Below are 115,343 nucleotides of genomic sequence, written 5' to 3'. Positions count from 1 at the left end.
TTTATTGCAAGTTCAATGTTATCGACCACATGGATGGATCAATTAAAAGAAACGCATCCCAATGGTCATTTTATGTTTGTGATCGAAGGGGTATTGATGTACTTCAATCAAGCTCAAAATCAACAGGTGTTAACCGCTTTAGCCGAGCGGTTTTCAGATGCTGAAATTCATTTTGACATGCTCAATGCTTGGATGAGTACTAAGTCTGCTTTACACGATACTGTGAGTAAAACCAAAGCCACATTTAAGTTTGGCTTGGATGATGAAAAAGACATTGAAACATGGCATCCCAAACTTAAACATGTGCGGACTTATTTGTTTAATCAATTTAATGGCTGGCGTCGAATGGGGCTAATGTTAACGACACTAATGTCAATTGTGCCAAAACTCAAAACTTCTTCACGTATTGTCATGTTTAAAATTAGCTAGCGTTTTTTTAAATGTTACTTGATTGAGCCATATATAAAATTTAAAAATATTAACGTTAAACGATATATGGCTTGGTTTTTAGTTGGATTGTTAACAGATAAGCTCCAAGTCTTTAAGTCACCAGTCCCCGTTATTGAAATAAAATACTGATCAAAACCAGGGTGAGTAATAGGATATAACCTCGTTCATGCATTTGATTAGATAATTTTCCGGTCCATTGTATTGCCAATTTCATACCTAAAAAGCCGCCTATAATCAATGCAATTAAAGCAGGGGAGTAAAAATAGCCAATAAAATGCGAGCCTAGATGTTGTGGTTGGATAATTTGCCCAATGATCAAGGTGATACAACCTGCAATCGCAACCGGCATACTCAAAGGGTTGGCAAGGGCAACGGCTGAAGACATATCCAAACCACAGCGCCGGAACAGGGGGACAGTCATTACACTGCCTCCGACACCCAATGCTGATGCAATTCCGCCGATAAAGATGCCGCCTAGGCCTTGTTCTGTTTTGGTGAGTAATCTTACGGATTGAGGATTTGAGTGGGGCTGTTTAAATTGACGAATCATACAATCTAAAATTGTTATACACAAATAGAGCGCAAAAGCCCATTTTAATAGGTGTGATGAAATATTTAGGGCGAGTAGAGTGCCTAAAATTGCGCCAGTGCCTATCCAATATGCGATTGGGAAGAGGTATTGTTTGTGTATTTTTCGCTGTTTATATTGCTGATAAGTTGCCAATCCAGAGTTGATCACCATCAACAATAATGAGGTGGCAACTGCACTTTTAAACGCTAAATCATAGGCGGTAGAATGAATTGGATATTGCATACAAATTGTCGAATAAACCAAAGGAACAACAACAAAGCCACCGGCAAAACCAAATAATATGGTGAGTATGCCACTGACAAATCCTGCAACCAATAAAATAAGATAGAGTTCCATACACAGAGATCTTTGAAAATAAATACCAGTTTAAGGATTTCTCGATCGGTAAAATTTGTTATATTCCGCATTTAATTACTCAAATCAGACACGGCTATGAAACAAATCTCGATTCATAGTGTTGAGCATTTAAAACATAAAATGATTGCGATAGAAACGCAGTACGCTGAGTATTATGTATTGAAGATGCACAGCCATAAACGAGCACAATTACTCTATGCAGCTCAGGGTGTGATGCATGTAGAAACACCACAAGGAAACTGGATCATTCCTCCTGAAAGGGCGGTTTGGATTCCACCGCAAGTTCCGCATCAACTGACTTTGTTTAATGTTAAAACCTGTAGTTTGTATATCCTTCCTGAAGATGTCCCGAGGCAGATTGAATGTTGCGAAGTGCTGTCAATTTCGCCTTTGCTTCGACAATTACTTTTAAAAGCACCAGCATTAAATGAACCGCTTTCTAGACATGATGAGCTGATTCAAGAATTGATTTTAACTGAGCTAGCCATTTCTGAAAAAATTGAACTGCATTTACCTTTGCCGGAAAATAAAGCCATTTTAGACATTTGCCAAAGGTTCTTAAAGCAGCCCAATATTCATTTATCACCCGAAGAAATTTCGACACAACTTTATATCAGCGAGCGGCATTTTAGTCGGTTGTTTAAAAGTGAAGTTGGGATGTCTTTTTCAAAATGGCGACAACATGCTTGTGTATTGTTAAGTCTGGAAAAATTAATTCAAAACCAGCCGATACAGCACATTGCTTATGATTTTGGCTTTAAAAATCCTGCTGCATTCACCACCATGTTTCATCGCGTTTTGGGTTTAAGCCCGACTCAATATATGAGTCATCTGCAAAATAAAACATCCAAATAAAATACATTATTGTTTTTGACCAATCGTTATAAAAAATAAGCCTAACTTATCAGTGATGTGATTGATACAGTCGAATTATTAGAAAAAGCACGTTTTATTTAAAGAGTGTTTCTTTTCAAACTTATATCATTAAAAGGAAAGCGTAAAAAAATAGTGATAAATATAAATGAAAATGATTATAATTAAGCTTCAAGTTTTTAGGTCATTGTTTAATGCAGTTTAATAAATCCTCCCTCGCATTTTCAGTTTTTGCCATCATGTTATCCACCGCTCATGCTGAGTCAGAATCAGATATAACGCAAAATGCTGTAAGCAATAAATTGCCAACGATTATCGTACAAGCAGACAGTGATAAAAAAGCCTATGCAGCAAAAACAGCAAGTGCGGTATTGCGATCTAAAGCGCCTTTATTTGAAACAGCTCAGTCGATTAGTGCGATCACCAATCAGCAAATTGAACAAAAGCAAGCAAAAACAGTAGCAGAAGCCTTAGAAGGTGTGGCAGGCGTGACCTCTGGTCAATATGGACGAAGAGGCTGGGATGACTTTATTATTCGTGGACAAATATCCAGTTCACAAACTTATATTGATGGGTTACGTATCCAAGCATCGGATAATGTTTTACGAGCAGAAGATATTTCAGGCTTAGAGTCTATTGAAGTGGTCAAAGGTCCCACCTCAGTTGGTTTCGGTTTGGCGCTGCCAGGCGGTTTAGTCAATTTAACCACCAAACGCCCACAAGCAGAAACCGCTTACAAAGGCACATTAAGTTATGGAAGCTATGGTTTAAAAGAAGGTACATTTGACCTAAATTATGCCCCTGATAATCGTGCAAAAGGCGCTTTTCGTATTGTAGGACGGGTCTCTGATCAAGATGACCCGACTGACCATGTTTATTTTAAAAATCAATATATTGCTCCATCTTACAATTTTGATCTAGGTGATAAAGATGATTTATCCGTCATTGCCAGCTATCAACACCGTGAATACATCCGTCAACAGGGCATTCCTTTTAGTAAAGGCGATTATAAAAAATACCCTTCAAGTCTATTCTTTGGTGAACCTGATCATGGTTATGACGTCGATGTTTATCGTCTTGGTGCAAATTATGCGCACTACTTTGATAATGCTTGGGTGTTTAAACAAAACTTTGCGGTTACCAAAACTGATACCCAAGGCAATCCGATATTGGCATCAGGTACAAATACATTGCCAATCATTAAACGTTCTGTAAATAATCAAGATAAACAAGATACCAACTACACCTTGGACAGCAACCTGCAACGTAATTTTGATTTTGGAAAGATCAACTACGATGTGATGGTGGGTGTCGATATGATGCGAGAGCGTAGTGATTACTATCGTAGAAACGATACCATCAATTCTTTTAATGCTGACCATCCAGTCTATGGAATCACCAGTACCAAACTGGGGACGCCAACACAACAATTAACCTATAGCCAATTTACGGGTCTCTATCTACGCAATACAATTAAAGTAGATGATCACTGGATTATCGGATTGTCTGGTCGACATGACTGGACTCAGGTTGAAATTGACGATGTATTAAAAAATAGTAACAGCAAAAACTCTGACAATGCTTTTACGGGCAGTGGATCGGTGATGTACCGTATCAATGATATGTTTGCACCATATATCAGTTATTCAACCTCATTTATGCCTGTAACAGATGCTGGTGAAAATGGCCAATTGCTGAATCCTGAAGAGGGTAAACAAGCCGAAGTCGGGGTCAAGTTACAAGCACTGGATCAGCGTCTACAAGGCTATATTGCCTATTATGATCTGACCCGTAAAAATGTGACTGAAACAGATATCTCTCAGAAATTCTCAATCCAAACAGGTGAACAAGTCACCAAAGGTTTTGAAGCAGAAATAGCGGCTGCACTCACAGATCAATGGAATGCAACAGCAACCTATAGCTATATCCCAACAGCAAAAGTCACTGAAAGTGTGATTGCCAGTGATATTGGTAAACGGACCAATCATGTACCTAAAAATGCCAGTTCATTATCCACCCAGTACTATTTTAGCCCAGATAAATTAGGTTGGAATATTGGTGCAGGGATTCGTTATCAAGGTTCTCGAACAGCACAACGTAGTACAGATTTTGTCTACTTACCAAGTTATGCCTTATTTGATGTAAATGCGGGTTATGAAGCCAAGAATTGGGGCGCAGGTTTAACGATTAAAAACTTATTTGATAGAGAGTATCTGGCAGGGACCACACCAAATGCACAATTGGTCAATTGGGGAGATCCTATGATGGTTCGTCTGAATGTGAAATTTAAATATTAACAGCAGCTTAGTTTAGATATAGTTTTCACTATTTGAATTTAATGCTAAGACATAAGTTTTATGGGTATTGAGGACAATACCCATTTTTTTAAGATCAAAATACTTAGAACGAGACATACTTAGATTTATTAGAATATTAGCGAATTGAGTGAAAACCTTAAGATATTCAATTTAGAACAACACTATATCTAATTTCTACCATCGTAATAAAAACCATTGCTCCTATTGAGAAATGATTAAAAAGCTTAAATTAAGATGCAGTGAATGATGTCGATTATGCAGAGATCTGCTTGAAAAGCATTTTATGATTACAGCAATTCGATTTAAAACATTCTATAATTCAGGCCTATTTATTTTGCTGTATTTATCTAAATTTTTTTATGTCTCAGCTTTCCCAATACTTTGCTCAAAACCAATTTTGTTGTTTGGTGGAATATTTGCCTTCAAAGCAAGAGATGCTGCCTGTAGCCACACAACTGGCGGGCTTTCCTGTATGTATGACTTTGTCAGATCGAGTACGTTCAGATGATGATATTGCACCATTAATCGCCGCACAATCTTATCCGCAGCAGATTGAAAAAGTATTGCACTATGCAGGTAAAGGTCGAGATATACATGATTTCAATCTGTTTTTAACGCAAGCCAAACAACACGGACAGCAAAATTTATTGTTACTGACTGGCGATAAGCTAAAACAACATCACGATGGGCAAGGTAGTCATGCTCGAACACGCTATTTGGAATCGGTGAATGCGGTCATCGCTGCCAAACAACAAGGTGGTTTTCATATTGGCGTTGCCTTGAATCCGTTTAAATATAGTCAAGCAGAAAAACAAGCGCAGTATTTAAAATTACATAAAAAACTACAAGCAGGTGCTGATTATATTATTACCCAGTTGGGCTTTGACCTCGTGGCACTTAAACAAGCGCATGAGTTTTTAATTGAAGAAAACTATACACAAAAAATTCTTGCTTGTGTGATGCCGTTGACTTTAGCACGTGCGAAATTTATGCTGAAACACAATGTTGCGGGTATTGTGATTACACCACATATGCTTGAAGTGTTGGCTCAAGAACATGGTTCTGATCAAACTGAAAATACTTATTTACGTTGTGCTTTGCAAATTTTGATTTGTCAGCATATTGGTTATGCTGGTGTGCATCTTTCTGCGTGCCATAAAGCCGATGAGCAAGCGATTTTAACGGGTTATATTGAACAGTATCGACATCTTGATCTTAAACAATGTCAACAATTATGGGATCAATTATGGCAGCTTAAAACTGGCAATGAATTACGTCCAGCGGTTGTAAAAAAGCCTAAGCTGAGTAATTTGCATCAGAAAGTAAAATATCAATTTTTAGATACCATTCACAGTACCATGTTTAATTCCAATTTGGTTAAAGGGCTGGGTGCTTATATTTTTAGTGCGGGTTTTTGGAATAAAGCCCTTGCAGCAAAATTGCTGTTACAAGCGGAATATTTGAGTAAACATTTTATTGTCGGGTGTGAGAGTTGTGGCCAGTGTAGGCTGGCTGAAACCTTATATATTTGCCCTGAAACTTGCCCCAAAGGTCTGGCAAATGGGCCATGCGGTGGCACACATTTAGACCGTTGTGAGTTTGGGGATCGAGAGTGTATACACTCTGTCAAAGCTCGATTGGCTGAAGAGGTCGATCAAATTCAGGTATTAAAAAAGCAGCTGATTCCAACTGTACCGATAGAAGTCCGTGGAACCAGCTCTTGGAAAAACTGGTATGTGAAGCAGTGATAAGGGGAGGTGTCTGGATAAATTAACTTTCCTCGTCCATCACATTGGTATAAAACTTTTCACCTAATTTGATCCGGTCACGACCATTTTTCATGCGCCAGCGATTGGTATCTCGCAGTGAATAAACACAGCCACAGTATTCTTGTTGGTAAAATTCTTCACGTTTGCTGATTTCGATCATACGATGTGCACCACCGCTTTTGCGCCAGTTATAATCCCAATATTCAATTTGTGGGTAATGTGCGGCAGCTCGGATTCCACAGCCGTTAATTTGTTGCATATCTTTCCAACGCGATATGCCCAATGAGCTGCTGATTAAACTAAATCCATGTTCGTGTGCGTAGAGTGCGGTTCTCTCAAAACGCATATCAAAACACATGGTACAGCGGATGCCTTTTTCAGGCTCATTTTCCATACCTTTGGCACGTTCAAACCAATTGTCTGTATCGTAGTCACAGTCAATAAATGGAATATTATGCTTCTCAGCAAAGCGAATATTTTCTTCTTTGCGAATTAAATATTCTTTGACTGGATGAATATTTGGATTATAGAAAAAAATTGAAAAGTCGATGCCTGATTCAATTAAGGTTTCCATGACTTCACCTGAGCACGGCGCGCAACATGAATGCAGCAACAATTTGTCGTGGCCTTGGGGGAGTGTGAGCTTTTGGCGTTCCAGAGTCATGCTAAACAATATAAAAAATGAATAATCTTCTATTGTAAAAGTTTTAAAGTCTTGTGGTGTTTGAATTCACTGAAATGTTTTCAGTCTATGCTGAAAGTTTTTAAGGATGATATTTTAAATCGCCAGATTTAGTTCATTCAATAATGGAGTGATTTAATTGTATGGATGAGTAAGAGCATCTTCAATGTTTTGCTTATTATTTAAAAATGAATAAAAATAACAAATTTTAAATTTAAGTGAAAATAATTAAACATAAACGCCATCAATTCGTTATGCTATAGCCAGATCACCTTTAACATATTAATTTGGTAATGACGGAATGTTAGAACTTCGACATCTAAAAACACTCACTGCTTTACGTGAACATGGTTCATTGGTTGCAGCAGCAGGAGATTTGTGTTTAACACCTTCTGCTTTATCACACCAGCTTCGAGAGTTAGATCAATGGTTTGGTGTCGAAGTGGTGAATCGTCGCTCACGTCCAGTGAGTTTTTCTAATGTTGGTCAACGATTACTGAAACTTGCTGATGATATTTTGCCACAAGTGCAAATTGCCCAGTCTGATATTACCCGAATTGTACATGGGCAAACGGGACGAATCGTTTTCTCTTCTGAATGCCACAGTTGCTTTGATTGGCTTATGCCATTGCTAAACCAGTATCGTCAACAATACCCCGATGTAGATTTAGATTTTGCCTCAGGATTTGAAGCTAATCCACATGAGTTATTACAAACTGGTGAGTTTGATCTATTAATTACAGCAGATCCAATTGCGTTAAAAGGGGTAGAGTATTTTCCAATTTTTGAATATGAATCGCGATTGGTGCTCTCAATCACGCATCCTTTAGCACGAATGAAAGAAATTACGGTGCAAGAGTTGGCGGAAGAAACCTTGGTGACCTATCCAGTGGATAAGCATCGGCTGGATATCATGTCTAGATTATTTATTCCTGCCAATATTCAGCCAAAACATATTCGCACCACAGACTTAACCCAAATGTTGATTCAACTTGTGGCAAGTGGTCATGGTATCGCAGCACTGCCTGATTGGGTGGTTAATGAATATGAGCAAAAGGGCTGGGTGGTTTCTCGCCGTTTAGATTGTGTTGCGCCTGAAGGTTTACGTCGTACCTTATATGCCGGTTATCGTGTAGAAGAAAAAGAAAAAGATTATTTTGATGGTTTTCTTAAGCAACTGGATAAATTCTCGAAAAAAAGAGCAACGTATTACTAAAATGTATTATTAATGATTCATCCTGTAGCACCTGCTTGCTGAGTACGATGATTCATTTTAACACGCGCTGACTCAGGCTGGTTTTGGCCTAAATGAGCGCGTGTTTTTTATCGGGTGTTTTCGCTATACCTGAATTATCTTCTTAAGCAGAATATGAGCAAAAACAAAGCTTGGCTTTGTTTGCAGCGCAAGGTTTGCCATGCCCTAAGTCAACCAATCGACAAGCTTAAATATTTTTGCGCCGTGTTGTTTCTATGACACGTTTTTTTAAAAGAATTTTATTAGAGATGGCTTTCAATTAGAGAACGTTTTATTTAGAACGGGTTTTTATTTAACACCTTTGCCATTTTTTAGCTCATTAATAACTCATTTTTGCTTTCTATGTCCTGAAATGCACTCTTATCGCACAAAATTAGTATTACTAAAGCCTAGAAACGTAATACTCAATTGGCACATCCTTTGCATCAAATAAAATTATAAAAAGTGATCTAGGGTTCCGATACTTGTCTAAAAGAGTATGTCTGGACCGAGAGTTCGCGGTTCGAAAGAACTACACGGAGGGATAAAAGCCCGGGAGGAAGTCAATAAACTATCCGAACAGGAGTGGCTATGCATACGACAAATTATCATGATCAACAGGTCATTTGGTCTGAAAAATTACCCGGTGGACATCACTGGTCAGGTCGCATTCCCAAAGGAAGCGTACTTCAATTTAAAGCTTTATCTGCCGATGCCAATGTCTCTTTATTTTGCGTGAATGCCCATGACAGACTTGAGCGTTTTAATATGCCAGATAGTTTAAAAGGGCAACATACTGCTTTTTTAACGCAAGGTCATGTGTTGTATTCCGATTTGGGACGGGTTATGGCCTCAATTATTCATGATGATCATGGCTGGAATGACGCTTTGTGTGGTCCAAGTCGTCCAGAACAGATCCAAGCTACTTTTGGAATAAAGACATTCCAAGATGCCCGAAATCAAATGATTCAAAATGGTCTAGATGGTTTGCTGATTGAAATGAGCAAATATTCACTTGGGCAAATCGACCTCAGCGCAACAGTGAATTTATTTTCAAAAGTGACCCCAGATGATGCGGGCGCATTGTCTTATGTTGGCTCAGACAATACTGGGCAAATCATTGAGCTGCGTTTTGAAATGGATTGCTTTGTATTCTTATCTGCTGCACCGCATGGCTTAGATCATTCAGCGCAATATGCTCCCGCTGATATAGAAATGGGTCTTTTTACCGCATTGCCCTTAACAGAAAACGATATTTGTCGAGACTCATGTCCGCAAAATCAACGTGCATTTGACAATAACCAGCGTTATTACGCGCTGAGTTCATCTCACAACACACGCATTTAAGGACAATCAGCATGAGCATTTTAACTTCAATCGAAAAACCTATTTTAGATCAAGCCTTGTTAAATGAAGTGTGTCCTGCGGGTGAAGCTTGGATGGGCGAAGTAAAAAAAGGCCAATATTTCCGTATCGTTGATTTAGAAGGCAATCAAGCCGTCGATACCTTATTTATTTCAGCAGAAAACCCAGCAGAACGTTATAGCGCAACGGATACTTTGGCTATTAATCAACATGTTTACCTTGAAAAAGGGACAACCTTATACAGTAATTTAGGCCGTCCAATTGCGGTGATTGTCGATGATAACTGCGGTCGTCATGACACCTTAGGCGGTGCCTGTTCATGTGAAAGTAATACGGTTCGCTATGCACGTGACACCTATCCAATGCACAGTTGCCGTAATAATTTTATGTATGCATTAGCCAAGCATCCGATTGCACAAAAACATCAGTTAAACGTTCGGCACATCGGCCCCAATATTAATTTCTTTATGAATGTGCCTGTCAGCTCGGACGGCCATTTAACCTTTGCTGATGGTATTTCTGCCGCTGGAAAATATGTGGAAATTCAAGCAGAGATGGATTTGATCGTACTGATTTCAAATTGCCCGCAATTAAATAACCCATGTAATGGCTATAACCCAACGAAAATTCAATTGCTGGTACACAATGGTATGGGAGCATAAATATGTTTAATAAAGTTCTTATTGCCAATCGTGGTGCAATCGCTTGTCGTGTGATTCGTACACTTAAAAAACTTGGCATCGCTTCCGTTGCTGTTTATTCAGAAGCTGATCAGGATTCTTTACATGTGACTTTAGCCGACGAGGCATTTTGTATTGGTGCTGCACCAGCACAACAAAGTTATTTAAATATTGAAAAAATTCTACAAATTGCCAAGCAAACTGGCGCTGAAGCAATCCATCCAGGTTATGGTTTTTTGTCTGAAAACGCTGAGTTTTGTGACCTATGTGAAAATCAGGGTATTGCCTTTATTGGGCCAACCTCAAGCCAAATGCTGGATTTTGGTCTAAAACATACGGCCCGCGAACTGGCGATTAAAAGCCAAGTGCCACTGTTGCCGGGGAGTTCTTTGCTTTCTGGTGAACCGGAAGCAATCAGCGAAGCGGCACGTATTGGCTATCCTGTGATGTTAAAAAGTACCGCGGGTGGTGGTGGTATCGGTATGCGTTTGGTTTGGGATGAAGCTGAACTCAAAGACGCTTATCAAACCGTTTCGTATTTGGCCCAAGCCAACTTTAAAGATGCAGGTTTGTACTTAGAAAAATTTGTGCAGCATGCTCGACATATTGAAGTACAAATTTTTGGTGATGGAAAAGGGCATGTGTTGGCTTTAGGAGAACGCGACTGTTCTGTACAACGTCGGAATCAAAAAGTCATAGAAGAAACACCCGCACCGCATTTAACTGATGAGCAACGTGACTATATTCAAACTGTCGCGATTCAACTTATGCAATCTGTGAATTATCGTTCAGCAGGTACGGTTGAGTTTGTGATGGATACTGAAACTGAGCAGTTCTATTTCTTAGAGGTGAATACTCGTCTACAAGTTGAGCATGGTGTGACGGAACAAGTCTATGCTGTAGATCTGGTTGAATGGATGGTGACTTTAGCCAGTGGCGATTGGTCAGCGCCCACTGAAAAATTAGCGTCAAAAGGGCATTCGATTCAAGTTCGTTTATATGCGGAAGATCCGATTAAACAATTTCAACCCAGCGCAGGCTTACTGACCTATGTGCAATTTGATCAAAATGCACGGGTCGAAACATGGGTCGAAACCGGTTCAAATGTATCTTCATTTTATGATCCTATGCTTGCCAAAATCATTGTGACGGCGTCAGATCGAGATGCAGCGATCCAAGCCATGCAATCTAGTCTGGCAGATACACAGATTGCAGGAATCGAAACCAATCTGGAATACCTACAAAATATTATTGCGGGTGAGGTGTTTAATTCAGGGACACAAACCACACGCTTCTTAAATAACTTTGTATGGAAAACCCAAAAAATTGAGGTTTTACAATCAGGCATTCAAACCGCAATTCAGGATATTACTGGTCGTTTAGGATATTGGGATGTGGGTGTACCACCATCCGGTGCAATTGATCCTTTAAGTTTAAATGTCGCCAACCAACTTTTAGGCAATCCATATAATACTTCTGGGTTGGAATGTACTTTACAAGGGCCAAGTTTAAAGTTTCATTGTGATAGTCAAATTGTGATTACTGGCGGTGACATGCCATCTAAACTGGATGGCGTACTGGTTCCAATGTGGCAAACCGTGAATGTTAAAAAAGGTCAGGTGCTAAAGTGTGGAACAATGAGCACTGGATGCCGAAGCTATATTGGAATCAAGGGTGGCTTCCATGTTCCCGAATATTTAGGATCAAAAGCCACCTTTACTCTGGGGCAGTTTGGTGGGCATGCAGGGCGTAATTTATTAATTGGGGATATGCTTGCGATTACTGAATATTCATCTGATCAAAGCAAAAGTTTAGCCGCAGATCAAATCCCTAAATTTGCGCGTCATTGGGAAATTGCGGTGATGTATGGTCCGCATGGCGCACCAGATTTCTTTACCAAAAACGATATTGATAGATTCTTTAGCAACCAGTTTGAGATTCACTATAATTCCAGTCGTACCGGTATCCGTTTAATTGGCCCAAAACCTGAGTGGGCACGTGAAGATGGCGGTGAAGCAGGTTTACATCCATCAAATATTCATGACAATGCTTATGCAATTGGTGCGATTGATTTTACAGGCGACATGCCGATCATCTTAGGGCCTGATGGTCCAAGCTTAGGTGGTTTTGTTTGTCCAGCAGTGGTAATTCATTCTGAACTTTGGAAAATTGGTCAGCTTAAAGCAGGCGATAAAGTTAAATTTATTCCTGTTAGTTATGCGCAAGCAAAATCCTTGGATCAAACATATCATCAAAGTCTTATTGCTTCTGACACAGATGCGGTGAATTTTAATCCTGTATTCCACGCGGAAAATGACACATTAGAAAATGCTGTTTTAGCCACACGAGTAGCACAAGCAGATTTACCGAGTGTGACTTATCGACCTGCGGGGAATAGCTATTTATTAGTTGAATATGGTGATCTGGTTTTAGACTTAAATCTACGTTTCCGTATTCATGCTTTGATGCAATGGGTAAAAGAGCAGAATATCCACGGAATTATTGATCTGACTCCGGGGATTCGTTCATTACAAATTCATTTTGATTCAATTCAAATTGATCAAATTGAGCTATTGGAAAAACTTCAACACGCGGAAGCGGAATTGCCTGATATACACAATATGCAAGTGCCTTCACGGACCGTGTATTTACCACTGGCATGGGAAGATTCACAAACCCAATTGGCGACTGAACGTTATACACAAATCGTCCGTCCTGATGCACCGTGGTGCCCTGATAATATCGAGTTTATTCGTCGTATCAATGGCCTAGCATCAAAGCAAGCGGTAAAAGATGTGGTCTATAGTGCCAATTATCTAGTTATGGGATTGGGTGATGTCTACTTAGGTGCACCGGTTGCCACACCACTTGATCCGCGTCAGCGTTTGGTCACAACAAAATATAACCCTGCAAGAACTTGGACACCAGAAAATGCTGTTGGTATCGGTGGAGCATATATGTGTGTTTATGGTATGGAAGGTCCCGGAGGCTATCAATTTGTGGGACGTACTACACAAATGTGGAGTCGCTATCGTAAAAATGCCAATTTTGAAGCAGGCAAGCCGTGGTTATTACGCTTCTTTGATCAGGTTAAATTTTATGAGGTTTCAGAAGCAGAATTGCTACAGATGCGTGAAGATTTTAAAGCAGGGCGTTTGCAACTACGTATTGAAGACGGTGTGCTCAATCTGAAAGAATACAATGATTTCCTTGCTGCAAATCAGGACAGTATTCAGGCTTTTAAACAGACGCAACAAGCCAATTTTGAAGCAGAGCGCCGTCGTTGGCATGCTGCAGGTTTACAAGAATATGTATCTGAAAGTTTAGATACTGTAGAGGATGGTGAAGCGGTCAGTATTCCCGAAGGTGGTTGTGCAGTTGAATCCCATATGCCGGGTTCAATTTGGAAAATCGAATGTGCTTCTGGAGATATTGTTGAAGAAGGTGCAACCCTTGCGGTGATTGAAGCGATGAAAATTGAAATTCCGATTGTTGCACCTGAACGGATGAAGGTAGAAGCCATCACCATTGAAAAAGGCCAGACGGTTAAGACGGGACAGGTATTGTTTACCTTGGCACCTGTAGCCTGATAAAAATCAACACAGGAGCATCAGTGATGATGCTCCTTTTCTGTTTTAAATATAGATTTATTTTTTTCTATTTGCTTTACAGCCATAATCCTATCAAGTGTCATAAGTTATAAAGACTTAGCTGATTAAAATTAAAATAGCAAAGACTTTACTGTTAAACCTATATAACGCTTCGCGCTATGCTTGTGCATTCAATTTATTTTTGCCCAAAAATCATCCATAAATACACGCTAAAACCAGCAAAAACTTGGTTAAAAACTGGCACATTTTCTGCATTGTTATATCAGTAATACAAAAACTGAATTTGGTAATACTGAGATGGAGTTGTGCTATGAATCAGGTCAAAACAACAGTTAAAAAAACACATCCGCTTAAAGCATTTTTTGTTGATTTATTCAGTGTACGTGCGGGCGTGTATATCAAACAAAACACTTCTGTCAACAAGCTAAAAGGATAAGTCTGTGGCTAAACAAAAGTTGGCTCGAATCAGCATTACTGTACCTGAAGCAACGCTAAATGCACTCGATCAGAAAATTGTTGATCAGCACTACGAAAGTCGCTCTCAAGCGATTGTTGACATGATTAATAAACACCTGATTGCGGAACAGGCTCAGGCAAATGAAGTCATGGTCGGCACTTTGACCATTCTTTATGATGCAGGACAAATGCCACTTCGAAATCAACTGATTGATTTACAACAACAGTTTTTAACACAAGTGATCAGTTCTCTGCATATTCAACTTGATCAACAAAAAATCTTACAAGTCATGCTGATGCAAGGGGCAAGTTCTGAGCTTCGGCATATAAGCCAACAATTTACAGCACTCAAGGGTGTGATCAAAGGGCATCTGGAGCTGATGGATGCTGTGATGCCACCAATTCTGCAAAATGATTAAATCGGGAGTAGAGTGATGCAAGACTTATGGACGATCCAAGACTGGCAAAAGGCATATACCAGTCAGCAAATCAAGATTGAGGGTTTAATCGATTATGTTAAAACCATTCACAATGACGATCATGCTTGGATTGAAATCGCATCTGCCACGCAAATTCAGGCACAAATCGAAGCGTTAAAACAGCAAGATATAGCTGATTTACCTTTATACGGTGTGCCATTTGCTGTTAAAGACAATATTGATGTCGCAGGGTTCCATACCACCGCCGCGTGTAAAGACGTTGAATATTTAGCAACAATAGATGCAGTGGTGATTGCCAAGTTAAAAAAAGCTGGTGCTGTGGTAATTGGAAAAACCAACCTTGACCAGTTTGCAACGGGATTGGTCGGGGTACGTTCACCTTATGGCGCGGTCAAAAATAGCTTTAATCCAGAATATATCAGCGGTGGTTCAAGCTCTGGTTCATCGGTTACGGTTGCAAATGGTACTGTGCCCTTTAGCTTAGGGACTGATACAGCAGGTTCGGGTCGCGTGCCAGCAGGGCATAACAATATTGTTGGTCTTAAACCGACCAAAGGCTGGTTTTCAACCACAGGCTTAATGCCTGCTTGTAGAACAATTGATGTAATTTCTATCTTTGCTTTGAGCAGTGACGATGCTTGGACGGTTGCCAGTGTTATGCAAGGCTATGATGAAACAGATGAATATTCACGCAATCACCCCGCCAATGTTCCGACTCAGTTTTCTAAAGGGAAAATTGCCATACCCGCACAGCTTGAGTTTTATGGCGATAGCGAAACTGAAAAAGCTTTCGCAATCGCTGTAGAAAGAATTCGATCACTCGGCTATGAAGTTGAAAGCATTGACTTTACTGATTTCAATGCACTTGCCAAAGCACTCTATAACGAGGCTTGGGTTGCTGAACGAACTGTAGCGGTTGAAAAAGTGGTAACACGTGAACAAGCACATCCTGTTATCGCTGAAATCATTGCCCAAGCAGATAACTTTAGCGCCACTGATGCACTTCAAGCTGAATATAAACGCGCTGTATTGGCTCGAAAAATTAATTTGGCTTTACAAGGCTATGATGCATTGATGGTACCGACCTCACCCACGATTTATTCTATTGCTGATGTTGAAGCTGACCCCATCATAAAGAACTCACACATGGGGGCTTATACCAACTTTGTTAATTTTGCCGATTTAGCTGCAATAGCATTGCCCAATACAATTCGCGCAGATGGTTTACCCAGCGGAGTGACCTTTATCGCGCCTGCTTGGCACGATCAAGCTTTGGCAAATTTTGCCCAAAAATGGCAAGCACTGATTGCGCTTACATTGGGGAAATCTCAGCAGCATTATCAAAAAATGCTTGAGATTACTTCAAAAAATTCAGTCAAGTTAGCGGTTGTGGGCGCACATTTAACAGCGATGCCACTTAATTTTCAGCTCACTAAACGCCAAGGGACTTTATTAAAGAAAACCTATACCGCTAAAAATTACAAATTATTTGCTTTAAAAAATACCAGTCCAGCAAAACCCGGTCTGCAATCTGATGCAACAGGAACGTCTATTGAAGTTGAGGTTTGGGATATTCCATTGGCAAATTTTGGGGCAATCGTTGCAGAGGTTCCAGCGCCGTTGGGAATTGGTAATTTACAACTAGAAGATGGCAGTTGGGTTAAAGGTTTTATCTGCGAGGGCTATGCAATCAATGACGCTATAGATATCAGTCGTTTTTGGGGATGGCGTGCATATATACAGTCGCTAAATCAAACCAATACACAATTTAAAGGCGAAAAAACAGGGGGAGTTTCTGTATGATTCATAAATCTTTATTATCAGTATCACTATTGTCTGCGATGTTGTTCGCTGGTTGTGACAACACAGCAAAAATTCCAGAAGCGAAAGAAGCTACTCAAGCTTCAGCAAATGCGAAACCAATCACCATTGGCTATAGTGATTGGCCCGGTTTTGTGGCATGGCAGGTTGCGATTGAAAAAGGCTGGCTAAAAGAAGCTGGTCTCAATGTTGAGTTTAAATGGTTTGATTATTCAGCATCACTTTCAGCCTTTTCAGCCAATCAATTAGATGCAGTATTTGTCACCAATGGTGATAACTTGGTGACGGCGTCAGGTGGTACCCAAGGCATGATGATTATGGCGACGGACTATTCTGCGGGCAATGATGTGATTATTGCCAAAGATGGGATCAATAGTATTCAGGATTTAAAAGGTAAATCTGTTGGCGTTGAAAAAGGTCTAGTTGATCACTTGCTCCTTGCAACAGCAATGTCAGATCAAAAAATCCCAATCAATGAAATCAAATTGGTCAATTCTGCGACCAATCAATTACCGCAAGTCCTATCCAGCCCCGATGTTTCAGCGATTGCGGTATGGCAACCTGTAGCCAGTCAAGCATTGAAAGCGGTTGCAGGATCAAAAATCATTTATACCTCGAAGGATAAACCCGGTTTAATTTATGACACCCTGACCGTTAATATGAGTCATTTAACTGCACATAAAGATGAATGGAAAAAGATCCTTCAAGTGTGGGACAAGACGGTGAAATACATCAATGATCCTGCGACACATGCAGATGCTGTAAAAATTATGGCAATTCGTTCTGGGGTTGATCCAAAACAATACGAAACAATGGTGAATGGTACCCATTTGCTTGATTTAGAAGCCAATCAAAAAGTCTTTAGTAAAGGCAATGGCTTTGATTCGATCTATGGCTCGTCGTATCACGTCAATAAATTTAATGTGGAAAATGGGATTTATAAAACCGAACAAAATGTTGATGGTCTGATTTATCCAACATTGTTACAAGAGTTGAAATAACGGTTTTTAAAAGAGTCGGGTAGTTTGAAAAATAGCCTAAGCATGTCTTGGGCTATTTTATTTTAGCTGCAAAAGTTTTATATAGAGCATAGAGATTAGTCACAAACTTTGAACAGATTTGAATGCTAGAGCCGCATTAGAAACTAAACAAATCTTAAAATTTTCACTTCAGTAGATTTGATAAAGAAATTAGCAAGTTAGTTTAAATTAATTAACAAGGTCATCACTTCAATCACATGAAAAGAGGATTATCTATTGATTATATTTCTGTGCTTTTTGAAAAAAGATGAATAATTAAAATTCCAATAATCATAAATACCAAACCGATGATTGCAGCTAAATCTAAGTGTTGTTTGTAGTAAAAAAAGCCGACTAAAGACACTAAAATAATACCTGCACCCGACCAAAGCGCATAAGTAATACCAACAGGAATCGTTTTCATGGTCAGTGATAAAAAATAAATGGCAACCGCATATCCGATCACGGTGATGATCGATGCAGACAACTGACTAAAACCATCTGAGGCTTTCATGGCAGAAGTCGCGATGACTTCTGCCACAATGGCAATGATTAGATATAAAAAAGACATTGCTTGAAAATATTCCTTATAAGGCTATTTTTGCATGATGGAAAAGGTGATTTTCTTCATGATCAAACCAACTTTTGCTAGCAGTTGAAGCGCCCGTCAGTGTTGTAAAACAAAAATCTGGGTGAAATACATCGAGTGTGAAATATAAACGGCAAAGTTCACCATCGATAATTCGCTGTTGTACCAGCGTGTTGTGATCAAGCTGTTGGAAATTTTCAAGATCAATCTTGCTTCCAACTTTGTTGGTGACGGTACTAAGATCAATGATCTGTTGATCAAAACTGATCGAAACTTCATAGTCTTGGATAGCTTCTAGACTGATCTGTTGCTTTGAAATAGCGTCTGTTAACGTCTCAGCAGATTTAAAAACCTGTTGTATATCGGGATGTCGAGACTTGGCAAAGGCAATAAAATGATCACAAAGGATCAAGCCGCCATCCGCAGGATAACTGGTATTTAACTCAGTATTTTCAATTTTAAATAAACGTAAGCCAAGATAAATGCCACGCGTCGCTTGTTGACGCCAATCCTCAACATAAGCATGGCTCGGTGAAAACTCGAGTATGGCATTGCCAATCGAATACAATTTGGCGGGTTCGGGCCATTGCACATGATTTTGATAATTACTGCTGAGACGCCATGAAAGCAATTGATTTTGAGCATCCCAAAGGGTATCGCCAACCCAACCTTGTCGTTCTAAAACGGGTGTTGATTGAGAGTCTTTTAAGCGTAAATCAATGGTAAATGTCTTGGATTGAAACCAATAGACGAGGGTGTTTTCATCGGTTAAACCATTGGCAAAGGTAATGCTCTTACGGCGAAAAGCACCCAATAAATATTGGGGCAATAAGCAGGTTGAATCATCTGTTGGTTTAAGTTGCATACAGAGGTCTAATAAGTTCATTTCGACTCCTCATTTTGGCTTAAACCAAATGAATAAAGCGGCCGGGCATTTTCAAGTTGAATTTCGCCCCGTGCCACTTTTTCTTTGAGATATTGAAAGGTTTGTGCGGTTTGATTAAAAAGATGTTCACCACCTTTTAAAGGCGCATATTGTGCAGGCTGATCTTTGATTAAAGGCTGAATTACATAGTCATAATCACAAGAGAAGAAAAACGGGAATGAATAGCGTTCTTCAGCCACTTTTTTAACACGATGTTTGGTTGCTAAATATCGACCATTGGATAAAATTTCCATCATATCGCCAATATTCATAACCAATGTATTTTCAAGCAAGGGAATATCGATCCATTGCCCCGTTTTATCAAGCACTTGTAATCCGGGCGCTGTGGGTAATAGCAAAGTAAAACATTCATAATCGGTATGCGCACCGATACCTTGTTTATCCTGAATTTCAGGATGGTAAGGATAATGAATTAGGCGAAGTTGGCTGGGAGCTTTGGAAATATGTGCATCAAAATAATGCTCATCTAGACCAAGTGCTAGTGCAAAACTTTGGAAAATTTCATGCCCAACGGCTTTAATATGCTGATAATAGGCAGAGACTTGTTGCTTAAATATCGGGTCATCAGGCCACTGTGTTGGGCCAATCAAGGGGCGACGATCTGCGTGGCTCTGGTGATCATAATTGACATCATAGGCTTCTTTGAGATCATAACTTGTTTCAACAAAGCGTTCTTCACCGATCGGCACATAACCACTATGATTTTCTGATAAGCCAATATAATTTTGCATCTTAATGGCAGTATCTTGGGCAAAGTATTGCTGGGCAGTGTGATAAAGCTTTTGAAATAATTCAGGGATAAATTGTTTTCCCGTTAAATATAAGAAACCAACATCTTTACATGCCTGATCTAAAGCGTGTGCGACCGTGAGTCGATCTTGAAGCTCAGGACTGGAGAGTAAAGAAATGTCCACCAGCGGTAAAACATATGTGTTTGACATGAATATCACCAAGGTTGGCCGTCCAACAAAGAATTCAGCGATTTGGGTCGTCCCAAATGCCCTAAAAATCTGTTTGCTTATTTATCTGTACTGACTTGGGTCATTCGCGGTATTTTGGGTAAATCTTGTAGTGATGGATCAAGCTCATCTTCCTGAGCATGGACCAACTGATCCACTCGCGCTCTTAAATGTTGAAAAGCGGGCGTTGTCATAAGATCTAATGAACGTGGGCGTGGTAAATCTACTTCAATAATTTCTTTAATTTCACCGGGATTGGCTTTTAACGCGACAATACGGTCTGCCAATAAGATGGCTTCATCCATATCATGCGTAACAAAAATAATGGTGATATCAATGTTTTGCCATAAATCCATTAAGTGCTTTTGCATCTTCTGGCGGGTATGCGGGTCAAGCGCACCAAAAGGTTCATCCATCAATAAGATTTTAGGTTCATTAACCAAAGCTCGTGCAATAGCAACGCGCTGTTTCATTCCACCTGAAAGTTGATGTGGATATTGGTTTTCGTATTTGTCTAAGCCAATAATATTGATCCATTCCCGTGCATGGGCTTCCGCAGTCATTTGGCTGGCACCTTTCATTCTTGGGCCGAACATGACGTTTTCTTTAACCGTTTTCCAAGGAAATAGGGTATAGCCCTGAAATACCATGCCACGTTCAGGGCTTGGGCCTGTAATAGCTTCGCCATCGACCAAGATCTCACCACTATGGTATGGATCTAAACCTGCAATCACTCGGCTTAAGGTTGATTTTCCGCAACCTGATGGACCGATCACACAAATAAATTCACGCTTATGGATTTTAAGATCCAATTGATTTAAAACGGTTCGTTCAGTTTTACCATGTTTAAATACTTGGCTGAGTTGTTTGGCCTCTAAGATGACAGGGCGTGCATAAATTTTTTGAAAATATTCAGCTGAATTAAAAGTTGAGTCATTCATTATTTTACCCCTGCTTTCCAGGCGAACATACGCTCGCCCAATTTCATTAATAACACATCACAAACCAGTCCAATCACCCCGATAATCAAGATCGCAGCATAGACATTGTCAAAGTTTTGATAGCGTGCTTGTTGGGTAATAAACCATGTAATACCCGAAGTCGTACCAATCAATTCAGAGACAATCAAATAGGTCCACGCCCAACCCAACAAGACACGTAAATCACGGTAAATATCTGGAAAAGCCGCAGGAATCACCACATTGAATAGGCTTTTAAGCTTATTGGTTCCAAGGGTATAGCCCGCTTCGATTAAGCCTTTATCGACCATACGGGTTGTATTGGCAATAATTAGGATTTGTTGAAATAGCGTTCCAATTACAATAATCGCAATCTTCGGTGCATCATTGATACCGAGAATGGCAACAGCAAGCGCACCGAATGCAGGTGCAGGTAAATAACGGAAAAACTCAACAAAAGGTTCTGTAAGTAGCGATATTTTTTGTGAGAAACCACAGAGGATCCCCAGCGGAATACCAAAAATTGAAGAGATTAAAAAAGCAGAAAAAACGATTTTAATACTGTGCCATAAGCTTTGATGAAACCATGGAGTATCTGGTTGTTCTGGTGGTGTGGTAAATGCAGTGACCAAGGCTTTAGCCACTTCATGTGGAGCAGGTAAGTAAATGGGATTAACTAAAATACCTTGTGGTGGTGCAGAATGGTGATCGACCGCATTTTGTGCCTCACTATAGAACACACTTTTTTCAACACGGCTGCCAACTTGAAAATACGAGACACTACCAGAATTTGTAATTTGCACTTGAGGGTGCCAAATAAAAGGTAAATAACTGACCGAACACCAGAGCAAAATAGGGATCAGAAAAGAACACAAGCTCAGTAATAGCTTGTTCTTTTGACCAATTTCCTTTGCGACATAACCCATATTTACCGCCCTCATTTTAGCTTGAGTATTACGATTATTGAAAAACGTAATATTTATTAAGCAAAATAAGTGCCATGAATAAACAGGAGAGATTGGATTGATCTGAGTATTTCAGCAGTTCGCGAATACGAGGTGATCAATGATCTTTATAAGTGACTGATAAAGCGCTCAGTAGAGACTCAATAAAAGGGCAAGATAATTAAGAAATGGATAAAGTAGGAATAACGAAAAAGAAATAATCAAACAAGAGATTATGGACGGAAAGCGGTTGATTCAAAAGTTCAGTGCTTAAGACAAACATCTAAATGCAATCGACAGCATGATCAATTGAAAATTAAATCGTCGTTGTATTGAGGGGAATACAACGACATTTTAATCACGAAATACATATCAAATCATAAACTTCAGTTGAATATTTAAGCAGATCCAATTTTATCAGGTTGGCATCCGCTTAAAGTGGAAGAGGTTCTAAACCTTTAACAATATCACTAAATTCAGAACCATTGAGCCAAAATGATTTCTTTAAAAATAATGTGGTCATGATACTTTCAGCGATATCGCTATTGGTATTTTCACAAAATAAACCATACTGGCTGCCTAACACATTATTGTCTTCAATCAAACGAATATAGTAAGCATGTTGTTCGTCTGCATAACCAAGAATTGCATCACGTTGAGTCGCCATTTTTATGTCTCCACATAGAAAATCAATCAATTAAGTGCTTAAGTGGGATCAGAGAACTTATTCAAAAATATCAATAAATTAACAAGATGTCTGTATTCTAAATTATTGATTTATGATAAGTATATTGATTATCTTTGTCGTCCTTGTTCAAATAGATGTATCAAAACTGATCGATAGAGTTATTGTTATTCAAAAAAAACTTGCCGTCAACTTGAATTTGTAACTTTTTCAAGCTATATTGATTTTACAGGCTTTTATGAAGCATATAGGATAAATAATGTCTAAGAAAGTAGAATTTGAACACGGAGGTGCGAGAGCCAATGCTGGGCGTAAGGCACAGTTTAGTGAGCCGACCAAAGTCATCCGTGTCCCAGAGTCACAAGTAGATTTTATCAAAAACTGGTTACTGAAAAATTTCAAAAACGGCCAGCTCAGTGATTTAAGCTCTAGCATAAATATCCAGACCATTCAGCCTAAGAATGATAAGATTTATCAGATTCCGCTTGCGACAGAACGAGTCGCTGCTGGCGTGCCATTTTCTGTTCAAGATAGCATAGAACAATCATTGGATATGAATGAATATTTAATTCGAAATGAGAGTTCTACCTTTATTGTTAAAGCAAATTCGCTTTCGATGTTGGATGTTGGCATAGATATTGAAGACCCCTTGATTGTAGATCGTAGCATTTCTGCGAAATCTGGCGATATTGTCATTGCCCGTATTGATAATGATTTTACTGTGAAGCGCTTGATGATTGATAAGCAGTTTGATCCACCGAAAGTTTGGTTAAAGGCTGAGAATCCGGAATTTAAAAATATTTATATTGAAGAAGGGCAAGAATTTGAAATCTGGGGCGTTGTAACTTATAACTTAAAGCGGATGCGTTGATTGAAACAATCAATTCGGATAAGACTGAATGTCTTTGCTATTTTAAAGCAACATTCATGTTGCTTTTTTTTTAAGATACATTTAAGAGATTTAATCCAATATCCAAATTTTAATGGGTAGGTCTATGTTTATGATATCGAATTATTTTGAATAAAAGATTCATTTTATCAAGCGTCTTTTTAGTTTTATGTCAAAAATATGCTGCTGTTATGTTTTTGTGTAATGGTCGGATAAAAATCCTATCGTTTACATTCGTCATCAAAAGCCTTAAAAAAACCAACCTAAACATAACAAGTATTCGGCATATTTTTTGCTGTTATTAAATCAACAAATTAATAGAATGGTAATACAATGAGCTATCGAATTTTTCCTTGTGTTACTCAGCAAGATGCTGAGATTGTCGTTTTATCTTCAGGTTTAGGTGGGCACGCCTCATTTTGGCAGCCACAAATTGAAACGTTAACTCAATATTTTCAAGTACTTGTTTATGATCAGGAAGGTTGTCATGCAGATTCTGATGCATTGCCAACATCATACTCAATCAAAAATATGGCCAAACAAATTCTAGATATTCTGCAACAACAACAGATCAAACGATGTCATTTTATTGGACATGCTTTGGGCGCGGTCATCGGGGCAGAATTGGCGGTCTTGGTTCAAAATACAGATATATCATTAACCAGTCTTACTTTTATTAATGCTTGGGATGCGCTTGATCCACATACACAAAAGTGTTTTCAGGCACGTATTACTTTGTTAGAAAATGTAGGTGCTGAAGCCTATATACGGGTACAAGCTTTATTTCTATATCCCCCTGCATATATTTCAAAACATATCCAAAAAATTCAGGAGATTGAAAATTCTGGATTTGATGATTTTCCACCCATCAACAATGTATTGGTACGTTTGAATGCATTGATGAGTTTTAAAATTTTACCCGAACATGTCGCAGCTTTGGCAAAAACTGATGTGTATTATATTGCCAACAAAGATGATTTTTTAGTGCCTTATCAAAAGAGTATAGATCTTAAAAAAGCATTGGGACATGGTGTATTAACACTGTTGGAAACAGGAGCACATGCATCCTCTGTAACAGAGAGTAAGACAGTCAATCAGGTTTTAATTCAAAATTTAGTAGAAGAGGTGCTATAAACCACAACCAAAATATGGATTTAGAACAATTGTACTTAGCAGTCATAACCCACAATGGCTGGTGAGATAAAGCAATCAGCGCTGAACAAGTTCAGTAGATTTATGTTGATCTAAAAATGGAGCTACTTCTGCCAATTGTTGTACTGTACGATTTATTTTTTGACGATATCTGAGGCCAAAGTAGGCTGAAAGCCAGCGCTTTCTTTAGAAAATGAAAGTTAGGAAAAACTATGATAGCTGCTAATAGGATTATTAATATTGGCTATGATGGTCATAAAAAATATATGTAAGATTGCTTCGATTAGCTGTTGAGGGTGCTTATAAAATATTATAAATATTGATTTTGTTATCGTTTTAATTTCGGTTTAAATTTTGATTTTTATTGGGTTGTTTGTTTTATTAAAATACGGGTTTATTAAACTCCAATTGTTATGCTATCTAACCGCATTTTTATGCGGTTTTTTATTTTTATTTAAATCTGATTATAGAATTTTTAATGATCTAAAATGATGCATTTATGCACTATTTTAGTTTATTTTTTTTGCTTAAGAAAATCATAAATTTTACCAAAAGGTAAAATAAAAAATAATTATTAAAATTTTAATAATAAAAACAATATATTAAATTTAGTGGCATGCAGTATGCATTATTGATAATTATAAGTTGAGTGAAGTTTTAAATTTTTAATCAGACTTTTTTAGAATATTTTTTGTCCAGTGAGGTTTAGCTATGAAAATTGGTGTGTTTTGTCCGATTGGAAATAATGGCTGGTTGCTTTCAGAAAATGCACCGCAATATAAGCCAACATTTGAGTTAAATAAACAGATTGTACAACGTGCGGAACATTATGGTTTTGACTTTGCATTGTCGATGATTAAATTGCGTGGTTTCGGTGGTAAAACTGAATTTTGGGATTATAACTTAGAAACTTTTACATTAATGGCGGGTTTAGCTGCAGTCACCAGCAAAATTAAAATTTTTGCGACAGCTGCGACTTTGGTGATGCCACCAGCCATCGTGGCACGTATGGCATCTACGATTGATTCAATTTCAAATGGACGTTTTGGGTTAAATGTTGTGACGGGTTGGCAACCACCAGAATATACTCAGATGGGGCTATGGCCAGGGAATGATTATTTCTCTAAACGTTATGATTATTTATCTGAATATGTGGAAATTTTACGTGAACTTTGGGCAACAGGAACATCTGATTTTAAAGGTGAGTTTTTCCAAATGGAGAATTGCCAAGTAAAGCCTAAGCCACAAGCTGATATGAAAATTATTTGTGCAGGCCAGTCTGATGCGGGCTTAGCGTTCTCTGCAAAATATGCAGATTATAATTTTGTCTTTGGCAAAGGGTTAAATACACCAACTGCCTACGCTGAAATTAATGACCGTTTAAAAGCACATACCGACCAAACAGGAAGAGATGTACAAACCTATGTGCTGTTTATGGTGATTGCCGCAGAGACAGATCAACATGCCATGGAGAAATGGGAGAACTACAACCAAGGCGCAGATTTAGAGGCGATTAATTGGTTAATGAACCAAGGCGGCAAAGATCAAACATCGGGTACAGATACCAATATTCGTCAAATGGCTTCAAGTGTTTCACCCGTCAATATCAACATGGGAACAATCGTTGGTTCTTATGAAAATGTAGCCAAGATGCTGGATGAAATTTCTACAATTCAAGGTACAGAAGGGATTCTTTTAACTTTTGATGATTTTATACAAGGAGTTGAGGATTTTGGACAACGTATTCAACCGTTGATGAGTTGCCGGAAAGAGGTTGTTGCAAGCTATCAAAAACCAGCTCAACCCGTTTTGGAGAAAAGCGCATGACTATGATGAATGACGCTAAAGCTGTAGAACATCTGGTCTGTACAGATTTTACCGCACATGCAGGAACAGGTAGAGTCTTAAAAGCAGAACCAGAATCAATTCAGCTTGCACCAGAACAAACGGCGCTTATCGTGATTGATATGCAAAATGCTTATACCTCAATCGGTGGTTATTTAGATTTGGCTGGTTTTGATGTTTCAGCCACTCAACCTGTGGTCGCCAATATTAAAAAAAGCATTGATGCAGCACATACCGCGGGCATCCAAGTGATCTATTTTCAAAACGGATGGGATGAGCAATATGTAGAAGCAGGTGGCCTAGGTTCTCCTAACTTTCATAAATCCAATGCCTTAAAAACCATGCGTAAAAATCCTGACTTACAAGGCAAGTTATTGGCAAAAGGGGGGTGGGATTTTGCATTAATTGATGAGTTAAGGCCTCAAGCTCAAGACATTGTGATCGAGAAACCACGTTATAGCGGTTTTTTTAATACAGCACTGGACAGCATTTTACGTGCTCGTGGGATCCGAAATTTAGTTTTCGTTGGGATCGCCACCAATGTTTGTGTGGAATCAACCCTCAGAGATGGTTTTTTCTTGGAATACTTTGGTGTGGCGCTTAAAGATGCATGTTATCAAGCGGGTCCTCCAGCAGCGCAAGAGGCAGCCTTATATAACATTCGAACTTTTTTTGGATGGGTGTCTGACACAGCGTCATTTATAAAGACATTTAATACTCAACAGGCACAGCCAAATTCTGTGACTTTCAGTCAATCGGCTTAATGGTTTTCAACAGGTTAAGTGTCTTGTGCCATCTCTAGTACTGAAGTCTATGGCGAAGATGCTTTCAGGAAAAATAAAGGAATTCAAAATGTCGAAACAAGTTGTGATCCCAGCAGGTACGGCTAAGCCCCTTGCACCTTATGTGCCAGCAACCAAAGCAGACAATATTGTTTATGTCTCAGGTACGTTGGCTTTTGATGAAAATAATGATGTGGTCTATGTCGGTGATGCCGCAGGGCAAACCCGGCATATTTTAGAAACCATTAAAAGCATCATCGAAACTGCAGGTGGGACAATGGATGATATTACCTTTAACTCAATATTCGTCAAAGATTGGGCGGATTATGCTGCAGTAAATGGGGTCTATGCTGAATATTTTCCCAATGATAAACCCGCTCGATATTGTGTACAGGTCGGACTGGTTAAACCTGAAGCCTTAGTAGAAATTGCATCTGTAGCACATGTGGGATAGAGCATGTCTAGATTTGCCTAAGCGTTTTAATCATTTTTTTCAAAAAGAATTTTAACCTCGATGAACATTTGCGCATTGAGGTGGGAGCGTCATGATGCAAATGATCAAACAGGAAAGTGCACTTACTGGTGAAATAATTGAGTTTAACACGCCGTGTGAAGCCAATGTCCATTTAGAAATCGATCAAGCTATCTTTAGACAAGGTATGTCTAACCTAGGTGCTGCGGTCAATGTGATCACCACCAAAGGCGATGCAGGGCAGGCAGGTTTTACCGCATCCGCAGTGTGTAGTGTAACGGATTCACCTCCAACCTTATTGGTATGTCTCAATCGGGCTGCTTCGGTATATCGCATTTTTTCTGAAAATAAAGTTTTATGTGTCAATACATTGGGTTCAAATCAAGCCGAATTATCAAATCTCTTTGGTGGCAAAACACCGATGCAACAGAGGTTTGCGCAAGCTGAATGGAGTGAGCTGGTGACGGGTTCTCCCGTATTAGATAACGCCCTAATTTCATTTGACTGTGAAGTGGTATCCAGTCAAGTGGTCGGCAGCCACGATGTATTGTTTTGTCAGGTCAAAGCAATTCGTCACAACCCAAGTTTAAATGCACTTCTATATTTCAAACGCAGTTACTGTGAACCTCAAAATGTATGTTGATCTCTCAATATGGGGACTTAGAAAATGGCGACAAAAGAACCATGGTTTACATCATTTAAACCATACACAGGAAATTTAGATCAAACCCCTGTGCAAATTGATGAATATTTACCTGTCGGAAAAAGTATCGTTTTGGGCTTACAACATGCTTTTGCAATGTTTGGTGCAACAGTTCTCGCGCCTTTGCTGATGGGCTTTGATCCCAATTTAACTATATTTATCACGGGTATCGGCACGATTTTATTCTTCTTGATAACGGGTGGAAGAATGCCGAGTTATCTCGGATCGAGTTTTGCATTTATCGGTGCTGTTGCAGCTGCAACGGGCTATGCAGGTGTGGGGTCAAATCCGAATATTGCCTTGGCTTTGGGGGGGACCATCGCTTGTGGTTTGCTGTATGCAGCGATTGGTTTAATTGTCATGAAGACTGGAACGGGTTGGATTGAAAAGTTGATGCCACCGATTGTTACAGGGGCAATTGTGATGATCATTGGACTAAATTTGGCACCTGTCACCATTAAAAGTGTTTCAGCAAATTCATTTGATACTTGGATGGCAATTCTAACCATTCTGTGTATCAGTGCGATTGCTGTATTCACCCGAGGCATGATGCGTCGCTTATTATTGTTGTTGGGTTTGGTCTGTGCATATGTCTTATATTTTATCCTTGCCAATGTAATGGGCTTTGGCAAAGCTATCGATTTTGCAGTCATCAGCAATGCTGCATGGTTAGGCCTACCACATTTTGTTGCACCGACGTTTAATGCCAATGCCATGCTGTTAATTGCGCCTGTGGCAATAATTCTGGTCGCTGAAAATTTAGGTCACTTTAAAGCAGTATCTGCGATGACAGGTCGTGATTTATCACCTTATATGGGACGTGCTTTTTTTGCCGATGGTGTATGTACCAGTTTGTCAGCTTCTGTTGGTGGGACAGGCATGACCACCTATGCTGAAAATATTGGGGTTATGGCTGTCACTAAAATTTATTCAACCACTGTCTTTGTGATTGCTGGGATCTTTGCCATTTTGTTGGGCTTATCACCTAAATTTGGAGCTGTGATCAGTACTATTCCTGTTGCGCTTTTAGGTGGTGCTTCGATTGTGGTGTTTGGTTTAATCACAGTGGCTGGTGCAAAGATTTGGATTGATAACAAAATTGATTTCACTAAAAACAGTAGCTTAATTATTGCTGCGGTCAGCTTGATCATGGGGGCCGGTAATTTTAGTGTACATATTGGATCATTTGATCTGGGTGGAATTGGTACAGCAACTTTGGCTGCAATTTTATTGAATCTATTTTTAAATCGTGGAGAAAAACAGCCCGATGAGATCAAGCTAGAATCAAGTGATGCTGCAAAGTCCTTATCGCAGTCTTCTTAAGGCAAAGGGATAAGATTGTGACTTCAAATGATTAAACAGCAGATTTTATCGTGAAAAGGGTGGCATTTATTGGTTGTGGGGAATGGGATTGCGTATGACATCTCATTGAGCAAAATTTTGTACACGAGTGAAATATGGAATCGTGATTTTGCAAAGGTCAATCACATGCACAAAAAATTGGGACGCTAGCAGTGAGTTTGTAACAAGCGCTACAAGCAGAGGTGATTTTTCCTTGTTTGGCTATAAGTACGAAAACAGCATATAGGGGATGAATTCAAGCTTTAATATTGCAATTTTAAAGCGATTGTTGGGGAAATTCTTATCCATATTCATGGGTGAAATTTATACAGATATTACGGGTTTTTATGGTGATGCCCTATGCGACAAATTTTGTCGCATAGGGCATTTTTCTATCTAGCATTTAATTCTCCAATAAATATAATAGAATCTGTAAGCACGATGAGATTTAAAATATGAAAGACTGGATTAAGATACGCGAAATTTTAAAAAACATTCAAAATCGACAAAATAAAAATCAGGCTATTTACTTAGTCGGTATGGTCGACTTAAACGAACTGGATATTTCATGGTTGATTGATGAAGACTACATTGAAATTGATGATGCTATTTCTTACTTGGATAATAGAGATATTGTTTTTATTAAGGATTTAACTTTTAAGGGTAAGAAATTACTCTATCAGCTCAGTATTTAAATCTATTTTTTATAACAACGAATGAGGGTGTTTTATAACAATAATGAAGAATTAAAATAAATAATAATTTAATTTTTTATTTTAATGAAAACAAATAAAAGATAAAGCTTTATTATAATAATTTTATAAATATAAATAATAATAAAAAATATGATAATTAATAATTTTAATCCAAATCAATATTCAATTATTGGTTTGGATTTTTTATATTCTGTATCCCCAAAATTGATGCTTTAGTTGCCATTCACGAATTAAAACTTGTTAATTTGTTGAACACTCGCTAAAAGTGATGATGTTTATACATTGGCAATAAAAAGGATTTTAGGATGAAACGTCCAAAGCATATTGATAAGGCTGAATGGGAAGCACGTTGTCAGTTGGCAGCCCTTTATCGTTTGATTGCTCACTATAGAATGACCGATTTGATTGATACCCATATCAGTTTACGTGTCCCGCATGAGCCTGATCATTTTCTGATTAACCGCTATGGGGTGACATTTGATCAGATGAAAGCATCAGATTTGGTGAAGATTGATCATGAAGGGAATATTGTGGCCGATTATGATCAAGGGAAAATGGTCAATGTCGCAGGCTTCGTTATTCATTCTGCCTTGCACCATGCCAAAGATGATATTCACTGTGTTATTCATACCCATACGGCAGATGGGATTGCGGTGTCTGCACAAGAAAAAGGTTTATTGCCTTTGTCGCAACATGCACTGAAATTTTATAATAATATTGCTTATCATGAATATGAGGGCATCGCTTTTTCCACCACAGAGCGAGAGCGTTTGGTTGAGGATTTAGGCAATTATCGTTGCATGATTTTACGTAATCATGGTTTGCTCGCCACTGGCAATAGTATTGCAAGAGCATTTCATGAAATTTATTTTTTAGAGCGGGCTTGTCAAGTTCAGATCAAAGCCATGAGCAGCTCAAAACTGCATTATCCGAGTAAGCAAATATGTGAATATACGGTCAAGCAATTTGAAAGTGATGCCGCTGAACCGATTATTCAGGCCGCTTGGAATGCTGCTTTATCATTGATTAAAGCTCAGAAAAAAGATTATTGCGCTTAAACACTGCTGCTAACTTATTCAATAAGCTCGACATAAAAAACCTCCATATATTACATACGGAGGTTTTTTTATTGCATACGGATTAGCTGTTTAAATCAAACCAAATAAATTGGCTATCTTCATGTGAAGTAAGTGTTGAATCTTCGTCAAATAAATAAGCATCACCTGCTTTAACGACTTGACCCGCAATATCAATCTCACCTTCGATCACATGTACATAGTTAAATTTTTGGGTTGCTTTCACTTCAAGTGTGTGACCTTTTTCCAAATATGCCGCTTTAATTTCAGCATCTTGACGAATATGCATCGGCGCATTGTCATTTGGACCCACAATCAATTGCCATTCATTAGGTGATTTTTTAGGATCACGTTCAATTTGTTGATAATTCGGTTCAGCATCTTGAACATTTGGAATCACCCAAATTTGTAGCATATGAACGGCTTCATCACCTTGGTTGATTTCACTGTGTTGTACACCTGTACCCGCACTCATCAATTGCCATTCACCCGCATGGATATGACGTTCATTTCCCATACTATCTTTGTGTGAAATGGTACCTTTGAGTACACAGGTCAAAATTTCCATATTGTCATGTGGGTGAGTACCGAAACCTTTATGTGCTGCAATGGTATCGTCATTGATTACACGTAAAGAACCAACACCCATATATTTAGGATCGTACCAGCTACCAAAAGAGAAACTATGTTTGGTGTCTAACCAACCCATTTTTACGTGACCACGGTTTTCGCTGTGATGTAAAAAAGTATTCATCTCAAGTCTCCAATTCTTTATTTTTTAACATGAGTAAATATTAATATTTAACTAATTGGGATGAAATAGCAAAATAGCAACATATTGTTTTGTTTTTGGAACGATAAGGTTTTTAAGCTTTTGCAATAAAAAACCAGTGTATGCACACTGGTTTTCATTTCATCAAGTATAAGATTATTCTAAGAATTTAACCGTTACACCCGATTTAACTTTTTTACCTAAGTCATTGGCATCCCAGTTGGTCAAACGAATACAACCATGTGATGCTGTTTTCGAAATTGCAGATGGGTTTGGCGTACCATGAATACCAAATGATTTCTTACTCAAGCCAATCCAGATGTTGCCTACAGGGGCATTTGGACCAGGTGGTAATGATAATGGTTTTAAGTTTTTGCCTTGTACAAAGTTACTTGGCGAGTAACTATACCAAGGGTTGCGAGCAACACCGGTAACTTTATACGTTCCTGTTGGCGATGGCGTATCAGAACTACCAATTGTGGCAGGGAATGAGCCAACCATTTGGTTTTGCGCATTAAATAAATACAATTGTTTTGCACCTTTATGCGCCACAATTAAATGGATATTTTCAGGCAATTCGTTACGGATATTGGTGACAACGATTTTTTCACCAACTTTGTTAAATGTTGCTTTAGGATTAAGTTTCTTTAAGAACTCTTCATCCATATGGAATTTTTCACCCAACATTTCGGTGACGCGGGTGTAGTACAAACCTGGCATTTTTGCTTGTAAAGCATAATCACGCGGAATAGATTTTGCATAAGGACCTTTTAGATCTTCAGCCGTTATCGTGTATTCCACAAAAGCAGGTTTATTGCCTTGTTGAGACACTAATGCATCCCAAGTTTCTTTGGTCAGCTCACCCGTCGGTTTAATGCCATTCATTTGTTGGAATGAAGCAATGGCTTTCAGCGTATTCATACCGCTTGAACCATCAATTGCACCAGGTGAAGCATGTGCATTATTTAACATGACATGGGCACGAGCATAGACAGGGAATTGACCCTTGCCAATATTTTCATACCATTCTGCATTGTTGATCCCATCTAAAGTCCATGATGCTTTCGGTGCATTGGGATTGCTTGCCGTTTTTGCAGTCGTGGTCTGTGGAGACGATGGGGCAATAGCGGTACCTGAGTTTTTATCCTCAGTTTTTTCTAAATTTTGTAACGTGTTTGCAGCTTTGTCTAAGTCTTGTTGCTCTTGCTGGCTTATCTGTGTTTCTACACTTGAAGCAGAACTGTCAATAGCAAGTGGATCAATAGGATCTTCAACGGGAGCAGCAACTTTTTTAGGCGTTAGAGGTTGCTCAGCTGTAGATGCAGCAAAAGCTGTACCTGTTAATAAACAGCTTAAACTCAAAGCAAGAATTGAGCGAACGAACATGTAGATCAACCTTAAGAATTATTCATAATTTATGACTAAAAATCTGTGTAAGTATTGCAGAAAATATAAGGTGTTGCAGTATTTGTTTTGTGTTAATCATTTTTTTCTATAGACATTTTCTCTGTCAGCTGGTTTTGTTTTATTTTCGTATACCAAACGAAATTTAAATGAAAGTCACCAAACAAAAACTTTATTGAGAAAAATTTTCTAGAAATGGTTATGTAGCAGGCCTTTTTGCTATGATGGGGCGAATTTAATTTTTGATTGGGAAAGTAAATGACGACCTTAAAAAATGATCGTTTTCTACGTGCCTTATTGCGTGAGCCTGTAGATACGACTCCGGTTTGGATGATGCGTCAGGCTGGGCGTTATTTACCAGAATATCGTGAAACACGTGCGAAAGCAGGTGATTTTCTTTCTCTTTGTAAAAATACAGAATTTGCTTGTGAAGTGACTTTACAGCCTTTGCGCCGTTATGAGCTTGATGCCGCAATTCTATTTTCAGACATTTTGACTGTTCCCGATGCTTTAGGTTTAGGGCTTTATTTTGAAACAGGTGAAGGCCCTAAATTCCATAAAACAGTTCGTACTGAACAGGATGTGGCAAATTTACCCAAATTCAATGCCAAATCTGATCTGGCTTATGTGATGAATGCGGTTTCAACCATTCGTTCAGCTTTGGGTGGTCAAGTGCCTTTAATTGGTTTTTCGGGTAGTCCGTGGACCTTGGCAACCTACATGGTGGAAGGTGGTTCAAGCAAAGACTTCCGTTTTACCAAACAGATGATGTATGCACAACCTGAAGTTTTACATGCTTTATTAGATCGTTTAGCCGATGCTGTAATTGACTATTTAAATGCTCAAATTGAGGCTGGTGCTCAAGCTGTACAAATTTTTGATAGCTGGGGTGGCGCATTAGCGCATCGTGAATATCTAGAATTTTCACTCAAATATATGCAGAAAATTGTTGCAGGATTAAAACGAGAGCATGAAGGGCGCAAAGTACCTGTGATCTTATTTACCAAAGGCGGTGGTCAATGGTTAGAGCCAATGATTGCAACAGGTGCAGATGCATTTGGCTTAGATTGGACAACCCCGTTAAACGTGGCGCGCCAAACCGTCAATGGGCGTGCAGCGCTACAAGGAAATTTAGATCCAGCAACCTTGTATGGTTCAGCTGATTCTATTGAAAAAGCAACCAAAGCCATGTTGGATGATGCTTATGCCAATGGTGAGAAAACCGGTTATATTGCCAACTTAGGTCATGGTATTACTCAATGGGTTGACCCTGAAAAACCAAAAGCATTTATTGACACTGTACACCAATACAGTGCCAAATATTTAGGTTAACTTATTGTTGTAAATGCATTTATGATCTATTTTAAAGCATTATATGAATTTCTATTTAAGGCAGCATCGGCTGCCTTATTTGGTATTTTATTGTTGATTGCATTTGTCATTACGGCACGTATGGGCAGTCATGAATTTTATGGTTTGTTTCGTTATGACTGTTTATTGTTTTATGCGTTGATCATTCAAGCCTGCTTATTGTATTTAAAACTAGAATCCTGGGCAGAAGCGAAAGTCATTGCTTTATTTCATATCATGGCCATGGGGATGGAAATATTTTTAACACACCCGCAAATTGCTTCTTGGCAATATCCGCAACCTGCCGTTTTTAAACTTTTGACCGTGCCTTTATTTGCAGGATTTATGTATTCGGCAGTTGGTAGTTTTTTTGCACGTTCACTACGTTTGTATCAGGTTTCTTTTTTAAATTTGCCTAGTTTTGCCAATATGTTGAGTCTGGCAGTATTGTCATATATCAATTTTATGAGCAAATTCTTTATTCCAGATTTTCGCAATGTATTGTTCATTTGGAGTGTAGTAATTTTTTGGAAAACAAAAATTCGCTTTAAATTACAACAGCATGAATTTCAGCTTCCGATGTTACCAGTATTGGTTGTTTTGGCATTTATAATTTGGGTTGCTGAAAATATTAGCACTTTTAATAAAATTTGGTTGTATCCAAGTCAAGTGGATGCATGGCATATGGTGGGGTGGGGCAAGCTAGGTTCGTGGTATTTACTGTTACTTTTGAGTCTGGTTTTGGTGCTTAAAATTCTTGGAAATCGTAATAAAAATGGTGATTGGTCATTAAAAAAGTACAATAAATAATTTCGTAATTGTCACATTTAGATTTGCATATCTGAATTTATGTGATAAATCTAAATAGGTGTAATCAAACTTACACACAATGGAAAATAACAATTTACATATGTTGAATTAAAACAATGCATATGAAAATTCTGGAGAATTATATGTTAAAAAAAATCGCTTTGGCTGCTGTATTGGCTGCGGGTTCAAGTGTTGCTATGGCTGATCCAGATGTGGGTTGTGGTTTAGGCTCGCAAGTTTGGGCTGGTCAATCTGGAAAAATACCTAAGATTTTAGCGGCAACCACCAATGGTCTTTTAACTAACCAATTATTAGGTATTACGTTTGGTACTTTAGGTTGTAATGGCAATGGTAAAGTGACTGCGCAAGTTGTGACCTTTACCAATGAAAACTCAGAAGCACTTGCTCGTGATATGGCTGTAGGACAAGGTGAAAGCCTAAATGTACTTGCTTCATTGTTAAATGTTAAAGATGCAGATAAAGCACGTTTCAATGCTGTGGCGAAGTCAAACTTTGCAAGTATTTATTCAGCAGAAAATCAAAATTCACTACAAGTATTAGCGTCACTACAACAAGTGATGGCAAAAGACGAAGTGTTAAAAGCTTACGTTTAATTGCGTCAAAAACCCTGCCTTGTTGCAGGGTTTTTTTCTTTAAATTTTATCAAATACATATTATTAAAAAATGAATCAAGCATGAGTGAACATTGGGCGAACTCTTGTATTGAACCAACATTTCTTAATTGCGCAGTTTTATAATATATCTATATAAATTGATGATTGAATGAAATATTTAGTACTTAGTTTAAGCTTACTCAGTTCATTGTTTACCGTTCATTCGCATGCGGAATCACTTTTAGAGAATCAGCAGGCATTAGAAAATGCGTTAAAACTGGCACAACAAAAACAATTAGCCAGTCATATCACATGGAAACGCTTACTTTATGCAGAAGATGCTTCTGCTAAAGATTTAAATCACAATAACACAAGTCACAAAAACACAAATCAAAGCGAAGTCAGTTATTCTGGCTATTTCTTTGCTCAAGATGGTCGACAGAACATCCAAAATGAAATGAATGCAGATATCACTGCACTATTTCAAGTCGCTGCTGCCAATCAATCCATTCGTTGTAAATTTCCTGCACGTAGTCAATGGCTGATGCAACAACTAAATATTTCACAACAACAATTACCCGTTGTGTCCTGTCCTGAGTTTGATCAATGGTATGCACAAATCAAACCCTACCAAGTGACCTTAATTTATGCGACTGATTTTATGGGCAATCCAAGCTCAATGTTTGGACATACCTTGCTTCGTCTCGATCCTAAAGATCAAAAGCAGCTCAACTTAGTCTCTTATGCTGTGAATTATGCAGCCACAGTAAACAGCGATGACAATTGGTCTTATGCATGGAAAGGGTTAGTTGGGAAATATCCTGGTGAATATTCTTTAATGCCTTATTATCGCAAGGTGAAAGAATATGGTGATTTTGAAAGCCGTGATCTTTGGGAATATGAACTGAATTTAAATCCTGAAGAGACCGCTTTTTTGGTAAAACATATTTGGGAAATGCAAAAAGTCAGTTTTCCTTATTATTTTGTCAATGATAATTGTGCCTATCGTTTATTGGGTTTGATTGATTTAGTCCGTCCAAGCTCGAATTTACGCAAGCAATTTACATATGCAGCGATCCCGATTGAAACTATTAAAGCCGTAGAGCAACAGGGATTAGTACGAGAAGCGGTATATCGTCCAGCGTTAGAAACACAATTAAATTCGCAGGCCAAACAACATGGTCATGCATTGGCAAAAAAAGCCCATGCAATTGCGGTATTAGAACCACAACAGATGCAAGCGGCTATCGCTGATTATGATGATCAAGATCGTGCAAAAATATTAGAAATGGCCTATGACGATTTATATTTACAATTCGTTGCTCGTCAGGTCGATGCAAGCTTTACTCAACCGCGTTTTAGACAACTGCTAGGCTTACGTAGTCAAATCCCTATAGAGAAACAACGTTTAGCGCCTGTGCGTCCCAAAGTTGATCCAGTCAATGGACATGATTCACGTAAGTGGTCCGTGGAAGCAGGTGAGGTTCAGGGTGAAAAATTTGTACAAATTGGTCATCGTCAGGCTTATCACGAACTAAAAGATCCGCAGGGCGGCTTCCGTACAGGCACGCAATTGTTGTTTCTGGACGGTGCCGCGCAATGGAGAGATGATCGACTTAAACTGGAACATCTCGATGTATTAACGGTAAACTCTTATAACCCCATCACCCCGTTTAAAATGCCAATAACTTGGGGTTTTACTTTGGGCTGGCAGCAAGAAGCCATTCAAAATGGACAATTCAGTGACCAGCAACAACATGGTGTGGTCAGTGCAAAAGCCCAATCTGGTTATACCCTTGCAGATGATGATCGTAAGCATCTTTGTTATGCGGAATTGCAAACACAGCTTCAAGCAGGTACATCATTGGATAAAGGCTGGCGCGTTGGACTAGGACCAACATTGGGCTGTCAAAATGTATGGTCTGATCGTTTAAACAGTATTGTTCAAGTCGAATTACCCTATTGGCAAGATTCAAGTGAGTGGAATTTGCGTATCCAGAGCACACTGCAATATTCGCTCAATCGTCAAAATTCATTAAACGTCAATTGGGAGTACCAACAACAAAACCAACTTGATTGGCAAAAAATTGGTTTAGGCTTTGTACATTATTTTTAAAGGTAGATCTGACAAATCGGATTTTAGAATGTTATTTCGAGAGTAGGGCTTTGAGAATGAGCCTTTGAGATAAGTATTAATCGATCGCAAGCCAAGGATGTTTATACAAGTAGATTATTGATCCTCATACTTAGAATCTGCTGCCAATTGTTTAGAAAAGGGCTTTTGGTTTTTATAAAGAAATGACCTTGGTACAGTTGCTTGACTGTATCAAGATAACCCGCATCGACAGCATCTTCCAACTCTTTAAAATCCGCGTGAATTTCTGCCTGTATCTGATAGGTTCTTGCACAGATTAATTCACCCACCTTATTTTTTAAATAAGAAATCTCAGATTTAAGCGTATTTAAACTGATCTGTTCATCACCATAAAGATAAATATGTAGCTGTTCTAGAGTTAAGCCCAAAGGATTTAGAATCAAAATACAGATGATTTCAAACTGCCGTGGCGTTAAAAGGATCGACTGATCATTGATCATTATTTTCTGTGGTACTGAAAATGCATGGATAGTTAAACAATTAAAGGGCTGAGTATATAATTTTTGTGCAATGATCTCGGCGCATTGCGTAACGGCCAATTGTCCAAAAATATTTGCTTGATTTAAGCTGTGAAATAAAACCACTTCACCACATGTTTCCCCTGATGTTAAATCAAGAATAGGCGCACTATAAATATAGTGATCTGGCTTTGTTTCTAAATCTTGATCTTGCTGGAATTCTGCGAATGGATCTGTATTGGCTGAACACCACAGTAGATTTTTTTGCAGATCTCTGATTTGTATAACAACAGCAGCGAGCAACGCCGTGTTGAGTAAATCCTGCTGACATTGAATCAGTGCTAATTGTAAAGCTTGCTGGGAGCGTGAGTTTGCTTGAGTAGAGGTTAAATTTTCATTTTTGATTGTTGGCTTTTTAGCATGTGGTTTTGAGTCCATCGCATAATCCATTTATGCATATATACTAAATAATATCTTAAATTAAACAAACAAATAACAAAGTAAATAAAATATATAAATTTCATTATTTTTCTTTTAATTATTCAATTTTCAATAACTTTTTCCGATTCTCTATCATGTGGGCTATTCAACTTTTCTCCTACCTTTGTTTGGTAGATTCATTTAAAAGCAGTTTTTAACAACTGACAAGACGTTATGTTCATGGGATTGAACAAAAAACATTGACGTCATCCAAGGAAAGGCACTTTTTTTGCTTATACAAAAGAAGGCAAATTAAAAAGGAACGATGATGGACGCTCGAAATGAACAATCAACTATCGTAAAAACAGAAGATTCCAAAGAATATTTTGCTCAACGAGAATTAAAAAAGGGTGCTGTTGGCTGGTTACTCTTGGTCGGTTTAGGGATTGCCTATGTGATTTCAGGTGACTTTGCTGGATGGAACTTTGGTATCGCACAAGGCGGTTGGGGCGGTATGTTTGTCGCAGTCATTTTTGCTGCGATTATGTATCTATGTATATGCCTCTCAATGTCAGAAATGTCGACCATGCTTCCTACAGCAGGTGGTGGATATAGTTTTGCCCGTATGGCTTTTGGACCATTTGGCGGTTATCTAACAGGAACAGCGATTCTGATCGAATACGCTATCGCTCCGGCAGCAATCGCGACCTTTATTGGTGCATATTGTGAATCCTTATTTGGAGTTGGCGGATGGTTAATTTATTTAATCTGTTATTTGGTTTTTATGGGGATTCATTTAAAAGGTGCAGGTGAAGCACTTAAAATCATGTTTGTGATTACTGCGATCGCAGTAGTTGCAGTGGTGGTGTTCCTTGTTGCGATGATTCCTCACTTTAACAGTGCCAATCTATTCGATATTGCAGTTGACTCATCTAAAGCCGGTGCGAGTAGCTTTTTACCCCAAGGTTATATAGGAATCTGGGCAGCAGTACCGTATGCAATCTGGTTTTTCCTTGCTGTAGAAGGTGTTCCTTTAGCTGCTGAAGAGGCCAAGGATCCGGCTCAATCATTACCACGCGGTTTGATTGGTGCAATGCTGATCTTGGCTGCTTTTGCCATCTTGATTTTAATATTGAGTGCAGGTGCAGCAGGTGCAAGTGTACTTAAAGATTCAGGTGCACCTTTGGTGGATGCGCTGGTTAAAGTATATGGGCACGGCATGTTGGCGAACTTTGTAAACTTTGTTGGCTTAGCTGGTTTAATCGCGAGTTTCTTCTCGATTATCTATGCCTATTCGCGGCAAATTTTTGCACTTTCTCGTGCGGGTTATTTACCGACGTCTTTATCATTGACCAACAAAAATAAATCGCCATATTTAGCCGTGATTATTCCGGGGATTATTGGCTTTTTATTGTCATTGACCAAACAAGGTGATTTACTGATTTTGATTGCGGTATTTGGTGCGACGATTTCTTATGTTTTAATGATGATGGCGCATATCAAATTACGTATTTCACAACCTGATGTATATCGTCCATATCGAACACCTGGTGGTATTTTTACTTCCAGTATTGCGTTGATCTTATCAATTGTCGCTGTGGTTGCGGGTTTCTTGGTCGATCCTAAAGTCTGGTTTATCGCTTTGGGCATCTATGTGGTCTTCATTGTTTATTTTCTTGTTTATAGTCGTCATCATCTGATTTCAGGCACACCAGAAGAAGAATTTGCCAGCATTAAGGCAGCAGAACAGGAATTATAATTATGAGTTATCGTTATAGCGTTGCTCAGCAACAATATATTTTCCAAGATTTAAAAACCTTAATGGCTAAGGCAACCCCATTACGTTCTGGTGATGAGTTGGCTGGTGTTGCAGCCAGTAATGCAACGGAACGTGTGGCAGCACAGATGGCCTTGGCTGACGTCCCGTTAAAAACTTTTTTAAATGAAACAGTCATCGACTATGACAAAGATGATATTACGCGTTTAATTATTGATGAACATCGTGCTGATTTATTTGCGCCAATTGCGCACTTTACTGTAGGTGATTTTCGCAATTGGTTGCTGAGTGAAGATGCAACTTCTGAAAAATTGGCCAATTTAGCCAAGGGTTTAACGCCAGAGATGGTTGCTGCTGTGAGTAAAATTATGCGTAATCAGGATTTAATTCTGGTTGCGAGTAAATGTGAAGTGGTGACACAATTTCGCAATACGATTGGTTTAAAAGGTCATTTATCAACCCGCTTACAACCAAATCATCCAACCGATGATGTATTGGGGATTTCGGCCAGCTTATTGGATGGCTTGATGTATGGTAATGGTGATGCTGTGATTGGGATTAATCCAGCCACAGACAACTTACATAATTTGTCAGAGTTATTGAAGTTACTCGACCATATTATTCAAGAATATGAAATACCAACACAATCCTGCGTGTTAACCCATATCAGCTCAGGGATTCAACTTGCAGAACGTAATATTCCAATTGATTTAATGTTCCAATCCATTGCAGGCACACAACTGGCCAATGAAGGCTTTGGTGTTACCTTGGATTTACTTCAGGAAGGTTATGAGGCGACTTTAGCACTCAACCGAGGCACAATTGGTCAAAATGTGATGTATTTTGAGACTGGACAGGGCAGTGCCTTATCCAGTAATGCGCATCATGGTGTGGATCAGCAAACTATTGAAGCACGAGCCTATGCAGTGGCACGTAAATACAATCCATTATTGGTCAATACTGTGGTTGGGTTTATCGGTCCAGAGTATTTGTACGATGGGAAACAGATTATTCGTGCAGGGTTAGAAGATCATTTCTGTGGCAAATTACTCGGTGTACCTATGGGTTGTGATATTTGTTATACCAACCATGCCGACGCAGATCAAAATGATATGGATGTGTTACTCACGCTATTTGGTGCTGCGGGAATTAACTTTATCATGGGAATTCCAGGTTCGGATGATGTGATGTTGAATTATCAAACCACATCTTTCCATGATGCCTTATATTTACGTCAGCTAATGGGATTAAAACCGGCCCCTGAGTTTTCGGCTTGGTTAGATCAGCAAGGAATTTTGCACCAAGAACAACGGCAAATTCATTGGCCAAGCAGTATGCCAAAAAACTTTGCTAAATTATTATCATAAAAAGGAGAGTAAACCATGAAGCTCTCAAAACTTGAAACTTTTCCAAATGGTTTTCATGAAGATCCTTGGCATAAGTTAAAACAATATACTGATGCCCGAATTGCGATGGGAAGAGTAGGATGTAGCATTCCAACTCAGGAATTGCTTAAGTTTCAACTCTCGCATGCACAGGCCAAAGATGCTGTTTTTCACCAATTAGATACTGAAAATATGCAAGCTCGGCTTAGAGATTTAAAATTTGAAAGTCTCATTGTGGAAAGTAAAGCAACTGACAAAGAAGTATATTTAAAGCGTCCTGATTTGGGCCGTGAGTTATCAGAACAGGCCCAAACTCAACTCACGACTTATGTGCAACAGCACCCACAGCAATATGATGTATGTATCGTGGTTGGTGATGGCTTATCAGCACGTGCAATAGAAGAGAATGCCATTGCCTATATCAATTCCTTACGTGAACATATTGATGCTGAAGGCTGGAAACTGGCGCCGATTGTGCTTGCAACTGGGAGTCGTGTGGCATTAGGCGATGAAGTTGCACAAAGTTTTAATGCACCCTTATTGATTATGTTGATTGGCGAACGGCCTGGTCTAAGCTCACCTGACAGTATGGGAGTGTATTACACATGGAAAGCGCGAAAAGGCAGTATGGATTCAAGCCGAAACTGTATTTCCAATGTACGACCGGCAGGGCTGAGTATTCAAATTGCCACACAGCGTTTAATGGCGTTGATGCGGAATTCATTTAAATTACAACTTTCAGGGGTCGATTTAAAAGATGACCACGTTGTTCCATTACAAAGCGATGAGCATCGCAAAAAATTATTATTCTAACGGCTAAATTTTTATATCTTGAACAAAGCAGTGCCTTGATGTTTAAGGCACTGCTTTGTAAATACTAGAGTATTTATTCAAGCTTAAGTGTTGTGAAAACCTTTAAGTTTAAAAAAATAAATCAAAAACCAAGTGTATTTCTCAGAAATATCCTACATTTAATTCCAGTCATAACTCAGCGTTTTTATTGAATATGCTTGATGTGGCATTTTAGCAAAGTCTATTTTTGAACTGAAAAAGGCATTTGGACGATCCACTTTTTACACAATTTAGATCATGCTGTTGATGGTATCGCAAGCATATATCGACATACTTCAAGAGACTTATTCGATCGAAATATCAGAAAAAAAGAGATGCAATGACATGTAAATGAGTCGAAATGACCTATGGAATTATACCCAGTTAAGTAAAATTCTAATAAGCGCACCAGCTAAATTAAAAAAATGATAATCAGCCAGAGGCAGGATCAACCATGGGCATTTTAAAAAAATTTATTAAATCGAGTGTGTATCATGAGCCATTACCTATTCGCCGTGATGTCAGATTTAATTTACCCGCAGAGCGAATCGCAGATTGGCATACCGCCGCAGGTCCAATTTTTACCGCATTGCTAAATACGTTTTCTATTGTCTTGCCTATCGGCGAACGCTTCTTTATTGATGCGGTAAGGGCACATCGTGATTTAGTCCAAGACCCAGAATTACAAAAAGCGGTGACGGCTTTTATTGGTCAAGAAGCGATGCATGGACGTGAGCATGAAGAATATAACCAAGCCTTATTTGCACGCTCACCGATTGCACCAAAATTTGAAGCATTGGTTTTAGAGATTTTTGGTCTGCTTAAACAGCATTTACCTGCATATTTTTGGCTCAGTGGAACAATTGCATTAGAACATTTTACCGCTTTATTGGCAGATTCTGTATTACGGACACCTGAGTTATTTGAAGGTGCTGAAGAACATTATGCCAATATCTGGCGTTGGCATGCTTTTGAAGAAACAGAACATAAAGCGGTGGCTTTTGATGTATGGAATACTGCAATGGGGCATGGTCCTTATGCCTATGCTGTTCGTAGTTTTGGATTGGTGGTCGCAACGATTGTGTTCTGGAGCTTAGTGATCCCTGTATTCTTGACCATTGTTAAAGGAGAAGGGAAGTTAAGCGATTTATCCAGCTGGAAAAAGACCTATCATTATACCTTTGGCGGCATTGGTGTATTAAGAAAGCAATTGGGAAATTATATCGATTATTTCCGTCCAAACTTCCATCCGTGGGACCATGAGAACCGTCAATACATGCAACAAATGGAACAATTGATTTATCAATTGGCTGAAAAAAAATAATCAAATATCATATTTAAAGGATTGGCTGTGTGTTTGTGATATATCGTACAGCACATGATTTTGAACAGCTTATCGAGTAGATCATTATGGTGATTTACTCGACTCGCTTTAAATCTGTATGAATTAGAAAAAACTTGAGAAAAATGATTCAGTTCAATCATTGATACAAACTATTTAAATAATTTGCCTGCTTGAGAAAGGATCTTTTTGCCTTTTTGAGTGACTTCTAATGTGACATCTGGTGTTTCACTTGCACCTAAAACATTACGATAAACTACATATTGATATGTACCACTGTTAAAAATGTAGTGGTGATTGCCGCCTGAACCATCCATTTCAACACGACCTTGATTTAAAATCAGATCAGGTTTTGTCGCTTGCGACTGTTTTGTTCCCCAAGATGCATAACGGTATTTACCATTGGGCATGGCATCTATACGCACTTGAAATTTGGCGGTTTTAAACTGTAATTCAGGTGTTTTAAAATTTTTAAGTGATGAATGTAATTGATTTTTCTGTTGTGAAATCAATTGCGCTTTATATTTTTGTTCAGCATCACTACTGTAGTTGATGGCTTTAATTTTATGACCATCTAACCATATTGTGCCGCCATTGAGCATTACACCACGCCAACCCATGCTTTCCCATTGTGATAGTTTTGAGTTGGCGATCTCTTGAATAAGTTGAGTATCAAACACTTGGTTAAAGCGTTGTTTCATCTGGGTTGCATTGGCAATACTTGGGATGGGTTCTTCACGATGTAAGGGATAGGTAATGTTGTTTGAAATCGCGGTGATATTTTTATTTTTAAATAATTTAATGACACTTTGCACATCTTTTAATTCGTTGGCATTTAGATTGTCGGCAAAGGCGCTAGTGGCAGTTAACGCTGAAATAAAGATCAGTAAATTTTTCATTTAAAATATGGTATAAGGCTGAGATAATTTAAATCATATAGTTTTCAGTGGACAATAAGCGAATGTTTTACAAATATAAGCTATAGGAAAGCAAAAAATATAAAAAAGCTTATATTTGAACCCGCTGATCATCAAAAAAGTCACAAGTCTTAGTGGCTTAAACTTCAACCACAACAAAATATTTTTTAACTGCTTCAAGCACTTCAAATGTACCGATAAATGAAGGTGGGATAATTCCTGCTTCACCAGCTTTAATTTCTACAAATGATGAGGCGTTTTTATCATGCAAACGAACAATACCTTCAATCACCTGAAAAAATTCCTGTTTATTGTCTGCAAATTGAATATCCCAGGCACCGACCTCGCATTGCCAAATACCACAATTCATATTGGGATGTTCATACAAACTTTGCGTAAGTCGTTTTGGATTTCCTTTGACCAATCGCTCTGCACGAGGATAATCGATAGTGGTTTCACTGTGTGTTAAACCATGACCTGCCAACCAAATTAAAGACATTGTAAAACCCTATCGTAAAATAAAGCCTCAATAAAATGAGGCTTTGAGATTTTTATTACTTGCTGAATGATTAGTCTTAATGTGCTTCAGGCACGGCAGATAAAAACTCACGACGTGCTTCTTTATCTGTTTTAAAATCACCGACAAATGACACGGTACGTGTGGTCGATTCTTGTTTGCTGACACCACGCATCATCATACACATGTGCGCTGAATCAATGACCACTGCAACACCACGTGCTTGAGTAACTTCAGCCACTGCATCTGCAATTTGCTTGGTCAACTGTTCTTGAATCTGTAACCGGCGAGCAAACATTTCTGTGATACGGGCAAATTTAGACAGTCCTAAAACATTGCCAGAAGGGAGATAGGCAATATGTACACGACCATGAAAAGGCAATAAATGATGCTCACATAACGAATAAAATTCGATATTCTTTACCAAGACCATTTCATCATTATCAGAAGGGAAGACCGCATTATTGGTCACTTCTTCCAACGTTTTGCTATAGCCAGACGTCAAGTACGAAAAAGCTTTAGCCGCACGCATAGGCGTATCTTTCAGACCAGGACGGTCTAAGTCCTCGCCAACGGCAGTTAAAATATTCGCGTAGGATTGCTGCATAGACATAAAACGTGTTCACTTATACGGTTTGAACAAGGACGGCATTGTATCAGAAAAATGAATAATATTTTCTAATTACAAGATAAACCGACACTTAAGAGAGTTTTGATCATTTAAAACAAATGATCATGGATTTCCATTTGATTTTGGATTTCTTTCAGCACGTTTCAGTAAAACCAAAACTGCGCCTGTGCCACCTTGTTTTTCAGGAGCACTGACAAAAGCTAAAACATCACGATGTTGACGAAGCCAGCCATTCACATAAGTTTTGAGTATGGCTTCTGGGCCTTTGCCATGGACAATTTTAATGACATTTTGGTTTTCATCTTTTGCCATTTGAATGATTTGCAATACAGCAGAGCGTGCTTCTTCAACAGTACAACCATGTAAATCAACAGCTTCAAACCAGCGTAGATTACCAGCTTTTAAGTCTTCAAAAACTTTATGTTGTAGTGTTGCGATGCGATAGCTTAAAGCCGCCTGACTTGCAACAGGATTTAAAATCGCTTGAGTATCTGACAATTCTGCATCATTAATTTCAAATGCACCTTCAGCCGCCGCGCGTTTGGCAAGGGTTTTTGCATCTGGTTTTTTGCGCAAATCACTACGCTCGATTTTGGCAATATTGCCGTTATCGAGTTTGGTTACACCGCCAAGTGCGGTTTTAAACAAATCAGCATCATCTAACTCTTCAGGTGCTGTTACTTGTGCATTCTTACTTTCATGTTGCACTGCAACTTTTGAAGAATGAGGAGAAGTGATTTGCTTTTTGAATTGTTTTAATAAATCAAGCTGTGATTTAGAGAATGTGGAATCAGATTTACTCATAATTGCAAAAAACAGTAAATGGACGGTATTAGGCGCTCAGTATAGTCTGAATCTTGTCAAATTTGAACTGAATTGAATTCACACAGTTATATCTGCTTTGATCGTGACTTGAATGTTGGGAATTTCAAAATTTAAAGGGGGAGTGGGGAAAGATAAAAACGGGGTGAGCGAACTCACCCTTTGACTTTTAATTACACTGTTTCAGGCAGACCAAATAACGCATTAAATGCATGATCAGGGCGTGGTTGCTTCATAAAGCTTTCACCCACAAGGAACGAATGAATATCGTGTTCTTGCATCATGCGCACATCATCTGGTGTTGCAATACCACTTTCAGTGATCAGTAAACGTGATGGTGGAAGTAACTTCTTCAAACGCAATGAGGTATTTAAATCGACATCAAAGGTTTTTAAATTACGGTTATTCACACCCAGTAAACAACGCTCTGAAAGTTGCAATGCACGTTCCAGTTCAGCCTCATCATGAACTTCAACCAAAACATCAAGGTTCTGCTCAAATGCGGTCTTTGACATTTCTTCAAGTTGTTGATCTGACAAACAAGCCACAATCAATAAAATACAGTCGGCATGTAAAGCACGCGCTTCGATAACGCCGTAAGGATTAATCAAAAAATCTTTACGTAGCGCAGGTAATTCACAGTGACTACGTGCAATCTGAATATTTTCATCAGCACCTTGAAAGAAATCTAAATCTGTTAAAACAGATAAGCAGGCTGCACCGGCTTGCTGGTATTGTTGAGCAATTTCAGCAGGGTTAAAATTTTCACGAATGATCCCTTTTGATGGTGAGGCTTTCTTAATTTCAGCAATCACACCTGGGCGTTTACTGTATAAAGATTTTGCAAAACCACGCACAGGTGTTGCAGCTTGGGCAAGCGCTTCAACATCGTTTAAACTACGTTGTTTTAAACGTTGAGCAAATTCTTCGTATTTACGATCAACAATTTTACCCAACATTGTATTGGCAATATCCACCATGATAACGTCCTCTAATCCTTAAGCTTCATACTCTTTGAGTGTTTTGGTAAATTCAGACAAAATGCCCATTTTTTCTAAAGCTTGCCCACCATAGATAATATCATGTGCTAAAGCGACGCCTTGTTTATAACTCTTGGTCAAACCTGAAACATAGATACCAGCACCTGCATTCAATGCCAGCATACTGGCTGCTTTTTCACCTTTTGCTGATTTCTTCTTACCGAGCGCATCTTTGATTAATGCTAAGCTCTCAGTAGCACTATCAACAGAAAGACCAGTTAAGGTTTGAGATTCAATATCTACATCTTCTGGTTGAATCAGCCATTCTGTGATTTCACCATTTTTTAATTCAGCAACATAAGTCGAGGAAGCCAAACTGATTTCATCTAATCCATCTTTAGAATGAACCACCATGACATGTTCAGCCCCCAGTTGTTTTAAAACTTCGGCTAGAGGACGACACAATTCTGTCGAAAATACACCAATCACATAGCGACGCACCCCAGCCGGATTCGTAAGCGGGCCAAGGAGATTAAAAATACTACGGAAGCCCAATTCTTTACGTGGGCCAGCCGCATATTTCATCGCTTTATGATGATTTGGGGCAAATAAGAAGCCAACCCCCATTTCACGGATGCAACGTTCTGTCTGGTGCATATTCAAATCAAGGTTAATCCCAGCCTGTTCTAAAAGATCAGACGAGCCTGATTTAGAAGAAACACCACGATTTCCATGTTTTGCAATGGTTGCACCTGCTGCCGCAATAACAAATGAAGAGGCAGTAGAGACGTTAAATAAGTTTTGCCCATCACCACCCGTGCCAACAATATCAATTAAATGCGGGATATCCCCCACATCAATTTTAATTGCAAACTCACGCATTACACGTGCGGCAGCGGTGATTTCGTCAATACTTTCACCTTTTAAACGAAGTCCCATCATAAATGCACCAATTTGGGCATCTGTGGCTTCACCACGCATAATGGTACGCATCACTTCCTCCATTTGAGGTTGAGTGAGTTCGATATTTTTAGTGATGTTATTTAAAGCTTGTTGAATATTCATTATCTTGTACTACGCATATTAAGCATAAATTTCTAAAAAGTTTTTAAAGATCTGATGACCATGTTGACTCAGAATGGATTCTGGATGGAACTGCACGCCTTCAATTGGCAATGTCTTATGTTTGACACCCATGATTTCTTCGATAGAACCATCTGCTTCATTGGTCCAGCAAGTAACTTCCAGACATTCAGGCACACTGGCTTGATCAATCACGAGTGAATGATAACGTGTTGCTGAAAATGGAGAAGGTAAGTTGCTGAAGATCCCTTGGTCACTATGATACATGTCAGATAAACGACCATGCATCACCGTTTTGGCACGTACAATTTCGCCGCCAAAAGCCTGACCAATCGCTTGGTGACCTAGGCACACACCGAGTGTTGGAATTTTTCCTGCAAAATGCTGAATAGCAGGGATAGAAATTCCTGCTTCAGAGGGTGAGCAAGGACCAGGACCAATCACTAAGTACTTTGGTTGCCATCGTTCGATATCCTCTAAGGTCACGGCATCATTGCGAACAACTTTAACGTCTTGGTTTAACTCGCCAAAATATTGGACAATGTTATACGTAAAGCTATCGTAATTATCGATCATTAGAAGCATGTTGATACTAACCTATAGAAATTTATCAATTTATTTTGTTTAGTGGTTTTGGATACCCGTTAGGTTACCCATTTTGAAAAAAGTACCTAGTTACAGCACAAAATAAAAAAAGCCTGCTAGGTGCAGGCTATGATATCAGATTCTTGTTTAAATTCTTCCACTTTTTGCTTTACATAGGTCTCATACTAGAATACATATTTTTCGGAAATTCGATTCGGTTGTTTGATATTTTCTTTTTTAATTTCAGAGTAAAATTTTTCTGACTATATCCGCCCAATCTTCAAGATATTGATCATACATTTTTTCAAGTGATTTGTAGTTAGTTCAGTTAAAAATCATTGGCTTTTGCATTGCTTAGACAAGCTATAGCATATAGGGTGTGCTTAATTGCTGCAAATCAAATGGGGGCAGATTAACTCTAATATTAATAAGCAACGGCAGTTGAGTTTAGGTGTTGAATCTTACAAATGGCAAACTGCGAAGGATGATTAAACTAAGCAAGTCTTGATTTAATATTAAAGTTTGCTTTATAAACAGATTTGCATATTTGGGGTTAGGGAGGCTATTGATTGTATGAAATATATATTTTTCTTAGCAATAATAGTGTCACTACTCATAATTATCTATAAACCTAGTATTCCCTCAGAAAATAAAGAAAGTAAAGAATTTCATAGACTAGGGACAGTACTAACTGAATGCCAGGGCATAGACCCACCCAAAGAGCTGGATAAGAAAAAATATTACGATTACTGTAAATGCGTTAAGAATCCTGTTGATGCACGTAACAAGGAAGAAAAAGAGAAGAGTTGTATCGAAGATTTAAGAAGCCCGAATTAATCGGGATTTTTTGTTTTATTTTCTGAATTTTTTATAATACTCGGGTCATAAGAATGATGAGCGTAGAGTAAAAAGTATGCTCATTACAAGCTTATAAAGCTACAGGATTTGAGGGGTGTTCGATACAAATTTTTCATCAGAATCAAATTATATTAATTTTGACTTGAACAATAATTTTACTCATTTTATTAAATTCGAACCTCCTCTGGGAGGTTTTTTTGATTGAGTGTTATTTATGGAAATTAAGCAATACACCAGCTTTACCCAAAATAAGCCAAACTAGATAAAATGCTGAACAACTTTAAGTTTCAATTCTTGAGAATATTTAACCATAGAAAAACACACTTAAAGTTAGACTAAGTAGTGCCTAGCTTTGGGAGTGCAATTCACTAGGGCACTTTTTAAAATCAATGAAAATACAATGTATTGAGTGAAAAACTATCTAAAACTTTTTTGATACTTTAACATCTGCAATTCTATCTTTGCAGCATCTTTTTTTATCTGTTCATTTAGTTCTTGATATTGCTCAAGCACCACTTGATTTTCTTGATTTGGATGTTGCTGTGTATCTTCATATTTTGGATTAAACATTAGATCTTTAGTGAGATCAAGATATTGTAATTGTAGTTGAATGAGGTCATGCATTTCAGAAGTACGTGACTTTAGTTGTTGATAGCTGATTTTGTATTGCTGAAAATACTGCTTAAAATTTTGTTTAATTTGTTCAGAATAAGCTTCAACACTCTGATCATTTGGATCAATATGAGGATTTTTTTGTTGATTTAAGTATGCATCCATTTGGTATTCAATTAATTTATAATCAACCCAATCATCAATTAAATCCTGTTTTTCGGATTTCGATATTTTAGCTGTGCTTTCATTTTGAGCAAAACTTGACTCAAGTGAAAGACTAAAACAGGATAGGAGAATACTCAGAGTTAGTAATATTTTTTTCATAAAATAAGGTCTGCTAACATTTGCTGTAAAAATGATGTTTATATTTAATAATTCCAAGAGTAATTATAACAAGCTCAGAGCAATGTATCCTCCAAGTTAGTCTAAAATTGTCCAACTTTCGGGGTGCAGTGAAATACTCGAAAACTGAATCACTAATTTATTTTTAAAACATTTTATATTACTTATTTAATAGACTTCTTTCATAAGTGCTTTTTAAAACCATAAATCAACATAAAGGCACCCTCATCCTGACCTTCTCCCAGAGGGAGAAGGAACTTTCAATACCAATATAATTCACTTCACATGATCATTTTTTGATTTATGAAAGATCTTTAATAAGCGAGGTAAACCGATACACGCTAAAAAAATCAATTGGGATGTATAGCAATATAAGATTAATTGATCAAATGAAAACAAATTTATTCATCTTATCGATATTAATATACAAATGTTATTAATATTTTTTAATAAAACATTTAGTTTTATTAAAGTTGATTGGCATTATTACTCAGCTAAAATATCACTAGACTAGCTTTATTTTAAATTAAATTATTGAAATTTAATAACATATTTTATTTGTGCTATCTGGGTTAAATCTTACTTGAGTTTTTTTTTAATAACTATTCTTGTATTTTATACGCTTAATAGTATATTAAATTTGTACAAAATTTTTACAGCAAATATAGTGTTTTGTATTTTATTTTTAAATAAAAATGATAAACTGTTCACACTCTGTATGAGGCCATGGGGGCTAAATGAAAGAAGAAATAAAAATCGCTATATTCGGTTTGAGTTTAAATGTGCTCGATGCAATTAAGCAGAAAATACGATCTATGTATGATGACTCACTTCAAGTAAGTTGGGCGAATATTGCTGACCCTCATTTAGATATTCTTCTTGTGAATGATATGTTTTTTAGCTCACCTACAATTCAAAATTTGGTTGGTGTTAAAAAAGTCCCTTATTTGCGTCTGGTCAATAAGAATGAAAAATCAGGGCAAATAGAAGGAGATAAATTATATTTACCTTTTTCACCCTCAGATGAAATTCGAAAATGGTTTAAAGATCGCTATTTACATGTACCTGTCAGTGAGAAAACCGTCAATATTGTCAATCAGATTTCTAAAAAAGCCGATTTAACCAAGGTGGTTCCTGAGCTTTTTAATGAACGAAATGGCAATGTTCAAGTATTCGACTCAAAAGGCAACATCGCATTAGTTAATATTCGCACACAACAAGTTTGGATAGATCCATTGCGAAAAGTACAAGGGACGGATGTTTCTTTAAATTTTACTTATGCAACTATGCAAATGGCACAGTCTGTGAGTACTTTTCAAGGTATAGAACTTAGATCTTGGGTGTGGAATTTATTGTGGTATTCAGATGATGTCAATATTCCAATCAGTTCTAACGATTGTTATAAACTACTAGATTGGCCGCAACCGAATCATCAAAATGAACGGCAAATGGTTTTTAAAATTGCCGCGTGTTTTGAATTGGGAGCAAGTGTTTTCCAAGTGGCTCAGAAAACAGGCTATAGCAAAGAACAAGTCGCTAAATTTGTTTCAATTGGTGTGTTGACCAATGCGCTGAAAAAAATAGCGGTTGAAGATGCAAAACTACTTACTGAGGAAAAACAATCTTCAGGCATTTTACGTGGATTTTTTGGTAAGTTAAGGAAAAAATTAGGGCTTTAAGTGTGTAAAAACATGCAAATCAAATAAGGCTTGTAAAAATTAACCCTTAAATCAAGTTTGTTTAAACTGACACGATAAATAAATGCATAGTCAGTTTATATGATGCAGTGATAAGTTTAAAAATAGGTGATGATGTGATCTTACAAAAGTATAAAATTGTTTTTGGCGGTAAAATGGGTGCTGGTAAAACAGAAGCAATCAAATCATTATCTGAAATTTCAGTCTTATCTACAGAAGCACAAAATACAGATGAGCAAGCGCACAGTAAGGCATTGACCACTGTCGGGATTGACTATGGTGAAATCAAATTAGATGAAGGCGTTATTGTTGGATTATATGGTACGCCAGGGCAGGATCGCTTTGATTTTGTTTGGTCTGTGATATGTAAAGGCGCAATCGGTGCGGTGGTGTTGATTGATCATACGAAAAAAGATGCACTTGAGGATTTAAAATTTTATTTTCAAAGTTTTAAAGAACATCTCAACAATATTGTGGTTGGTGTGACCCACATAGATGAAAATCCGCAGCATCTATTAAAACCGTATAAAGATTGGATGCAATTAAATCAATTGACCATGCCAATTTTTGCGGTGGATGCCAGAAAAAAAGATGATGTATTGGTTATGGTTGAAGCGCTTATTGCAAGAGCCGAAGTCGAATTTGGCTAATTGTCGATATAGTAGATCGTAGATTATAAAATCACATTACTTTATTAAAGGCTGTATAGAACAATGTTAAAGGCGTATACATAATGAATACGCCTTATTTTAATGCTTTTGAAATAAAAAATTGCCATCATCTTAAAAAATAGTCGATAAAAAGTGTTGTTCGCGCAATATAAGCACCAAGATAAAACATTTTATTCAGTTTGCACAAAAATAGTGCGTTAAAATTGTGCGTAATAATTTTAAAATGAGAAGTGTGTTTGAATATGGTGCAATTCTATTTGCACTCAGTATAATAGATGGAATTTAATCGTTGCTAAGCTTATTTTCTGATAAGAAATTCAATATTTTAGCAATTATTTTAAAAGTTGGTATGCTACTTGCTATATAAATACCAACTACTAACACGCACTTCACAAGTGCAACAAAATTCATTGGAGCAAAATGAGCATGGCGAACAAGGTCCTTCAACTCATACAAGAAAGTGGCGCAAAATGGGTCGATTTTCGCTTTACTGATACTAAGGGTAAAGAGCAGCACGTAAGCTACCCATCAGACACTATCGATGAAGATACTTTTGAAGATGGTAAAATGTTTGATGGTTCTTCAATTGCTGGTTGGAAAGGCATTGAAGCATCTGACATGATTTTACGTCCAGATCCTGAAACAGCTTTCCTTGACCCGTTCTTTGCTGAAGCAACCATCGTCGTTACTTGTGATGTTATTGAACCATCTACTGGTCAAGGTTATGACCGTGATCCACGTTCGATTGCTCGTCGTGCGGAAGAATACCTAAAATCAACAGGTATTGGTGATACTGCATTCTTTGGTCCAGAACCAGAATTCTTTGTTTTTGACGAAGTTAAATGGGACATCGATATGTCTGGCGCTCGCCATACATTAATCGCTGAAGAAGCTGCTTGGTCTACAGGTAAAGACTACGAAGCAGGTAACTCTGGTCACCGTCCTCGTGTTAAAGGTGGTTATTTCCCAGTTCCTCCAGTAGATTCTTCACAAGATATGCGTGCTGAAATGTGTGCTCGTATTGAAGACATCATGGGCCCTGGTCGTGTAGAGGTGCACCATCATGAAGTTGCATCATGCCAATTAGAAATTGGTGTAAGCTTCAATACGATGGTTCGTAAAGCTGACGAAGTTCAACAATTCAAATATGCTGTTTGGAACGTTGCGCATCAATATGCGAAAACTGCGACGTTTATGCCTAAGCCTATGGTTGGTGATAACGGTTCAGGTATGCACGTTCATATGTCTATCTCTAAAGATGGCAAGAACTTGTTTGCTGGTGATGAATACGCTGGTCTTTCAGAAATGGCGCTTTATTTCATCGGTGGTATTATCAAGCATGCGCGTGCATTGAATGCGATCACAAACCCTTCTACTAACTCGTATAAGCGTTTGGTTCCTCATTTCGAAGCGCCAATTATGCTTGCTTATTCTGCACGTAACCGTTCTGCTTCGATTCGTATCCCATATGTTTCTAGCCCTAAAGGCAAACGTATTGAAGCGCGTTTCCCAGATCCAATGATGAACCCGTATTTAGGTTTTGCGGCATTATTAATGGCTGGTCTTGATGGTATTCAAAACAAGATCCATCCAGGTGAAGCAGCTGATAAAAACTTATATGATCTTCCTCCTGAAGAAGAAGCGAAAATCCCAACAGTTGCGCATAGCCTAGATATGGCGCTTGAAGCACTTGAAGCGGATCATGAGTTCCTTCTTAAAGGTGGTGTATTCACAAAAGAAATGTTGGATGCATACATCGAGCTTAAAACTGAAGATGTACGTCGTTTAAATACAACGACTCACCCAGTTGAATTTGATATGTATTATAGCTTGTAATTCGTTTTCGAATTTAAGTGATGAAAAACCTGCCTTGTGCAGGTTTTTTTATGCATGAAAATTAGAAATTCAGCATTTTAATTTTAAAATTATGAGAGGGGAGAATTGTCAGTAATGCTGTGTTTGGATTTTGACGATATTGAGTTTGAAGATGCTGAGTTTAATGATAAAAAGCCAGTTAAATAACTGGCAATGAATGAAATTTAAAAAATAATGTTTAGTGTGAACCCGTGATATTCTGTTGATATTTCACCATATATTGTTCACGAATTTCATTACGCTCATCAGATGTTGACGCTTTTTGCATTTTTTTACGCATTTCGTTGCGTTCAGCGGTGCTCATTTGCTGCCAGACTTCACGCATTTTTTGCTTTTCTTGTTCAGGAAGCTGAGTAAACCAATCCATGCGTTGTTGCAGTGCTGCACTTTGATCAGTCGGAATTTCTTTTAAATTTTGATAGCGCTTAATCAGTGCCTTTTGCTCATCCTCAGAAAGGGCATCCCATGTTTCATTGACTTGACTGTTCGCATCTTTAGAAAAAATCCAAAAACGTTCAAATCCAGCAAAACTTGTTTGTAGAAAACCAATAGCACAAAATGCCAAAGCTAATTTTCTAGCTGCCATGAGAATTTTTATCCTCACCAAATACCGATAACATGTCTAAATCTTCCATCATTTGAGGTGAAAGTTTAGGGCTAATCACCACTTGTTGTGGGGTTTGTGATTCTGGTGATATATCAAAAGCATTAGGAATCACAACAAAACCAGTAATTGCCGCTGCAAGTGCAAAACCAGTCATTTTCCAGTGACCAAAACGTGAGGTTTGTTTATCTTGGATATGGTCAAGCACATTGTTCATCACCACTGCTTTATTGCGGTGATGACGTGCAGCTTCATCCAGTTTTGCCGTCACTTGTTTGGTGAAATCATCATTATTCATGTGATGAACCTCCATACGGATTTAAATGTGAGAGCGAAGTTCTTAGTCCTTGAATAGCTCTGTGATAATGAGTTTTTACACTACCTTCTGTACAGTTCATAATAGATGCAGTGGTTTGAGTATCAAATCCTTCCCAAGCACGTAACATAAATGCTTGTTGCTGGCGTACAGGGAGGCGGCTAATGGCTTCTTGAATTTCCTCAACGGTGACATCTTGATCTAGAAATTGAAGTGGATTAGGTGTGGATTCATCCACAATTTCCATGGCCTCTTCATCATCAGAATCTAAATCAATTTTTCGAAATAACGAAAATGGAGAAGCGCGTCGTGCTTCTTTGCGTCGCCAATCTTGTAATTTGTTATTTAAAATTGTATAGAACAGTGGATACCATTCTTCGGTAGATTTCTCAGCATAAGATTTATGTAAGGAAATAAATGCTTCCTGTACCAAATCCATCGCAATCCCATTGTGACCTTGGGTTGCATTTTCCATCATCACTAGGGCACGACCCGTCACGTCCTGCATGAAAAAACGCAGGCGCTGCTCGCTCGTACTCGTTTGAGCACTTGCTGTTTCAGACTGTGACTTCTTTGGTGCTAAGTCCATAGAGATGGAAAATCCCGTCATGGGTACCCACCATTATTTTAAATTCATATCTCTATAACGTTAAAAAAATGGTTTGGGTTGACATGTAAATCAATTATTTTTTTCAGTTTAAATGATTTTTTCCAATAACGGGCAATATTTAAAATAAATTAACCTTATAGTCGTTGTCTAACCATTTCAAAGAAACAAATCGAGCCAGCAACTGCAACATTGAGTGATTCTTGACCACCGGGTTGCGGAATAGATACCGCTTCTGCGCGTTTAAGGGCGAAATCTGAAACACCTTGACCTTCGTTACCTAAAATCCAAACACATTGTTTGCGCAGGTTTTTAGTATAAAGACTTTCTGCCTGATGCGAACTGGTGACATACACAGGAATTTTAAATTGCTTGAGCAGGTCTTCAAGGATCACGTTTTCATATGTGTGTAATGAAAAATGTGCCCCCATACCGGCACGTAATACTCGTGGTGACCATAATGATGCAGAACCTTTGGTACAGACAATTTGTTCAATACCCGCAGCAGCAGCTGATCTGAGTAATGTACCTACATTGCCTGGATCTTGGACATTTTCAAGAATTAGCGTGTCTTCAGTAAAATTCAGTGCCTGAGTTGAACTTGGTAAATCCACAATGGCTAGACATGCAAGGCTGGTTCCAAGGGTACTTAAATCTTTGTATAAAGATTCACCGACCACAAACACAATACCTTGATATTGGTCAAGGATACTGCCTAAATCTTCATGATCTAAGGCATGTTCAGTGGTAAAAATTGAATTAATTTTTCGACCTTTTTCTAACCATGCAAGCGTAAGATGGGTTCCCTCAAGTACAGTTTGTCCTTGTTTTTTACGGTAAGTATTTTGTTCAATTAAACCTCTGAGATGTTTAATTTTGGGATTGTCTTTTGATTCAAGGAAAATTGTAGGCATGGGAGAGTACGTCCAAAAAATTAAGTAGGGTCTGTGATCATTCTATAAAGAAATTGCAACAGACCCTAGCTGGCGTTACTCCCTAAATAGAGAGTAAGAAAAGAGAGAAGAATTAGTTGTGGTAGCTGGTAACAAGCTCAACTTCATTCTTAGAACCAATGATAACAGGAACACGTTGATGTAACTCAGTCGGTTGAATCTCTAAAATACGTGTACGACCTGTAGTCGATGCGCCGCCAGCTTGTTCCATTAACATACTCATTGGGTTGGCTTCATACATTAAACGTAAACGACCTGCTTTTTTAGGATCTTTAGTATCGTATGGATATAAGAAAATACCGCTACGGCATAAAATACGATGAATATCACCTACCATACACGCCACCCAACGCATATTGAAATCTTTTTCACGTATAGATGTTTTACCTGCTTGTAGTTCTTCGATATAACGTTTTACAGGTGCTTCCCAATGACGTTGATTTGATGAGTTAATCGCAAACTCTTTGGTATCCGCAGCAACTTGAATATTTTCAGAAGTGAGTAAGAATTGCTTTTCCTCAGGGTCGTAAGTGAAGAACACAACGCCTGCACCAACGGTCAAAGCCATCATTGTCGATGGGCCATAAAGCACATAACCTGCTGAAACTTGTTGAATCCCTGCTTGCATGAAGTCTTCAGCTTGCGTTACAGCATTTTGCGCAGGAAGGATAGAAAAAATTGTTCCAACACACATGTTAATGTCAATATTGCTTGAACCATCTAATGGATCAAATAAAACCAAATATTTGCCATTGTCTTGAGCTGGGGTAAATTCATCTAATTCTTCAGATGCGAGTCCGCCTACATTTGGATTGGCTTTTAAAGCATCAATTAAATAATCATTTGAAATCACATCAAGTTTTTTTTGCTCTTCACCTTGTACATTTTCATGTTGTGCACTCCCCAAGACACCGGCTAAAGCACCTTTTTGTAAAGCCTGATCGATGGTTTTGCAGGTATTGGCAATAGTTTCAATCACATTGGCAAGTTCAGGTGTTAAGTTCCCTTGTTGTTGTTCTAAATATTGGGATAGGGTGCGATATGACATATCAGAGGTGCTCCAAAAGCGATAAATTTTTACAAACCAAATAATGGAGGCTATTTTAGATGAGTTCAGCACAAAATAGAAATTATCCTGTGTTATTTGTCGTGAAATTACCCTTGAAAGTATTTTAGAAAGTGTTATGTTGAATATACGTACAATAGCGTAAAGGAGCACTGACATGACAACGACAAAGTTTGAAGCGACTCCGACTCCAAATGAAAGCATTGATTTAAAAGATATTAGTGCTGAAAAAGTGAAAGAAGCATGGAAGAATTACGAAGCTAAGCCTGAATTCAAGGAATTCAATAAGCATGACATGATTGAATCTATGCAAAGCCCCAAGCCAGATGAGTCAAAGGCTTAATCAATAAAAAGCGTTCATTGCGATATGAGCGCTTTTTCTATTCATTTATTTTATATTAACTCCGAACAATAAATCTTCATGATAGAGATTGATCACAAAACAGGCATTATCATTCCGTTTAATAAAATTGGTGAACTGGAGTGGGATGTTAAGACTCGCCTAATTTTAGAATCTCTTGCTGATTTAAATGATGATGAGATTGCACCTGCAATTGATGATGAGCAAATTTTAAAACTTGAACAGCGTTTAAATTGTCGCTTACCTGAATCTTTAAAGATCTTCTATCAACACTTTGGGATTGCTGATATTGGTGAACAATTACAGCAATTTGATGATATTGGCTACTTAAAAGATATTTGGGCAAATGCACCGCAATATGCGCCTGAATTTAGTCAGACTGATTTAGCAGTTTTACCTCATCTGATTACATTTAGTGATTATCTTGGTAATGGCAATATGTTTTGCTTTCATGACATCAGCAAAGAAATCTATTACTTTGATCATGACGACACGCCGTATTTAAGTAAAATATTGGACTGTGTGGATGACTATATTAAAGGTTGTCTGATTTTAATACAGTCTGAGTTTTTTGCTGAAGCGCATCCAGATGAGGTGGATGAATGGGTAGAGGAACGGTTTATTGCGTTATTTAATGAGCAAATACTCAAGAAATGGCGTTATTAATATAAATTACCATTGAACATTTTAAGCAGTTTCTTATTTTACTGTACTAAATCAAAATTTTATCTTGAAATACGAAAGCGCAGAATAAGAATAAGCTCTGGTAAAAATGCCCAATTGAATTGGGCATTTTTTATGGTCTATTTTAACAATGCGATCTTGGCATTATTTTAAAAGAGGAGGAACAGCTTCGTAGTTGATTTCAACACGGCGGTTTTCTTTCCAAGCCGCTTCATCATGACCAGCATTGATTGGCATTTCTTTACCGTAGCTTACCGCTTCTAATTGGTTTGCTTTAACACCATTGGTGATCAGGTAGCTTTCAACGGCTTTAGCACGACGCTCACCTAAAGCCATGTTGTACTCACGCGTACCACGTTCATCTGTATGACCTGTTAATGCCACTTTAGAGTTGGCATTGGCAATCAAGAACTGCGCATGTGCTTGTAGTGTTTGGTAGTCATCATTGGAAAGATCACTACTGTCATAATCAAAATGTACCACACGTTTTGCTAAAAATGCTTTATTGGCTTCAGTCACGCCTTTAGATGAAGCACCATTTAAATTTTGTGCATTTAAAGCAGCATCTTCACTTAAACCACTGGTATTTACTGTCGTCGCACTATTTGGATTGGTTCCTGACTCTACAGTGGCAGCAGGTTTACGGCTTGCACAACCTGTCATCACCAAGCTTGCTGCTAATAAGGGTAAAGCTAGATATTGAATTGACTTCATGTTGATCTCCGGTATTTCAATTTTAAATAAGTGATTTACATCTTGATTAAATTATTTAGGGGCCCAAGCAGGTTCACGTACTTCACCTTGTTCGCTTGGTAAGTTCATGCGGAAGCGACCATCTGTAGACATGATTGCCAATAAACCACGATTACCCTCACGTGTTGCATAAACCACCATTTGCCCATTTGGAGAAAAGCTTGGTGATTCATCTAAACTTGTTGGTGTCAAAATATTGGTGATACCTGTAGAAATTTCCTGAATGGCAACTTTGTAGTTACTACCAGAAGGGCGGTGTACCAATGCCACATATTTACCATCGGCACTTAATGTACCACGTGCATTAAATGCACCACGGAAAGTTAAACGTTTGGTCGAGCCATCATCAAAACTATAACGGTAAATTTGTGCTGATCCACCACGGTCAGATGTGAAAATAAATGATTTTCCATCTGGAGCATAACGTGCTTCTGTGTCAATTGCGCTATCGTTGGTCATGCGCTTCACTTGGCGTGAATCTAAATCCATTTGATAAACTTCAGGGTTTCCATGCATAGACGCAGTAAACAGCATTGATTTACCATCAGGAGAGAAACTTGGTGCACCATTTAAACCGCGGAATGCAGCGAGTTTTTCTCGTGCACCTGTGGCTAAGTCTTGGATATAAATAGCAGGGCGCTTGGTTTCAAATGAAACATATGCAATTTTTTTCGCATCTGGCGTCCAAGCAGGCGAGAGAATAGGGTCTCTTGAACTTAATACCGTTTTAGGTTGCTCACCATCGGTATCTGCAATTTGTAAGGTATAACGAGTCTCTGGTGTTGCAGGGTTACGTAACACATAAGCAATACGTCCTGTGAAGTCACCTTGAATCCCTGTAAGCGCTTGATAAATTGCGTCACTGATCATATGTGCCGCAGAACGCACACGTGATGCTGGAATCGAGAGCAATTCATTTAATAGGAATTTCTGCTTTTCAACATCATAGAGTTGGTAATGTACTGCCAATGAACCATCTGCATTGGTTTTTGAGTCACCTAAAACCACATAAGGAACCCCAGCCGCTTTCCATGCTTCTGCATTTATATTGTTTATGTTTGCAGTTGCAGGAAGATTTTTTGATGAACTGGTAAAGCGCCCAGAGCGATTTAAATCTTGTTCAACAATAGGGTAGATAGATTGATCATTACTAAATGGAATGATGGCAATTTTAGGTGCAGATTCAGGTGCTTTGGCAATTTCTAAATGCAATTGTGCATATGATGTGGTGATCAATGCAGGGCTCAATGCAGCAATTATCGCTAATCCTAATAGACGTTTAGGTATGATTTTCATTGGACTTCATGTACTCAAATATCAATTTTTAACTATGCTTAGCTTTGTAGCACAAAGACATTATTTTAATCTATATAAAGCATGTAATTATGAATAAAAGATTATAATTCGCTTATTTGTTGATAAAAATTAAATCTAATTGTATTACATAGGTGAATTACAGTTTCTACTTTTGCAAAAATCGTAAAAATGATGAGTCTTGCTTAATGATTGGGCATTACTCTGTGGTGAAATGAATACGAATTTCTTGTAGCTGGTTATTGAACGCGGGTTGTTTTGACATTTCAAATGGTGCTGCTTTATAAATCGCTGTTTTTATCGATAATGCGAACTCATCACTAAACTGCCCATCCATTAAAATATCTTTAACATTTCCTTTGTTATCTAAATAAACCCGTACATTGGCCCTTTCTATTAAATGAGTTGCTGGTCTTTTCCAATATTTTGTAATGCGGTTGGCTCTATTCTTATAAATTTGGCCGATGATTTGTGATTGTTCGAATTGCTCAGCTTGTATAGGTGCATTTCTTTGTATAAGTGGAGCAGATGGTGAAATTTCATGTAGCAATTGATTTGAAGCTGTTTGTTGGGTATTGGCCTCGATTGGTATGTTTACATTAATATTTTTCGCAAGAGATAGCGGTGTGAGAAAAAAGAGGGAAGTCGTTATAAATACTATTTTAAACTGCATTTTATTTTCCAAATTAACAATTATTGAGTCGATTGCACCATTTTTTGTGAGTTTAATACGTGTATTGGCTTCTTGGCCAGATGAAACTACTGGCATATGCCAAGCCCTGAGAATTTTAAGTGCAAAAATTTTTTTCGCACTTAATGCCATTTTTTAGTTTCAGTTTTTTGCCCATAGGCAAGATTTCTTTATTTTCTAAGAGCCGAAGCAGTTGCAGTCAATTCTGAATGATTGATAGATAAAAAATTAGGTTCAGTATTTTGAGAATTTAGATTTGCTAAAGTACTTTGATAAAAATGAATAATAAAATTTTCAAAAAATCAGTTAGTCATATATTGAAGCATATGCGTACCCTGCCGAAGCAGGGAGCTATCTTATTTCGCGGTAAATGTAGAGGTTACAGATTTAGCAAGATTTCTGGCTGTTGGGTCAGATGGCATAGGATATGGAGCTGCATTTTTAATTGCTGCTTTAATACTTGCATCCAATTGTTCATCTCCACTAGGATTTGTAAGGACAATAGAAAGAACTTGACCTGAATCAGATAAAGTAAACCTTACACTTACTTTTTTTCCAGTTGTTCCAGATGGAACGTTCCATGCTGATTTAACTTTGTTTGTAAAATCACGTGTTGCATTTGAGGCAATTGTTCTCGCTTCTGCCTTTTTATTTGCAGCAGCTTCTTTTGCTTTTTCAGCAGCAGAGGCTTTTTCTTCATCTAATTCACGTGCTAAATCAGCTTTACGTTTTGCGTCCGCATCCGCTTTGGCTTTTGCAGCAGCATCTGCCTTGGCTTTTGCATTTGCATCCGCTTTAGCTTTTGCAGCAGCATCTGCCTTGGCTTTTGCATTAGCATCCGCTTTGGCTTTTTCAGCAGCATCTGCCTTGGCTTTTGCATTAGCATCTGCTTTAGCCTTTGCAGCAGCGTCCGCTTTAGCCTTTGCAGCAGCGTCCGCTTTAACTTTTGCATTAGCATCCGCTCTGGCTTTTTCAGCAGCTTCTGCCTTAGCTTTTGCGGCAGCATCGGCTTTGGCCTGTTGGGCCTTATCTGCGGCTTCTTTCCTGACTTTTTCAGCAGCTTCTGCTTTGCTTTTTGCTTCTGCATTGAGTCTTGCGAGTCTGGCTTTTTCCGCAGCATCTGCTTTGGCTTTTTGAAGCGCCTCTTGCTTGGCCTTAGCTGCTGCATCTGCTTTAGATCTTGCTTCAGCTTCAGCCTTAGCTTTCTCAGCAGCATTTTTAGCCTGCTTTACTTTTTCAGCTACCTCTTGTTTGGTTTTTTCCGCAGCATCTGCTTTAGCTTGAGAAAGTTTTAAGGCTTTTTCTTGTGCTGCTTTAGCCGCTGCCATAGCCAATTGCTGTTCTAATGCGGCTGCCTTGGCCTGTTCGGCAGATTTTTGTGCATCTATCGCCTTGGTATCTGGTGTGTTATTTGCTTCAGTTGGGATTTCTGGTGCAGTTTGATCGGGTTCCGCTGTTTGCTGAATATTTTCTGCAACCTTGCTATCTGCCGTTTCAGTGGCATCAGTTTCTACTAAAGGCTTGGGTTCAGGCGGTGGTAAATCTTCAGGTTTAATTAAAACGGTTTTAATTTGCTTGGGTGGCTCTGGTGGTTGACTTAAACCGAGAAAAAGTAAGCCAGTAATCGCCACCACATGAATACCTAGGGTAAATCCAAGTGCAATCGCTTTTTCTTTAGATTGTGGCTTTTGAATATTTTTCATAACTTACTTTACAGACTCTGTCAGTAAACCCACTTGGCTTAAACCAGCATCTTGCAGTGTAGACATGAGTTTCATGACTTCACCATAAGGGCGTGATTCACTACCATTGATCAAGACACTCAATTGCTTGTTATTTGCTTGTGCCTGTTGCTGGTTTTCTGTAAGTACTGTTTTTAACTCATCTAAAGTTAAAACCTCATTTTTATGGTTTTTGTCTTCAAGTTTAATCGTACCATCTGCTTCTAAAGTCACGATGGCTGGTCGGTCTTCAGATTGAATCGGATTATTGTTTGCTTGAGGTAAATCAACTTTAACACCCGTGGTAATCATGGGTGCTGTCACCATAAAAATAACCAATAAAACCAACATGACGTCGATATAGGGAACGACATTCATATCACTTTTTAAAGGTTTTTTGACGCGCTCAAAACGTCCAGAACGTTGGATTGTCATTATTCATCTTCCTGTGTAGTTCCCACAGATTGACGTTGTAATAGCGCCACCATCTCTTCTGCAAATAATGCACGATCTGAATAAATTTCTTCGCCTTTTGCAGTGTAATGGTTAAATGCTAGTACCGCTGGTATTGCAGCAAATAAACCAATCGCAGTTGCAATCAATGCTTCAGCAATACCTGGTGCAACAGTGGCTAAGGTAACTTGTTCAACCTGAGCTAAGCCAATGAATGCACTCATAATGCCCCAAACAGTACCAAATAAACCAATATAAGGTGCGACAGAACCGATACTGGCGAGAGAGCTTAAGCCTTGCTCTAAACGGCCTTGATCACGACTGAGTCCTACACGCAAGATACGTTCAGTACCTTCAATCATCGATGCAGTTTCAGCATGACGTTTTTTAAGTTTTAAAAACTCACTTAAACCCTGATAGAAAATATCTTCTAAACCGCTTCGCTTAGAATTAAGCTGAGCATTGTTATATAAGGTATTGAGTTCAGCACCAGACCAGAAGATTTTTTGGAAATGCTCATCGCCTTGATGTGCTTTCTTATAGCCCATATGCAACTTGGCAATCAAATACCAACTAAAAACGGATGCGAGTACTAAGATTAGCATCACCAATTGAACCACAGGGCTCGCTTGTAAAATTAAATCAGAGATGTGTAAAGAAGATTCTAGTTGTGTTGCCATAGTTACATGTGCCAAAAGTATTTTTTATTCGTGAGCTAATTCTCGAAGAATTAAATCACGGATTTCGTCAGGAATTCTACGAGGTTTCATATCTGTACTTAAACATGCCAATTCCACCTCGCCAGAAGCAAGCATGATTTCACCACGATATATATTCTGTTGCAACACAAATGACGAAGCTTTACATGAAACTACACTTGCTGTAACAGTAATAAGATCGTCCATGAGTATAGGGCGAGAATATTTCAATGCAATTTTATGCACGACAAAATTGTAATCTTTTTGATGCCAATAGTGGTCAATACCGGATGCACGTAGCCATTCTGTCCGTGCACGTTCCATAAAGCGGATATGATTGGCATGGTATACGATACCGCCAGCATCTGTATCTTCGATATATACACGGATTTGGAATTCGAATTTATTACTCATGTTGCTATGCATTCCTGTGTTGTTTATTGCATATCTATCAATTGCTTGCCAGTATTTACTTGCGCTGATTCAGTTTCAAATCATTCAGCTGAAAAACAAGTGCTTTATCTTGCTGATCTGATTGCTTGATTGAATTTTACTATATTTATAAGGGAACCTATCAACTACGCCAAAAGCATCTATGAGATGTTTTGAGAGAAACGGAAATCTACATGAACAGCGGACTGGTTGTCTGAACAGTACGTGTATATAAGCTTTAGAGGCTATATTGTAGAAAAGTAAATTGATTTGCCCCACTTATAAATTTGCACAAGAGTTTAACCCTGACTTTGGCGCGAATTTTAGCACAAGGCATGCTTTCTCAAATGGCACAAGATTACAATCCGAATGAGGAGAGTAGGGCTGAAGGAGATTAGCTTGTGGATTCTGTTAATGAAGTGGCATTACTGTAGGGAATCCTGTGGTAGCGTTTAAAGCTAAAAAATCTAGAACAAAATTAAACGCCGTAAAGAATATTTCACATAACACTCATTTTGTTGAATGGATTTTGATCTGCATGAAATTTCAATAAATAAAAAACGAATAAAATTTATTTCAATTTTAGTTAGAATATATTAGATTAAATCAATGATTTAATTTAAAAACTTAACCAATGAATATCAATAAAAGCCTATTTCATATAATTATTTTTCCTATATTGTTTTTTTTAAGTCCAACTTATGCAAAAACTGTTAAATTTAAATATACCTCGAAATTAGCTAATCAAGGAGAGATAGATGCACAAAATGATCTTGGATGGATGTATCAGAATGGTCAAGGTGTAGTTCAAAATAATGAAAAAGCGTTTGAATGCTATAGCAAGGCAGCTGTTCAGGATTGTGCTGTAGCACAAGCTAACCTTGGAATGATGTATCAACATGGTCAAGGTGTAATTCAGAATTATGAAAAAGCGTTTGAATGGTATAGTAAGGCGGCTGCTCAGGGGGATTTGGATGCGCAAAATAACCTTGGATGGATGTATCAACATGGTCAAGGTGTAATTCAAAATTATGAAAAAGCATTTGAATGGTATGCTAAGGCAGCTGCTCAGGATAATGCTGTAGCACAAACTAACCTTGGATCGATGTATCAGAATGGTCAAGGCGTAGTACAAAACTATAAAAAAGCGTTGGAATTTTATAAAAAGTTAGCTGCGCAAGGTAATGCTGGTGCGCAAAATAACCTAGGAGTGATGTATCAGCATGGTCAAGGCGTAGTTCAAAATTATGAAAAAGCTTTTAAATTGTATAGCAAGGCAGCTGCTCAGGGATTTTTAGATGCACAATATTACCTTGGGTGGATGTATCAGCATGGCCAAGGTGTAACTCAAAGTTATGAAAAAGCATTTGAATACTATAATAAAGCGGCTGCCCAAGGATATGCAGGCGCACAAAATAACCTTGGAGTGATGTATGTCACTGGTCAAGGCATAGCCCAAAATGATACGAAAGCATTTGAATGGTTTAACAAGGCGGCTGCCCAAGAAAATGCGGATGCACAAAATAACCTTGGATCAATGTATTACAAGGGGCTTTGCGCAACCCAAAGTTATGAAAAAGCATTTGAATGCTATAGTAAGGCAGCTGCTCAAGGGAGTGCAGGTGCAGAAAATAACCTTGGCGTATTGTATGAGAAGGGTCAAGGTGTACCCAAAAATTATGAAAAAGCATTTGAATGTTTTAGCAAGGCGGCAGCTCAGGGAGATGCAGATGCACAAAATAATCTTACTGAGATGTATGAAAAGGGTTTGGTATAGATCAAACTTGATTCCACTTATGTGTACTATTTTATGATGTATACCACTGATCTGATTATTAAAATTAAAGTAGTTAGTGATCTCCTACGATTAATTGAAGCTCGTTTGTAAGAAGATCAACTCTTGGTATGATCAATTTAGTTGTCGGCTTATTCAACAGAAGATTATGTTGAATAAGCCGTTTAAAATAATATTGTGCAGTAAAGTCTTTTACATCCTAAAAAGTAGGTGGCATATACGTTAAAGTACGACCAAGAATCCACAATAAGAATAAAACTAAAGGTAAATGGAAGACAAGCTGGGTAACTGTAAACCCAATGACATCTTTAGCTTTTAACTTTAAAATTCCCAGCATAGGTAACATAAAGAATGGATTAATTAAGTTGGGTAAAGCTTCTGCTGCATTATAAATCTGAACAGACCAACCCAAATGTACTTTCAGATCGTGTGCCGCCTGCATGACATAAGGTGCTTCAATAATCCATTTACCACCCCCAGATGGAATGAAAAAGCCTAAAATAGCCGAATATAACCCCATGACAATTGCGAAAGTTTCCTTGGATGCAATCGATACAAAAAATTCAGCAATATAATGAGATAGAGATAAATCCTGTGCGTTCATAGCACTTGTCATGATAAAAGCAATACTTCCATAGAGTGGAAATTGAATCAGTACGCCAGAAACCGCAGGGACAGCTTTAGAAACGGCATTTAAAAAATTTCGAGGCGTTCCGTGTAAAGCAATACCGAGCATTAAGAAGATAAAGTTGTAAGTGTTTAAACTGGAAATGGCAATAATCGGATTGCTTTTTGTAAATTCATTAAACATCCAGATCAGACCTAAAACCACAATTAAAATGCTCAGAATAGGGGAGTTTTCCAGCCAGTCACCTGGGCGTTTTTTGCTTTGGACTTCGGTCTTTTCATCTTCAAAATGAATATCAAATTCATCAATGGTTTTTATGCTATTGCCTTTAGGTGCAGACCAGAATGCAATGGCAATTGATACGATAATCAATACGGCAGTCATAATCATAGACTGTGGTAAAAAGATCGTTTCAGTAAAAGGAATGATACCGGTTAAGTTATAAAGTGGTTCAGGTAAGCTTGCTTTGTTTGCCTGTAACTGGGCAGCGGAAGAACTAATACCCAGTGCCCAAGTTGCACCCATACCAATAATAGCGGCTGCGGCAGCTGCACGATAATCCATGTTGAGCTCTTTACGCTTGGATAGTGCAATCACCAAAAGGGCAGTTAAAACTGTACTCATTGCCCAGTTAATCAGTGAAATTAAGAGACTAACAGTCGCTACAAAAACGATAGCATTTCTTCCAGATGTAGGAATTTGAGTCATTTTTTGAATTAGCATTTCGACTGGTTTAGATACTGAAACCACATAACCAACGACAATCAACATACACATTTGCATCGTAAATGGAATTAAACTCCAGAAACCATTGCCAAATGAAATTGCGACATCTTGAACAGAAGCTCCTATTCCAATCGCAGCTATGGCGACAATGATGACGCCTAACAGGGCAAAGATATAGGAATCAGGAAACCATTTTTCTGACCAATCACTGACTTTTATTGCAAATTTTTGTAATATATTCTGAGTGTTATCCATATTTAAATATCCTATTTATTCGATTATGAAACCAGTACATCCATGTTGAAAATATTGATTTTCGGGCGATAACGATCAACATCAGTGAGTTTGAAGATTTATGTAAAAGACTCTCGAATGAGCTTTAGGTATATGCACTGTTAAATTTTTTCTAAACTCACATTCCATGCAAGTTCACTCAATTTGATTCCTTTTTTGTGTTGCTCAGTCAAAATTAGCAACTGTCCTTTTATTAAATTATTAACATTGAATTGGCTTTTTTATAAATTTAAAGTTTTAAACGTACAATAAGAAAAACTCATCAATCAAAAATGTATGCCAATCTGCATTTGCAACGTGAAATAAATGATGGCAATTGAACATCCGTTCTATATTTCATAACTTCAACTCTCAACAAACCCGTTCATTCCAAAATTATTTTTTTGTAATTGTTTAAATAACCAGCATGGTTATATGATGCTTTGGTGTTTTTTATCTTTAAACTACTTATGAACAGCCAATTGAATGTAGGAGTCTATATCCAGAGCTGAGTAAAAAGGATGTATCGAGAATAATTTTATAAAAAAATAAAATCAAATATTAATAATAACCTATTGGTTTTAAATAACAAATTTTTTTATGAGACCGATGTAATTAAATCAGCCTATTAAAACCAACAAAAGTTTTTTATTAAGTTTTAATTAAATTAATGTGTAATAACTCTTTACTATGCTTGTTGTTTTTTGTATGCTTTTTATTGCAAATGATAATTCTTATCATTCATATTTAGATGTTTTATTTGTTTTCAATTGTTTATGTCGTCCATCTACTGGAATTCTATTTATGAGTAAGTTTAACCTTCGTCCTATTTCAATCGCACTTTTAGGAATTACAACAACTTCAGCCTTTGCAAGTAGCAAGGTAGAATCCGATGCTACACAACAACTTTCAACGATTGTTGTTTCTGCTGCGGGTTATGAGCAAAAACTAAAAGATGCACCGGCAAGTATTACTGTGATCACCGCACAAGATCTAAAAGGCAAACGTATAAACTCTATCGCAGATGCTTTAGTTGATGTAGAGGGGGTTGATGTCAGTCTTATGGAGGGAAAAACCGGGGGATTAAATATTCGGATTCGTGGTATGAGTGCGGAATATTCTCTGGTTTTGATTGATGGTCGCCGTCAGAACAGTACTGGAGATATTGCACCAAATGGTTTTGGTGAGTCAAATAACAGTTTTATTCCTCCAATCTCAGCAATTGAACGAATTGAGATTATTCGTGGGCCTGCTTCTACGCTATACGGCTCCGATGCAATGGGGGGCGTTATCAATATCATCACTAAAAAAGTTTCAAATGTATGGACAGGCTCCATCACATTAGAAGGGACTTTACTCCCAAACAGTTCTGATTTTGGTAACCATCGTGCAGCAGATGCTTTTCTTAGTGGACCCATTGTTCAGGATTTATTGGGAGTACAGCTTCGTGCACGAAAGGCTCAACGGAGTCAGTCCAATGTGGGATATCTCGATGTAAATGATAATTCAGTAGAGCTAAACAGGGGTGATAATCCAACCAAATCAGATTTAGAAACTATAGGGGCACGTGTAACATTTACCCCAACTAAACAACACGATCTCTCAGTAGAATATGAAAAAACTGAACAATGGTATGACAATAGTAAGAGTCAACTTGGTACACTAGGTGCAAATGGTGGTTATGATAAATCGAAAGAATTTAATAGAGATCGACTAACACTTGTACATACATGGCGCAATAAAATAGGGACCTTGGAATCAAGTATAAGTAATACTCAAACTGAAACCATTGGTCGCCTTATTCCAGCACGTGCTCAAGCAGGTTCAAGTGTAATCACACCACGTCTTTTAGAAAGTGAGGATACGATTTTTGATACTAAATTGGCGACTCAATATTTTAAAGGGCACAATATTACCCTTGGTGGGCAATGGTGGGATGCAAGTATTAAAGACGGATTAAGGGTAAATAAAGAGGTGTCGTTTCAGCAATTAGGTCTTTTTGCTGAAGATACATGGGCACTTACCCCTGATCTAGCTTTAACGACGGGTTTACGTTTTGATAATCACGATACATTTGGTAGTTTTTGGACACCTAGAGCATATTTAGTTTGGAATGCAAATGACAATTGGACGTTTAAAGGTGGTTACAGTGAGGGTTATAAAGCACCTCGCTTAGAGCGCCTGACCAATGGGATTTATAATGTTGGTGGACAAGGACGAACTCCTCTTTTTGGAAGTCCAGATTTAAAACCTGAAACCAGTAATAACTTTGAGCTGGGTACTTATTTTAATAATGGTTCCAATTTTGATGCCAACATCACAGCATTTTTCAGTCAGATTAAAGATAAGATAATTAATGGACCAGTGGAGAAAAACTGTGATTTCTTGATTACTAAAGATTCATGTGAAAAAGAAATGGCAAGACTTGGTACACCATGGCTAATGCAAGCTGGAGATACTGGCAAACGTGCTTGGAATATTACTCGTCCGATCAATGCTCAAAAGGCAGAAAGCTACGGTATTGAAACCGGCTTAAATTGGGAGTTTGTACCGACTTGGAAATTTGGTCTGAACTATACATGGACGGAGGCAGAAATTAAGGACAAAGCGAGTGGTAATCCACCATTAAACGATACGCCTAAACATATGATCAATGCATCATTAAAATGGCAAGCAGATGATAAAATTCAATTATGGGCGCGAGGTGAATACCGGAGTGAACGTGCGCGGTTTACACCAGACTACTATAATAGTCTACCTGTAGTTAACCAAGACGTTTATGATGCACTGGGTGATTTTAAAGCATATGGCTTGATGCATATGGGTTCAAATTTTATTGTAAATGATCAATGGGATATTGCTGTGGGTTTATATAATGTCTTTGATAAAAACTTTGTTGATTATCAGAAAGTAGGCGCAGACTATTATAATCGGTATAAAAATACTCAAGAAGGACGCCGTGTTCAATTGAGCACAACGTTTAAATTCTAATAAAACTCATCTTCAATTAGCATTATAAAGCCCTATTTGTATAGGGCTTTTCTATATAAAACTATAAAATAAACAAGGGAATATTGAATATTCCTTTGTATTGATTATTTTGGTTCAGGTGGTGTCATCCCAAACTGTAAATAGGCTTGGTTGGTTGCAATACGCCCACGTGCAGTACGCATAGTATAACCTTGTTGAATCAAATAGGGTTCAATCACATCTTCTAAGGTGCCTGAATCCTCAGCCATTGCTGCAGCCAAAGCTTCAACACCAGCAGGGCCGCCATCAAAACGCTCTAATAACATCGATAAATAACGACGGTCTAACGTATCTAAACCATCTTTATCAACATTTAACATATCCAATGCACGTTGTGCCATGTGTTGAGTAACTTCACCAGTACCTTTAACTTGCGCATAGTCACGGACACGACGTAACAAGCGGTTAGCAATACGGGGAGTACCACGTGCACGACGAGCTATTTCTTTTGCACCATCTGCTGTTGTGGGAACATTCATTAATGTTGCTGAACGCGCCACAATATGAGTTAAATCTTCAACTGAATAAAACTCTAAACGTTGCACAATTCCAAAGCGATCACGCAAAGGTGAGGTGAGTAGACCTGCACGCGTTGTCGCAGCAACCAAGGTAAATGGTGGTAAGTCTAATTTTATCGAACGTGCACCAGGGCCTTCACCAATCATGATGTCGAGTTGGTAATCTTCCATCGCGGGATAAAGAATTTCTTCAATCACTGGAGAGAGGCGATGAATTTCATCAATAAATAGCACATCACCTTCTTCCAGATTAGTCAGCATTGCAGCCAAATCACCTGCACGTTCCAGTACTGGACCAGAGGTAGATTTAAGATTCCCCCCCATTTCACGGGCGATAATATTGGCCAATGTGGTTTTACCTAAACCGGGTGGGCCAAAGATCAAGGTATGATCAAGTGCTTCACCACGACCACGAGCAGCACCAATGAAGATTTCCATTTGCTCTCGTACAACAGGTTGGCCTATATAATCATCCAAAGAGGTTGGACGAATGGCACGATCAAAATGATCTTCGGGTTTTTCAGCCCCACTGATTAAACGGTCTTGCATGAGTGTCTTAATCTGTCTTATTTATTCATGGATTTAAGTGCAGCACGGATAATGTCGCTTGCTTCAGTATAGTCTGCTTTCACGGCATTAATCAGTTTTTGTGCTTCCAAAGGTTTATAACCTAAAGATTGCAATGCAGCTTCAGCTTCAGCAACAGCAGAATTGCCTGTAAATTGTATTTGAGTTGAAGTCGAATTACTCGGTGTGGTACCTGTAGCAAAGGCTTTAAAGCGATCACGAAGTTCAATCATTAAACGTTCGGCTGTTTTCGCACCAACGCCAGGGACTTTAACTAAAGTTTTCACATCACCATTCTCAACAGTATGTACCAACATTTCCACACTCAGTGTAGAGAGAATGCCTAAAGCCATTTTAGGACCGACACCATTCACTTTTAGCAGGGTGCGAAAGATGGTTTTTTCTTGAGCGTTAGAGAAGCCATAAAGTAATTGAGCATCTTCACGGACGGCTAAATGTGTCCATAAGGTAACTTTTTGACCTTTTTGTAATTGGCAAAATGTTGAGAGTGGCGTGTCGATCTCATAACCCACGCCATTTACATTTAAAAGTACGGTAGGTGCTTCTAAAGCTAAGACTTCACCAATAAGACATCCGATCATTGAGTTTGTTCACTTATTTGTTAATGGTTGAATAGTAGATGCCATTTGCTCTAAACGCAAAATTGCTTTAAGAATTTCTTTGCGATTTCGGGCAGATTTTATCCAAGCAGGTAAACGATTAAAATAGGTTTTATTGGTATTTAAATAAGTTCTTTGTCTAAGGTTTGCAGAAATATAATCTTTTAAACAGTTAATATGTTCTTGATTATAGGCGAAAATAAGTCCATTTCTTGTTGATACACATAGTGTTAGGCAATAACCAAAATAAGGATCTGTATTGAAGCCGCGATTAAATTGTTTGCGTATATCAAATTGGTTAGGATAGATCCGTTTGGAAATTGGGCAAAAGTTGCAATTCAATTCAATAAATTGAGGAACAAAACTCTTTTTTGCATAGTATTGATGAAACTGAAATTTTCCACGTTTACAACGACAAGTTTCTTCAATATCTAAATAAACCCCAGAGAAATAGCCTAAGTTATTTTCCTGTTTGGCTTTTTGGTCAAATGATTTACAACAATTTTGGCAACTAAAAAAGGGTTGCTCGAAATCAACATCATCAATTTTTTTCGTATAGACGGTGGCATTTTTTAAACAAAATGGACATTCTACTAAAATAGGTTGCCGAGAAAATCTATTCAATGTGATTCCATCATCTACAAACCGTTTCATCAAAAGAATCCTACTTTATTACCTTGGAGTTCTTGCGCTAAGTTATAGGCTTGATGGTCTGAAAATTTACTCACGATATCTAAGACTTGCATAATATTGTCATAGTGATGATCACTAAAGCGTGCACCAAACCGTTCTAAAATAGACAGTAAACGACCATCTTTAAAACTTAATGTTTTATTTGGTGTGGTAAGGGGAATAAAGGCATCTAAAATATGCTGTAAACTTTGATGGGCAATAATTTCCAAACCTGATTTTTGCGGGTGTTCAAAGATTTTTTCACGAGCAAGATTTTTTGCTCGATCTATCCCGATCTCAATGTCCTCAGCACAGTATTGCAGTAATGAACCTTTTAGCTGTCCTGACAAAATTTGATAATGTTGTTTTGCGAAAGCTGTGGTTACTTCATCAACCAAACGTTTCATGACACGACCACGCAAAGCGGCAATTTTTTGTTGCCAAGTCATATACGGCATACTGAGTTCAGCGGGAACACCATAATCTCCTAATAAATCGAGAAAAATAGGTTCAACTTCTTCATAGCTGAGCATATTGAGAATAATGCCGTCTTCTAAATCAATTAAGGCATAACAAATGTCATCAGCAGCTTCGAGTAAATACGTCAGCGGGTGACGACACCAATGATACTCACCCAATTGAATTAAACCGAGTTGATCTGCAATCTGTTTAAGAATTTCTTTTTCAGCTTGATAACAGCCAAATTTAGCACGTTTGCTTGCAGGGGTATTTCCTTGAGATTCGATGGTCTTTGAGAGCCAAGGATACTTTAAGTAAGCTCCTAACGTTGCGTAAGTAAGACGCATCCCCCCATCATGAGGATGATAGTCAATTTTAGTAAGCAGTCTTAAACCTTGTGCATTGCCTTCGAACTGCCGTACATCTGCTTGTTGTTCAGGGCTTAGGTCTTGTAAAAAATTTGTATGTGCAGCGTCATCAAACCATTCACGAATCGCATATTCACCAGCATGTCCAAAGGGTGGATTACCAATATCATGTGCCAAACATGCAGCTTGAATAATTGCCCCTACATCTGCTGGGGAGATCCAAACGGGGAGTTCATTTTTGATTTTTTCAGCAGCGAGCATTCCCAAAGAACGGCCAATACATGACACTTCTAAAGAGTGTGTAAGCCGTGTATGAATACCATCATGTTGGGTCAGTGGATGAACTTGAGTTTTACGATTGAGTTGTCTAAAACTTTGCGAAAATATAATGCGGTCATAATCTTTATGAAATGGACTTCGTGCCTGTTCTGTACTTTGCTTTTTACTACCTAAACGAACTGTTGAAAGGAGTTCTAACCAACGCATTTGAGTCATTTATCATTATTCATTCTTTCGTTAATCGTATGATGCCAAATTTATTGAAAATGTACTAGGGGCGGGCGTCATAAGTTGTCTTGTTCGGTTTATATTTGAGAAATATTTTCCCAGTATTTTTCACCCTTATATTTAAAATAATTCATAATGAAGTTATAAAAATTGGTCTCAACACTAAACCAATCATCTCTCGCTGTAATTGGGTTCACGACAACAACAGAGCCATAATCAGGTTTTTCAGAATCAAGGCGAATTAAAAGCTGTTTGCCATCATCTAAAAATTATCCAATAATACAATCACCTGTTAATTTTTGATCTTTTCTATCCACTAAATATTGAGCAGTAAATTTTTGAATAATCTGTAAAGCAATTTATAATCTAGATAGTCCAAACATTAGGAAAATTTCCATGATTAAAGTTAATATGTTTATCCCTATAAACAGTTAAAATGAATAAACATTATCCTTGTATAATTAAAAAAAGAGTAAAGCATGAATAAAAATTTCTTCTTATTAACTATGATTATTCTATTTGCAGGGTGTAGCCCAACTGATAAAAATCTATCCAATCAAAACAAAGAAATCGAAACTCAGAAAAAGATTGCAGCAAGCAAAGCTGAAATTGAAGAAAGTATTCCTACGAAGCCTGAACCAGTAGATCAAGCTTTAGCGACCTTTGCTTTTCAAGAAACGCCAGATGGTCATTTAACAAATAATTGTATTTGGACAGATGATCCAAATGCGCAAAATAAACAGTATTGGAGTATCTTACCAAGCAGTATGCTCAATGGAAAAGCTAAATTTACAATAGAGGATCTTACGCCTAGCAAGGTGAAGATTGGGCAACCAATTAAAAACTGCAACGAAGCTTATAAAAATGATACGGCAAACTATGCATATGCGATCAATAAAAGTGGCGATTTGGTCAATGCGGTGGCCCTCAAGCTTGATCGAATGACTCAAAATGCGGATCATACCTATACAATTGATCTGAATAAAAACTCGCATCCTGAAAAAATCTATGTGTGCTATAACATGGAAAGTTTAGATGCATTTTTCATTGACTCTACATCTCAAAACCCATATTTAGAACATATCAATATCCAATTATCCTACGATATTGATGGTGAAATCGATCCTGAGATTTCTTGTGGAAAAGTCTTTTATCAAAAAAGTGGAATCATTGCGAAAGAAGATCCTAAAACGGGTGAGTTTCATTATACAGCTCAATAATTCAATTGTTACGAATCATGTTTAAAGACGAAAGTCAAAGTAAATCGGATATTTAAAACCAAGATTTCAGCGTTTTTTAAGTGGGATATGACTAGCTGAAATCTTGCTTTCACAGTAGAATATGCGCTCTCTTCAAGTCACATTGAGGTAGGTTGCCAAAACCTGCCCGTGGAGCCAAAAACAGCATGTTTATCGTTGCCGGTGCACCTGCACACTCTTCTTTTAAGCAAACACAACTATTAACACGCCTTGCGTCGATCAGTTCTGTTCAATCAATAGAAAGCCAATGGGTTTACCTTTTCGACCAAACGCTCAACGAGCAACAACAGCAATCTGCTTTACAGCTTTTAAACGATGGCGCATCGTTTGAAGTTCGTCAGGCTGCAAGTGACGAAGTCCAGATTTTAGTCACGCCACGTGTCGGTACAATTTCACCGTGGTCATCTAAGGCAACCGATATTTTTGCCAACTGTAATACACCTGTACACCGCTTAGAACGCGGTGTTTTGTTTACTTTAAAGGGAATTTCTGAAATTTCTGATGAAGTAAAACAAATTTTACATGACCGTATGACAGAAAGCGTTTTCAATAAAATTGATGACGCAACAGCTTTATTCTCTGAAACTGAGCCTAAACCTTTAAACTCAATTGATATTTTGGGGCAAGGTAAAGATGCACTGGTTAAAGCAAACTCTGAGTTTGGCTTTGCATTGTCAGATGAAGAAATTGACTATTTAACCGCAGCATTTAATAAGATGGGGCGTAACCCACACGACATCGAGTTGATGATGTTTGCTCAAGCAAACTCAGAACATTGTCGTCATAAAATCTTTGGTTCAGAGTGGACAATTGATGGTGAAAAACAACCATTATCATTGTTCCAAATGATTAAAAACACCTATAAAGAATCACCTACAGATGTTTTGTCAGCATATAAAGATAATGCTTCTGTAATTGTTGGTTTTGACACACAGCGTTTCTATCCGAAAAAAGATGAAGCTACGGGCCACCATATTTATAAATACAAGAGCCAAGCTGCTCACATTCTCATGAAAGTGGAAACCCACAACCATCCAACAGCAATTGCTCCATTTGCAGGTGCTGCGACAGGTTCTGGTGGTGAAATTCGTGATGAAGGTGCAACAGGCCGTGGTGGTAAACCAAAAGCGGGTTTAACGGGCTTTACGGTTTCTAACCTTAATATTCCCGGTTTTGAACAGCCTTGGGAAGAAAATTACGGTAAACCATCTCGTATGGCATCACCACTTCAGATCATGATTGATGGTCCTTTAGGTGGTGCAGCATTTAACAACGAGTTTGGTCGCCCTGCGTTAAATGGTTACTTCCGTACTTTTGAGCAAAATGTTAATGGCGAAGTAAAAGGTTTCCATAAACCGATTATGATTGCAGGTGGTTACGGAAATATCCGTCCTGACCATGTTGAAAAAGATGCAATTCAGCCAGGCGATTTACTGATTGTACTGGGTGGCCCTGCGATGCTCATTGGTTTGGGCGGTGGTGCAGCTTCTTCTGTAGATAGTGGTAAATTGGGTGAAAACCTAGATTTTGCTTCTGTACAACGTGAAAACCCAGAAATGGAGCGTCGTTGTCAGGAAGTGATTGATGCATGTTGGAGAATGGAAGACTTTAACCCGATCGTATCTGTACACGATGTAGGTGCGGGTGGTGTTTCCAATGCAATGCCTGAACTTGTGAATGATCACGAATTGGGTGCAACTCTTGATCTTCGTAAAATCCCATCGCTTGAACCAGGCATGTCGCCAATGGAAATCTGGTCAAATGAAGCGCAAGAACGTTATGTGCTTGCCATCAAACCAGAATCATTAGAGTTATTTGAATCGATTTGTGCACGTGAACGTTGCCCATTTGCGGTATTGGGTGAAGCGACTGAAGCACGTCAATTGACTGTAAACGACCCATTGTTTGAAAACAAAGCAGTGGATATGCCAATGCAAGTCATGCTTGGTGGCACGCCACGTATGAGCCGTTCATACGAAACGATTCAACGTAAAGGTGATGAGTTTGATGCATCTAAAGTCGATTTAAAAGATGCGATCTTCCGTGTATTGAAAAACCCGACAGTGGCTTCAAAATCATTCCTAATCACTATTGGTGACCGTTCAATCACGGGTATGGTATCGCGTGATCAGATGGTGGGCCGCTGGCAAGTGCCAGTTGCGGATGCTGCGGTAACCACAACAAGCTTACAAGGCTATACCGGTGAAGCAATGGCAATGGGTGAGCGTCCTCCTGTTGCATTGTTAAATCCTGCTGCTTCGGCACGTTTGGCCGTGGCTGAGTCCATCACCAATATCATGTGTGCCAATATTGAACAGATCAGCGATATTAAACTGTCTGCTAACTGGATGGCGGCCGCTGGTCAAAAAGGTGAAGATCAAGCATTATTCGAAGGTGTAAAAGCAATCGGTATGGAAATGTGTCCTGCATTGGGTATCGCAATTCCAGTGGGTAAAGACTCATTGTCAATGCGTACGACTTGGAATGACGACGGCGAAGATAAATCTGTGACTTCACCAATGTCTGGTGTTATCACTGCATTTGCACCTGTGTTGGATGTTCGTAAAACATTGACACCAGAATTGAAAAATGAAGATTCAGTTTTGGTACGTATTGATTTATCTAAAGGTCAGTTCCGTTTAGGCGGTTCGATCCTTGCACAAGTGTATAAGGCAATTGGTTCTGTTACACCTGATGTTGATAACTTTGATGAGTTCAAAGCATTCTTTGCATTGGTTCAAGATTGGAATAATCGCGGTTTGATCAAGGCATATCATGACATCGGTGATGGTGGCTTATTGGCAACTGTTGCTGAAATGATGTTTGCTTCACGCTTAGGTGTAGCACTTGAAGATCAATCTACTGAAAGCTTATTTGCTGAAGAAATCGGCGCAGTATTGCAAATTTCTTCAGCAGACTGGGCAAGTTTGACAGATGAAGTTGCAACTTCTAGTTTAAGAGAAGCAATTCGTGTTGTTGGTACTGTCAATGATTCTGATAAATTATCAGTGAACGGTTTGCTCCTTGATCGTGCTGAATTGCAACAAGCTTGGACTGAGGTGTCACATCAAATTCAACGTTTACGTGATAACGTAGAAACCGCTGATTCAGAATTTGCCTTAATTGGTGATAAAAACCATAAAGGTATAATTGCATTACCAACATTTGATTTAAATGAGCCTGTTGAAGCACCTTATATCAATGAACGCCGTCCAAACATGATGATTTTACGTGAACAAGGCGTAAATGGTCATGTTGAAATGGCTGCGGCATTCGATAAAGTTGGTTTTAATACGGTTGATGTTCACATGAGTGATTTACTTTCAGGTCGTGTAGATTTAGACGACTTTGAAGGTCTGGTTGCTTGTGGTGGTTTCTCTTATGGCGATGTTTTAGGTGCTGGTGGTGGTTGGGCTAAGTCTGTACTGTTTAATCCTAAACTTCGTGATCAATTTGAGAAATTCTTTAACCGTGATAATACTTTCTCTGTGGGTATTTGTAATGGTTGTCAAATGCTGGCTCAGCTTGCGCCACTCATTCCGGGTGCAGACAACTGGCCACGTTTCCGCCGTAATACTTCAGAAGTATTTGAAGCACGTGTTGTGAATGTGAAAGTTGAGAAATCTCCATCGATTCTTCTAGAAGGCATGGAAGGCTCTATTTTACCAATCGCTGTTGCACATGGTGAAGGTCGTGCAGAAACTTCTGCTGAAAACTTTGCTGCGTTAAATGCTGGTAATCAAGTAATTTTACGTTATGTAGACAGCTTGGGTAATGCAACTCAACAATACCCATTGAACCCAAATGGCTCTCCTGAAGCGATTTCTGGGGTGACTTCAAAAGATGGTCGTGCAACGATTATGATGCCGCATCCTGAACGTAATTTCCGTGCTATTCAGCATTCTTGGAAACCTGAAGAGTGGACTGAAGATGGTGCATGGTTACGTATGTTCCGTAATGCGCGTAAGTTTATTGGTTAATTAGACTAGACCAATAGATTAAAAAAGCCCCGTAAGGGGCTTTTTTTGTTTTAAACTGATCAATATTTTCATTATCTCCACTCAAGGATGAAATTTATGCTGCTACGTGTGATAGTGGCACTATGTATGATTAAATAATGAAACATCAGAATGAGTTGATTTCTATAAAGTTAATTATATAGATAAGTATAAGATAATTTTAGTTACAGTTTTAACGTTGGTTTATTTTTTGCATGTTATACATTGTCTATTAAAAGACTGATGTTTTGCCCCAAAGATGTTCCATGATGTAGCAAGAATGAGGTGATAAAATGATAAGAACAGTCAATTATTCAACAGCAGATAAGGTCATCCTTCGCCAAAAAGGCTGGAAATGGTTTAGTGTTATTTTAGCTGTACAAATGCTGATTATTCTCAGTGCGTATTTAATTGCATAGCTAAAGAAACGAGTACGTTTTCTGATTGATAATTTTTAGATGATAATGACAAAAGCCACTTTATTGTGGTTTTTGTGCATTAAAGATCTTTCATGAATCAAAAAATAATCATGTGGAGTGAATTATATTAGTATTGAGAGTTCCTTCTCCCTATGGGCATAGGTATCTACACAATTAAATCTATTTAAGTTAAATTGGAGAGCATGCTCTCCAATTTAACATTCCACACTTAGATAACCGATTAGTTAAACGCTACGGACGTCTTGTAAAACTTAATATGAATCCACTTGCTTCATTAGCCCCAGCGCTTAAAGATATTACCTCTACCCAAAAGACTAGCTTTGCTACAACCCAAGCAGTTTGGCGTTTCTTAAATAACGAAAACGTTTCATTTCAACAACTCAATCAGCCTCTTCAAAAACTTGCGCTTGAACAAATCGCTCTATCGAATCACCACTATGCCTTAGTTGCTCATGATTGGTCTCAACTACAATATTTCAAACATAACAACAAGTTAAATAGATTCAAAAGAACACATGCAAGTGACAAAGGCTATGAATTACAAAGCAGTTTATTAATTGATGCGGAAACGGGGTTACCCATTGCACCATTAGATCAAACTTTATGTGATGCTACTGGACGTTATTCAACATTTACTGATGAGCATAAAATAAAAGAAACCCATTTAAATGCACTATGTGAACAAATCGAACATATTGAGTCTTTACCAATAGAAAAGAAACTCGTACATATTATTGATCGTGAAGGAGATTCAATTGCTCATCTTAGATTATTGAATCAACAAGAACATTTATTTCTTATTCGAGGTAAAGAAGGAAATCGTGTTGAATATCAAGGAGAAGATGTTAAGTTAAGAGAAGTGTCAGACCAAATACCAACTACACAAACCCATACAATTCAATATAAAGGGAATTGCGAACAACTTTATGTTGGTGAAACTCAAATCAGTATTACGCGTAATGCAAGACCAATGCAAAAAGATGAAACGGGAAAAAGAGTTCCACCACAAAAGGGAAAGTCATTAACCGTTCGACTGATTGTAGTTGAAGTTAAAAATAAGCAAGGAAAATCACTTTCTCGTTGGAGCTTATTAAGTAATGTATCATCAGAAATTCCAAGTATAGAATTGGCAACTTGGTATTACTGGCGTTGGAAAATAGAAAACTATTTTAAGTTGTTAAAACAGGCGGGCCATGACATTGAGTCATGGCTACAAACAACTCCGCAAGCGATATTAAGACGACTCTTAATTGCAAGTATGGCATGTGTATTAACTTGGCGAATACAGCGAGAAAATGATGAGAAAAATTCAAGAGTTAGAGTCTTTCTAACACGTCTATCAGGAAGGCAACAAAAAAGAGGAACAAGGGAAAGTGCTCCTGCAATTTTGGCTGGTCTGTCAATATTACTGAATACACTACAATTATTATCTGAACATTCGGTTGATGACCTTAAGCTGATTGCTGAAATTGCATTAGAGTCTCTACAAAAAGATGTGTAGATACCAATGCCCTATGGGAGAAGGTTAGGATGAGGGTGCTTTTATGTTGATTTATGGTTTTAAAAAGGGCTTATGAAAGAAGTCTATTATGAATTTTTATAATTTTTTGTTCATAAAAATAAATGACCTAATCGTGACTTTAGAGTCCTTATAAAACTTATTGCTTTCATAAACGACTGCTGGAAAATAATCTATGAAACAGTTTCAGAATATAAATAAAATAAGTTTACTAATCGTCGGTTTAATTTCTACACAATTGGTAAATGCTCAGAATATTCAAATAGACACGCTTATCGATACTAAAGCGATCAATTGTTATGCACTTTTTCAACATCCTGAAAGTAAAATAGCTGTACTTTTACAAGATTTTAGCCGTAATGGGCAGAAAAATGTAAAGCTGAATAAATCTAAACAGACGATGATTATTGGTAATAATACATATTATGGTGTGCAAGGTTATCGCTATTATAAAACTGCACATACTGAACAGGATGATTTAGCAGTAGATCATCATGTTTTTGGATCACAACTGATCAAAATTGCCTTACAAAAACATAAATCGGGTAAAACTCAATCCAATGGTTACTATTTTGTATTTAAGGGTACACCGACAACGGTGCTCTATCATTTACGTAAGGTTTTGGGTGATGATTGGAATATTGAGAACGCTTTAGATGAAACACCACAAGGAAACTCAAAATTGAGCTGTGGCTATACAAGGTAAATGAATGAATAGATATATGTTTCTAATACCAATACTGATTTCACTTAGCGCATGTTATCCATATATAGAAAAAACCATACCTGAAATTGAAGTAACTGTAAAAGATTCTGAAGGGAAATTGGTGGATCTTGCTTATGTCGTTTTAACGACGACAGTTAAAGAGGGTAAAACGATCAAAAACTACAAGACCCAATATACTAAAAATGGCAAAGCGTATTTTGATGTTAATAGATCTTTTGCACTGAATATGGGGTTGGAGAGAAAATATACATGGTCGCTCTGTGTATCTAAACAAGGCTATAAAAAGCAATATTATAGTATTTCAGATAAAAGTATTTTTAATATACATTTAGAAAGTTTGGAAGATCCAAAAGTGAATCAAAAATGCCAGAACAATACACTTAGAATAAGGTGACTATAATTTCCCATATGTTAAAATTGATTTAGAAAAATCAAAAATTTTTTAAATAGATAAGATTATGAAAAGAAACATATTTCTAGTACCAATCCTGATTTCTTTAACTAGCTGTTATCCGATATATAAAACACAGAAGCCTCAAGTGACTGTGACTGTTGTAAATGAGCAGGGAGTAGCAATTCCTGATGTAAAAGTCGTGTTAGTAACGGCAGTACATCCTGCAAAATTAGATGATCAATATGATGAAAAGTTTACAAATAAATTGGGGATAGTGAATTTTGAAAAACGGGCCGAATGGAAAGTTGAAAGCTTAATGATTCATGGGGTGCAAGTTTACGATTGGAATCTATGCCTTGCAAAAGATGGTTATATCACCCAAGAATTTGTCGAAGTAGGTAAAAAAGCGCAGATTAAAATCATTTTAAAGAAGGGTAAAACGCCATTAAAACAGTACTCTTATCAATGCTAAAAGGTTAATTATTCTGCATATCATATATTCAATCTTTTGAGCGATTTGTGGAATTGAAAGCAGTCTAAAAGGGAGGTAATCTCAGTCAAGCATGTACAAAAAAACCACCCGAAGGTGGTTTCTCTGATCTTAAAAATTAATGTGTGGCATCAAAATTATAAGATTTTTGTTTTTCAGTATCGAATTTGCCTTCCCATTTACTAATCACGAGAACAGCAAGTGCGTTACCAATCACATTTAATACCGTACGAGCCATATCTAAAATACGGTCAATACCTGCAATAAATGCTAAGCCTTCTAGTGGGATACCCACGCTGCCTAAAGTTGCCAATAGAACCACGAAAGACACACCAGGAACGCCTGCGATACCCTTAGAGGTAATCATCAGGGTCAAAACCAAAACAAGCTGTTGAGTGATGGTTAAATCAATACCATAAAGTTGTGCAATAAAGATAGCAGCAATACTTTGATAGAGTGTTGAACCATCTAAGTTAAATGAATAACCGATAGGAACAACAAAACTGGTAATTGATTTTGGCGCACCATAAGCTTCCATTTTTTCCATCATACGTGGTAAAACGGTTTCAGAGCTTGCAGTGGAGTAGGCAAGAATAAGTTCATCTTTTAAGATTTTGATAATTGTCCAGATACTGAAACCACAGAATCTAGCCACAAAACCAAGCACAATAAAGATAAAGAATAGGATTGCCCCATAAACTAAAACAGCAAGTTTAATTAATGGTAATAATGAACTAAAACCAAAGTTTGCTACAGTCGCAGCGATCAAACCGAATACACCAAATGGTGCAAACATCATGATCATGTGAGTTACTTTGAACATTGTTTCAGAAACAGCTTTTAACACGTCAATTAACGGTTGCTTGGTTTCTTTAGACAATGAACCTAGACCAATACCGAAAATGACTGCAAAGAAAATAATCGGCAACATGTGCCCATCACCCATTGCAGCAAAAATATTCGGTGGGATAAGTGAAAGAACTGTATTCACTAAGCCATGAGCTTCATGGCTGACTTCCTGTGTCGTTTCTTTATATTGCGAAATATCAGAGGTTGTCAGTGTAGACATATCAATGCCTGCACCAGGTTGGAATACATTGGCAGCAACTAAGCCTACAATAATTGCAACTGTCGTAATAATCTCAAAATAAACAATGGTTTTAAAACCAAGTTTACCGACACTTTTACTGTCACCCGCATTGGCAATTCCTAAAATCAGCATGGAAAGCACAAGTGGAATTACAATCATTTTGATCAGATTGATGAAAATCTTACCTAATGGTTGTAAAAAGTTTGCAATGATGTCACCGCGAATTTCAGGTGCGTTGTGCAAAAAAGCACCAACAAGAATACCTAAGAAGAGCGCAATAACAATTTGCCAAGCAAGGCTAATTCTCATTTTCTTCATACTGAGCCCTTAAAATTCAGATTTTGGCGAAAAGGAAAACTCTATCAAAAAAACACAAAAGAAATCCCGCTAAAGCATGTGGGTGCCTTAGGGTGGGAGATTCTGAGTATTCAGAGTATTTCGAAAATGGCCTATTCTGACTCTATTTGCGTCAGCAGTACTAACTTTTTTATCAAAAACGCGTTCAAATGATTAAAAATAGTTCAGTTTGATTAAAATATTCGATTTTATTGTTAATTTTAATTCATTATATAAATTAAATTTCACATAACTATTCTTATTTTTTATATGTTTGCGTTAGGCGTATATATGCCCATATCATCAAAATTCCTGTTAAGCATACGAGATAAATTAACTTAGGAATAATCACTTGAATCGGCACACCCATTTGATTTAACTGAATAAATAAATTAATCCCTTGAGTGGATGGGAAGAGGTGAGCAAAATACTGCATCCAAGTTGGCATTGCTTGCAGGGGCCAAGCTGCACCTGATAGTAAAAACAATGGAATTGAGGTGAAAACGATCAGATGTCCAGCACGTTCTGAAATATCTAGATAGCTGGCTAAAAGCATTGCCATTGCAATCACGCAACTAATAAAAATCGGAACGGAAAACAGCATGCCCCAGAAATTGCCGCCTCTCGGGTAATCATTGATCCAGTAAGTGAAACCAAATAGATAATAGCAGCCGAGGCAACCAATCGTGAGTGCTGCTAGATAGATTCCAAAAAACTCAGCAGTTGTGGCTCGCCATCGTCGTTCACGATACCCCGCAATCAACATGCACAGACCTAGAACAATAGTCTGATGAATGATCAGCGGTGCAATTGCAGGAAAGATATAACTGCCATATCCTGAAAGTGTGTTAAACAACGGGATTTGATGGATCGGAAGCACGACTTGGAAATGTGAAATTTTGCCAAACCTTTCGGCTTGCTCTGCAACCGCATTTTCAATTGCAGTGGCTAAGCCTAAACCAATCTGTTTGGTTTTAAGAAAATAAGCACTACTGAGATATAAACCAATACCACCAGCCTCACCTCGAACCACACTATTGGATAGGTTCTCAGGTAATAACAAAATACCATCGGCTTTTTGCTCTTGAACCATCCGTTTTGCTTGTTCAAAATTTCCAGTAATTTCAGTAATTTTTACATTGGGACTTTTGCCAACTTCAGTAATGATCGTATTGCTCAGATAGCTTTGTTCTTCATCTACAATAATAATAGGCAAACTTTCAGCAGTTTGCGCTTTATAGGCTGTAGGATAAAAAATGCTATAAAAAAATACTGAAAGCACCATAGTGGTCAAAATAGACGAGTTTTTCCCAATATTTTTAAAAGTGTCTATATAGTATCGAGCAAGATCTTTAAAGAATTTAATCATGTTTTACTCCCTTTAAATTTTTATTGAGGAGTAAACTTGATAATGCAAAATAGAAAATACAATATGCGGCAAGAATAGCTAGAGGAATCATCGAAATAAAACTAGGACTGCCAACAACCCATTGCTCAGTTTGTAATTTCGCATAAGGTGTATAGGGAATAATATTGGCCCAAAATTTGGTAAAAATTGGTGCATTATTTAAGGGAAGCGTTACGCCTGCAAAACTCAGCGAGGAGCCACCATAGACTGCAATAAATCCAAAAGTTTTAGATAAATTTTTAGTTGCGAGAACGACGGTACTACTGATCAGTGCATAGGCTGAATAAAGTAAGAACTGTCCAAGTAAAATCATCCATAGACTGCCAGCAATAAACCAACCTCGGATCACCACCAGCCAAAACAGCCATACCCAAGTCCAAAAACAGAAAATGAATACATAGACCATATTTTTTGCCAAAAGTGCATTCAATACAGATTTGTCTTGGACCCATTGATTTAAAGTGCCGTATTTCAATTCTTGACCCACTGCAAAAGCCACACAACAACACAGCAATAAGTGCAAAATTGCTGGAATCATAAAGGGTTCTAAATAGAACTCATAACTGAGATTTGGATTGAACAGGGGAGAAATTTTTATATTTGCGGTGGAAAGTTCAGCATAAGGTATTTTATTTTCAAAATATGAATTTTTGGCAAAATCAGCAATGGCTTCAACTGTAGAGAGCAGCATTGCTGAAGAAATTCCATTACCAATACTAAAATAGGACTGATTAAAAGCAATACTGATCTGCGCATCTTGTGCTTGAACCATGCGTTGTTCAGCACCTGCTGGAATATGCACATATCCCCAAATCTTGGTCTGATTGAGCAGATGCTCAACTTCATTGGGATTGTCTGATACAGTGTAGATTGAAAGCGTGTGATTATGACTAAGATACTTTTCTATATTGCGACTGAGTTCACTCTGATCTTGATCAATAATTGCAATCGGTAAATGTTCAGCTTTTCCTGCATAAAACATACTACTGAATAAAATAATCACAAAGAGCGGGACAAGTGTGACTAAGCATAAATCCCATTTATGCTTGAGCAAATATTGAAGCTCTCTTAACATGCCCGTCCACATGTTTATTGGCTCTCTTTTAATTTAAAGATCACACTCATGCCTACTTTTAATTCAGGCACGGCTTCAGCGGGTGTAAGCTTGACTTTAAAACTACGAATATCATATCCACCTGTTTGACGTGTGGTTTTAATGGTTGCAAACTCACCTTCAGCATCTATATTTTTGATGTTAAATGACACTGTTTTATTGAGTGCAGGTATAAAACCATCTAAGCTTTTTGCTTGATAAACTTGGGTGTATTGATCTTCACGGACATTTAAACTGACCCAATTTTCTTCATCTTGAATAATACTCACAACAGGGACACCAATAGCCACCAGTTCTGAGGGTTTACCATAAGTTTTAGATACAGTGCCGTTTACAGGAGAATATAGTTTGGTTTCTGCCTCTAAAGCATTGGCTTCCGCAACAGCGGCTTTTGCAATTTCGACTTGTGCATCAGCCCCAGATTTTTGTTCAGCGGTACTGCCACGTTTTGCACGTGCATATTGCTGGTAAGCGGCTTCACTCATTTGAGTGGCTGATTGCGCAGCGGCATGCATTTCATCACGGCGTTGACGCGAAATCACCCCTTGTGCAAAGAGGTTAGCACCACGTTGATAGGTCGTTTTTGCAAGATTTTCTTGCGCTTTTACACTTTGCCAATTGGCATATAAGGTATCAATATTTTCTTGTTGAGAACCTCTGTCAGCAGTCGATTGTAAGGCTAAGGCGGATTGTAAACTTGCCAGTGCTTGTTGTTTTTTGGCAGCAATTTCTGGACTACTTAGGGTAACTAACAATTGTCCTTTTTCAATTTTTTGACCATCGCTGACAAAGATGCCTTCTATCCGACTTGGAACTTTAGTGCTGACATGTAATGTTTCAGCCTCAACACGTCCTTGAACATCGACTGTTTTAGGTTGATAACTTTTCCATAGACCAAATGCAATCAATGCCAATAATAGAATTAAAATTATTGCGCCAATGACCAGAGTTGCTTTCTTTTTAGAAGGTTTTTGATCGTTGTTGATGTTTGTTGCAGCGCTTTGTTCCTGTGCCGAATCTTTGATTGGTGTGTCTTTTTCAGCTTCAATTTGATCGGCTGTAGGTTGTTGTGCTACAGCTGTATCAGATAAAGCAGTCGGATCTGGATTGTTTTGTGTATTCATTTCTGGATGAACTAAATTTTCATTTGATGAAATATCTGAGTTTGCATCAGCTTGCGAAGTTGAAGATGAATCATTTTGTCCATTGTGATGGTCATGCTGTTTTGTCATTTTATGCTCCATCTTAACGAATATAATCTGTATTAGTTTGATTGACGTAGTCTTTAAATTGTTCAATAGAACCATGGCTTTGTAGCAAAGTTGCTAGAGAGAGTACGTATTTATAGGCATTGAGTGCTTTTTCTGTTTTGAGTAGGCTGAGTTGATTCTGTGCATCGATGACTTGAGTGGCGGTGCCCATATCTTCTTTAAATGATAATTGTTGGATTCTTAAGTTCTCTAACACTGCTTGTTCATTTTGTTGCAGTAATTGATTGGACTGCTGTGCTGTGGCGAGTTCACTATAGGATTTGTAGATAATATTCTCAATCTCTTGTTGGGTGCGCGCTGTCATAAGCTCTGTTGCATATCTTTGTAATTCAGCGGCTTGGACATTTTTGTTTTTATCAATCCCTGAAAATAGGTTGTAGCGAGCAGCAACACCCACAATCCAGTTTTGGTTTTGATCTAAACTATATTCCCCAAACGCAAAAAGGGTTGGTTTTTTTGCGGCGCTCTGTATTTTGACATTTTGATTGGCAAGCTGCGTATCCATTTGCATTTTTCGAACTAGGCTTGAAGTTTCAGGATAAGAAGCAAGGAGTTGGTTGAGTGATTGGCTTTGCTGACGATTGACAAATAAAGGTGTCGTCAGTTGATCAATTTTGGATTTATGCAATAAATTTTGAAGTTGGAACTGACTGGCTTGTAAATTTGCCGAAGCATTTTGTTCTGAACGCTGGGCATTATTGCGCGCAACTTCAAATTGCATGCGCTGTCCTTTGCTAATAAATCCCTGTTTTTCAAGTTTGAGTGAATTGTCATAGTGTTGTTGCATTGCACTCAGATTGAATTGACTGGCATTGAACAGCTGTTGTTGTAATTGCACATTAAAATACGCCTGAATCACTTCAAAACGTTGTGTATCTTGCTGTTGTTTAGCATCGAGTTGACTACGTTCAACTTTTAAATTGGCAATTTGCTTTGTTGTTGATGTAATCCCGCCAGTATAGATTGGCATCATCACAGAAACTGTAGGGCGAACAACTTCATCTTCAAGGACAACATTGGCTGTATCTGGAATTAAGCCAATACCACTATGAATTCCTTGGTTTAGTCCTTGTTTTAAAGGATCTGTGATATTCGATGGAATGTTCTGTTCAGATTGCCATTGATCAACCCGATCATTCACCCCTTGTGAAAGCGTCTGTTCCAGATTATTTTTGACCCCATTTAGCGGAATATCTGTTTCAGTATGAAACTTATAGGCACGTACATTTAAATCGATGCGAGGTAGACCAATATTTTTGACAGCCTCTGCTTGAAGTTTAGATGCTTGATTGAGTGCTTGATTGGCTTGGGTAGTATAAGAATTTTCAAGTAAATATTGTTCTGCTTGTACATAGCTTAGATTTTCAGCAAAGGTGACAGATACAAAGGCCGTATTTAAGGCTGCAAAACTGCTTACTTGTATCAATTTTGATAATGCTTTAAGTGAATAGCAAGTTTTAAATTTCATCTGAAAAATCATCAGCATTTGTTTAAATTTGAGACTATTCTAACCTTGAATGACTAGAATAAATAATCTAAATGTATACTTTAATATGTGTGGTTTTTGTAGTTTCGATCATCAGTATAAATCCGATTAAATTATAATCAAAACCATGATAATTCAATCAATAAATTAAATCTCAAATAGATATAGGGAGAATAAAAATGGCAAGAATTACCGTTGAGTCCGTGGTCACAGCACCAATTGAATTGGTTTGGGATATTTATAATAATCCTGAGGATATACAGCAATGGAATACCGCTTCATCGGATTGGCACACGGTCAATTCTAAAAATGATTTACGTGTGGGTGGTCAATTTTCAAATCGTATGGAAGCCAAAGATGGCAGTATGGGCTTTGATTTTGCGGGTACATATACTGAAATTATTCCGCATAAAAAAATTGCCTATTCTTTTGGCGAGCGAAATGCTGAAGTTCACTTTGCACAGAAAAATGATGCTGTTGTGGTGAGAATTAGTTTTGATCCTGAAACGATCTATCCGATTGAGCAACAGCAAGCAGGTTGGCAAGCAATTTTAGATAATTTTGCTCGTTATGTAGAAAATAAAGTTTAGTTCTGCACAAACGTACAATACAAAACATTTCCACAGACTTACTTTGATCTTCTGAAATTCGTTTAGATTAAAGTTGAGTGTTGTTGTGGAAATCTTTCTTTATACCTTGAGTGTGATGTATAGCCCTGGTCCTGTAAATTTCATTGGATTGAATTCAGGACTGCTTGGGCAGCTTAAACAATCCATCGGTTTTTTCATTGGGGTGGGTTGTGCAATGTTATTTCTATTTCTGACTTTGGGCTATGTTGGTGAGGCTGTTATTCCTCACCACTGGCTACACTATATTTCTTTGGTCGGGGCGGTGTATACATTTTATATGGCTGTTAAAATGTTGACAGCCTATTTAGAAAGTACTGAAAAAGCCGAACATCAACTGACCTTCTTAAATGGTTTCTTAATTCAATTGTTTAATCCTAAAGGGATTCTGGTAATTTTACCCGTCACGACAATTATGTATCCTGCGGCTAAAATTACAGGCGTAATGATTTTTATTGTATCTTTGATTATTTCAATGGGTGCTGCTGGAGCGCCATTTGTATATGCTTTGGCGGGCAAGTTTTTAGGAGATAAAATTTCTGATCCTAAATGGTTTAATTATTTAAATAAAATTATGGCAATCATGCTGATTGTTACAGGACTTGGAATGCTACGCGATTTTATTGTAGGAATGCATTTGCTGTGATTAATCACTAGCTTGAACTGAATCTGTGTGTATTTACGCCTAAGGCAAATGATTGATCTTTTTCCAATGTGCAGGGCTGAGCCCAAACGCTTGTTTAAAATGTCGGGTCATATGGCTTTGATCATAAAATCCAGCATCTGTTGCCGCCGCAACCAAAGAAGCCCCTTTGATTAAATTGATTTTAACTTTTTCCAGCCTGCGCATAGTTAAATAACGATGTGGGCTGGTTCCAAACAATAAGCGGAAGTCGCGTGACAAACTCCAGCGGTCGCGTCCAATATTTTTTTCTAAATCATCCAAACTGATATTTCGTTCAGATACAGCATGAATAAATTCTCGAGCTTGTTCTGCTGCACGATAGTCAAAACTCAGTCGTTGTGATAATGGTTGAACAGAAATCTCATTCAAAGCCATGGCCAGATCATACAGCGCATCTTCTTCTTCCAAGACTTCCATATGATTTTCGATGCTTTGTAGAAAAGTATTGGTGGCTTTAAATAATCGAGGATCTGTGCTGATCCCGTGTTGGATAAAGGGGAGAGGTTTACCCTTTAAAATAGATTGAATTTTTGCAGGTTCTATATATACCATACGATAGCGGAAACCGTCTTGAGTACCTGATTCACCATCATGTTTTTCATCAGGATGCAGCACCATGGTCATACCTTGCTGGCTATGTTGCATGACACCTTGATAATGAAAACTTTGAACGCCTGAAAGTGTGCGACCAATAGCATAGGTATCATGCCGATGTGGTTCATAGGCATGATCATTAAAAAATGCTTCGATACGTTCAAATCGATCTGTTTCCGATGCTGTGCGAATCCAATCCTGATGATTTGATGCTGGCATTGAACATCACCAATGAATAAAGTTTAAGCTAGATAAATTATAACTGAACTCAGCTGATAAATTGAGTTTTCTATTGGTATATGGTTATGCGCAACGAATGTTCTAGTCTTGTGCAGTCAGCTAGAAAAGCAGGTCGATAACAAGTCATTGTTTTAGCGTTGTGTTTAAAAATATCAATGAGCAGTCTAGCGACAATATTTTGCTTCTCTCAATATCGATAGTTAATTGAATTATCAACTCTAAATCTCTAAACATATTGAAATATTGACTGACAAAGCTACTGCATGAAAGGTCGATTTGTGGTTAAATGCGCCTATTTCATTCGTTTCACTTTTAAAAAGGGAAAAATCATGCGCGCGTACAATTTCTGTGCTGGTCCTGCTGCATTACCTACCGCCGTTTTAGAAAAAGCTCAGGCTGAGTTATTGGATTGGCATGGTAAAGGCTTATCCATCATGGAAATGAGCCATCGTAGCAAAGACTATGTGGCTGTCGCTGAAAAAGCAGAAGCAGACTTACGTAAATTGATGAACATTCCAGAGAACTATAAAGTATTGTTCTTACAAGGTGGTGCATCACTTCAGTTTTCTGCAATTCCACTCAATTTATTGGGTAAAAATTCTAAAGCTGATTATATTCATACTGGGATTTGGTCAGAAAAAGCTACTCAAGAAGCGCAACGTTATGGCGATATCAATATCGTTGAAGCGGCAACAAGCATCAATGGAAAGCTTGCAATTTCTGAGCAAAGTGCATGGAACTTGTCAGACGATGCAGCTTATGTCCATTATGCTGAAAATGAAACAATTGGCGGTATTCAATTTGCCAATATTCCAGAAACAGATAAACCTTTAGTTTCTGATTTTTCATCAAGTATTTTATCTGCACCATTAGACGTATCTAAGTTTGGTTTGATCTATGCTGGAGCACAAAAGAATATTGGTCCAGCAGGTTTAACCCTTGTAATCGTGCGTGATGATTTATTGGATCAAGCAAAACCTGAAATTCCAAGCTTGTTAAAATATGGTTCACAAGCGAAGAATGATTCTATGGTGAATACGCCAGCAACTTATGCTTGGTATTTGTCTGGTTTGGTTTTTGAATGGTTACTTGAGCAGGGCGGTGTAGACGCAATGTATAAAACCAACCTTGAAAAATCTAAATTGCTATATGGTTATATTGATTCTAGTGATTTTTATAATAACCCGATCGCACTTCCAAACCGTTCAATCATGAATGTACCGTTTACTTTAGCAGATGAAGCATTGGATAAATTATTCTTGAAAGAAGCTGAAGAAAATCATTTGCTCAATCTTGCTGGTCATCGTTCAGTGGGTGGTATGCGAGCAAGTATTTATAACGCTGTACCTTTAGAAGGCGTACAAGCACTTGTCAACTTTATGGATGACTTTGCTCAACGTAACGGCTAATCTCACTTCAAAACATTTAAATGATTTGTTGTAGTTGAACAGGACCTTAATTTTTTCCTTGATTGAATAAACAGGGGAGGGGAAATTAGGGTCTGTTGACATTTCATAAATGGCTTGCGTTGTAGGTTAAAATTGAGCAGGCAAGGCATGAAACGAAGAGAATAGCGAGACTATTTTCGAGTTTCATAACGAAGGCTGAGATAATTTTAGCCACAACCCTGAGCAAGAACAAAGCACTGCTTTGTTTGCAGCGCAAGGCGCAGCTGGGGACTAGCGTATTTTTTGCCGCTACGTCGTTACGAGCTACTTATTTAGAATGACTAAATTTCGTATTTCGTACCTAGTATCGCCTAAAAAACACACGTAGTCGCAAACGTAGACGAATTGTCAACAGACCCTAAAGTCTTAGACATAAAAAAATCCCTCCAGAGTGAGGGATTTTTTTATGTGGGATAAATGTCGTGAAACATTAAGTCGTCGGGAATATGCCTAATATATGGATCATCATTGCAGCTAAAAACATACCTAGAACAAAAAAGCAGCAGGCTCCTTTATCCAAGCGTAAGTGAAAACCACTAACTTGATTGATTAGACTAGTCGATTGTTCAGGTATAATTTTCATTACTGAGCCTAGATTTTTAAATTATTGTTTAAATCCTATTGGTTCGTCGTATTTTTAACATAATTGACTGGTTAAATAAAGTGCTAAATTACATTATTAATATGTTGTGGCTTTTATTATCTCCCGATCCATAAAAATATTATGAATTTATAATCATGATTTTGTGGATACATTGTGGATAACTTGACTATTTTTTAGTCTTTATATGGATAATAATCTGATTTAAGTATAAAAATGAAGTCTATTTTTTAACAAGCTCATGATATTTATTGGTTTAATTTTTATGCTTAAGCTACTGTTTTTAAATTTATTTTTGAATTCGTTTTCTTGGGGTTTTTCAAATAGGGGAATGTATTTATTATTTAAATAAACAGGCGATATTCTTCAACTTAAATAGTTTTAGAAAGGGCTGATTATTTAATTTTGAATTTAAACTGTGGATAACTGGTAAATTTGAATTCAAAAAGATAAAAAGTGAGAGCATCTATTTAGATATAATAGAAATGTTACAAAACATGTAATAAAAAAGCATGATGGGTTTTCCATCATGCTGATCATGTGTTTTTTGAATCAAGCAGCAGAATAAATGTTTGCTTGAATCCAGATATTACCGCGAATATATTGTCCAATTTCAAAATTTTTGAAAGCAGGATCCTTGGTTGCGATACGGACTAAAATTGCGGGTTGGTTCTCTTCAAGAATTAAAGTCACATCATAAAGGGTATAGTCTTGTTGCATAAACTGCATTTGAGTTTTACCGACCACTTTACCTTGAAACCAAGCTTCATCTTCTTGCCCTAGCGTTTCTCCATAGAGGTATGCCACCATTTTAGAAAAATCGACAGTAACAGGCGCTTTATCATCTTCTGACTTCGCTTCCCATGCATCAATTTGCTCTTGAAGGTTCTCAGGTGCAATACCATTATTTTGTGACAGAATATCGTTTAATGCACGATGGTGTTTGATTGAAGCAGGATCATCAACAATGATTTGTTCATGGTCAGAAACTTTTTCAAGTTCATAGGCCCATGCATTCAGTTGAACTTTATATTGCTGATCTTGCATATATTGATGGCCGTTTACACTGTACAAGCTGTCAAATGCATAAACTACGCTATTTGTTCCTACTTTTAAGCTAAGTACTGCTTGAGTATTGGTTTTACAGGTAATAATACGGTCAATAGAAGCATTTAATTGATAGGGACTTTCAAAACTTGGGAAAGCCGTTTTTACAGCTTTAGGTTTGTTATTCTCAACATCAATCACTTGACAGAGTTGTACAGAAGAACCGCTTGGACCTTGGATTAACCAAGTTGATACATCCATATCGCATTCTTTTGAACAAAGCCCCATGGGCATCACTGGTGCATCCAAAGCCAAACCTAACCATTTGGGCACTTCGGACGTTGGATTTTCAGTCAATAGACTCCAATGTTCGACATGGCTACCAAAATTCTGATCTTCTATGATAATTGTTTCAGGTCTGTTTTGATTGTTCATTTTCACGATTTTAAATGCCTCTCTTATGCTATTAAATCGAGGGTGATTGCTAGATTTCAAGTCCTGAAATGTAAAATCATAAGAAAAACCAGAATATTAAACTCAATTACCATAAACCACACCCGAAATTGTACTTTTAATCACCAAAAGTGAAATGCAAAGTTTGATTGAATCTGAAAGTCGTTAAAAATTTGCGCGATAAATAAAAGAATATGCATAGGACAGCGAAGCGGCATTTTGCTAAAATGTTGAAAAATCTTTATCAGAGATGTTGTGTGCTGCCATTTAAACTTTGGGTCGATGCAGATGCTTTACCTAAAATTCTTCGTGAAGTGATCTTACGTGCATCAGACCGTTATCAATTAGAAGTTACTTTTGTTGCAAATCAGCCTGTGGGCATTACGCCGTCTGTACGGATCAACTCAATTCAAGCAATGTCGGGTGCAGATCAAGCTGACCAAGAAATTGTTGATCGTATGGGGGAGCATGATATTGTGATTACTCAGGATATCCCTTTAGCGGCACAGGTTATTGAAAAGGGCGGTGTGGCAATTCACCCACGTGGAGAGGTGTACACTTCAGCCAATGTCAAAGCTCGCTTACATTTGCGTGATTTTATGGATACTTTGCGTGGTGCAGGTGTACAAACAGGTGGGCCACCACCGATTTCTGAGCGTGATAAACGTGAATTTTCGAGTAGCTTAGACCAAACCATTCTCAAGCAGAAACGTAAGACTTCGATATAAGTTTAACTCATGCTTTGAATAATCATCTGCGACTGATTTTTTCCACCTTTTGAATGAATCGACCTCGTTTTTCAATAGATCTTCACATTGCTTGATTAAGATTTAATTGAATTTGCAAAGATCAATGTAGAAATTCATTTTTAAACCCAGCACATTTTAATTCACATCCAGCAGTCATTTAGGAATCTATATGCCCTCCAAATCCAACCTGATGACGACTTATATTTTATTGGTCTTCATTTGGGCAAGTACGCCTTTGGCAATTGTATGGAGTGTGGCAGATTTACATATGATGTGGGCTTTGGTTTTGCGGTTTTTTATTGCTTTGCCGATTGCTTTAATTCTATTGCTGATTTTAAAAGTTAAATTACCGTACAATAAAATTGCTTTACATAGTTATTTAGCAGGCTCATTTAGTCTGATTGGTTCGCAAATTTTTACCTATGCTGCGACCAGTTATTTAAGTTCAGGTATTATTGCTTTGATGTTTGGATTAGCTCCAATTATGGCAGGGCTTATTGGTCGTTTTGTTTTTGGTCAAAGATTATTGGGGATTCAATGGCTTGGGATGCTGGTTGCTGTTATTGGCCTCGCCATTATTTGTACCAGTAGCGGGGCAAGTCAACATGTGCATCCTGTTGGAATCTTGTTGATGTTGATGAGTGTATTTACCTATGCTTTTTCGATCTTTTGGGTAAAAAAAGTAAATGCAGATGTCGTTCCAATGGCGCAAGCAACAGGTTCAATCTTGGTTTCTACGTTGGCTGCAATGTGTATTATTCCTTTTATTTGGCAGTATGCACCTACGCATATTCCCGAAACCAAATCATTATTAGCATTGATTTATACCGTATTGATGGCTTCATTACTGGCGATGTTTTGTTATTTTAAATTGGTGCAAAATATTAAAGCCACGACTTTGTCATTGACGACTGTGATGACCCCGTTGATTGCCATGTTTTTAGGCGCGATGCTCAATAATGAAAAACCGACAATGAGTGTGTTTATTGGTGCGGCGGTTTTGATCTCTGGACTAATTTTATACTTCTATAAAGATTTTAAAGCGCGTCAATTGCTGGCTAAAAAGATTGAAAATTAGCATCGAATTTTTCTTTTGTCTTTAGATTTTATGCTGCGTGATTAACCTTAAACTAAGTTTGGATTCATGCTTTTTAAATAAGATGTGTTTTTAATTTTTATACTAAGTTAATCATGATACTTACAAAATGATGAAAGCCAATATGAGTCATTTTAAATAAAGCACTTTTTATAAAATAGTATATTTACTTCACCATTTTAGATAAAAGCAATCATGATAATAATTGAAGATATTGAGATAAAAGAATAAAGATAAATGGCATAGGATAAAAATAATAACCAAAATGAGTTGAAGAGAAATGACGAAGCAGATCCGCTTTAACGCCTTTGAAATGAATTGTATTGCCCATCAATCTCCTGGTCTATGGCGTCATCCTTCAGATCGTTCGACAGAATATAAAGATATTGAGTATTGGACTGACCTTGCTAAAATCTTGGAAAAGGGCGTGTTTGATGGCATTTTTATTGCGGATGTACTCGGGATATATGATGTTTACCACCACAGTGCAGAACATGCATTAACAGGTGCAGTACAAGTCCCAGTCAATGATCCTTTGCAAATTGTCCCAGCGATGGCTGCGGTAACACAGAACTTAGGTTTTGGTGTAACGACATCAATATCTTTTGAACATCCTTATCCTTTTGCACGAAGAATCAGTACATTAGATCATCTTACCAAAGGTCGGGTGGGATGGAATATTGTCACTTCTTATTTGGAAAGTGGTTCTAAGAACTTGGGGCTAACTACGCAATTAAATCATGATGATCGCTATGATGTTGCCGATGAGTATTTAGAAGTGCTGTATAAGCTGTGGGAAGGGTCTTGGGAAAATGATGCTGTTTTAAGAGATAAGCAGGCTGGAATCTTTGCTGATCATACAAAAGTTCATCCCATTTTACATGAGGGGAAATACTTTAAAGTCCCTGGTATTCATATTTGTGAACCTTCGCCACAACGCACGCCTGTGCTATACCAAGCAGGTGCGTCAGCTCGGGGACAAAAATTTGCAAGCCAAAATGCCGAATGTATTTTTATTGCGCCACCGTCAAAAATAGCAGCGAAGAAAATTGTTCAAAGTATTCGTGAAAAATTAAAACTGGAAGGGCGAGATCCTTATGCGGTTAAAATTTATAGCTTATTGTCAATTGTAACCGATGAAACGGATCAAAAGGCACAGGCGAAATTTAAAGAATATCAGTCTTATGGAAGCTATGATGGTGCATTGACATTGGTGTCTGGTTGGTCTGGTGTGGATTTTTCACAGTATCAACCGCATGATAAAGTTGAGTATATTGAAACCAATGCGATTCAATCGATGTTAGATGCTTATGTCAATGCAGATCCTAACCGTATTTGGACAATTGAAGAAATTGCCCATTGGAATAGTGTGGGGGGAAATGGTCCTGTATTGGTCGGTTCAGCACAAACGGTTGCAGATGAGTTACAACAATGGGTAGAAGATACCGATGTCGATGGTTTTAATTTAGCTTATATTCTTGCTCATCAAACTTTTATTGATATTGTAGATTTTATTGTACCTGAGTTACAACGTCGTGGTGTTTATCAAACAGAATATCGTCAGGGGACTCTACGAGAAAAACTATTTCAACAAGGTGCTTATTTGCCAGAGAATCATCGAGGCGCACAATATCGCAAAGAGAATACGGATAGATTGGCACAAGCAAGTTAGTTTAAATTCAATTTTAAATATGCATTTTAAATAATTATTTATTGCATATTGATTGAGCTCATTAGTTAGAGTCCAGCCCACATAATGTGGGCTTTTTTATGATTTTAATAGTTATGAATTTTAATGATAAATTTATGATTTTGTTTTGAATAATAAATGCATTTATTCGTATAAATAGTATAAAAAAATAGTGCTAGTTTAAATCTATACTTATTTAAAAGAGTAACAACAATGACGGATTTAAACCAAAAAAACTTTTCTTCTCAGACAGCGGTTCCTTTGCAATTTTTTGAATTGAATCATGATGCACATGTTATTCAATCGGATGCGGAAGCCATTCAAGTAGCGAAAAATTTGGCCAAAGAGTTTGCCAAAGAAGCATCGCAACGTGATTATGAACGTCGTTTGCCGCTTGAGGAGATACAGCTCTATTCACAAAGTGGTTTATGGGGAATTAATATTCCTCAGGCATTTGGTGGGGCTGAAGTGAAATATCGTACTTTAGCGGAAGTGGTGAAGACCATTTCTAGTGTAGATCCTTCACTTGGGCAAATTGCTCAAAATCATTGGGCTTTTATTGAGCATCTCCGTTTAGATGCCAGTCCAGAGCAGCAACAATTTTTCTTTGCTGAAATTTTAAAAGGCCGACGTTTGGGCAATGCGTTTTCAGAAAAAGGTAGTAAGACAGTTGCTGACTTAGAAACCAAAATACATAAAACAGCCCAAGGCTATGAAATTAATGGTCAAAAATTCTTTGCTACAGGGGCTTTATTGGCACATTGGGTACCTGTCGTAGCAGTTAATGAAGGGGGGCTGCCTGTGGTTGCCTTAACGCCACGGACCAGTACAGGTCTAGAAATTGTTAATGATTGGTCTGGATTTGGACAAAGAACCACAGCGAGTGGAACTGTGTTATTAAAACAAGTTCAAGTCGATGAAAAATATATTGTGCCGATTCACAAAGCCTTTGAAAGACCTACAGCAGCAGGTGCTATTTCTCAATTTATTCAAGCCGCAGTAGATGCGGGTATTGCTCGTGGTGCAATTGATGAAACGATTCAATATGTACGCTTACATTCACGCCCTTGGATTGACTCAGGTTTAGAGAAAGCCAGCGATGATCCGTATACCATTGCAAGTATAGGGGAGTTAAAAATCAAATTACGTGCAGCCGAAGCTGTTTTAGACTTGGCTGGTGATGCAATTGATCAAGCAATTGCCAATCCATCTGAAGAGAATGCTAATCACGCGGCATTACTGGTTGCAGAAGCCAAGGTATTAACAACTGAAATTGCCATTCTGGCTTCAAATAAATTATTTGAATTATCAGGTACTCGTTCAACATTGTCTGAATTAAATTTAGATCGCCATTGGCGTAATGCCCGTACTCATACTTTGCATGATCCTGTACGTTGGAAATTTAATTTAGTCGGTAATTATTATCTCAATAACATTCACTTACCACGCCATGCGTGGAGTTAAGAATAAAAATAACCAACAGATGGAGAGAAAAAATGGGTAACTTAGATATTCAAAACCGTTTTATTGAAGATTTATCAATCTCAGCAGACTATGAGAAGGTTGCGTCAAAGTATCGTGCGATTTTTGAAAAGATTTCACAAGGTGTCGTTGAGCGCGAGCAACAGCGTATATTGCCGTACGAGCAAATAGACTGGTTAAAACATGCAGGTTTTGGTGCATTACGTGTACCAGTCAAGTTTGGTGGAGATGGGGTATCTTTACCTCAGTTATTTCAATTGCTCACTGAACTTGCAAAGGCCGATTCAAATATTGTGCAAGCATTGCGGGGGCATTTCGCTTTTGTTGAAGATCGATTAAATGCACATAAGTTTAAGAATCAAGAATTATGGTTTAAACGTTTTGTCCAAGGTGATTTGGTGGGGAATGCATGGACTGAGATCGGCCATGTAAAAATTGGTGATGTGATTACCCGAGTAACTCAAAATAATAATCAATTGCTGGTCAATGGGAAAAAGTACTATTCAACAGGCACAATCTTTGCGGATTGGGTTGATTTATTTGCCTATGATGAACGTACGGATCAGCATGTTATTGCTGCGATTTCTCGACATGCTTCTGGGGTTGAAGTACAGGATGATTGGGATGGTTTCGGTCAAAAAACCACGGGAAGTGGCACTTTAACATTAAGCAATGTTGCAGTCGAAGCAGACCATATTTTGCCCTTTGAGCAACGTTTTAAATATCAGACTGCGTTCTACCAAGTGATTCATTTGGCGACCTTATCGGGGATTGCACAGTCAGCAGTTGCAACATTTATTCATGAAGTACAAAAGCGTGATCGTATTTTTAGTCATGGCAATGCTGATTTAGTACGTAATGATCCACAAATTTTACAAGTGATTGGTAAGGCTTCCGCACAAGCCTATGCAAGTGAAAGCATTACCACGCAAACAGCAGAAGCTTTACAGCGTGCATATATCAGTCACTTTAGTGAATCCGAAGTAAAAAATATTCAAGCAAATAATGATGCTGAATTAGAAGCGGCACAAGGGCAGGTGGTTATTTCTGATTTAGTCTTGGATTTAACCAGTAAGTTGTTTAATGCGCTTGGCGCATCTGCAAGTACCACCACAAAACAACTTGATCGCTTCTGGCGCAATGCGCGGGTCGTATCTTCACATAATCCAGTCGTATATAAGGAAAAAGTGATTGGTGATTGGGAAGTCAATCGTGAACCATTGCCATTTGTTTGGCAAATTGGAACAAGCCCAAAAGTTGGCGTTGCCTAAAATTTAAATTTTAATCACCTTTAGTTCAAGGCTTGCGTATGCAAGCTTTTGATTTTTATAAGGACCATAAAGAATAATAATTATTGTACTCATGAGTATACAAAATGGCAGATTTGGTACTATGAGGAGAAAATAAAGTTAAGTAGATTAGTACAGCAAAAAACAAATACAACGAGGAAATCATGTCGCTTAAAGGAAAAACACTTTTTATTACCGGTGCAAGCCGAGGAATAGGGCGAGAGATTGCACTAAAAGCTGCACAAGATGGTGCGAACATTGTGATTGCTGCAAAATCTACACAAGAGCATCCTAAATTAGGAGGCTCGATTTTTACTGTTGCTCAAGAAGTTGAGGCGGCAGGTGGTCAAGCTTTAGCACTTCAACTGGATGTACGTGATCAAGATGCGGTTGCGCTTGCCATGAAACAAGCAGCAGCGCATTTCGGTAGAATTGATATTTTAATTAACAATGCTGGTGCGATTAAACTGTCTGGCGTAGAGACGCTTGATCCAAACCGTTTCGATTTAATGTATCAGATTAATACACGTGCTGTGATGGTATGTAGTCAAGCTGCGTTACCGTACTTAAAAAACAGTGACAATCCACATATTTTAAATCTTTCACCGCCGTTAAACTTGGATGAAAAATGGTTTGCCAGCTATGCGCCTTATACCATTACTAAATATGGTATGAGTATGCTGACTTTAGGGATGAATCAAGAGTTTGCCAGTTTTGGCGTAAGTGTAAATTCACTTTGGCCGAGAACGATTATTGCCACAGCTGCAATTGAGTTTTCTTTAGGCGGTAAGCAATTATTTAGCAGAGCTCGTAAACCGAACATTATGGCAGACGCCGCTTATCGTATTTTAAACAGTGAGAAACGTGCTTTAACAGGACGTTTGTTGATTGATGAAGAAATCCTACGAGAGTCGGGTATTACAGATTTTTCTGAATATCGCTATGCTGATTCAGAGGATGAGTTGATGGTAGATTTGTTTGTTAAAGAATAATTGCTGAGCGGATCGCGCCAATAATTCGTACCGATTTTAAAATCCTAGTTTGATTGTTTAAAATCGGTACATTAAAACATTGGAAATTTTTATAAAAAAGCAGAAGATATAATATTGAATCTAAAAAATGAGTGAGATGTAATTTCGTGTATGAGTTAGATTGTAAGTTGCTCAGTATTTTTTACTATATCTACAAGTTTAAAAGTGTTTCTGTTGCCGCAGATCATTTAGCGATGAGCCAACCTACAGTAAGCAATATTCTGAACAAAATTCGTGTTCATTATAACGATCCGTTATTTTTACGGATTGGTAATGAAATGGTGCCTACAGAATTATCTAAACAACTTTATCCTTTGATCAGTGAAGCACTGAGTAAAGTTGAAATTATTAATAATTTTAGTGTGGATTTTGATGAAACAGCATCTCAGCAACAATTTACAGTTGCGATGACGGATGTTTCTCACTTAGTTTTATTGCCTAAAATTTCTCAATATCTCAAAGCACATGCACCGCATGTCAAATTAAATGTTCGTGCCATCACCTCTGAAACCAGTTATCAGATGGCAAATGGTGAAATTGATTTGGCGATTGGTTTTTTACCGCAATTAGAAAATGGTTTCTATCAACAAAAATTATTCGAACAATTTTATGTGGTGATTGCATCTAAAGATCATCCACGATTAACTCAACAAAGCATGACCGTTGAGCAGTATTTGAGTGAATCACACATCGATATTGATGCAGGGGTGGGGCATTATCACATCGCCAATGAGCTGTTAAATTTGGACTTAAAGCGTAATGTATTGATGCGTATTCCGAGTTATCTTGGTGTTGGCTTAGTGGTGCAAGATACTGACTCGATTGCAACCGTTCCTTATTATTTGAGCGAAGTCTTGTTGTCACGAGGAAACTTACAAATTTTTCCAGCACCAATTTCGTTTCCGACTTATTCGATTAAGCAGTATTGGCATATGTCATGTCACCATAAAACCAGCCATCAGTGGTTAAGACATATGTGTTATGAGATTTTTAGTCAGGTGAACTCAATGCCTTTACCTAGTCAGTTATTAAGCCATGGCGATCAGCCTGAAGTTTAGAGGATTTTTTAAACTAAATAGCTTAAGAACAGTTATCCTTTTAAGATTAATTTGCTTGATGCTCTGAATCGGTTAGCTTATCAGGTGTCATCAATGCTTGATTGACATAGAGTTTGATTAAGCGTTCACGAGAGCCAATAGACTTTTGATAGTGCGTAGAATTTAACAATAATGATGCGCCATAAGTCACTGTCCAGATATAAGACAAGTAATCACGGATTGACATACTACTGTTTAAGGCTTTGAGATGTGCTCCGAAAAGATCTTTAATTTCTAAAATACGTTGCTCACGTATGCTATAAAGATCTTCGAATAAGTCTTTGAGTTTACGTTCATTATTGGTTAAACGCTCTTCAATCACATGCAGTAAAATTGTTCGATTCGAATTTAACATGTTATATAACATGTATTCGGATACATAGATTTTAATATCGTGATGATAGGCTTTAGAAATATCTAAAAGTCGTTTTTCATTCAAGATTATCAGTTCAAGATACAGCTGGTTTTTACTTTTAAAATGTTTATAGATCGTTCCTTTTGCGATATCAAGTTCAGCAGCAAGCTCACTTAACGTAATATCCTGATTATTATCAAGCAATAAGGTTTCTGCCATTGCTAAAATTTTCTCTTTGCGAAGAAGAAAATTCTGTTGGCGCACTGAACTCATTCTATTGATCCAAAACCGCTGATGAAGAACTGGACTCAGAGTATATCAGCTATTTCGCTGATTCAATAAAACTATAGTCCATCATATTCAATAAAATATTTATTTTTTTAATGTATTTAATAATTTAGCTTTTATATAAGTAAATTAGGAGAGATAAAATTTCAACGAACAATTTATAAAACTAAACTTAAGTATGGTCATAAGATGAATATAAAGAAACTGTAAGAGATGTACCGTTTAAAAACATATTTAGTTAGCAACGACTTTACAAAAAAACCTGATCATTTGATCAGGTTTTTCTTTTTAATAAAGCTCTTAGAAATTAATCCGCGCGGCGCCAAATGGTACCTTGACGTGTATCTTCCAGTACTACACCTTGAGCAAGCAAAGACTGACGGATTTCATCTGCACGGGCAAAGTCTTTATTTTTCTTGGCATCAACACGTTGTTGAATGAAATCTTCAATATCAGCCTCGGATAAGCCAAGTGCTTCTTGACCAATGTCTGATTTTAAAAAGTCATCTACATTGTATTGAACCAAGCCAAGGATATTGGTCAAGTGGCGTAAAGTAGAATAATAAAGCGTAGATTGCGCTGCATTCTCTTCTTTAACCGCACGATTTAATTCTTTAATAATTTCGAATAAAACTGCAATTGCTTCAGATGTATTGAAGTCATCACGCATTGCTGAATTAAAGCGCTCGACGAGCGTTTCATCTAACAGGTCTGTGGTTTTATTGCCATAGACTTGTTGATACGCTTTAAATGCATGATAAAAACGAGAAAGCGTAGTTTTTGCTTCTTTTAGTGCAAAGTCCGAGAAGTTTACAGGGCTACGATAGTGTGATGACACAATAAAATAACGAATCACTTCAGGATGGAATTTCTCCATCACATCACGAATGGTAAAAAAGTTGCCTAAAGATTTAGACATTTTTTCGCCATCGACATTAATAAAGCCAACATGCATCCAGTAGTTTACATATTGTTCATCTGTTGCAGCTTCTGATTGCGCGATTTCATTTTCATGATGTGGGAATAAAAGATCTGAACCGCCACCATGAATATCGAAATGATTGCCTAAGCAGCAAGTTGACATTGCTGAACATTCAATATGCCAACCTGGACGGCCATTGCCCCAAGGTGAAGCCCATGAAGGCTCATTTTCTTTAGCATGTTTCCATAGCACAAAGTCAAATGGATGCTTTTTCTCAACTTCAACATCAACACGTTCAGAAGCGCCAGCTTGCATATCGTCAAGTTTACGTCCCGAAAGTCGGCCATAGTTCTTAAATTTTTCAACTTCAAAATAGACATCGCCATTTGCAGAAGGGTAAGCCGTGCCTTTATTGACAAGGTTACCAATCATATTCTGCATTTGATCGATATAATCTGTTGCGCGGGGTGCCTCATCAGGTGCTAAGCATCCTAAATTTTCGGCATCATCATTCATCGCCTTGATAAAACGATCGGTCAAAGCTGTAATGCTTTCGCTATTTTCATTGGCACGCGCAATAATTTTGTCATCGATATCTGTGATGTTACGAACGTATTTAACATTCCAACCTTGACTACGTAAAAAACGAATAATGTAGTCAAAAGCAACCATCACCCGAGCATGGCCTATATGACAGTAATCATAAACTGTCATACCGCACACATACATGTCGATATGTCCTTCTTTACGGGGAACAAATTCAACTTTTTTTCGTTGCTCAGAGTTGTAAAGAACAAATGGTTGCATAGGTTTTCTAAAGGCTTCAACAAAATGATGATTAATCTTAACCTAAGCTCCATATTTCATAAAGTTTTATACGTTATTTTTCTAAGAAAATGAAATTTATACATTTAGGAAAGCAGCCTATTGTATTGCTATGCTAAAATAGCAAAAATATTCCATTCGATATTCAAAACTCTTTATAGAGTTAAGGTTAGCCCATTTTGAATCCTGAAAATAAATCAAATCAAGTTGATTTTCAAAAAGTTGCACTTGAAACTTTACGCATTGAAGAACATGCCATAGAGATTTTAGCGGCTCAAATTGATGAACGCTTTACGCGCGCATGTGAAATTATTTTACAGTGCCAAGGTCGTTTAGTGATTACGGGGATGGGGAAATCTGGGCATATTGGGCGGAAAATGGCAGCAACTTTCGCATCAACAGGTACACCTTCATTCTTTATGCATCCTGGTGAAGCCGGACATGGTGATTTGGGAATGTTGGTCAAAGGTGATGTGTTGATTGCAATTTCAAACTCTGGAAAGAGTGATGAGATTATGATGTTGATGCCACTGATTAAGTATTTGGAAGTGCCTTTGATCACCATCAGTGGTGATGACAAAGGACCTATGCCACAAAATGCAGATGTTGCGTTGACACTTGGAAATATTAAAGAAGCATGTCCATTAGGTTTGGCACCCACCTCGAGTACTACTGCAACATTGGTATTGGGCGATGCACTGGCTGTGGCGTTATTAGATGCACGTGGTTTTACTGCAGATGATTTTGCAATGTCACATCCTGCTGGTGCATTGGGTAAACGATTGTTGTTACATGTAAAACATTTGATGCGTACAGGCACTGATTTACCAAAAGTATTTCCTGATACACCAATGAATAAAGTTTTGTATGAAATTTCCAATAAGCGTTTAGGTTTAACCACTGTTGTCGATGAAAATGACACCTTATTGGGCATATTTACCGATGGTGATTTACGCCGTTTAATTGATAGACAACAAGGTTTTGATGTGAACTTGCCTGTATCCGCGGTCATGGTTCAAAATCCTTCAACCATTTCTAAAGAAGCACGTGCAGTTGAAGTTTTAGAAAAAATGAATGAAAAGAAAATTAGTCAATTTATTGTCGTTGATGATGCCAATAAAGTGATTGGTGTAATTAGTATGCATGACCTGATTCAAGCTGGAGTAAATTAATCAATGGCTTCTTATGTTTTACTGGAACAAGCGCGTCATATTGAAGCATTGGTTTTAGATGTAGATGGAATTTTGAGTGATGGTTTTGTGACGTTGACCAATACAGGGGATGAAATTAAATCTTTTGATATTCGCGACGGATTAGGCATGAAGCTGGTGCAAAAATCTGGAATTAAAGTCATCATTATCACAGGACGTAAAAGCAATATTGTTGAAAAACGTATGGCTGATCTTGGCGTGGATTTGGTCTTTCAAGGTCGTGAAGACAAAGGTGCTGCACTTAAAGAAGCCTGTGCTCAATTCAATTTAGATCCTGAAGACTGTTTATATATGGGCGATGATTGGCCAGATCTTTCTGCCTTTGCAATTGCAGGGATGAAAGTCACTGTTCCCAATGGGCATGTAGAAGTGCGGCGCCGAGCAGATTTAGTCACTCAGGCGATGGGTGGGCGTGGAGCTGTACGTGAAGTCTGTGATATGTTGATGATGGCTAAAGGCACTTACCAAGAATTACTTGAAAAATATACAGCTATACCGCATTAATAGCGTAAATTCAGATTGATCAAATGTTGAATGTAACTTATGGATACTAAGGTTTTATATGTGACTGCAGTTGTCATCGCGGCAATCAGTGGTGGCTATTACTATTACAGTGGGAAAGGCAAAAAGTTGGATGCGAATTCAGCCAAAAGCATGACGTATACTGCTGAGGGTATCCAGTTGGTCCAAACAGATGAAAAGGGTAATCTTTATGTTCGTGCTCAAGTGGATCGTTTAGAACAAGATTTACAAAGAAAAACTTCAACACTGAGTAACCTCAATGCTTCGATGTTTCATCAAAATAAAGTTGATTCAACTTTTTTTGCAAAACAAGCACGAGGATTTAATGACAATGAAAAAGTCGTTTTATCTGGACAAGTTAAAGCGACCAAGATTGGTGAACGAGGGACCATGGAATTTCAGACAGACGAGTTAACAGGGTATCCTAAAATACGTCAGTTTGAAACGACTCACCAAGTGACTGTTAATGCACCTGATGCAGAATTTATTAGTCAGGGTTTAAAAGCTGATTTAAACCAAGGTCAATATGAATTTGCACATATTCGAGGAAAGTATGTACCTAACTAAGCCTTTTTTAATGAAACAATCTTTCCTAATAAAAGCGATCTGCACTGCCGGTTTAATGGGCTTGTCTGCAGCAGCATTTGCATTACCGTCAGATCGTAATCAGCCAATCTCATTGGTTGCAGATAAAGCAACCTATAATGAAGCTGCGGGTGTAACGACATATACTGGTAATGTTATCATTGAGCAAGGTACAATGAAGCTTCAAGCTGCTTCAATTGTGGCTCAATTGAATAAGAATAAGCAAATTAGTACCATTACTGCCACTGGGGGGCCCGCAAAGTTTCAACAACAAGTTGATACGGCTAAGGGTGTTGCTCGTGGAGAAGCACAAAAAATTATTTATAATGCCGAAACAGGTATTATTAATTTAATTGGTAATGCTTATCTATATCAAGATGGAGCAAGTATTCGCAGTAGTTCATTAAAATACAGTATGAACAAAGGCGATATTGAAGCTTCTGGTAGTTCAAATAGCACAGGTTCAGCGAAAGGACGTGTACAAATTATTATCCCGCCAAATAGTACCAAGTCTTTCCCCGGAGCGCGTGATTAATGACAGCATCAAATCAGCCTCAAGTGCTTTGTATCAAACATTTAGCAAAAGTTTATAGTAAACGTTGGGTGGTCAAAGACGTTTCATTCAGTATGCAAAGTGGACAAATTGTGGGTTTGCTTGGGCCGAATGGTGCGGGTAAAACCACCAGTTTCTATATGGTCGTTGGTTTGGTGCGAATGGATAAGGGCGAAATTCATCTTGATAATGAAGATATTTCTGATTTAGCTATGCATCAGCGTGCACGTAAAGGAATTGGTTATCTTCCACAGGAAGCTTCAATTTTCAGAAAGTTAACCATTGCTGAAAATATCATGGCCATCCTTGAAACACGTAAAGACTTAGATAAACAGCAGCGTCAACAACGTCTCAAAGAATTATTGGAAGATTTTAAAATCACCCATATTAAAGATTCTCTTGGAATGAGTGTGTCAGGTGGTGAGCGCCGTCGTGCAGAGATTGCACGCGCACTTGCAGCTGATCCAAAATTTATGCTTTTGGATGAACCTTTTGCAGGTGTCGATCCAATCTCGGTAGGTGATATTAAAGATATTATTCGCCAGTTAAAAGATCGTGGCATCGGGGTTTTGATTACCGACCATAATGTTCGTGAAACTTTAGCGATTTGTGAGCATGCTTATATTGTGAGTGAAGGTGCTGTGATTGCGGAAGGTACGCCAGAAGAAGTGTTGGCAGATGAAACCGTGCGCCAAGTGTATTTGGGTGATGATTTTACTGTCTAACGACTCAGCGTTTTTAAAAAGATGAAGGACTTCCCCTTCATCTTTTTTTTATTTTTTGAGACCCAAATTTTAAAAATTCCAATTTTGATTCAATATTTTATTAATTATTATTTCATTTAAATTTAACAACATAGTTTTAATGTGATGCTATTCACATATAGAGAAATGTGTTACATGTTTTGTTTAAAATTTAATCTAAGTTGAATTCTTAAGTTTCTATAATACCCATAAAAATTAAATGGGAATTTATTATTTTTAAACGCTATGAGTAGTATGGGAATAATAGAGTATTTTGTTTTAAAAAGGTAAGACTATTAATAAAATTTAAATAAATTTATAAAAGTGATCATTGGTAATGTCAGTAATGAATATAAAGTGATAATTAAATTTAATCGCAATAAATTGGTAAAATAAACAAGTAAGATTTTAATTAAATGATAATTGCATCACAAAGTAATGGTTTTAAAAAGATCAATCATTTAGCTATTATAGACAAGCACTGTTTTTTATATGTATATGTGATTTTAATATTAAAAATATACACTTGTGAAATTTATCTCACTTATTTATCTTTTTTGCATAACAGTAAATTATAAGACGGAAAAATATTATGAAAAACATCACTATTTATGAAAAAGGAACAGCTAAAGTTCTTACTCAAGATTTAGTTAATAAACACTACTCAGTGTATAAAGTAAATCTTGATAGCGCAGAAATAGCTAAGATTGTAAAAGTTAATAATAATTTGGAGGTTTATTTACAAAATGGAGAAAAAGTTGTAATTGATGATTTCTTTATCGGTGAAAAACCAAAAGAATTTACAATAGAAACTTCAGATGGAAAGCATTATTTACTTAACTTTCTTGAATTTGATGAGAGTGGTACAGTAACTAAAATTGATTATTTAGGGATTACCGATTTTCAAGAATACTTAGTTGGTGATCATTCTGTTGCACCAGCTTGGGCATGGATTGCAGCTGGAGCAGGAGTGATCGGTATTGCAGCAGCGTCAGGAGGAAGTGGTGGTTCAAACCATTCGGGAAATGGTGATAAAACAGGACCAAAACTAAGTTATGATATTTTAGATAATCAGAAAATTAAAATCACTACAGATGAAGCAAGTAAAATTACAATAGTCGATGCGAGTGGTAAAATAATTGGATCAGGACAACTAAATCAAGCAGGTGCGCTTGAAATTAATTTAACAAGACCTTTGGTTGATAATGAAAAAATTACTATTACAGCAACAGATAATGCAGGGAATAAAACAACTGAAACAATAAATGTGGGTGATGTTACAAAACCTGAAGTCGAAATAAATATTATTGATAATGATACTATTCAGGTCAATTCAAATGAACCTGGTAGTAAAGTTATAATTAAAAATGAAGCAGGGCAAATAATTGCTGAGGGTGTAATTGGTCCTGATGGAAAATTAATAGTTGATTTAAATACACCTTTAACTGACGGCAGTAAGATTATTGTTGATGTTATTGATGCTGCAGGTAATCAAACAGAAAAAGTAATTACAGTAGGTGATGTAACACCGCCAAATATTAGTACAACAATTCAAGATGCAACCCATATTCAAGTTACTTCTAATGAAGCCGGTCAAGTTAAAATCACGGATAGTCATGGTAATGTAATTGGTGTGGGTACAATCACCGGCAATAACACAGTTGATAATATCCAGTTAACCCGACCACTTACAGATGGTGAAAAAGTTACGGTCACTGTGACAGATGATGCTGGTAATCCAAAAACGATTGAAATTACTGCAGGTGATGTAACTGCACCAGTGATCACTACAACCATTCAAGATGCGACCCATGTTGAAGTTACTTCAAATGAAATAGGTCAAGTTAAAATCACAGATAGTTCAGGCAATGTGATTGGAACAGGAACGGCAACGGGGAATGGTATTGTTGATAACATTCAGTTAACCCGACCACTTACAGATGGTGAAAAAATTACAGTCACTGTGACAGATGGTGCTGGTAATCCAAAAGCGATTGAAATTACAGCAGGTGATGTCACAAATCCACAATTCCAATCTTCGCATGTGGATAGTACAGGAACACAATTAACCCTTAACTACAGTGAAACCCTTGATCCATTACATCCACCCGTTGCTGGTAACTTCACAGTGACTGTAGACGGTCAAGTTGTACCTGTAACCGGTGTTACAGTGAATGGCTCTACCGTGGTGTTGACTTTGGGTACACCAGTCACAGCAGGTCAAGCAGTG

Annotated in this window: 105 protein-coding genes, 1 pseudogene and 1 riboswitch (1 of these 107 running past the window's edge); of the genes and pseudogenes, 61 read left to right on the top strand and 45 right to left on the bottom strand. The window is 37.8% G+C overall.

Annotation, left to right across the window (positions count from 1 at the left end):
- On the top strand, positions 1-429 hold the 3' portion of the coding sequence (locus tag AC07WY_RS06205; protein ID WP_494735971.1) for a class I SAM-dependent methyltransferase. 408 nt of this gene lie to the left of the window's left edge; the window shows 429 of its 837 coding nt (coding positions 409-837); the start codon falls outside the window, past its left edge; it ends in the stop codon at positions 427-429.
- 130 nt (positions 430-559) lie between these two features.
- On the opposite strand, the gene AC07WY_RS06200 is transcribed toward AC07WY_RS06205, so the two are convergent.
- Positions 560-1,378: a sulfite exporter TauE/SafE family protein gene (locus AC07WY_RS06200; protein ID WP_494735970.1), complete on the bottom strand. Its 819-nt coding sequence runs from the start codon at positions 1,376-1,378 to the stop codon at positions 560-562.
- 96 nt (positions 1,379-1,474) lie between these two features.
- Here AC07WY_RS06200 and AC07WY_RS06195 point away from each other — a divergent pair, with 96 nt between their 5' ends.
- The 3 genes from AC07WY_RS06195 (at position 1,475) to AC07WY_RS06185 (ending at position 6,338) form a co-directional block, all read left to right on the top strand.
- Positions 1,475-2,254, top strand: coding sequence for an AraC family transcriptional regulator (locus AC07WY_RS06195; RefSeq protein ID WP_262086283.1), 780 nt, complete (start codon positions 1,475-1,477; stop codon positions 2,252-2,254).
- Between the two features lie 212 nt (positions 2,255-2,466).
- Positions 2,467-4,569 (top strand): TonB-dependent siderophore receptor, encoded by a 2,103-nt coding sequence (locus AC07WY_RS06190; RefSeq protein WP_494735969.1) that lies wholly within the window; start codon positions 2,467-2,469, stop codon positions 4,567-4,569.
- A 380-nt stretch (positions 4,570-4,949) separates the two neighbouring features.
- Positions 4,950-6,338 (top strand): methylenetetrahydrofolate reductase C-terminal domain-containing protein, encoded by a 1,389-nt coding sequence (locus tag AC07WY_RS06185; protein ID WP_494735968.1) that lies wholly within the window; start codon positions 4,950-4,952, stop codon positions 6,336-6,338.
- A gap of 22 nt (positions 6,339-6,360) precedes the next feature.
- Here the strand turns inward: AC07WY_RS06185 and AC07WY_RS06180 are convergent, their stop codons facing one another.
- Positions 6,361-7,023, bottom strand: coding sequence for an epoxyqueuosine reductase QueH (locus tag AC07WY_RS06180; RefSeq protein ID WP_262086280.1), 663 nt, complete (start codon positions 7,021-7,023; stop codon positions 6,361-6,363).
- A 319-nt stretch (positions 7,024-7,342) separates the two neighbouring features.
- On the opposite strand from AC07WY_RS06180, the gene AC07WY_RS06175 reads away from it, so the two are divergent.
- The 8 genes from AC07WY_RS06175 (at position 7,343) to AC07WY_RS06140 (ending at position 17,649) form a co-directional block, all read left to right on the top strand.
- Positions 7,343-8,257, top strand: a complete 915-nt coding sequence (locus tag AC07WY_RS06175) for a LysR family transcriptional regulator (RefSeq protein WP_004724679.1) — start codon at positions 7,343-7,345, stop codon at positions 8,255-8,257.
- A 477-nt stretch (positions 8,258-8,734) separates the two neighbouring features.
- Positions 8,735-8,836: riboswitch (guanidine-I (ykkC/yxkD leader) on the top strand.
- A gap of 30 nt (positions 8,837-8,866) precedes the next feature.
- Complete coding sequence (locus AC07WY_RS06170) at positions 8,867-9,622, top strand: urea amidolyase associated protein UAAP1 (protein ID WP_494735967.1); 756 nt, start codon at positions 8,867-8,869, stop codon at positions 9,620-9,622.
- Between the two features lie 11 nt (positions 9,623-9,633).
- The gene (locus AC07WY_RS06165) at positions 9,634-10,302 is read left to right on the top strand and encodes an urea amidolyase associated protein UAAP2 (protein WP_419336690.1); all 669 of its coding nucleotides are present in this window, start codon (positions 9,634-9,636) and stop codon (positions 10,300-10,302) included.
- Between the two features lie 2 nt (positions 10,303-10,304).
- Positions 10,305-13,910, top strand: a complete 3,606-nt coding sequence (uca, locus tag AC07WY_RS06160; protein ID WP_494735966.1) for an urea carboxylase — start codon at positions 10,305-10,307, stop codon at positions 13,908-13,910.
- Between the two features lie 331 nt (positions 13,911-14,241).
- On the top strand, positions 14,242-14,367 hold the full coding sequence (locus AC07WY_RS06155) for a hypothetical protein (RefSeq protein WP_262086276.1): 126 nt from the start codon (positions 14,242-14,244) through the stop codon (positions 14,365-14,367).
- A gap of 4 nt (positions 14,368-14,371) precedes the next feature.
- Positions 14,372-14,806, top strand: a complete 435-nt coding sequence (locus tag AC07WY_RS06150) for a CopG family ribbon-helix-helix protein (RefSeq protein ID WP_004822751.1) — start codon at positions 14,372-14,374, stop codon at positions 14,804-14,806.
- 12 nt (positions 14,807-14,818) lie between these two features.
- Positions 14,819-16,630 carry an allophanate hydrolase gene (atzF, locus tag AC07WY_RS06145; protein WP_494735965.1) on the top strand — a complete coding sequence of 604 codons (1,812 nt, stop codon included), beginning with the start codon at positions 14,819-14,821 and terminating at the stop codon, positions 16,628-16,630.
- Positions 16,627-17,649 carry an ABC transporter substrate-binding protein gene (locus AC07WY_RS06140; RefSeq protein ID WP_262086274.1) on the top strand — a complete coding sequence of 341 codons (1,023 nt, stop codon included), beginning with the start codon at positions 16,627-16,629 and terminating at the stop codon, positions 17,647-17,649. The genes atzF and AC07WY_RS06140 overlap by 4 nt, the downstream gene beginning before the upstream one ends.
- Before the next feature lie 259 nt (positions 17,650-17,908).
- On the opposite strand, the gene AC07WY_RS06135 is transcribed toward AC07WY_RS06140, so the two are convergent.
- From AC07WY_RS06135 to AC07WY_RS06110, 6 genes are all read right to left on the bottom strand, one after another.
- A complete protein-coding gene (locus AC07WY_RS06135) occupies positions 17,909-18,238 on the bottom strand; it encodes a DMT family transporter (protein ID WP_004724663.1) in 330 nt (109 codons plus the stop codon).
- A gap of 16 nt (positions 18,239-18,254) precedes the next feature.
- Positions 18,255-19,142, bottom strand: a complete 888-nt coding sequence (locus tag AC07WY_RS06130) for a hypothetical protein (RefSeq protein ID WP_494735964.1) — start codon at positions 19,140-19,142, stop codon at positions 18,255-18,257.
- Positions 19,139-20,143, bottom strand: a complete 1,005-nt coding sequence (locus AC07WY_RS06125; RefSeq protein WP_494735963.1) for an isopenicillin N synthase family dioxygenase — start codon at positions 20,141-20,143, stop codon at positions 19,139-19,141. Before AC07WY_RS06125 ends, AC07WY_RS06130 begins: the two co-directional genes overlap by 4 nt.
- A 77-nt stretch (positions 20,144-20,220) precedes the next feature.
- A complete protein-coding gene (locus AC07WY_RS06120; protein ID WP_262086271.1) occupies positions 20,221-21,102 on the bottom strand; it encodes an ABC transporter ATP-binding protein in 882 nt (293 codons plus the stop codon).
- Positions 21,102-22,046, bottom strand: coding sequence for an ABC transporter permease (locus tag AC07WY_RS06115; RefSeq protein WP_494735962.1), 945 nt, complete (start codon positions 22,044-22,046; stop codon positions 21,102-21,104). The genes AC07WY_RS06120 and AC07WY_RS06115 overlap by 1 nt, the downstream gene beginning before the upstream one ends.
- 451 nt (positions 22,047-22,497) lie before the next feature.
- Positions 22,498-22,731, bottom strand: coding sequence for a hypothetical protein (locus AC07WY_RS06110; RefSeq protein ID WP_004724652.1), 234 nt, complete (start codon positions 22,729-22,731; stop codon positions 22,498-22,500).
- Between the two features lie 277 nt (positions 22,732-23,008).
- Between AC07WY_RS06110 and AC07WY_RS06105 the strand changes: the two genes are divergently transcribed.
- The 9 genes from AC07WY_RS06105 (at position 23,009) to AC07WY_RS06065 (ending at position 31,707) form a co-directional block, all read left to right on the top strand.
- Entirely contained in the window at positions 23,009-23,620 is a 612-nt protein-coding gene (locus AC07WY_RS06105; protein ID WP_262086269.1) for a LexA family protein, read from the top strand.
- 351 nt (positions 23,621-23,971) lie between these two features.
- Complete coding sequence (rutD, locus tag AC07WY_RS06100) at positions 23,972-24,772, top strand: pyrimidine utilization protein D (protein ID WP_262086268.1); 801 nt, start codon at positions 23,972-23,974, stop codon at positions 24,770-24,772.
- A 729-nt stretch (positions 24,773-25,501) separates the two neighbouring features.
- Positions 25,502-26,617, top strand: a complete 1,116-nt coding sequence (rutA, locus tag AC07WY_RS06095) for a pyrimidine utilization protein A (RefSeq protein WP_419336674.1) — start codon at positions 25,502-25,504, stop codon at positions 26,615-26,617.
- Positions 26,618-26,622: 5 nt separating this feature from the next.
- Complete coding sequence (rutB, locus tag AC07WY_RS06090; RefSeq protein WP_262087489.1) at positions 26,623-27,399, top strand: pyrimidine utilization protein B; 777 nt, start codon at positions 26,623-26,625, stop codon at positions 27,397-27,399.
- An 88-nt stretch (positions 27,400-27,487) separates the two neighbouring features.
- A complete protein-coding gene (rutC, locus tag AC07WY_RS06085) occupies positions 27,488-27,871 on the top strand; it encodes a pyrimidine utilization protein C (protein WP_262086266.1) in 384 nt (127 codons plus the stop codon).
- Positions 27,872-27,962: 91 nt separating this feature from the next.
- Positions 27,963-28,532, top strand: a complete 570-nt coding sequence (rutF, locus tag AC07WY_RS06080; RefSeq protein WP_410004161.1) for an NADH-dependent FMN reductase RutF — start codon at positions 27,963-27,965, stop codon at positions 28,530-28,532.
- A gap of 24 nt (positions 28,533-28,556) precedes the next feature.
- The gene (rutG, locus tag AC07WY_RS06075) at positions 28,557-29,915 is read left to right on the top strand and encodes a pyrimidine utilization transport protein G (RefSeq protein ID WP_262086265.1); all 1,359 of its coding nucleotides are present in this window, start codon (positions 28,557-28,559) and stop codon (positions 29,913-29,915) included.
- 473 nt (positions 29,916-30,388) lie between these two features.
- Positions 30,389-30,628, top strand: coding sequence for a hypothetical protein (locus AC07WY_RS06070; RefSeq protein WP_004724636.1), 240 nt, complete (start codon positions 30,389-30,391; stop codon positions 30,626-30,628).
- 326 nt (positions 30,629-30,954) lie between these two features.
- Positions 30,955-31,707: a class II aldolase/adducin family protein gene (locus AC07WY_RS06065; protein WP_034611789.1), complete on the top strand. Its 753-nt coding sequence runs from the start codon at positions 30,955-30,957 to the stop codon at positions 31,705-31,707.
- Positions 31,708-31,789: 82 nt separating this feature from the next.
- On the opposite strand, the gene AC07WY_RS06060 is transcribed toward AC07WY_RS06065, so the two are convergent.
- The gene (locus AC07WY_RS06060) at positions 31,790-32,479 is read right to left on the bottom strand and encodes a pirin family protein (protein WP_494735961.1); all 690 of its coding nucleotides are present in this window, start codon (positions 32,477-32,479) and stop codon (positions 31,790-31,792) included.
- Positions 32,480-32,653: 174 nt separating this feature from the next.
- The gene (locus AC07WY_RS06055; protein ID WP_494735960.1) at positions 32,654-33,883 is read right to left on the bottom strand and encodes a L,D-transpeptidase family protein; all 1,230 of its coding nucleotides are present in this window, start codon (positions 33,881-33,883) and stop codon (positions 32,654-32,656) included.
- A gap of 276 nt (positions 33,884-34,159) precedes the next feature.
- Between AC07WY_RS06055 and hemE the strand changes: the two genes are divergently transcribed.
- From hemE to AC07WY_RS06035, 4 genes are all read left to right on the top strand, one after another.
- Complete coding sequence (hemE, locus tag AC07WY_RS06050) at positions 34,160-35,233, top strand: uroporphyrinogen decarboxylase (RefSeq protein WP_494735959.1); 1,074 nt, start codon at positions 34,160-34,162, stop codon at positions 35,231-35,233.
- Positions 35,234-35,254: 21 nt separating this feature from the next.
- The gene (locus AC07WY_RS06045; RefSeq protein ID WP_262086263.1) at positions 35,255-36,061 is read left to right on the top strand and encodes a DUF817 domain-containing protein; all 807 of its coding nucleotides are present in this window, start codon (positions 35,255-35,257) and stop codon (positions 36,059-36,061) included.
- A gap of 143 nt (positions 36,062-36,204) precedes the next feature.
- Positions 36,205-36,675 (top strand): DUF3015 family protein, encoded by a 471-nt coding sequence (locus AC07WY_RS06040; RefSeq protein ID WP_004724626.1) that lies wholly within the window; start codon positions 36,205-36,207, stop codon positions 36,673-36,675.
- Between the two features lie 169 nt (positions 36,676-36,844).
- The gene (locus AC07WY_RS06035) at positions 36,845-38,791 is read left to right on the top strand and encodes an Lnb N-terminal periplasmic domain-containing protein (RefSeq protein ID WP_262086262.1); all 1,947 of its coding nucleotides are present in this window, start codon (positions 36,845-36,847) and stop codon (positions 38,789-38,791) included.
- 101 nt (positions 38,792-38,892) lie between these two features.
- On the opposite strand, the gene AC07WY_RS06030 is transcribed toward AC07WY_RS06035, so the two are convergent.
- Positions 38,893-39,726, bottom strand: coding sequence for a helix-turn-helix domain-containing protein (locus tag AC07WY_RS06030; protein ID WP_494735958.1), 834 nt, complete (start codon positions 39,724-39,726; stop codon positions 38,893-38,895).
- Between the two features lie 310 nt (positions 39,727-40,036).
- Here AC07WY_RS06030 and eat point away from each other — a divergent pair, with 310 nt between their 5' ends.
- The 4 genes from eat to AC07WY_RS06010 all read left to right on the top strand — a co-directional run bounded on the left by eat (position 40,037) and on the right by AC07WY_RS06010 (position 45,025).
- Positions 40,037-41,467 (top strand): ethanolamine permease, encoded by a 1,431-nt coding sequence (eat, locus tag AC07WY_RS06025; protein WP_105714103.1) that lies wholly within the window; start codon positions 40,037-40,039, stop codon positions 41,465-41,467.
- A 2-nt stretch (positions 41,468-41,469) separates the two neighbouring features.
- Positions 41,470-42,852 carry an ethanolamine ammonia-lyase subunit EutB gene (locus AC07WY_RS06020; protein WP_262086260.1) on the top strand — a complete coding sequence of 461 codons (1,383 nt, stop codon included), beginning with the start codon at positions 41,470-41,472 and terminating at the stop codon, positions 42,850-42,852.
- A 15-nt stretch (positions 42,853-42,867) separates the two neighbouring features.
- Complete coding sequence (eutC, locus tag AC07WY_RS06015; RefSeq protein WP_004822715.1) at positions 42,868-43,683, top strand: ethanolamine ammonia-lyase subunit EutC; 816 nt, start codon at positions 42,868-42,870, stop codon at positions 43,681-43,683.
- Between the two features lie 472 nt (positions 43,684-44,155).
- Complete coding sequence (locus AC07WY_RS06010; protein ID WP_494735957.1) at positions 44,156-45,025, top strand: metal-dependent hydrolase; 870 nt, start codon at positions 44,156-44,158, stop codon at positions 45,023-45,025.
- A 170-nt stretch (positions 45,026-45,195) separates the two neighbouring features.
- On the opposite strand, the gene AC07WY_RS06005 is transcribed toward AC07WY_RS06010, so the two are convergent.
- The 7 genes from AC07WY_RS06005 to AC07WY_RS05975 form a co-directional block, all read right to left on the bottom strand.
- Complete coding sequence (locus AC07WY_RS06005) at positions 45,196-45,942, bottom strand: hypothetical protein (RefSeq protein WP_262086259.1); 747 nt, start codon at positions 45,940-45,942, stop codon at positions 45,196-45,198.
- 157 nt (positions 45,943-46,099) lie between these two features.
- Positions 46,100-46,459, bottom strand: coding sequence for a cupin domain-containing protein (locus AC07WY_RS06000; RefSeq protein ID WP_419336660.1), 360 nt, complete (start codon positions 46,457-46,459; stop codon positions 46,100-46,102).
- A 76-nt stretch (positions 46,460-46,535) separates the two neighbouring features.
- Entirely contained in the window at positions 46,536-47,084 is a 549-nt protein-coding gene (folE, locus tag AC07WY_RS05995) for a GTP cyclohydrolase I FolE (protein WP_171064926.1), read from the bottom strand.
- A 126-nt stretch (positions 47,085-47,210) separates the two neighbouring features.
- On the bottom strand, positions 47,211-47,912 hold the full coding sequence (locus tag AC07WY_RS05990) for a Smr/MutS family protein (protein WP_262086257.1): 702 nt from the start codon (positions 47,910-47,912) through the stop codon (positions 47,211-47,213).
- Positions 47,913-48,103: 191 nt separating this feature from the next.
- Positions 48,104-48,910, bottom strand: coding sequence for an indole-3-glycerol phosphate synthase TrpC (gene trpC, locus AC07WY_RS05985; RefSeq protein ID WP_262086256.1), 807 nt, complete (start codon positions 48,908-48,910; stop codon positions 48,104-48,106).
- Positions 48,911-48,928: 18 nt separating this feature from the next.
- Positions 48,929-49,975, bottom strand: a complete 1,047-nt coding sequence (gene trpD / locus AC07WY_RS05980; protein WP_419286521.1) for an anthranilate phosphoribosyltransferase — start codon at positions 49,973-49,975, stop codon at positions 48,929-48,931.
- An 18-nt stretch (positions 49,976-49,993) separates the two neighbouring features.
- Positions 49,994-50,578: an anthranilate synthase component II gene (locus AC07WY_RS05975; RefSeq protein ID WP_004724599.1), complete on the bottom strand. Its 585-nt coding sequence runs from the start codon at positions 50,576-50,578 to the stop codon at positions 49,994-49,996.
- A gap of 371 nt (positions 50,579-50,949) precedes the next feature.
- Here AC07WY_RS05975 and AC07WY_RS05970 point away from each other — a divergent pair.
- A pseudogene (locus AC07WY_RS05970) lies at positions 50,950-51,067 on the top strand (phage minor head protein); the annotation flags it as partial.
- Positions 51,068-51,151: 84 nt separating this feature from the next.
- Positions 51,152-51,415, top strand: coding sequence for a hypothetical protein (locus tag AC07WY_RS05965; RefSeq protein ID WP_494735956.1), 264 nt, complete (start codon positions 51,152-51,154; stop codon positions 51,413-51,415).
- 438 nt (positions 51,416-51,853) lie between these two features.
- Here the strand turns inward: AC07WY_RS05965 and AC07WY_RS05960 are convergent, their stop codons facing one another.
- Positions 51,854-52,372: a hypothetical protein gene (locus AC07WY_RS05960; protein WP_494735955.1), complete on the bottom strand. Its 519-nt coding sequence runs from the start codon at positions 52,370-52,372 to the stop codon at positions 51,854-51,856.
- Positions 52,373-53,127: 755 nt separating this feature from the next.
- On the opposite strand from AC07WY_RS05960, the gene AC07WY_RS05955 reads away from it, so the two are divergent.
- The 3 genes from AC07WY_RS05955 to glnA all read left to right on the top strand — a co-directional run bounded on the left by AC07WY_RS05955 (position 53,128) and on the right by glnA (position 56,594).
- Positions 53,128-54,069, top strand: coding sequence for a hypothetical protein (locus tag AC07WY_RS05955; protein WP_494735954.1), 942 nt, complete (start codon positions 53,128-53,130; stop codon positions 54,067-54,069).
- Positions 54,070-54,203: 134 nt separating this feature from the next.
- On the top strand, positions 54,204-54,737 hold the full coding sequence (locus AC07WY_RS05950) for a GTP-binding protein (protein ID WP_494735953.1): 534 nt from the start codon (positions 54,204-54,206) through the stop codon (positions 54,735-54,737).
- Between the two features lie 441 nt (positions 54,738-55,178).
- Positions 55,179-56,594, top strand: coding sequence for a type I glutamate--ammonia ligase (glnA, locus tag AC07WY_RS05945; RefSeq protein WP_016539490.1), 1,416 nt, complete (start codon positions 55,179-55,181; stop codon positions 56,592-56,594).
- 217 nt (positions 56,595-56,811) lie between these two features.
- Here glnA and AC07WY_RS05940 read toward each other — a convergent pair whose 3' ends face one another.
- The 5 genes from AC07WY_RS05940 to AC07WY_RS05920 form a co-directional block, all read right to left on the bottom strand.
- The gene (locus AC07WY_RS05940) at positions 56,812-57,219 is read right to left on the bottom strand and encodes a DUF3106 domain-containing protein (RefSeq protein WP_004724554.1); all 408 of its coding nucleotides are present in this window, start codon (positions 57,217-57,219) and stop codon (positions 56,812-56,814) included.
- Positions 57,209-57,535: a hypothetical protein gene (locus AC07WY_RS05935; protein ID WP_105714121.1), complete on the bottom strand. Its 327-nt coding sequence runs from the start codon at positions 57,533-57,535 to the stop codon at positions 57,209-57,211. The genes AC07WY_RS05940 and AC07WY_RS05935 overlap by 11 nt, the downstream gene beginning before the upstream one ends.
- Positions 57,528-58,142 carry an RNA polymerase sigma factor gene (locus tag AC07WY_RS05930; RefSeq protein WP_016539489.1) on the bottom strand — a complete coding sequence of 205 codons (615 nt, stop codon included), beginning with the start codon at positions 58,140-58,142 and terminating at the stop codon, positions 57,528-57,530. Before AC07WY_RS05930 ends, AC07WY_RS05935 begins: the two co-directional genes overlap by 8 nt.
- A 155-nt stretch (positions 58,143-58,297) precedes the next feature.
- Complete coding sequence (locus tag AC07WY_RS05925; protein ID WP_004724547.1) at positions 58,298-59,074, bottom strand: TrmH family RNA methyltransferase; 777 nt, start codon at positions 59,072-59,074, stop codon at positions 58,298-58,300.
- 112 nt (positions 59,075-59,186) lie between these two features.
- Positions 59,187-60,161 carry a class 1 fructose-bisphosphatase gene (locus AC07WY_RS05920; RefSeq protein WP_034611751.1) on the bottom strand — a complete coding sequence of 325 codons (975 nt, stop codon included), beginning with the start codon at positions 60,159-60,161 and terminating at the stop codon, positions 59,187-59,189.
- Positions 60,162-60,336: 175 nt separating this feature from the next.
- On the opposite strand from AC07WY_RS05920, the gene AC07WY_RS05915 reads away from it, so the two are divergent.
- Both AC07WY_RS05915 and AC07WY_RS05910 read left to right on the top strand, forming a co-directional pair.
- Positions 60,337-60,522 (top strand): NF038105 family protein, encoded by a 186-nt coding sequence (locus tag AC07WY_RS05915; RefSeq protein WP_004724542.1) that lies wholly within the window; start codon positions 60,337-60,339, stop codon positions 60,520-60,522.
- Positions 60,523-60,600: 78 nt separating this feature from the next.
- Complete coding sequence (locus AC07WY_RS05910; RefSeq protein ID WP_494735952.1) at positions 60,601-61,206, top strand: SMI1/KNR4 family protein; 606 nt, start codon at positions 60,601-60,603, stop codon at positions 61,204-61,206.
- A gap of 162 nt (positions 61,207-61,368) precedes the next feature.
- On the opposite strand, the gene pal is transcribed toward AC07WY_RS05910, so the two are convergent.
- The 7 genes from pal to ybgC form a co-directional block, all read right to left on the bottom strand.
- Complete coding sequence (gene pal / locus AC07WY_RS05905) at positions 61,369-61,938, bottom strand: peptidoglycan-associated lipoprotein Pal (RefSeq protein WP_004822680.1); 570 nt, start codon at positions 61,936-61,938, stop codon at positions 61,369-61,371.
- A gap of 51 nt (positions 61,939-61,989) precedes the next feature.
- Positions 61,990-63,273: a Tol-Pal system beta propeller repeat protein TolB gene (gene tolB, locus AC07WY_RS05900; protein ID WP_262086251.1), complete on the bottom strand. Its 1,284-nt coding sequence runs from the start codon at positions 63,271-63,273 to the stop codon at positions 61,990-61,992.
- A 217-nt stretch (positions 63,274-63,490) separates the two neighbouring features.
- Positions 63,491-64,114 (bottom strand): cell envelope integrity protein TolA, encoded by a 624-nt coding sequence (locus tag AC07WY_RS05895; RefSeq protein WP_494735951.1) that lies wholly within the window; start codon positions 64,112-64,114, stop codon positions 63,491-63,493.
- Between the two features lie 224 nt (positions 64,115-64,338).
- Positions 64,339-65,685, bottom strand: a complete 1,347-nt coding sequence (gene tolA / locus AC07WY_RS05890) for a cell envelope integrity protein TolA (protein ID WP_494735950.1) — start codon at positions 65,683-65,685, stop codon at positions 64,339-64,341.
- 3 nt (positions 65,686-65,688) lie between these two features.
- The gene (tolR, locus tag AC07WY_RS05885; RefSeq protein WP_004724530.1) at positions 65,689-66,138 is read right to left on the bottom strand and encodes a protein TolR; all 450 of its coding nucleotides are present in this window, start codon (positions 66,136-66,138) and stop codon (positions 65,689-65,691) included.
- Positions 66,138-66,836 carry a protein TolQ gene (gene tolQ / locus AC07WY_RS05880; protein ID WP_004724528.1) on the bottom strand — a complete coding sequence of 233 codons (699 nt, stop codon included), beginning with the start codon at positions 66,834-66,836 and terminating at the stop codon, positions 66,138-66,140. The genes tolR and tolQ overlap by 1 nt, the downstream gene beginning before the upstream one ends.
- 24 nt (positions 66,837-66,860) lie before the next feature.
- Entirely contained in the window at positions 66,861-67,268 is a 408-nt protein-coding gene (gene ybgC, locus AC07WY_RS05875) for a tol-pal system-associated acyl-CoA thioesterase (protein WP_004724526.1), read from the bottom strand.
- Between the two features lie 652 nt (positions 67,269-67,920).
- Between ybgC and AC07WY_RS05870 the strand changes: the two genes are divergently transcribed.
- On the top strand, positions 67,921-69,063 hold the full coding sequence (locus AC07WY_RS05870; protein ID WP_494735949.1) for a tetratricopeptide repeat protein: 1,143 nt from the start codon (positions 67,921-67,923) through the stop codon (positions 69,061-69,063).
- A 217-nt stretch (positions 69,064-69,280) separates the two neighbouring features.
- On the opposite strand, the gene AC07WY_RS05865 is transcribed toward AC07WY_RS05870, so the two are convergent.
- Positions 69,281-70,690: a short-chain fatty acid transporter gene (locus tag AC07WY_RS05865; RefSeq protein WP_494735948.1), complete on the bottom strand. Its 1,410-nt coding sequence runs from the start codon at positions 70,688-70,690 to the stop codon at positions 69,281-69,283.
- 822 nt (positions 70,691-71,512) lie between these two features.
- On the opposite strand from AC07WY_RS05865, the gene AC07WY_RS05860 reads away from it, so the two are divergent.
- Positions 71,513-73,699, top strand: coding sequence for a TonB-dependent receptor domain-containing protein (locus AC07WY_RS05860; RefSeq protein WP_494735947.1), 2,187 nt, complete (start codon positions 71,513-71,515; stop codon positions 73,697-73,699).
- Positions 73,700-73,803: 104 nt separating this feature from the next.
- Here AC07WY_RS05860 and ruvB read toward each other — a convergent pair whose 3' ends face one another.
- Genes ruvB through AC07WY_RS05840 form a run of 4 tightly spaced genes read right to left on the bottom strand, consistent with a single transcriptional unit; the run spans position 73,804 to position 77,437 of the window.
- On the bottom strand, positions 73,804-74,805 hold the full coding sequence (gene ruvB / locus AC07WY_RS05855; RefSeq protein ID WP_494735946.1) for a Holliday junction branch migration DNA helicase RuvB: 1,002 nt from the start codon (positions 74,803-74,805) through the stop codon (positions 73,804-73,806).
- A 17-nt stretch (positions 74,806-74,822) separates the two neighbouring features.
- Positions 74,823-75,425 carry a Holliday junction branch migration protein RuvA gene (gene ruvA / locus AC07WY_RS05850; RefSeq protein ID WP_004724404.1) on the bottom strand — a complete coding sequence of 201 codons (603 nt, stop codon included), beginning with the start codon at positions 75,423-75,425 and terminating at the stop codon, positions 74,823-74,825.
- A 9-nt stretch (positions 75,426-75,434) separates the two neighbouring features.
- Positions 75,435-76,097: a hypothetical protein gene (locus AC07WY_RS05845; protein ID WP_494735945.1), complete on the bottom strand. Its 663-nt coding sequence runs from the start codon at positions 76,095-76,097 to the stop codon at positions 75,435-75,437.
- A complete protein-coding gene (locus AC07WY_RS05840; protein WP_004724400.1) occupies positions 76,097-77,437 on the bottom strand; it encodes a deoxyguanosinetriphosphate triphosphohydrolase in 1,341 nt (446 codons plus the stop codon). Before AC07WY_RS05840 ends, AC07WY_RS05845 begins: the two co-directional genes overlap by 1 nt.
- A gap of 491 nt (positions 77,438-77,928) precedes the next feature.
- On the opposite strand from AC07WY_RS05840, the gene AC07WY_RS05835 reads away from it, so the two are divergent.
- The 7 genes from AC07WY_RS05835 (at position 77,929) to AC07WY_RS05805 (ending at position 86,258) form a co-directional block, all read left to right on the top strand.
- Positions 77,929-78,669, top strand: coding sequence for a hypothetical protein (locus AC07WY_RS05835; RefSeq protein ID WP_494735944.1), 741 nt, complete (start codon positions 77,929-77,931; stop codon positions 78,667-78,669).
- 185 nt (positions 78,670-78,854) lie between these two features.
- Positions 78,855-82,688 carry a phosphoribosylformylglycinamidine synthase gene (gene purL, locus AC07WY_RS05830; protein WP_494735943.1) on the top strand — a complete coding sequence of 1,278 codons (3,834 nt, stop codon included), beginning with the start codon at positions 78,855-78,857 and terminating at the stop codon, positions 82,686-82,688.
- Between the two features lie 311 nt (positions 82,689-82,999).
- On the top strand, positions 83,000-83,125 hold the full coding sequence (locus AC07WY_RS05825; RefSeq protein WP_004822645.1) for a KGW motif small protein: 126 nt from the start codon (positions 83,000-83,002) through the stop codon (positions 83,123-83,125).
- Positions 83,126-83,402: 277 nt separating this feature from the next.
- Positions 83,403-84,647, top strand: coding sequence for a transposase (locus AC07WY_RS05820; RefSeq protein ID WP_494735942.1), 1,245 nt, complete (start codon positions 83,403-83,405; stop codon positions 84,645-84,647).
- A 193-nt stretch (positions 84,648-84,840) separates the two neighbouring features.
- Positions 84,841-85,371 carry a hypothetical protein gene (locus tag AC07WY_RS05815; RefSeq protein ID WP_494735941.1) on the top strand — a complete coding sequence of 177 codons (531 nt, stop codon included), beginning with the start codon at positions 84,841-84,843 and terminating at the stop codon, positions 85,369-85,371.
- Between the two features lie 4 nt (positions 85,372-85,375).
- Complete coding sequence (locus tag AC07WY_RS05810) at positions 85,376-85,786, top strand: hypothetical protein (protein WP_494735940.1); 411 nt, start codon at positions 85,376-85,378, stop codon at positions 85,784-85,786.
- Positions 85,787-85,850: 64 nt separating this feature from the next.
- A complete protein-coding gene (locus AC07WY_RS05805) occupies positions 85,851-86,258 on the top strand; it encodes a hypothetical protein (protein WP_494735939.1) in 408 nt (135 codons plus the stop codon).
- Positions 86,259-86,394: 136 nt separating this feature from the next.
- On the opposite strand, the gene gltP is transcribed toward AC07WY_RS05805, so the two are convergent.
- The 5 genes from gltP to AC07WY_RS05780 form a co-directional block, all read right to left on the bottom strand.
- Positions 86,395-87,684 carry a glutamate/aspartate:proton symporter GltP gene (gltP, locus tag AC07WY_RS05800; protein WP_262086234.1) on the bottom strand — a complete coding sequence of 430 codons (1,290 nt, stop codon included), beginning with the start codon at positions 87,682-87,684 and terminating at the stop codon, positions 86,395-86,397.
- Between the two features lie 277 nt (positions 87,685-87,961).
- Positions 87,962-89,071 (bottom strand): ABC transporter permease, encoded by a 1,110-nt coding sequence (locus AC07WY_RS05795; protein WP_494735938.1) that lies wholly within the window; start codon positions 89,069-89,071, stop codon positions 87,962-87,964.
- A complete protein-coding gene (locus AC07WY_RS05790) occupies positions 89,064-90,197 on the bottom strand; it encodes an ABC transporter permease (RefSeq protein WP_494735937.1) in 1,134 nt (377 codons plus the stop codon). The genes AC07WY_RS05795 and AC07WY_RS05790 overlap by 8 nt, the downstream gene beginning before the upstream one ends.
- Before the next feature lie 2 nt (positions 90,198-90,199).
- The gene (locus AC07WY_RS05785) at positions 90,200-91,456 is read right to left on the bottom strand and encodes an HlyD family secretion protein (protein ID WP_494735936.1); all 1,257 of its coding nucleotides are present in this window, start codon (positions 91,454-91,456) and stop codon (positions 90,200-90,202) included.
- Between the two features lie 13 nt (positions 91,457-91,469).
- Positions 91,470-92,963, bottom strand: coding sequence for a TolC family protein (locus AC07WY_RS05780; protein WP_034613744.1), 1,494 nt, complete (start codon positions 92,961-92,963; stop codon positions 91,470-91,472).
- Positions 92,964-93,160: 197 nt separating this feature from the next.
- On the opposite strand from AC07WY_RS05780, the gene AC07WY_RS05775 reads away from it, so the two are divergent.
- Together AC07WY_RS05775 and AC07WY_RS05770 are read left to right on the top strand one after the other, a co-directional pair.
- Entirely contained in the window at positions 93,161-93,571 is a 411-nt protein-coding gene (locus AC07WY_RS05775) for an SRPBCC domain-containing protein (RefSeq protein ID WP_262086230.1), read from the top strand.
- 85 nt (positions 93,572-93,656) lie between these two features.
- Entirely contained in the window at positions 93,657-94,253 is a 597-nt protein-coding gene (locus tag AC07WY_RS05770; RefSeq protein WP_056512125.1) for a LysE family translocator, read from the top strand.
- 39 nt (positions 94,254-94,292) lie between these two features.
- On the opposite strand, the gene AC07WY_RS05765 is transcribed toward AC07WY_RS05770, so the two are convergent.
- Positions 94,293-95,105: an AraC family transcriptional regulator gene (locus tag AC07WY_RS05765; RefSeq protein WP_004822608.1), complete on the bottom strand. Its 813-nt coding sequence runs from the start codon at positions 95,103-95,105 to the stop codon at positions 94,293-94,295.
- 350 nt (positions 95,106-95,455) lie between these two features.
- Between AC07WY_RS05765 and serC the strand changes: the two genes are divergently transcribed.
- Positions 95,456-96,535, top strand: a complete 1,080-nt coding sequence (gene serC, locus AC07WY_RS05760; protein ID WP_262086228.1) for a 3-phosphoserine/phosphohydroxythreonine transaminase — start codon at positions 95,456-95,458, stop codon at positions 96,533-96,535.
- A gap of 1,192 nt (positions 96,536-97,727) precedes the next feature.
- Here serC and AC07WY_RS05755 read toward each other — a convergent pair.
- Positions 97,728-98,657, bottom strand: coding sequence for a hypothetical protein (locus AC07WY_RS05755; RefSeq protein ID WP_004822598.1), 930 nt, complete (start codon positions 98,655-98,657; stop codon positions 97,728-97,730).
- A 245-nt stretch (positions 98,658-98,902) separates the two neighbouring features.
- Here AC07WY_RS05755 and AC07WY_RS05750 point away from each other — a divergent pair, with 245 nt between their 5' ends.
- The 7 genes from AC07WY_RS05750 to AC07WY_RS05720 all read left to right on the top strand — a co-directional run bounded on the left by AC07WY_RS05750 (position 98,903) and on the right by AC07WY_RS05720 (position 107,070).
- Positions 98,903-99,403: a YaiI/YqxD family protein gene (locus AC07WY_RS05750; RefSeq protein WP_171066881.1), complete on the top strand. Its 501-nt coding sequence runs from the start codon at positions 98,903-98,905 to the stop codon at positions 99,401-99,403.
- A 190-nt stretch (positions 99,404-99,593) separates the two neighbouring features.
- The gene (locus AC07WY_RS05745) at positions 99,594-100,502 is read left to right on the top strand and encodes a DMT family transporter (RefSeq protein ID WP_262086456.1); all 909 of its coding nucleotides are present in this window, start codon (positions 99,594-99,596) and stop codon (positions 100,500-100,502) included.
- A 298-nt stretch (positions 100,503-100,800) separates the two neighbouring features.
- On the top strand, positions 100,801-102,192 hold the full coding sequence (locus tag AC07WY_RS05740) for an LLM class flavin-dependent oxidoreductase (protein WP_262086455.1): 1,392 nt from the start codon (positions 100,801-100,803) through the stop codon (positions 102,190-102,192).
- A gap of 231 nt (positions 102,193-102,423) precedes the next feature.
- Complete coding sequence (locus AC07WY_RS05735) at positions 102,424-103,674, top strand: SfnB family sulfur acquisition oxidoreductase (protein ID WP_494735935.1); 1,251 nt, start codon at positions 102,424-102,426, stop codon at positions 103,672-103,674.
- A 32-nt stretch (positions 103,675-103,706) separates the two neighbouring features.
- Positions 103,707-104,963: an acyl-CoA dehydrogenase family protein gene (locus AC07WY_RS05730; RefSeq protein ID WP_494735934.1), complete on the top strand. Its 1,257-nt coding sequence runs from the start codon at positions 103,707-103,709 to the stop codon at positions 104,961-104,963.
- Positions 104,964-105,145: 182 nt separating this feature from the next.
- Complete coding sequence (locus tag AC07WY_RS05725; protein WP_262086452.1) at positions 105,146-105,973, top strand: SDR family oxidoreductase; 828 nt, start codon at positions 105,146-105,148, stop codon at positions 105,971-105,973.
- Between the two features lie 146 nt (positions 105,974-106,119).
- Positions 106,120-107,070, top strand: coding sequence for a LysR family transcriptional regulator (locus tag AC07WY_RS05720; protein WP_004822592.1), 951 nt, complete (start codon positions 106,120-106,122; stop codon positions 107,068-107,070).
- A 46-nt stretch (positions 107,071-107,116) separates the two neighbouring features.
- Here the strand turns inward: AC07WY_RS05720 and AC07WY_RS05715 are convergent, their stop codons facing one another.
- A complete protein-coding gene (locus AC07WY_RS05715; protein ID WP_262086451.1) occupies positions 107,117-107,737 on the bottom strand; it encodes a TetR/AcrR family transcriptional regulator in 621 nt (206 codons plus the stop codon).
- Between the two features lie 322 nt (positions 107,738-108,059).
- Complete coding sequence (gene cysS / locus AC07WY_RS05710; protein ID WP_004822587.1) at positions 108,060-109,481, bottom strand: cysteine--tRNA ligase; 1,422 nt, start codon at positions 109,479-109,481, stop codon at positions 108,060-108,062.
- 197 nt (positions 109,482-109,678) lie between these two features.
- Between cysS and AC07WY_RS05705 the strand changes: the two genes are divergently transcribed.
- The 6 genes from AC07WY_RS05705 to AC07WY_RS05680 all read left to right on the top strand — a co-directional run.
- Positions 109,679-110,671 (top strand): KpsF/GutQ family sugar-phosphate isomerase, encoded by a 993-nt coding sequence (locus AC07WY_RS05705; protein WP_494735933.1) that lies wholly within the window; start codon positions 109,679-109,681, stop codon positions 110,669-110,671.
- A 3-nt stretch (positions 110,672-110,674) separates the two neighbouring features.
- The gene (locus AC07WY_RS05700; RefSeq protein WP_262086449.1) at positions 110,675-111,214 is read left to right on the top strand and encodes a KdsC family phosphatase; all 540 of its coding nucleotides are present in this window, start codon (positions 110,675-110,677) and stop codon (positions 111,212-111,214) included.
- A 39-nt stretch (positions 111,215-111,253) separates the two neighbouring features.
- Entirely contained in the window at positions 111,254-111,799 is a 546-nt protein-coding gene (lptC, locus tag AC07WY_RS05695; RefSeq protein ID WP_004822582.1) for an LPS export ABC transporter periplasmic protein LptC, read from the top strand.
- A 10-nt stretch (positions 111,800-111,809) separates the two neighbouring features.
- A complete protein-coding gene (gene lptA / locus AC07WY_RS05690) occupies positions 111,810-112,352 on the top strand; it encodes a lipopolysaccharide transport periplasmic protein LptA (protein ID WP_085942773.1) in 543 nt (180 codons plus the stop codon).
- Entirely contained in the window at positions 112,352-113,095 is a 744-nt protein-coding gene (gene lptB, locus AC07WY_RS05685; RefSeq protein WP_151803313.1) for an LPS export ABC transporter ATP-binding protein, read from the top strand. The genes lptA and lptB overlap by 1 nt, the downstream gene beginning before the upstream one ends.
- Before the next feature lie 610 nt (positions 113,096-113,705).
- On the top strand, positions 113,706-115,343 hold a 1,638-nt coding region (locus tag AC07WY_RS05680), incomplete at its 3' end, for an Ig-like domain-containing protein (protein ID WP_494735932.1).

It is taken from the genome of Acinetobacter sp. GW821-FHT01C12, assembly GCF_059422625.1.
This window is presented reverse-complemented; position numbering and strand designations above follow the sequence as displayed.

Bases quoted from the DNA above. Each gene is read 5' to 3' on its own strand.
- AC07WY_RS06200 (WP_494735970.1), bottom strand. From the start codon at position 1,378: ATGGAACTCTATCTTATTTTATTGGTTGCAGGATTTGTCAGTGGCATA.
- AC07WY_RS06195 (WP_262086283.1), top strand. From the start codon at position 1,475: ATGAAACAAATCTCGATTCATAGTGTTGAGCATTTAAAACATAAAATG.
- AC07WY_RS06190 (WP_494735969.1), top strand. From the start codon at position 2,467: ATGCAGTTTAATAAATCCTCCCTCGCATTTTCAGTTTTTGCCATCATG.
- AC07WY_RS06185 (WP_494735968.1), top strand. From the start codon at position 4,950: ATGTCTCAGCTTTCCCAATACTTTGCTCAAAACCAATTTTGTTGTTTG.
- AC07WY_RS06180 (WP_262086280.1), bottom strand. From the start codon at position 7,023: ATGACTCTGGAACGCCAAAAGCTCACACTCCCCCAAGGCCACGACAAA.
- AC07WY_RS06175 (WP_004724679.1), top strand. From the start codon at position 7,343: ATGTTAGAACTTCGACATCTAAAAACACTCACTGCTTTACGTGAACAT.
- AC07WY_RS06170 (WP_494735967.1), top strand. From the start codon at position 8,867: ATGCATACGACAAATTATCATGATCAACAGGTCATTTGGTCTGAAAAA.
- AC07WY_RS06165 (WP_419336690.1), top strand. From the start codon at position 9,634: ATGAGCATTTTAACTTCAATCGAAAAACCTATTTTAGATCAAGCCTTG.
- uca (WP_494735966.1), top strand. From the start codon at position 10,305: ATGTTTAATAAAGTTCTTATTGCCAATCGTGGTGCAATCGCTTGTCGT.
- AC07WY_RS06155 (WP_262086276.1), top strand. From the start codon at position 14,242: ATGAATCAGGTCAAAACAACAGTTAAAAAAACACATCCGCTTAAAGCA.
- AC07WY_RS06140 (WP_262086274.1), top strand. From the start codon at position 16,627: ATGATTCATAAATCTTTATTATCAGTATCACTATTGTCTGCGATGTTG.
- AC07WY_RS06135 (WP_004724663.1), bottom strand. From the start codon at position 18,238: ATGTCTTTTTTATATCTAATCATTGCCATTGTGGCAGAAGTCATCGCG.
- AC07WY_RS06130 (WP_494735964.1), bottom strand. From the start codon at position 19,142: ATGAACTTATTAGACCTCTGTATGCAACTTAAACCAACAGATGATTCA.
- AC07WY_RS06125 (WP_494735963.1), bottom strand. From the start codon at position 20,143: ATGTCAAACACATATGTTTTACCGCTGGTGGACATTTCTTTACTCTCC.
- AC07WY_RS06120 (WP_262086271.1), bottom strand. From the start codon at position 21,102: ATGAATGACTCAACTTTTAATTCAGCTGAATATTTTCAAAAAATTTAT.
- AC07WY_RS06115 (WP_494735962.1), bottom strand. From the start codon at position 22,046: ATGGGTTATGTCGCAAAGGAAATTGGTCAAAAGAACAAGCTATTACTG.
- AC07WY_RS06110 (WP_004724652.1), bottom strand. From the start codon at position 22,731: ATGGCGACTCAACGTGATGCAATTCTTGGTTATGCAGACGAACAACAT.
- AC07WY_RS06105 (WP_262086269.1), top strand. From the start codon at position 23,009: ATGTCTAAGAAAGTAGAATTTGAACACGGAGGTGCGAGAGCCAATGCT.
- rutD (WP_262086268.1), top strand. From the start codon at position 23,972: ATGAGCTATCGAATTTTTCCTTGTGTTACTCAGCAAGATGCTGAGATT.
- rutA (WP_419336674.1), top strand. From the start codon at position 25,502: ATGAAAATTGGTGTGTTTTGTCCGATTGGAAATAATGGCTGGTTGCTT.
- rutB (WP_262087489.1), top strand. From the start codon at position 26,623: ATGAATGACGCTAAAGCTGTAGAACATCTGGTCTGTACAGATTTTACC.
- rutC (WP_262086266.1), top strand. From the start codon at position 27,488: ATGTCGAAACAAGTTGTGATCCCAGCAGGTACGGCTAAGCCCCTTGCA.
- rutF (WP_410004161.1), top strand. From the start codon at position 27,963: ATGATGCAAATGATCAAACAGGAAAGTGCACTTACTGGTGAAATAATT.
- rutG (WP_262086265.1), top strand. From the start codon at position 28,557: ATGGCGACAAAAGAACCATGGTTTACATCATTTAAACCATACACAGGA.
- AC07WY_RS06070 (WP_004724636.1), top strand. From the start codon at position 30,389: ATGAAAGACTGGATTAAGATACGCGAAATTTTAAAAAACATTCAAAAT.
- AC07WY_RS06065 (WP_034611789.1), top strand. From the start codon at position 30,955: ATGAAACGTCCAAAGCATATTGATAAGGCTGAATGGGAAGCACGTTGT.
- AC07WY_RS06060 (WP_494735961.1), bottom strand. From the start codon at position 32,479: ATGAATACTTTTTTACATCACAGCGAAAACCGTGGTCACGTAAAAATG.
- AC07WY_RS06055 (WP_494735960.1), bottom strand. From the start codon at position 33,883: ATGTTCGTTCGCTCAATTCTTGCTTTGAGTTTAAGCTGTTTATTAACA.
- hemE (WP_494735959.1), top strand. From the start codon at position 34,160: ATGACGACCTTAAAAAATGATCGTTTTCTACGTGCCTTATTGCGTGAG.
- AC07WY_RS06045 (WP_262086263.1), top strand. From the start codon at position 35,255: ATGATCTATTTTAAAGCATTATATGAATTTCTATTTAAGGCAGCATCG.
- AC07WY_RS06040 (WP_004724626.1), top strand. From the start codon at position 36,205: ATGTTAAAAAAAATCGCTTTGGCTGCTGTATTGGCTGCGGGTTCAAGT.
- AC07WY_RS06035 (WP_262086262.1), top strand. From the start codon at position 36,845: ATGAAATATTTAGTACTTAGTTTAAGCTTACTCAGTTCATTGTTTACC.
- AC07WY_RS06030 (WP_494735958.1), bottom strand. From the start codon at position 39,726: ATGGACTCAAAACCACATGCTAAAAAGCCAACAATCAAAAATGAAAAT.
- eat (WP_105714103.1), top strand. From the start codon at position 40,037: ATGGACGCTCGAAATGAACAATCAACTATCGTAAAAACAGAAGATTCC.
- AC07WY_RS06020 (WP_262086260.1), top strand. From the start codon at position 41,470: ATGAGTTATCGTTATAGCGTTGCTCAGCAACAATATATTTTCCAAGAT.
- eutC (WP_004822715.1), top strand. From the start codon at position 42,868: ATGAAGCTCTCAAAACTTGAAACTTTTCCAAATGGTTTTCATGAAGAT.
- AC07WY_RS06010 (WP_494735957.1), top strand. From the start codon at position 44,156: ATGGGCATTTTAAAAAAATTTATTAAATCGAGTGTGTATCATGAGCCA.
- AC07WY_RS06005 (WP_262086259.1), bottom strand. From the start codon at position 45,942: ATGAAAAATTTACTGATCTTTATTTCAGCGTTAACTGCCACTAGCGCC.
- AC07WY_RS06000 (WP_419336660.1), bottom strand. From the start codon at position 46,459: ATGTCTTTAATTTGGTTGGCAGGTCATGGTTTAACACACAGTGAAACC.
- folE (WP_171064926.1), bottom strand. From the start codon at position 47,084: ATGCAGCAATCCTACGCGAATATTTTAACTGCCGTTGGCGAGGACTTA.
- AC07WY_RS05990 (WP_262086257.1), bottom strand. From the start codon at position 47,912: ATGAGTAAATCTGATTCCACATTCTCTAAATCACAGCTTGATTTATTA.
- trpC (WP_262086256.1), bottom strand. From the start codon at position 48,910: ATGGTGGATATTGCCAATACAATGTTGGGTAAAATTGTTGATCGTAAA.
- trpD (WP_419286521.1), bottom strand. From the start codon at position 49,975: ATGAATATTCAACAAGCTTTAAATAACATCACTAAAAATATCGAACTC.
- AC07WY_RS05975 (WP_004724599.1), bottom strand. From the start codon at position 50,578: ATGCTTCTAATGATCGATAATTACGATAGCTTTACGTATAACATTGTC.
- AC07WY_RS05965 (WP_494735956.1), top strand. From the start codon at position 51,152: ATGAAATATATATTTTTCTTAGCAATAATAGTGTCACTACTCATAATT.
- AC07WY_RS05960 (WP_494735955.1), bottom strand. From the start codon at position 52,372: ATGAAAAAAATATTACTAACTCTGAGTATTCTCCTATCCTGTTTTAGT.
- AC07WY_RS05955 (WP_494735954.1), top strand. From the start codon at position 53,128: ATGAAAGAAGAAATAAAAATCGCTATATTCGGTTTGAGTTTAAATGTG.
- glnA (WP_016539490.1), top strand. From the start codon at position 55,179: ATGAGCATGGCGAACAAGGTCCTTCAACTCATACAAGAAAGTGGCGCA.
- AC07WY_RS05940 (WP_004724554.1), bottom strand. From the start codon at position 57,219: ATGGCAGCTAGAAAATTAGCTTTGGCATTTTGTGCTATTGGTTTTCTA.
- AC07WY_RS05935 (WP_105714121.1), bottom strand. From the start codon at position 57,535: ATGAATAATGATGATTTCACCAAACAAGTGACGGCAAAACTGGATGAA.
- AC07WY_RS05930 (WP_016539489.1), bottom strand. From the start codon at position 58,142: ATGGACTTAGCACCAAAGAAGTCACAGTCTGAAACAGCAAGTGCTCAA.
- AC07WY_RS05925 (WP_004724547.1), bottom strand. From the start codon at position 59,074: ATGCCTACAATTTTCCTTGAATCAAAAGACAATCCCAAAATTAAACAT.
- AC07WY_RS05920 (WP_034611751.1), bottom strand. From the start codon at position 60,161: ATGTCATATCGCACCCTATCCCAATATTTAGAACAACAACAAGGGAAC.
- AC07WY_RS05915 (WP_004724542.1), top strand. From the start codon at position 60,337: ATGACAACGACAAAGTTTGAAGCGACTCCGACTCCAAATGAAAGCATT.
- AC07WY_RS05910 (WP_494735952.1), top strand. From the start codon at position 60,601: ATGATAGAGATTGATCACAAAACAGGCATTATCATTCCGTTTAATAAA.
- pal (WP_004822680.1), bottom strand. From the start codon at position 61,938: ATGAAGTCAATTCAATATCTAGCTTTACCCTTATTAGCAGCAAGCTTG.
- tolB (WP_262086251.1), bottom strand. From the start codon at position 63,273: ATGAAAATCATACCTAAACGTCTATTAGGATTAGCGATAATTGCTGCA.
- AC07WY_RS05895 (WP_494735951.1), bottom strand. From the start codon at position 64,114: ATGGCATTAAGTGCGAAAAAAATTTTTGCACTTAAAATTCTCAGGGCT.
- tolA (WP_494735950.1), bottom strand. From the start codon at position 65,685: ATGAAAAATATTCAAAAGCCACAATCTAAAGAAAAAGCGATTGCACTT.
- tolR (WP_004724530.1), bottom strand. From the start codon at position 66,138: ATGACAATCCAACGTTCTGGACGTTTTGAGCGCGTCAAAAAACCTTTA.
- tolQ (WP_004724528.1), bottom strand. From the start codon at position 66,836: ATGGCAACACAACTAGAATCTTCTTTACACATCTCTGATTTAATTTTA.
- ybgC (WP_004724526.1), bottom strand. From the start codon at position 67,268: ATGAGTAATAAATTCGAATTCCAAATCCGTGTATATATCGAAGATACA.
- AC07WY_RS05870 (WP_494735949.1), top strand. From the start codon at position 67,921: ATGAATATCAATAAAAGCCTATTTCATATAATTATTTTTCCTATATTG.
- AC07WY_RS05865 (WP_494735948.1), bottom strand. From the start codon at position 70,690: ATGGATAACACTCAGAATATATTACAAAAATTTGCAATAAAAGTCAGT.
- AC07WY_RS05860 (WP_494735947.1), top strand. From the start codon at position 71,513: ATGAGTAAGTTTAACCTTCGTCCTATTTCAATCGCACTTTTAGGAATT.
- ruvB (WP_494735946.1), bottom strand. From the start codon at position 74,805: ATGCAAGACCGTTTAATCAGTGGGGCTGAAAAACCCGAAGATCATTTT.
- ruvA (WP_004724404.1), bottom strand. From the start codon at position 75,425: ATGATCGGATGTCTTATTGGTGAAGTCTTAGCTTTAGAAGCACCTACC.
- AC07WY_RS05845 (WP_494735945.1), bottom strand. From the start codon at position 76,097: ATGAAACGGTTTGTAGATGATGGAATCACATTGAATAGATTTTCTCGG.
- AC07WY_RS05840 (WP_004724400.1), bottom strand. From the start codon at position 77,437: ATGACTCAAATGCGTTGGTTAGAACTCCTTTCAACAGTTCGTTTAGGT.
- AC07WY_RS05835 (WP_494735944.1), top strand. From the start codon at position 77,929: ATGAATAAAAATTTCTTCTTATTAACTATGATTATTCTATTTGCAGGG.
- purL (WP_494735943.1), top strand. From the start codon at position 78,855: ATGTTTATCGTTGCCGGTGCACCTGCACACTCTTCTTTTAAGCAAACA.
- AC07WY_RS05825 (WP_004822645.1), top strand. From the start codon at position 83,000: ATGATAAGAACAGTCAATTATTCAACAGCAGATAAGGTCATCCTTCGC.
- AC07WY_RS05820 (WP_494735942.1), top strand. From the start codon at position 83,403: ATGAATCCACTTGCTTCATTAGCCCCAGCGCTTAAAGATATTACCTCT.
- AC07WY_RS05815 (WP_494735941.1), top strand. From the start codon at position 84,841: ATGAAACAGTTTCAGAATATAAATAAAATAAGTTTACTAATCGTCGGT.
- AC07WY_RS05810 (WP_494735940.1), top strand. From the start codon at position 85,376: ATGAATAGATATATGTTTCTAATACCAATACTGATTTCACTTAGCGCA.
- AC07WY_RS05805 (WP_494735939.1), top strand. From the start codon at position 85,851: ATGAAAAGAAACATATTTCTAGTACCAATCCTGATTTCTTTAACTAGC.
- gltP (WP_262086234.1), bottom strand. From the start codon at position 87,684: ATGAAGAAAATGAGAATTAGCCTTGCTTGGCAAATTGTTATTGCGCTC.
- AC07WY_RS05795 (WP_494735938.1), bottom strand. From the start codon at position 89,071: ATGATTAAATTCTTTAAAGATCTTGCTCGATACTATATAGACACTTTT.
- AC07WY_RS05790 (WP_494735937.1), bottom strand. From the start codon at position 90,197: ATGTGGACGGGCATGTTAAGAGAGCTTCAATATTTGCTCAAGCATAAA.
- AC07WY_RS05785 (WP_494735936.1), bottom strand. From the start codon at position 91,456: ATGACAAAACAGCATGACCATCACAATGGACAAAATGATTCATCTTCA.
- AC07WY_RS05780 (WP_034613744.1), bottom strand. From the start codon at position 92,963: ATGAAATTTAAAACTTGCTATTCACTTAAAGCATTATCAAAATTGATA.
- AC07WY_RS05775 (WP_262086230.1), top strand. From the start codon at position 93,161: ATGGCAAGAATTACCGTTGAGTCCGTGGTCACAGCACCAATTGAATTG.
- AC07WY_RS05765 (WP_004822608.1), bottom strand. From the start codon at position 95,105: ATGCCAGCATCAAATCATCAGGATTGGATTCGCACAGCATCGGAAACA.
- serC (WP_262086228.1), top strand. From the start codon at position 95,456: ATGCGCGCGTACAATTTCTGTGCTGGTCCTGCTGCATTACCTACCGCC.
- AC07WY_RS05755 (WP_004822598.1), bottom strand. From the start codon at position 98,657: ATGAACAATCAAAACAGACCTGAAACAATTATCATAGAAGATCAGAAT.
- AC07WY_RS05750 (WP_171066881.1), top strand. From the start codon at position 98,903: ATGTTGAAAAATCTTTATCAGAGATGTTGTGTGCTGCCATTTAAACTT.
- AC07WY_RS05745 (WP_262086456.1), top strand. From the start codon at position 99,594: ATGCCCTCCAAATCCAACCTGATGACGACTTATATTTTATTGGTCTTC.
- AC07WY_RS05740 (WP_262086455.1), top strand. From the start codon at position 100,801: ATGACGAAGCAGATCCGCTTTAACGCCTTTGAAATGAATTGTATTGCC.
- AC07WY_RS05735 (WP_494735935.1), top strand. From the start codon at position 102,424: ATGACGGATTTAAACCAAAAAAACTTTTCTTCTCAGACAGCGGTTCCT.
- AC07WY_RS05730 (WP_494735934.1), top strand. From the start codon at position 103,707: ATGGGTAACTTAGATATTCAAAACCGTTTTATTGAAGATTTATCAATC.
- AC07WY_RS05725 (WP_262086452.1), top strand. From the start codon at position 105,146: ATGTCGCTTAAAGGAAAAACACTTTTTATTACCGGTGCAAGCCGAGGA.
- AC07WY_RS05715 (WP_262086451.1), bottom strand. From the start codon at position 107,737: ATGAGTTCAGTGCGCCAACAGAATTTTCTTCTTCGCAAAGAGAAAATT.
- cysS (WP_004822587.1), bottom strand. From the start codon at position 109,481: ATGCAACCATTTGTTCTTTACAACTCTGAGCAACGAAAAAAAGTTGAA.
- AC07WY_RS05700 (WP_262086449.1), top strand. From the start codon at position 110,675: ATGGCTTCTTATGTTTTACTGGAACAAGCGCGTCATATTGAAGCATTG.
- lptC (WP_004822582.1), top strand. From the start codon at position 111,254: ATGGATACTAAGGTTTTATATGTGACTGCAGTTGTCATCGCGGCAATC.
- lptA (WP_085942773.1), top strand. From the start codon at position 111,810: ATGAAACAATCTTTCCTAATAAAAGCGATCTGCACTGCCGGTTTAATG.
- lptB (WP_151803313.1), top strand. From the start codon at position 112,352: ATGACAGCATCAAATCAGCCTCAAGTGCTTTGTATCAAACATTTAGCA.